Genomic DNA, 80,756 nt, shown 5'->3' with positions numbered 1-80,756 from the left:
CTAAGAAGCGGTGGCATGATGACACAGGAAGGTGGCTCCGTTTGATCCATTGACTAACGATGATCAGACTTGGATAAGTCCATCAGAACGGTATATGCCCCATAAATCATCAAACCGAGCAGTGGAAAGGCGATAATGCGACCGTGCAGCGTAATGAATAAGATGAGAGCAACCAGCCTACGGAACCCCACACTTGCAGAGGCTTGCGGCCCCAGCGGTCGATGGGCCCAATAGCCAAGGCTTTGCCTGGCAGCGAAAACACGGCAAACATGACCAAACCAAACGTGCCGGTGGTCAGCCCAATACCTTTAGCGAGCAGCGAGGGGCCAAACAAGTTCCCCGCATAGCCTACGATGTCAAAAAGAAACCACAGCACCGAAGCGATGATGAATTCACGGGCATGCGTCGCGAAGTAATAGCCAAAACCTTTTTGGTCCCGCAACATGGACTCTTCCCATGCGGTGTGGTTGTGGGTGGATTGATCAACGCTAGCAATGACAGATTCGGCAGCGGCATTGTCGCCCGCGATTCGGACGAGATAGCGGGCTGTTACGGGAACGCGCCGACGCAGGTACTTCACGGACAGAGAGGGCAAAGCCCCGGTGCCTAACGCAATGCGCCAAACAAGAGGGTGCGGAACACCGGCCATATAGATGAGTGAGGCTAAAATGGCGCCTAATCCCCACATGAGTCCAAATCCTGTGGCCACCGTTTTACCGCGGTCTTTGGCATTGGAATGTTCGACCATAATGAGGGGCGAGAGAATGTAATCGGCTCCAGCTCCGATTCCCAGTATAATACGGGCGACGATCAGCCATCCAATATTCGGAACGAAGGCTTGCATTAATCCGCCTACCGTCATCAACAGCATGTCGATGCCGTTGAATGTCTTGCGGCCTTTATTGGCCAGTACGCTAAAAATTAAGGCACCGATGGCGGCCCCTGCCAACGCCGATGTGACTAACAGAGAAGATTCCCAGCCAATCAAGTGCTTGATCCGAATGATGCGAGCACTAAGGGGAGAACAATGCCGATGGAAGAGAGGTCATAACCATCAGTAAAAACCCCCATGCCGGTGGTCAACATGGATCGCCAGTGAAACGCTTTGAAGCGCGACTGGTCAAGGGGCTTAAACGGAGTATCATCCGTATTTTTCATAAGGTGTCATCGAGCTTCGAATGGGATATGGGCTCGCTTTTAACGTTGATGGTGAGGGTGTATATAAGCCGTCGTCTGATGGTTGGCAGTGTTCTCCATTTAAAGCTAACGAGCGATGATGATCGCGGCGCGATGATCGGGTTAACAAGCTATGAAGAGTCGGTTAACAAAGGTAGCCTTCTATGGGGACGCGATGAACAACTCTATCGGCACGGTTCGATGGAAGGATTGACGGCTAAATACTATACATCGTATAGTAAAAGAAACCAGTCAATTGGTTTATGAGAGCAAGGGGAAAGGTGGAGTCGCTTACATGAGTAATGCCGTGATTACGGCCACTGAGCAGAGCTTCGATGCGTTAACAGCCAATGCCACTAAGCCGTTAGTGGTAGATTTTTGGGCGCCATGGTGCCAACCGTGTTTACGCGTAAGTCCTGTGCTTGATGCATTAGCGGAAGAGCGTCCGGATGCGGTACAGGTGGCTAAAGTCAATGTGGATGAGAATCCCGGGCTGGCTCGCCGGTTCAATGTGCAAGGCATTCCCACCATTTTACGATTTGATGGTGGTAAAGAGACCAGACGTGTGGTCGGAGCGTTGCCGAAGGCGACGTTACTGGCGCAACTGGGATTGAATGCGTAAACCTCTGCTTAGAACCACCGAGCCGACTAGGACACAGACGGCTCGGTTTTTCAATTCACTCCCAAATTTCATCACCGGGCCAAGGCTGATTTCCACTCCAATGTGACCAGTGTTCTTGCATCAAAGCCCAAGCACGCGCGAGCTCATCCGCGGTCCATTTGCCTCCTTGCACAACCTGTTCAGCAGTTTGCTCGTAATTTTCGTGAAGGTTCCACAAAGCGCGCTGCTGGGCGCTCAAAACGTTGTCAAAGAACGTTTGCCAGGTAGGGTGTAGCCAGGTATCAACCGATGAGGGAATCCATAAGGTGCGGCGGGCACGGGTCATGGCAAGATACAACAATTGTACCTCGTAGGCCGCGCGCGGAGCGCTTAACGCATGCTGACGCGTTTGACGCCGCGTTTTGTATGCGAGGCTCAATTGTGGCAGCGGAATAAAGTCGTCCAGGATTTGTACCATGTCCCACTCGCGCCCGCGAGCATTTTCCGCCGTGGTTAGAACGACGGTCGTCGGTTCGATGGTGTCGACAATCTGATTTTGGACTTGCTGCATGATAACGGGCAGGCGCCTGCCGTGTTTCTTAATAAGGGAAGCTAAGGTTATGGCCTCCGAATTTTTGGCTACAGTCATTTTTTGCAGCCATTCATGATAGTTGGTCCAGCGTTCGCCATGCCATGTCCAACTAAATCCACGTTCCCGGGCCCATAGCCGGTAAGCGCTGTTGACGTCTTGCCATAAGCCGCTGGCATCCCAATAGAAATAGAGAAACGTACTGTGATACGCCATGCTGATATCAATCATTTTCTCGAGGAGGCTCATATTATAGCGGGCAATCAGCGTTAAAGGCCGCCTTCCCACTATGCTATCTTGGACTTTGACTTCACAAGCGCCTAGACCTTTGAGCGTGGGGCGATTTGTGCGCCAGTTCATAATACGTGTGGCGCGTTCGGCAGCGCCATCCGCCAAGCGGAAGGAAGCGTCCAGAGTAAAGACGTGGTCCACGGGGAGGTCAAGCAGAAGGTTTGGCTCTGTAGGGTCTTTAGATTCGATACCCGTCGGGTCTGCTGCTAAGATTTCGCGCGCCGTTTGCATGGCCAGCCACTGCTTAAAGATAACCCCCGCATTTTCCGCTTCGTCCACAATAATGAAGGGGATATCATGTACGGGATGCTGACGTACAAAGCGTTTGAGCAACATCTCGGAAAGATACGGCAAGGCTTGAGTTTCACAGGCGTCCCATAGAGCTTGTCCATCGGAGATGAGCGCGGTTAAGCGCTCATGGACGCTTGGGCCATCGAAGGCATGGGCTTTGGTTTGAGCCCACGTACTCCACGGCTCGTCCCCCGGGACGAGACAGTACTCCCGAATCCATTGCTGGACATCGTCGGCATATAAGGTGCCGAATTGGTCAATCTGTGGGGCAATCACTTGACGGAGTTGCGGCAAGCTCCAGGAAGACACCTCGTCGGAGCCAGGAAAACTGTCATGGGCGAGGTCTGCAAAGGTTTTGACTGCAATGGGGGCTGGCAGGTGGTCTTGAACCAACGCTTTGGTTTGGTGGGTGGAGACCAGAAAGAGGACGGGAGCTGCGCGTCCCAAACGCCTGGCGAATTCTTCGAGCACGGTGGTTTTACCGGTCCCAGCTGGAGCAATGAGCGCAATGCGCTGCCAGTTGGTGTGCTCAAGCACGTTAAGAAACGCTTCTTGATCGGCTGTCCATGTCATCATGGTGCCTGGAGCTTCTGCGCTTGTGTACTGGTTGTCGCTTGTCGTTGAGACCACTCCCCTTTTCTAATCCGTGTGCGTCGTGTTCACGCCTTAGCCGTGTCCGGTTACCCAGACGTGTGTATGTGGTGCGGTTTTCTACAAATGGCGCGAGGCATAAGGACGGGTGCAAAGGGTTCGTTTGTGTCGGGCGGAAAACGCTGTAAAAAATGAAAAGCCCACCATTCTATGGTCCCATTATACCTTATTATGCATGGAGCCATGGATAATCTCTATTCAAGACGCGCTGGTGGTAGGTTTGCGTGTGACCGTTTGGTATTATCTTAATAAGTTGAACGCATTACTCGTCATTGATGGATATAGGTGCTTCTAAGACGTCCGATGCCCATAAACCGTAAGGCCTTTCAGCCGTAGAGTGGGGGACCATTAGACCTTCGACCTAGCGACCGATGTCTGGAGATCTCAGGCCTTGTGACCCACTTCACAAAGTTGGCATGATAGTATGCTTGTTTTGTAATCATTATGGTTTTGCCAAAAGAAAGGATGTGGCTGTGATGACGAATCCCATGAAGAATCCTGCCAAAGAGCCTGCGACCCACATTATTTCGCCACAACATCCAGGACTCGACTGGCTGCGGTTATCGATGGTATTTTTCGCGCTGGTGGACGTTGCCGCGCACTTGTTTGCCAGCCCTGGCTCTACCCCTATTGTCTCGTACTGGATTGATATTGAAACGGCAACTTACGGGTTGATTGCAGTGGTGTATCTACTTGGGCTGCGCCGGTACTATCTATTGCCGATTCTCTTTACGGCGTACAACATGACCATGTACTTTGTCTCAGGATTGGTGGCATTGCCGTTTGGCATTAACAAGGCGCCCTTAGTTGGCCATCTTCAATTCGCGCAGTATTCGTTTGGTCGGGGTTTTTCTCTCATCGCGTGGCTATACCTCTTAATAATGGGCATTGTCATGTTAAAGAAGGATCCCGGGTCGAAAATTAATGATTTGCTCGACTAAGAATTCTTGCGCAAGGTGTCCTAGGCCTTAGAGAGGACCGCTCTAAGACCTTTTTTCTTTATAGGGCGTGCTGGACCTAATATGGATTACGAGCCATGCTGTGTCGTCGTGCATTGAGGTTTTCCACTTGCATCATATCAGCGGCATACTGGCGTGGGCGACCGCGGCAAGTCTCAGATATGTAGCGTCATTTGCTGTAGCATTCGGGCCCCTAGACGCGCCGATTACACAGGAGCCGTGCCCGTCCGCGTCTGTAGAAGGCGGTTTTAATGTTGTTGCCCAACAAAAGTCACATGAAGGCCTGCGAGCCGTGTACTAAACTGTGCGCAGCAGGCCTCTATAAGAGATAGGCGAGGCCATAGAAAAGCCCCTTATGAATCAATCATCCGCTGCCGTTTGCTCATCGCATGATAGCCCGTTGTGGTCTATGGAAGTTTCCCGTTGACGTGACATCCCAGACCCATGCGTCTGCCTTACTTCCATCTGCCGCATAGTTCGGCCTTCAACTTATTTCTGGTGATTGGTTTTCTAAGCGCACTAACCTACGAATGGCCAACCACGGTGTTGTGTCGTCTATGGTAGACTGGAAACCGGAACGCAAGGAGGAGCACTTCGACCACGGGTGGCTAGTGACCAGAAAGGGACAGGTGGAAGCCTTGGACCACGTGCGCATGTGGACCATTGACGGATTGCCGATCGAGGAAAAAGCCCAACAGCAAATTGTCACGATGGCCCAGTTGCCAATTTTAGCCGGGCCTATAGCGATTATGCCCGATGTGCATTGGGGAAAGGGAGCCACCGTTGGCAGTGTGGTACCGACGCGAGGCGCTATTATTCCAGCTGCAGTGGGCGTGGACATTGGTTGTGGGATGGCTGCTATCCGGACTAACATTACGGTTGACCAATTGCCGGATACTCTGGCTTCGATGCGTTCTGCCATTGAAGCGGCCATCCCTGTCGGGTTTGCTTCGCATAAAAATGACCGTGTGTTAGACGACGTCTTGTCTCTGGATACCCATCAGACCTTTGAACAGCGTCTTCGGACTTTACGGGAACGGTATCATGGCTTGTTGCTTTCGCAAAAATTTTCCAAGAAAGTCCAATACGAGACACAAGGCGTCTTGTGGAAACAAATTGGCACATTGGGCGGCGGTAATCACTTTATCGAAGTGCAAATGGATCAAGAGGGAACGGTGTGGCTGATGCTGCATTCGGGATCTCGCCACGTCGGTAAAGTATTAGCGGAAGTGGCAATCCAGTTGGCGCGTCAAGAATCCGAAGGACGCGGCGATACGTTACCCGACCCAGACCTTGCCTGGCTGGTTGCTGGATCAGAGTCATTTGCACAGTACATTACGGCGTTGGCATGGGCTCAAGATTACGCCCGGACGAATCGGGATATGATGTTGAGTTTGTTGTGGAACGCGGTGGCGCCTTTTCTTCCGCAGCACGCAGAGGTCGTGCAGAGCATCAATTGTCACCACAATTATGTTGAAGAAATGACGATTGATGGATCGGTAGCTTATGTGACGCGCAAAGGTGCCGTATCGGCGAGACGTGGCGAATGGGGAATTATTCCTGGGAGTATGGGCACTCACAGTTACATTGTGCGCGGCAAGGGCAATCCTGATTCTTACTTTTCGTGCTCGCACGGCGCAGGCCGCCAGATGTCGCGAGGCGAAGCCAAGCGCCGCTTTACGACAGCCGATCTCGAAAGTCAAACAGCAGGGGTAGAGAGTCGTAAAGATGCCGCTATTGTTGATGAAATTCCGGCAGCGTATAAAGATATTGATGCCGTGATGGCCGCCCAACATGATCTCGTAGAGCCTGTTTATCAGCTGAAACAGCTCTTATGTGTTAAAGGCTAAAGACCTAGGGGCAAAAAACAGGAGCCAAATGGAATAGCGGTTTGAAACAGGGAGATCCTAGACCACGGCGAGATCCACGGATGGATGAAGGTTTGAGGGTAGATGTCCTTAAGAACATTCGTACTGACAACAACACACATGCGGTTGGGGTCCCCGTTGTAATGGCCTGAAGGGATGGTCGTGCGCAAGTATAACGGTGCATGTTAGAAACCCCGTGACACAACCAGCCTTTGATCCTCTTCAGGCTAGCACCGTAATTCTTTCTCCTTATTTTTCAGCGTAAAAACCGTTGAAGCTATCGAAAAACATATTGCGAAAGCATGGCGGGCTGGACATTACAAGGTACGAGCTTTGCTAGCAATGACCTCACAGTCCCTTTTGTGTCATATCCTTTGGAAGAACGAGTGGGTGGCTGTGTGTGTTACTGACCATTATGAACTCAAAGTCATAGGTCGCCTATTTGCTTGTTGGCGATAATAATTCGTGTCAGCATAACCTCAAAATGGTCGGACTCTCGACTTCATGAATAATACATAAGGTGCGTTGGGGTGTCAACGTCTTCTCGTATGAGAAAGGGATAAAGGAGGATGCGATGGAGTCGCAGGTTGCTGCGGAAGATACGCTGGAAGGCACAATTGAACGTGTGACGTATCATAGCCCCGAGACGGGATTTTGCGTCTTGCAGGTCAAAATTCCAGAACTGAAGGACTTGGTGCCCGTAACCGGACAAGCATCGGCGGTCACGCCGGGAGAAAGCGTGATGGCGAGAGGTTACTGGGTGGTCGACCGCGAATACGGACGTCAGTTTCGTGCGCGTCTTCTCCACATTATTCCCCCGCAAACCGTTTTAGGGATCCAAAAATATTTAGCCTCAGGCATGGTCAAAGGCATTGGCGCGGTGTATGCACAAAGGCTGGTTGAGGCATTCGGCACGCAAGTGTTTACGGTCATCGAACAAACGCCCGATCGGCTACGAGAGGTTCCGGGAATTGGTCCAAAGCGCGTAGCAAGGATTTGCCAGGCGTGGTCAGATCAAAAAGTTATTCGCCAGATTATGGTGTTCTTGCATGGGCACGGCGTGTCGACGGCTCAGGCGGTGAGAATTTTTAAAACTTATGGAGATGACGCAATAGCCACGGTCCAAGAAAATCCATACCGCCTGGCCCGAGATATCCGAGGAATCGGATTTAAAAGCGCCGACCGCATTGCAGAACACTTAGGTATTGCGAAAACGGCAGCGATTCGGGTGCAAGCGGGAGTCAGTTTTGCCTTGTTGGAAGCTACGCAAGAGGGGCACTGTGGCTTGCCTACCGAGGACTTGATGACGCAAGCCGCGACGCTGCTCGATGTACCTCCGGACTTGGTGGAGGAAGCCATTGCGCATGAAACGTCAAGGGGAACGGTGGTCATTGCCCCCACTCAAGGTCGGCAGGTGGTGTTTTTAGCCTCTTTAGCCTATGCGGAGCGCGCCATTGCCCAGCGTTTGCACACTCTCAGTCACGGGTCTCCGCCGTGGGCTGGCATTGACGCAGAGAAAGCTACCTGGTGGGCAGAGGAACGCTTAGGGATTGCATTGGCAGAGAGTCAAAAAGAAGCGGTGCGTCAAGCCCTATCAACCAAGGTCTTGGTGATTACCGGAGGACCCGGGGTGGGCAAAACCACCTTGGTCAATGCCATTTTAACCATCTTACGCGCGAAAGGCGTTCAACCCCTTTTGTGCGCTCCGACCGGGCGCGCTGCCAAACGTTTGAGCGAAACCACAGGAATTGCGGCGCAGACCATTCACCGGCTCTTGCAGTTTAATCCCCATGAAGGCCGCTTTACCCGCAATGAAGAAACGCCGCTGGAGGGCGATGTCATTGTCGTCGATGAGTGTTCGATGATTGATGTGACCCTGATGCATCATTTATTGAAAGCGATTCCCCAAGACGCTAGCGTGTTGCTGGTGGGAGACGTGGACCAAATTCCCTCGGTAGGGCCTGGCCAAGTCTTTCGTGACATCTTGACCTCTCAGGCTGTGCCTGCGGTCCGGCTTCACGAAGTGTTTCGACAAGCAGCGTCGAGCCGCATTGTCATGAATGCGCACCGCATTAATCAGGGGCAAATGCCTTTAGGCCATGCCTCCCCCGAACTGTTGCAAGATTTCTATGTCGTACCCGCACACGAACCGGCTGAGGTAGCAGAGAAAATTGTGCGCTTGGTGGCAGAACGCATTCCCGCGCAATTTCATCTCGACCCTATTAGAGATGTGCAAGTGCTTTGTCCCATGAACCGTGGGGATACGGGTGCACGTCAGCTTAATATGCTTTTGCAACAGCGTCTTAATCCCCCCACCGAGCAAAGTGTGATGCGCTTTGGATGGCGCTACGGGGTAGGCGATAAGGTCATGCAGCTGGTCAACAATTATGAGCGCGAAGTCTTTAACGGGGATATCGGGTGGATTAGTGCCATGCATCTCGAAGATCAGACCATGACAATTCGGATTGATGACCGTGATGTGCTTTATGGGTTTGATGATCTCGATGAAATCGTGCCAGCCTATGCCATCACGATTCACAAGGCCCAAGGCTCGGAATACCCAGCGGTCGTGATTCCTATCACCACCCAGCACTATCTGATGCTGCGTCGCAACTTGCTGTATACGGCCGTGACTCGCGGCAAAAAGCTCGTGGTGATTGTGGGACAACCCAAAGCCATCGCCATGGCTATCCACGCCAAGCCGTCGGACCGGCGGTGGTCAAAACTGCATGATTGGCTCGTCGAGCAAACGAAAGAGATCTGAGAAATAACGAGAGGGCTGACGGTGAGACTGGGCAAACGCTGGCAATTTGGCTGTCCAGCACTTGTTCACTCACGCTCCCCTAAAAAGCGCTTAAAAGGGGCCGTTTACCGCACATGACAGATAACCAAATAGCTATATAAAACTGATATGGAAACATGAATCACACATTCCAGTGAAAGAAGATGAGCTCGGTGGCAGGAAAAATTGCGATTGTTATTGTATCAGGGTGGGATCAAAAGGCGAAAGTGATGTCGGGTCTTCATGTGGCCAAACGGATTCATGAAGCCAAGGACGCCAACGGAATTGATGCCGTGGAAGTCTTCTTGTTTACCGGTGGCGTCAAACTTCTCGAGAATGCGGAAGAAGAGGTCGTGGCTATGCTGGTTGAATTGCGGGAGCAAGGGATTTTGATGGGGGCCTGTTCGAACCAGGCCGAGGCATGGCAGGTCGAGAACACGGCACAAGAATTTGGCGTGCAGTTAGAATTTGCCCGTGATGCGTTTTCGCGTTACGCACGGGAAGGGTTCACGGTCATGACATTTTAGATCCTAGTGCGGCTCTATTAGGATAGTGGGTAATGATATCGAAGCCAGATGATTTGTGGTACTGCCACTAGCAGCTCAACAAACGGAGTTGCCCACCTTTTGGGTGCGTGATACCGTGTCAAGTCACGGGCGCTATGCAGACCGGGCCAAGAAGATTACAGGGATCGATTTGGTGCGCTTTCATGGCCATGCTTGTGATGGGCTCTTTCGGGGCATGTATGCCTTATCAGTGGCCTTTCCTGCTTTGTTTCCTGATGGCGTGATTGACCGCACCGATATGCGGGTGATGTCACGGAACAGTCCTTGCTTGGGCGATGTGGCGGCTTATCTGACGGGCGGCCGAATTCGGTTTGGAACCCAAGATGTCGATAATTCGTTAGGCGTTTGGTTTTTGCTGCAACGCATGAGTACAGGGCAAACGGTGAAGGTGCACGAAGAGCCAGGGTTCTTCCCGACCGAGATTGGGCAAGGAGAAGCACAATTGGCGCATTTGAACGGGGACGATTTAAGTCGCGCTGTCACGGCGTTGCAAGACCGACAGAACCAATGGGTGGAGCACGTCTTGTTGCCATCATCGCCATCAGATCATTATTTTGTGGAGCCCCTTGATTTTACCGGGCCAGACGTTCCGTTTGAGCATATCGGCGTGAGGACGGATATTTTGTACAAAAACGTGCCGGAACACGCAGCCTTAGCACGGGGATATAAGGCACTGAGCCGTAAGGGGCCATGCGCAAGGCTTGTGGTTTGCGAAATGGGCCAACGATTGCTGGGCACCGCTTTTGCTTAAAAATAGCGCGTAAACAGAAGGCAACGCTTCCCGGTAGGATTGGTCAATGCCGGGAAAGTGCTGTCGTGTTCATGAGGGTCAGTGGACTAGGTCCAGGACACGGTGCCTGGACCTGGTCTTTTGGCGCGAGAGGACGGGGTCAGGGAGAACCAGAAGATCACGATGACGGTTTGACCGCCGTCATTTGCTGTGCAAGAGTCACCGCCTTAAAGCCATTGGCATAGATAAAATACCGCGTGCCGTGAAGGTCGTAACTGGCTTCGCTTGGCGCATCGGACCCAATGCTAAAGGTCGCCCGTCCGTGCGTACCGGGCAACTTGGCTCCAACTAACGACTTTGCGATGGACTTGGCGGATCCGGTGATGATGCTAGCAGATACCCCGGTGCCTAGAAAATTCATGGTCCATCCATCTTCATGCCAGGTAATGAGCGTGGGTATTAGTTCTGTGCCGGTATATTGAATCCCGGTGATGCCTGGTGCGAGCGGAATGCTGAGGCCTTGGGTGTGGGGAGGCGCCGGATAAAGCGGCATATCGTCTTGGCGGGCGTGAAAGGGTAGGTACCAGGGCATGGCGGTGATGGTTCCCAAAAGCTCGGCATTCCCTATCTCAATTTTAGGGGAATTAGCAGGTAATGCAGGGCCTGCGCCAATGGTGATTGAATAGCCCTGGTTTTTTTCGGAATACTTCACGTCTAAATCGCCATGATAAGAGCCTTGGAGAAGGTGGGAGGGCAGGTAAACCGGGACATCAGCGGTCTGCGCTAGACGTTTGCCAACCGTGTTGCGAACAGCCGCATAATTGGACAAGGCAGATGGCAACGCGGATAGGGGGATAGGGGTGGCACGGGCGTTGAGTCCGGCGGCTTCTGGAATGACGCGGGCCAGGTTTAGCCATGGGCTCATGCCGGGGAGATCTTTTTCGGGATAGACGGCCACAACACGGAAATTATGAGATGGCCAGTGGTTGACTTCTGTGGGCACCTTGAAGTGCCGGGGTTTTAGAAACAACACGCGCTCGGGGTAGGCGGAACTTGGCCACGGTACCGCAAATAACTGGCCGGCGGGCACTGTGAAGACTGACGAGGGATCTGTGCTGGCACTGATAGTGCGGGGAAGGACAGAAGATGAAGCCGGCTTGAGCCAATAGATGCTCGAGGTCATTTGATTCCATAAGGTGCCGGTTCCCGTGCCTAATTGGATCCCTGGATTTGTGAGGACCGCCACGGCTTGGAACCGCGAAGAAGGCCAATGATGGAGCGTGGTGGGAATATGGAAGGCTTTTGGCAAAAGAAAAATGGTGCCACCCGGATTTACATCATAGGCGTTGCTGGGACCTAGGATATAGAGGATATGCTGCTTGGCCCACGATTCAATTTGGGTCGGGGGCGCGTTCTGCACGGTGATGGTTGTTGTAGGCGAAGGGGTCACTGCCGGCGAGGCAGACGCTGTGCTTTGGGAAGATGGCGTTATCCCTGTGCTGGCCGGTGTTGTAGAAGCGCTAGAATGGGGGGGATGATAGGGCGCTGCGGTGTGCTGCAGTCCACAACCGCTTAACGTGAGTAGGATCGGTAGCGCGGGGAATAGACCCCAGGATGTTTTGTATGGCAAGGTGCTGGCCCCCCTGTACGGTGGTTTATTAATCAACATAACGTAAATGACCGCGAAAAAGTCACGGGCCTCTGGCCGTCCAACAGAAGGGGAAGGAATAGCCTAAACCTTGGTCGGGACATGGCATGGCGCCTGATAGCAGGGAAAGCCCAGTCGCTTTGCGCGTTGAAGACGTGTGGGCCTTGGGGAGGCTCCGTTTACGGATCCTCCCTTATTGATTAGACCGCGGGATATTCGGGCAATTGGTCAAGCTTGGCCAGTAAATCGGCTTTGTTAATCTTACCGGCGCTGGTTAGGGGCATGGTGGTAATATAGAAAATTCGTTCGGGAACCCATATCGGCGCGATACGCCCAGCCAGGGCTTGGTCGTGCAAATACGCGGTGACCATTTCGGGGTCTATGGCCTGCCGCGTTTGTACAACGGCTACGGGCTTGTCGCCCCACTGCGGGCTCATGACGGGTAAGACGGCGACTTGGTCAATGCCTTCGATTTCCGAAATAATGGTTTCCAAGTAGTGAGTTGGGATCCATTGGTTCTCCCATTTCACCGCCTCGGTGAGGCGGTCGATGACGGCAATTGTGCCATCAGGGAAAGGGGTCCCTAAATCTCCGGAAACAAAGTAGCCCTCGCGGTAATGTGAGAGCGTTGCTGCCTGATTATGCCAATACCCAGATGGTAGCCAGGGGCTTTTTACCCACAGTTCTCCCGTGCTTTTCCCGTCATGAGGGACATCGTGGCCAGCTTCATCACAGACGCGGATCTCGACCATCGGGAGGGGCAAAAGTCGGGTGGCGAGCACCGTGGCCTGCTCTACGGAGGACAATGCCGTATGGGGAGGTACGGCTGAGATGGCGGCTGCCAATTGATCGGCGCCGCCATAGACGACGGATAGGGCGACGTGACGTTCGTTCGCACGACGCACGAGGCCGGCTGTGATGGGCATCCCCCCTGTCAGCACTTTCAGCGGTTCCGTCGGAGGGTCTGTCAACACGTTGAGCAAGGCTTGCAGCTGGGTCGGAACCATGTTGCTCCAGGTGACACCGTGACGATAGATGAGAGCGGCTTGCTCTTGGGGGGATATTTTCCCTGCGAGCACCACAGAGGCGCCAACATAAGGAGCAATGAAGGGGATGCCCCACCCATGCATGTGAAAGAACGGAATCAGCGGTAAGATGACCTCATTCATTCCAAGACGTGCAGGGGTATCATGGAGCGCCAAATGATGCACCATTTGCCACGATGATAGTAGGACATCGCGGTGGCGGTAAAGAGTCGCTTTGGGACGTCCCGTCGTTCCGGTAGTAAAACACAGGGAATAGGGGTCATTTTCATGGATAGGGGTCATGAGGGGCTTGTTGTCAGCGTGCCGATGCGCTTCAATGTCTTCGGGCTTTATCAGAGGATGAGGCACCATGTGCCGCAAAGAATGGCCCAAGGACATAAAATCTGGTCCCACAATCAGCCATTCATCATGAGCCAGTCGTACAGTGTATTCTAAGTCGTTTAATGAGAGGCGGAAATTGAGAGGATGAATCACGGCTTTAAGCATGGCCAGGGCATAGTGCAACTCAAGATGACGCAAGGAATTGACGTCTAACACGCCGACAACGTCGCCAGGGCGTATGCCGATTTGGTCTAAGGCCCCTGCCAAGTGTATCACGCGTTCTAAAAGGTCCGGGTAAGGCGTGAATTGATTGTCCGCCCAAACGCCTTGAGCCGGATATTTGTCGCTCGCTTCACGAAGCACTTGAGGGATGGTGAATTGGTCCATGACGCACCTCTTTCCTCATTGACGAGAATGGCCGATACGGGTTGTGTCTTTTGTGGGTCTGCAAAATAGAGACAGAAAGAGGCGAGTAAACACCGTACGCCCGGCTTTCGGCTTCAAGGGCATTCTCCTTTTTGTGTGAAGACTACAAAACATTTCCTGTGCCTGAACGGCAACGACGGTGTTAATGCTGTGCCATGATGTATGACAAGAAGTCGAGGGTGTAGAAGTTCTGATTTGGGATAGTGCAAGGCAAAAGACTATCCAAACATGCTGTTACTCTTATTATAAACGACCCCCAAGAGAACTAAGCAATGACAGAACTTTGGCTCTTTTGCCCAAAAGCGCCGCGCCCGGCAGGGTTTTTTGTTGGTCGTTTTCCCAGATGACGGAAGAAGCTCCCAACATGTGGGAGCTTCTTCCGTCATGAGGATAGCCGTTAGAATGAGGGTTTAAAGTCAGATCCCAACGTAATAATCATATCGACATGGGGCACGTCGTGATAAGGACTGTCGGATAACGTGGTGGTGCCTTGAGGGCCTAACACGCTAGCGATGGATTTCGCAAAGGGGTCGTCTCCCGTGAAATTGACGATCGTATTTTGCGTGTGGTTATGAGAGTTGGCCCAAATGACGTTCGTGACGGTATAACCTTGGTGCTTCAGCCAAGTGGCCAACTGTTCGGCTGGAGCCAAAGACTGGGTGCCACTACGGATTTCAAAACCGATACTCTTCTTCTGCGCGGCGGTCCAAGGTTGTCCCATGATGAGTTGATCAGCCAATAACCGTTCCCATTTGGTATTATCCACCCAGTAATCGAGCTTGACGTGCATATAGGGATCCATCCGCACAGTCGGCGTGCCAGGGATGGTAGCAAATTGAACATGGGACAAAGAAACATGGCGAGCGACCAAGGCCAGGGCTAAGAGTTGATTATCTTGGAGATTGGTATAGACAATGTCTTTGCGCAGTTCGAGCGCAATCTGTGGCAATTTGGGAAGATTGCTCGGTTGCAGCAGTTTGTGCATAACGGCGCGAATGACTTCTTGTTGCTGAAATGACCGCCCGATACTGCCCATCGGCTCGCTACGAAAACGTGCGAACTCTAACACTTGTTGGCCGTCTAAGTGTTGGACTCCGGGATTTAGGTTGATGTCGAGATAATTCCCGGTACCGCCGTAGTGCATGGGATATGGGACATCTAGGGTTAATCCGCCAATTTGATTAATGATGTCAGCAAAATTCCACATCGTCGTTTCCATATAAAAATCCACGGGAATATGGAGCATTTTTTCGACTTCGGCGACGGCTAGCTTGGGTCCTCCGAAATAGTTGGCCTCATTGAGCTTGGTTTCGCCAACATGGGGAATGTTGACCAACGAATCACGGGGCACGGACAAAACATTGACCTGGCCGGTCTTGGTATCGACACTGACAAGCATCATGGCATCGGTGCGGTCACGCACATGCGGATTGGTCACATCTTTTCCATTAATAATGCTAAGTGCATTGCCGAGCATCAAAATCGTCACGCGTTGTTGGCCTAAGGCATAGCCTTTGTTCAAGGCGCTCACGCGTGCTGTATTAAGGGCTCGAGAGGGATCAAACAGCCACCACAAGGCACCGGCTAAGACCGCGATGATAACGAGAAGCAAGGCCATAAGGCGTCGTCTGCGTCCGGGCCGCACGCGCCATTTGGCGCGTTTATTCGAGGCTTTAGCCGCACGCGTGGGCGTGGGTTGATTCACATGGTGGGACATCGAAACCTCCGCATTCATGCCTTGGGCATGTTCATTAGACTTATGAGTGATTGTATCATAGGGACGATAAGTCCTTCTTAAGAATTTCCTAAGGGTTGCACAACGAGGAGCCATCGATTTGGGAAAAGTCCTGCACCGCGTACCGAATTCGGTTCCATGACAATAGTTGGGAGGGCTGCATTTTATCGATTTGCTTTAATTTTGGCCCTTACCGCGGACATTGTGGATTTGTGCTGGGCAAATATAAGTTCATGAAAAAATAAATCGCGAGAACCATAGAGCATTCAGTAGGAAATTGTTATCCTCTATAAGGATATGAACTATCATAATATCGACTTCTTATGGCCTTTATGGTGGCTGGGTTTATGGGTACTCGTGCTTCTGATAGGTGGTCTTCTCACTCGCGGTGACGAGGACCTTGGGCGGCGGTTTGGGATTGTAGCGGCTGTCATGACGAGTACAGCCTATTTCCTGTTTCGGATGACGACGCTGGATGGAGCCACGTTATGGGACGGTGTGGCCTCTGTGCTGCTATGGATAGCGGAACTGCTTGGCCTCTTTCAATTGGTCATTTTTTATCTCCAGTCGTGGCACTTACTAGATCGTGGCTTCCGGATCCGGAGCCCAAGGCCTTACTCTGGCCTACGGTAGATATTTTGGTGCCGACCTACAACGAGGACCTCTCGATCTTGCGCCGCACACTGACGGGCTGTATCCTTCAAGATTACCCGCCTGACCGCCTGCACATCTATGTCTGTGATGACGGAGCGCGTCCTGCTGTTGAGCACTTAGCTGAGGTTATGGGGGTGCGCTATTTATCACGCAAGACCCGCACCGATGCCAAGGCCGGCAATTTAAACGCGGCGTTGGCGCAGACGACTAGCGAGTTCGTCGTGATTTTCGATGCGGATATGGTCCCAAAGCCCAAGGCGGTCAAAACTTTGGTAAAACCCGTGTTACAAAATACCCCATGTGCGTTTTCGCAAGCACCCCAAGCCTTCTTTAATCATGATCCGTTTCAGCATAATTTAGGATTATATGAGGCGCTACCTAATGAGCAGGACTTTTTCATGCGCTCCTTGCAGGCTGCACGGGCCCAGGTCAATGCGTTGCTTTTTGTAGGCAGTAATGCCGCCTTTAGGCGCCAAGCCCTCGAAGCGATCGGCGGCTTTCCAACCGGGACGATTACCGAAGATGCGGCGACGAGTGTGTTACTCGAGAGTCAGGGATGGCGAGGATGTTTTGTTCCCCAAGTTGTGGCACAAGGCTTAGCTGCTGAGTCGTATCAAGAATTCCTGCATCAACGCGCCCGGTGGTGCCGCGGGAATATTCAAGTGTTCAAACAGTGGAATCCGTTAACGTTGCCAGGACTCAGCCTGATGCAGCGGATGATTTATCTCTCAGGCACTTTGTATTGGTATTTTGGGATGCAAAAAATGATTTATCTCTTAGCGCCTCTCCTTTATTTAGATTTCGATGTCCGCAGTTTGGTGGCGCCCACTTTGTGGATTGTCGGTCTGTGGCTTCCGGCGTTTTTGAGTCAATGGATGACCTTTCGGCGCATTACACGGGGGTCTCGCACACTATGGTGGAGCCACGTTTATGAGGTCGTGCAGGCTCCGGTGATGGCGGCGGCCGCATTTTGTGAAACGGTCGGGTGCAAAACTCAAACCTTTCGGGTCACCGAGAAAAACCTAACATCGGACCGTCCTCAAGTGGCATGGCAGTCCATGGCCGTTTTTGTGGTCATTTTGGCGATGACCGCCCTGGGCGCTATCCGCCGTTGGCATCAAATGCAAATGGGGGCAGGACCGGTGGGTTTTCTGGTGCTGGCCGCTTTTTGGGCCCTGTACAATGCGGCTGCGATTCTCACAGGCGTGGCCGTCAGTGTCGATTGGCCGCGTTGGCGCCGAACTGAGCGATTTCGCGTGAACTACACGACCTACGGCGTATACCGTCATCGGGTGGTGCCGGTGCGGGTCGTGGATTTGAGTGAAGGAGGATGTGCGGTGACCGTGTCTGGGGATAGTTCGTGGAGCGTGAACGACTCATTTCAAATCTTTTTAAATGGTGTGGATGTGACCGGGCACATTGTGCAGCGGGCCGATAATCAAGGAGACTCGGTACTCTTGCATGTGCGCTGGGAGGCCCTGGACGATCTGGCGTATCAGGCGGTCTTTCGGCTGACTTACGCGCAAACTACGGGTTTTTCCCTCCAGTCAGATCCCAAAATTACGTCGGTGTTCCACGGATTGCGTCACCGCTGGCATGGGACAACAAGACGTCCACGTTATCAGCAACAATCAGGCCAGTCGCCGTCAATGTTTGGATAAAGACGGGGCGATGCCTTACGAAATTTCCGCTGATTTTAGGCGTGGTGCTGAGATTTGGTTGGCCTCAATAACGTGTAAGCGCGTTGGTATTCCAAAAGATTGAGATCATGATACACTAAGTCAGCGAACACGTTTGGACGCGGTGTCAACCATTTTGTGGTCTGTTTAAAAACTTTGAGATGGTATCACAACCCATTAACGATTGTTGTGAGCTCCAAGAGCTTACACAAAATAAGGTAGGTAGAAAATACTATGGACCGAATTGATATTAGCAATGAGCGGATAGGACAAATTGCAAAAAGCGAGGTTCTCGCCAAAGGACTCACCTATGCGAAGGAGAGTCGGGTGTTTAATGTCACGGTGCGGCGTGGCCATTTAATGGGGGAAGTGGAAGGACTGGGGCGGGAACCGTACCAGGTGCACGTGACCTTGGCGCCTCATCATGACGCGTGGGTGCCGGAGACGGTAGCGTGTTCCTGTTCGGACCCAGGTGTGTGGTGTGCCCATGTGGTGGCCGTTGTGGTGATTGCTCGGGATTTTCCTGATCAGGTCTTGCAACGCCAACCGTTGACGTCCCTGATTCGGCTGCTGTCTTTAGAGGAAGCGCAAGATGTCTTAATCCGCTTAGCGGCTATTCCATCAGTCCGCGAACAAATAGAGCGCATCCTGCGTTAACTCCATGCCCTAGACGTGGTGTTTTTGTTAGGCCCGGATTCATGAAGCGTCTATCAGGCCAGAGGGGCTAAACGTATCAAGCAAAATGGGTGCCACTTGGTCATTCACCTTCTTATGATAGACGAACTCGAGCAGGAGCCCCGGTCGCTAATAGGACTGAGGCGGTCCCTATTGCTGTGGCACAGTGAGTTGCGCAAGGGGACTTCACAGATGTCTTGAACGAGGGTCCCCGTTGTCTTTAGAATGTTTTTTGCACAACCTCTGTGACGTGTTCGAGGGCGGAGCGTAAGTGCCGATAAAAGCTAGCACGGCTGAATGCAAAGCGTTTCATGGCCGAGATGGGATCAGTGTGGCGCTCGACATAGACCCAGTGCAAGACCTGGGCATCCTGTGCCGTTAAAGGGGCAATAAATGGCGGCTCTAATAAGTCTTTCAGGCCCCGGCGCCAAATGGGTCCAGCGTCTGCGGAAAATACACTGTCATCCGCGAGATGAAAGGAATGGTCATGAAGGTGCTCATAGGCCGCTTTGACCTCAGCACTGGTAATGTCTGTCCGACGTATTAAGGCACTGTGGGACAAGCGTGCTAACACCGGGACAATCCAACGCGCAAACGGCAGTTGTCTGAGGTCTAGCTCATAAAGTATGGCGTCACCACTGTGAAAAGTTGTTGCATGATAACCAAACGTTTGTAGAAATTGCTGCAGTGCTGGGACTTGGGCCATGACCAAATTGCGGTTTCCTGCCATCAACCCAAAGGCATCGCGAATGACGATGCCCATGAGTTCATCACGGGGATAATCGTGTTGCGTGGGGTCTACGCCTGCTGTGAGATGATAGGTAGTATTAGACTGCCCCAGATTCTCTTGGGATAGGTGTAAAGCATCTAGTAATGCGTCCGTAAACGCCGGATGATAGGCGCGCATCAGATCGGCCGTTGCCGGAGTGAGCCAAATGGACATCATATAGGCGACAGGACGCCCGGTATCTTGCCGGCGCAAGATACGCAAGAGCTCTGGGAAACGGGTCATGACCTCGTAGAGAAAGCCCTGGGCGTCTTCTGCGCTTACGGGAAGGCTTTCACGCTGCCATAACCTGCTGACGTTAAGCAACCACTCGGTGTCCTCGCGCCGGAAGGGCGTGGGTTCGAATTGATCCAAGAGGGCCCTTAGATTCGCGTACGGCGTGGTGATACCAAAGACGTCGCGGAACAACCAGAAAAATTGCTGGGACATAAAGGTTCCGCTTGTGGGCGTGCCAACGCGGCAATCGTGGACAAACCGGCGAAAGATTTTGTCGCGGAGCTGAGTAAAGTGCTCGGGGCGCTTCGTCCGCAGATGCTCATACCAATAATGCCGGACCAAGTCATGCAGGGTCAAGCCTTGCGGCGTGCGCCGCACAAAGGCCAGCTGGCTTAAGGATTGGTATTCCGCAAGGCTCACGGGACGGTGCAATATCTCTTGGATAAAATTCCATGGAGCCACCAGTGTTAGGGCTAAGATATCGATGGCGTCGCGCGACGGCGAATGCTCGTCTAGGTCGTTCCATAACGCAGGAAGCCCCGTAGTGTCCGGTATGCTGGGCGTCTCGAGCGACAAGGCCAGCGCCAGAGGTAGTCCTCGCGTCTGTTCGTATAAGGTTTCGGCCGGTATTTCCTGTGTTGGCGTTCGTGACACGTTCGCTTGCCATTGACGGATCTCGGCTAACGTAAAGGGTTTGAGCGGCAGATCAATAGCACGTCGTTGCCAGCCTGGGTCTAGACGCCACCGGGAAAGAATGCTTTGGCGGGAGGCCAAGACGACAAGCAGATTGTGCGACGGCCAAGAGGGCAGGAGCACTTCTCGCAACCACGCATCGAGTCCGTAAATTTCGTCATAGTTGTCGATGGCGAGCACAGCGTGTTGTGCGGTCAGTTGTGAAGCCAGGGTGGTACTGTGAAAAACGGAAGGTAAGGCCGATAAAAAGGATTGGGCCGTATTGTCCACGGTCCGCGCGTCGAGCCACGCGGTCAATGCGCCCGCGTCACGAGCGATTTGAAAAAACCGCAGCAACAACGTTGATTTGCCGATGCCGCCAATCCCGTGGAGTCCAATGACGAACGTCGGCGCGAGTTTTTGTGCTAACCAATCTCTTAACGCTTGGCATTCTTCTTCCCGCCCAATAAACAGGCGTTCGGATGGCCACAGAACCACCTCATCCCCCAGATTCATACCGCGGTAGGAACCCAAGAGACCGCTATGGCAAGAGAATCTCCTAGCATTCCCCATCCCCCTTCATAGAGGCACCGTGATAATGTCTCACGAGGCCTCTGAGATCTCTCAATATAGAATCGCCCACGCGACGCATCCCAGATGAATTGGCGTATCCGTACGGCCCATGCAAGCGCCGCTAGATCCATGGCGGTGCCTACGGGTTTATGGGATTGATCATCATTTGAATTTCACTTCGTAAGGGTATGATAGCAATTTGTATAGAGTATAGCATGGATATTGTTTTCGGGGCGGCTCACTGTGGCGCGGTAAATGCCACAGGCCCCCGACGTATGTTATGCGGAGGCCTGCAGCGATCTTCGAGGATAGAGCTAGCCCATAAGTTTTGTTGCGGTCAATAAGGCATATTCGGGTAACGGTCGCCCTTGGGCGAGAAACTTTTGCTCCATCAGCGTGGTCACCAACGCACTATGGGAGAAGAGCTGGGGAAAATTTCCCCGTACGGTTCCCGTTTGTTCATCAGCATGCTCGCCGTACAAGCCTAAGGGCGTGGCTTGTGCCAAGTGCCGCTCAATCACGTGCTGGGCCTCCTCGTGCCGTCCTTGCCGCAATAGCACGCGGGCATACCAAAACCCAACCAACAAAAATGGAAAGCGCGCCTTGCCTAAGTCATCGGCACGGTATCGGTAGACGAGCCCATTGTCAACGAGTGTGCTCTCAATGATTTTTAATGTATTGATAAAGTACGGGTTATGCACGGACACGAAGCCATAAAGGGGCAAGGTGAGAAGCGCCGCGTCGGGAATGCCGCCTGTGGAACGCGGTAAGAACGAGCCGGCTTGCTGTGCCTCTTTCCAAAGAGCGGTGGCGATTTTTTCGGCACTGTCCTGCCACCGCTTGGCGTCGATGTCATCGTGCATAGCCTGGCGTGCCATTGCTGCTGCGGTGGTGAGCCCTAGCCAGTTCATCATGCGCGAATGGGTATGCTGGCCGCGGATCGTGCGGTATTCCCATAAGGAGGCATCGTCTTGGTGCCACGTTCTTTGAGCCCATTCCGCGAGAGCCGTAATCGCCCACCAGTAGGACTGGACAAATAGGTCATCGTGGGTCTCTTGCCAAATGCGGTAGACAAGCCATAAGACACTGCCGACTAAATCCAACTGTCGTTGAGAAATCGCTCCATTGCCCGCCCGCGCCGGGCGTGTCTGTTCATAGCCTCTGAGCCATAAAAGATCGTGCTCGCGTTCCGGAACGGTGCCGTCTACCCGCAAAAACGGCGTGGGGTAGACCCGGCCGGTGATGAGCACACTGTTGAGCAAAAATTCGGCAATACGCTTGGCCTCTACGACGTTTCCGGTTAACAGCAAGGATTCGCCGCTATAGGCGCTGTCGCGAACCCATACGTAGCGGTAGTCCCACTGTCGGGACTCGCCGGGAGCTTCCGGTAAAGAGGTCGTGGCTGCCGCTACCGGGGCGCCGGTGGGACGAAACGTCAAGCCTTTAATGATTAGCAAGCTGCGTCTAATAGGCTCTTCGGTATCTTGCGCCGCCGTGGGCAGCGCCCAAAAGGCAGAAGATTTGGCCCAAATGCGGTCTGCATCGGTTGGAACTGGGGCCGAGAGCCAACGCCAGTCGGGTTTGGCTTCCATCAATACCCGGAAGACCACCGTAAGGCGTCCGGGGCCACATCGCCATTGGTCCATGCGGCTCATCAGCTCGGCCGGACCTTGGATAATGAGGGCGGCTTGGCCAGGCCCTACAGGATTAATGAAGCGCATGCCGTGGGGCAGTGGCACAAAAGAGGGCCTGACGACGCCATAATCAAAGCTGGGTCGGCACGTCAAGACCAGCGGAACGGTACTATTCGCGGTCAGCCACAGCGCATTGCGTCCCACTTCTAGACCCGTAGTTATGGTGGCGAAGCCACCGGGACACTCGAAATGCGTTTCCAGAAACAGCCCTTCGGGACGGTAGCGCTGCGTGACGGTGGTATACCCTTCGGGCTCCAGACTCAGATAGCCCCCAGCGTGATGATCGAGCAGGCGGCTAAAGATGGTGGGTCCATCAAATCTTGGAACCGGCCACCAGTCTACGGCCCCCGTGGGACCGGCGAGGGCCGTAGTAAGACCATTGGCCAACAGGGCGTAAAAGGGTTTCATGGTAAGACGAAAACCTGCCTTTCTGTGTGGGCATGACGATGGATTCGATGAGGGGGTAATGGGCGCGGCGTCTAACCCTTCACACTGCCCGCGGTGAGCCCCGATTCAATCCGCTTTTGCAAGAACAAAACAATCAAGGCAATGGGCAGAGATGCAATCACGACGCCTGCATAAATTTGCCCATAATGCACGTAATAGGCGTTGCGGAAATTGACGAGGGCTAGCGGAACGGTATCCATATTAGGCGTCTGAATGAACGAGAGCGCAAAGAGAAAGTCATTCCACGAGAGAAGAAAGCCTAAAATGGCAGCCGTAAAGATGCCAGGCATGGCAATCGGTGCAAATACGCGGGTGATGGTTTGGGTGATAGTAGCGCCGTCCACCATGGCCGCTTCTTCAATGTCTGCCGGGATTTGGCTGAAAAATGCCGTCAAAATCCACGTGGTGATGGGCAACGACAAAATGAGATAGGGGATAATCAAGCTCTGATAGGTGTTGAGCCAATGCAGATGGCGGAACACCAGGAATAAGGGACCGACCATCGCAATTTGGGGAAAGAACGAGACGAGCAGAATAAAACCAAGAATGGGGACTTTTCCTTTAATCGGCATGCGTGAGAGCCCATAAGCGGCCATCGATCCCAGCACGACCGATAACAACGTTGCCATGCCTGCGACGAACATGCTGTTTAAGAGCGGCCTGAGAAAGTTTTCGACCGCAAATATGGCTTCATAGTGCACAAAGGTCCACTGTGTGGGCCATATGCTCGATGTTTGTCGGTTCAGCGCAAATGAGGATTCGAGCGAAGACTTGAAGACCCAATAGAAGGGAAAGAGCGAGTAGAGGATAATAATCGCCACCAATGCATTGAATCCTGTCCGGCCTAGGCGTGATTTCATGCCATAAACCCTCCTCTTTGGCGCAACAGGCGCACATATATGGCGGCCAATATTAACGCGAGAACCGTAATCGCGACCGCCACCGCTGCCCCAAAGCCGAAGTTCAAGGACACCATATATTTGTACCAATCGTAATAAGCTACGACTTCGGTGCTTTGGCCGGGTCCGCCTCCTGTCATCACAAAAATCGTGTCGAAGACGAGCATAGCGCTTAAGGTGCGGAAAATGAGAGCGACCATAATGGCTGGGCGCAGCAAGGGAAGCGTGATCGCCCAGAACGCTTGCCAGCTGTTGGCGCCATCGATGCGTGCACTCTCATAGATCTCTTGCGGAATGGTTTGCAAGCCGGCCAGCAGCAATAGCGCAATGAAAGGTGTGTTCTTCCACATATCGCTCAGAATAATGGGGACCCAAGCTAATGTTGGCGAGTTGAACCACACGAGTTGAGAACCGGGCAGGTGCAAAGCTTTGAGGGCGAAGTCGACAAAGCCTGAGCGGATATCAAAGAACATTTTCCAAAGCAGGGCAGATACCGCGGTTGGGATGGCCCAGGGGATAAGAATCGATGCGCGGACCAAGCCACGCGCCTTAAACTGCCGGTGGACAATGAGAGCCAAAATGAGGCCCGCGACAAATTCCAGCGTCACCGAAACTACCATAAAAATCCCCGTCCGACCTAAGTCCCCCCAGAAATTAGGGTCAGTGACCATCTGTTTATAGTTGGCTAACCCGGTAAAGTGGCCCGTGCCCGGCTCCGTCAGCACATCAAACCGGGTCGACAACACCAAATTGTATACAAGAGGATAGATGGCAATGGCGGCTAAGGCCGCCACTGCCGGTAAGACCAAAAGATACCCAACCCGCGAACGGGCAGCCATATAGGAACGGCGCCGCTTTGGCTGGGGAGAGCCTGTGCCTAGTGCCGGGGCTAGTTGCGTCTTAGCTGCCATGGCCGCTCACAATCGCTTCCACAGCCTTTTGGGCTTGATTGAGCGCCTGGGTGGGAGTTTCTTGGCCGGAATAGGTGGCCGATAGGGCTTCTTGAATCTGGGCCGAGATTTGGGGATACAAAGGGGTGACGGGACGTGGGGTCGCGTCGGCATAGACCACCTCTTCTTGTTTGAACCACGGGGCTTTGGCCAATAAGCTCGGGGTGTAAGCATCGGTCCGGGCAGGAGGATCGCCTGAAATGAGCGCACGCGCTGTCATCGTTTTAGCGGAGGTGAGATATTTCACCAGTTCCCAGGCCTGTTTGGGATACTTGGTATTTTTGTTGATGACGAGGTCATCGCCGCCTAATGAGGCTGTAGGTTGCCCTCCATCTACAGGCGTGGGGACAAAAGCCACTTCGTTTTTCACAGCAGATCCTGATGCTTCCGCTAAGGGATAGAGATAGGGCCAGTTGGTGGCAAAGACGGCATCACCCGAGAGAAAAGCTTGCTGAACATTTCCCTCTTCCCACCCGGTCACTGCGGTGGGCGACAATCCTGTCTTTATGGCGTTGTCAAGCCACGTCAAGGCCTTGATATTTTGGGGCGAATTCAAGACCGGCTTGCCTTGAGCGTTAAGAAATGACCCGCCGAAACCTCCTGAAATGTCTTGAAAGACGGTGACGGCTCCTTCATATTTATTCCCCTCAAAGGCCAGCCCAATCAATTTGGGATTTTTCTTCATAGCGGCCCGGGCATCAGCGGTGAGCTGAGCAAAAGTTTTAGGGGGAGTTTTGACGAGATCGGTGCGGTAATACAAGCCTTCCACATTAATAAACCAAGGCATGGCATAGAGTTTGCCGTGATACTCTCCTGACTTGACCATTCCTTGATAAAATTTGCTGGTATTGGGATGAAATTGGTTTAGAGGCATAATCCATTTGGCGGCCGCAAACGTGGCGGGCCAAATAACATCGGCGGTGATAACGTCGGGCGTACCCGATCCTGACGTTAAATCGGTAATAAGGGTTTGATAGGCGTCGTTCGAGGAGGCCGACAAGGTTTCAATTTGCACATGAATATGGGGATGAAGTTTTTCAAACGCGTTGACAGCGGCTTGTGTAGCTTGGGCTTCGGTTCCGAGCCCTTGGGTGGCAAAGACGATGGTGACGTTATGGGGACCGCTGGCGCCTGTGGTACTAGATCCGCAACCGGCGAGGGTGAGTAGCAAGGCTGTGCTGCTCATGACGGCCACAGTGCGGCGGCGAACCTGTCTTGGCATGTTCACGGGGCATCCTCCTATCCTTTGGTAGGCAGCGCGTTGTCAGAAGCAACGGCGGCGCCTGGTCATTCTATGACCCGAAAGGCAGTATGATGGCGAAAGAATCCTGCCAATGCGATTGTTTTCTGCGTGATTATGTATGCAATACAGAAAACTTCTAGTATTATGGCACGATATTCCATATAATTCAATCGTTTAAGTGAAACGATTAAGTGCTGAGGTGAAAATATTTGGATCACAGAAATCGCCCCGCCCGCATTAGCGATGTGGCGAAATTAGCTGGGGTGTCAACCGCAACCGTTTCCTATGTTTTGAATAACCGGGGCAGTATTTCGCCAGAAACCGCCGAGCGTGTCCGCCGTGCTGCGGAAGCGTTGCATTACCGGGCCAATGCGCAGGGACGATTTTTAGTGCGGGGCCAATCCGAGACGATTGGCGTGGTGGTTCCGCCGTCGGTGGCCAGCACGGGGACCCTGCCGACGTTCGTGATGTCGGGCCTCATCCGCGCGTGTCAACGCGCGGGGTATCACTTAATCGTATTGGCTCCCGAACCCTCGCAGCACGATCTTGTGTCGTATTTGGAGGGGGTTGCACGATCCCGCCGGGTGGATGGGATGGTGTTAATCTATGACGCCGATATGGAGGCAGCGGTGCGGTTTTTGGAAGACGAGCAGGTGCCTTGTGTCGTCTATGGCGGAGAACCGCCCTACGTTTGGTACAACGTAGACAATCGCCAGGGGGCTTGGTTGGCGACAGAGCATTTGTTAGATCTCGGGCACCGGCGGATTGTGCACTTAGCAGGACCAGGAAGCTGTCAAACGGCTCAGCAAAGACGCCGGGGCTATACCGAAGCGATGCTGGCGCGCGGATTGGCTCCTTGGATTACCGAAGGACCGATGACTCAAAGCAGCGGATATGAAAGGACGTATGAGCTGTTGACATCGCCCAGTCGGCCCTCCGCAATTTTTGCCGTCAATACGGCCGTCTCTTTAGGGGCGTGGCAATGTGCGGGGGACATTGGCATTCATGTGCCTCGCCAATTGTCGATTGTGGGTTTTGGGCGCGAAGCAGGGGCTTTTGACGCGGGCTTTTTGACCACGGTGGAGCATGACGGGATGCAAGCGGGGGAGCGCTTGGCCGAGATGCTGATTCGCCGGATTCATGGGGAAGAGGTGCTCTGCGAACGCGTACGGCCCATTCTCAAGGTCAGAGAATCGACGGGCGTGCCGGCTCTTTATCAGACGCCGCGGACTAATCCCGGGGAGCCGGTTTTAAAGGCCGGGGCGGCCTTTGCGGTGCTGTCTACGGCCGGGCGCATTGAAGCATCCTCCTTGCGCCAAGGGGTCTATCTCTATGATACCCGCATGGTTTCAACCTACCAGTGGCGCATCAATGGAGAAGTGCCCGCGCCTTTGGCTATGACCGTGACAACGGATGTACTCCGCGCCCGGTATGTATTTCAACACGCGGGCATGACGCGGGTAATCGAACGAACATGGCAGCTTTACCCGGAGGGCATGGAAGACCGCTGGGCATGGCAGCATTATGGCACGCCCGAGCCGTGGCGGCTCTCCTTGGCTTTTGCGGCAGATTTTACCGATATCTTCGAACTGCGCGGATCTGATCCACGGCATGTGGGGCATAAAACGGTGGACCAAGATGCTTATCAAGCGCAGTACCGCTATGAAGGACGCGACGGCATCACCCGGCAGGTGACTATGGCATCAACACGCGCCGCCCAGAACAATGCTGCAGGCCAGTGGGAATGGATGATTGATGGGCAAGAGGTTTCTGGAGAGATTGTGCTGAAAACCACGTGGCACAATCCCGTTCCGGAAATTGACACGGGCCGAAAGCAGGGTGCGGACCCTTTTCCTCAGTTTTCTTTTGAGCGCGAACTCTGGCAACACGTTATGAGCCGGGCTGGCAGTGATATGCAGATGCTGGCGACCGATTATGGCCAGGGCCTGGTGCCCATGGCGGGCATTCCCTGGTTTGGCACATTCTTTGGCCGTGATGCGGTGATTGCGTCCTATCAAATGTTGGCGTGGAATCCCTCTTACGCGTATCACACTCTTCATACGCTCGCGGCATGGCAAGGACGCCAAGATGACCCCGAACGGGAAGAAGAGCTTGGGAAAATGGTGCATGAAGTGCGGTTCGGGGAGATGGCCCGGACTCATGACGTGCCGTTTGCGCGTTATTACGGCTCTGTGGACGTCACTCCGCTTTTTTTGATTCTCCTTGTAGAAACCTGGCGGCGTACGGGTGACGATGCGCTGATGAATACGATGAAGCCTGCGGCCCAAGCGGCGCTGGATTATTTGCTGCGGGCTCAAGACCGCAACCGTTTAGGACTTCTAAGTTTTACCCCGCGCTCCGCACAAGGTCTTGCGGTGCAGTCATGGAAAGACTCCGCGGATTCGATGGTTTTTGCGGATGGTGAGCACGCGTCCCCGCCACTCGCAGTGGCGGAGGTCCAAGGCTATGTATACCGCGCCTTTCGGGCCATGGCCGATTATTACCACGTCCAGGGACAAGATGACTGGGCACGCGACTTAGAGAAAAGAGCGAAAAAACTGCAAAGGCAATTTGATGCGCTCTTTTGGCTGCCAGATCAGCTGTTTTATGGGTTGGCGGTGGACGGGAATGGGCGGTTGCTGGATGCGGTGACCTCTGATCCCGGACAATGCCTATGGGCCGGCATAGTACCACGCACCAAGAGGCGTGCGGTGGCACAGCGCTTACTCGCTCCCGACCTATTCTCGGGATGGGGAATTCGGACCTTGGCGGCCGGGCAGAGTGCCTATGATCCCTACAGCTATCACCGCGGAAGCGTCTGGCCGCATGACACAAGTCTTATTGCTGCGGGACTGCTAAAGGCCGGAGCAGCTAAGGAATCTGAAACCCTGGCTCTGGCGCTCATGCAAGCCACTGAGCATTTTCCCTGGTACCGACTACCCGAACTGTTTGCCGGGGAACAGGGTGTGGCCCCTGTACCTTACCCTGAGGCGTGTGCACCGCAAGCATGGGCGTCCGCCGCGCCTTTTCATCTTATGCAAACACTCTTAGGCCTTGAGATTGATGCCTTGCAGCATAAAATTCATGCATGGGCCAATCCTCCACAAGCCTTAGGGCCCTTTACGATCGAAGAAATTCCTCTGTCGCTGGGTGTGACATTTACGTTGATTTCAGATGGGACACGGCTGAAAGCGCAAGACGTACCAAAGCCATGGGTCTTTCATGCTCGCACGCGCCCTGGGGCTTAATGGGGTTCTTAACTGGCCAGTTTGGGCATAGGGTGTAAAGTTGCGTATTTTACCACAATCGACAAGGGGAATGAAATATTTGCGTGCCTCAATAAAAAAGTTATTGATTGGTTGATTGATATATTGACGTATGGCATCGAGATCGTTACGCTAAGTATTAGCTGGAAAAGATACCGTAATTTGGTGTCGAATCCACTGATTTACAAATAAGTTGTTGACGCCTAACTGAAAAGAGTTGGGGATAGAGGCCACTTCCTTGCCACATAGCTGACAGAAATCTGGAAGAGCCTGTCACCCCGACGATATAAGACGAGCCTCGCGTCTAAAAAGGCAACGCATTCGGGTCAGAGCCTGAGAGTTGCAGGAGGTGAGAGGTGGTACGTTGTGGCAAATTTCTATGGACGTTCCCGAGCCTACGTATCATTCCAAGTCCGCCTTACTCCTGAGCTAAAAGAACGGCTCTTGCGCCACTCGTATGAGACCGGGCAAAGCCAGGTGGCCATCGTTAATGCGGCTTTGGAGTATTATCTCGACAACGTAGGCGGTAGTTTGCCGGGAATGAGCAAAGAACCGTCGGGAAAGCCGGAAGCTTAGAGACACTCCGGAGATCTCATTAAGGATTTTTCATACCCGATCTATGCATGAGTGATTTTGAGGAGGGTTTTGAACTTTGGCAAAGAATATTTCGAGAAAAGCCGGTAGCTTAACGCTGGGATCAGCCATGTTGTTAATGTCTATGATTCCTGCTGCCAGCGCCTTTGCAGCAACTGCTCCGGCTGTTGTTAGTGTAACTCTGAGCTCTGAACAAGGCACCGTAGCTGTTGGAAACACCGTCAGCTTCACGGCCACTGCGGTTCAGAGTGGAACGGGTACACCTCTATACCAGTTCTGGTATGAGGGCGTCAATGGAAACTGGCATTCAACCAGCTGGTCAACCAGCAATTCCTTCTCCTTGCCCCCACTAAAACAAGGAAGTTACGAAGTGGTTGTGTATGCTAAAGACAAGGGCCAAGCGATTCCGGCCAACTCTGAAGGCACCAACAGCAATCAATTCGTCAACGTAGATTCGAGTGCAACCTTGACGGCTCCGACATTGACCAATGTGGCGCCCGGCACAACCCTTACGTTTACCGCCAGCTCGAAGAATTTGACGGATCCGGTATACCAGTTGTGGATTCAAAGCCCGGATGGCAACTGGTTTGCTAGCGGAGACTACCAAAGCTCTCCGACCTTCCAAGTTACCGCCGCGCTAGCTGGTGATTACCACGCGGTGTTGTATGCCAAGGACTTAAATGCTCCCCAGACCGCGGCCTTTTCCGAGTACTCCAAGGCTACGTTTGATGCTTTTGGTCAGGCAGCAGCGGTTAAACTCTCAGCAACGTCCTCCAGCTTGGTAGCTGACGGTGCGGCTAGCGATACCATTACTGCTATGGTTGTCGACAACAACGGCAACACAGTGGGGAATTTCAATGGAACCGTTACCTTGACAGCGCCGTCGGGAATGACCTTCGCGAATGGGTTAGACACGACGACGTTAACCATCACGAATGGAACAGCAGCCGTTACGGTGACAGCATCCACTTCATTGATTGGTTCCGAAAGCATCACAACAAGTGGATTAGTGGCGAATTCCGGTGAATCGACTGCAAGTGTTGTGAGCTACGGTTCTGTTACGGTGACAACCGTGTCCCCGGTTGCTACGGAGTTGTTGGTTAGCGCAGCAACCTCCACCGTACCTAACAACACTTCGACATCAGACACCGTTACGATTACCCTTGGCGACCAAGCGGGCAACCCCTTGCCAACTGGTGTCACATCTACATTTTATGCGGTAACAGCTGATGTTGTAGGGGCCGGGACTCTCTCGGGAGGGGCATCCTCAACGACTGAATTTGTTGGCGACGGGGCTCCAGCTTCGTTTACTGTATACAGTGAACCAGATGTGGCGGGTAGCATTGGCATAATGGCGTCCGCCCAGAATCTCGCGACGGGTACGACCACCATTGAAGCTGTTGGCGTAGGCCAAGCCGCTCAATTGGGTGTTTCTTCCACCACAGGAACGCTAAGCACCGCGACGACTTACACTGTAAGCTCATTAAGCTCTTTTACGCTGGCTTCAGGCACGACGGAAACGACGTACACGGTAACGCTCGAGGATGCGGCTGGTCAGGCCGTAACCGCACCGTCAACAGAAACCTTCTATCTCACTGACAATGCGACGACCGGAATGGCATATGTCGTAACCAGCAGTGGGTCTTCTGGTTCTGCAACGCTTATTCCTCAAACAGGAGATACCGTTGCGGTTACGGTAGGTACCGGTGATACAACGGCGACATTTACTGTTGTCAATACGACAACCCAGGCCTCTCCGGCAACGTTGACTCTTACCGCAGCGAGTGGAGATGTGGCAAATACGGCGACAGATGCGCCATTGTCGACCACGGCGTCAACGAGCTACATGTTTGTAACAGGCCCTGCATATCAGTTGGGCGTTACTGGTACGGAGAGCATTGCGGAAGGCAAGAGCGCGACCTACACGGCTCAAGTCGAGGACAGCGTAGGCAACCCTGTGGCTGATGCTAACGCGGTTGTTACCTTTACCATAACCGGTAGTGGAACGTTTGCCAACGGAGCTACGACTTTGACGGAATTGACCAATGCCAGTGGCGCTGCGTCTGTCACCGTTGATGCGGCTACGAGTGTTGGAACCACCACTTCTACCTACACCGTGTCAGCGACCATTTCTCAGACTGTGGCTGACCCTACTGGAACCGTGACAGCTACTGTTACCTCTCCTGCGGCCACTGTAGCGGAACTGGGGCTTTCAGTTGTAGCTCCTACGGGGAGCAGTTACTCGGGCACGACACTGACGTTACCGGGATTGTCCGCCGCTACTGCGACCATTACTGAAGAAAATGCAATTCAAACACAAATCTCTGGAACAGACAGTTTGCAAGTGTCCACGTCCAACGGCGATGTTGTGTTAGATTATGGCGGTACAATCGAAACGGGTACCACCTTATCAATTAGTGGATCGACCATCTCAGCAGCCAGTGGTGTTGCGACGTTTGAAGTAGTGGGTGGCACAGCCGGCACAGCAACAGTGACCGTAACAGACACGAGCGACCCGAGTGTGGCGCCAGTCAGCTTTACGGTTGACGTCCAGCCATTGGCAAGCTCGACTATGTCGGCAGCGACTGAGACGGGTACTGGAAACGCGAGTGGTGACACTGCAGCAGTAACGGTAAACGGTAACCCTGTAACCGCAGACTACGCTGCGAGTGTTACAGACTTTGCAACCTATAATCAAGCTACGGGTGAATTTACTGTGCTCACCCCAGTTATTGAGCCTAGTGTGACAATTTCCAATTCGTCAGGCGTTGTCACTACAGCAACTGTAGCTGTGTGGGAAGTTGCTGGTAGCGCATATTACGTGGCTCTTGACGAAACTCCAGGTACAGGTGCCGCAGCGAGCACCGATTACGTGGGTGTCACGATTACGAGCCCCTATAGCGGTAGCAACGTCGAAATGGCTGTAAACAGCGGTGCGTATGACGGTAACAGCGGTACAACGGATTCCGCATATGTGGCGATTGCTACCGAAAATAGTAGTGGGACATGGACAGTCGCTCCATCCCAGTCCTTTGTTGTCAACACAAAGGTATCGCTAACGGCTAACGGGCCGACCGTGGTGTACCCAGTTCTGATGCAACAACCATAAGCAGTACCATATTGTCAGGCTTACAATAAAGATATAGATTTAATCACGGGGCTTCCCACCTAGGAAGCCCCGTCGATTTAATCCCGCTCTTCTAGGAGGAAATGTAATGTCCGTAGCAACATCCGATAGCCCATGGCGTGTTCTAGCAGAAACCGCGTTACGTGCTAAACATTGGCAAGATGCCATTGACGTCATAAGGCCCCAACTGGAGAAAGTACCTACTGACGCACAGGCATGGGTATTCCTTGGTGAGGCACTTGAACACATAGATGACTATGGGAGTGCATGGGCCTGTTACGATCGTGGGTGGATACTGGACCCACCGGCGGCGTGGGCACCTCGTGTTTTTGAACGGCTGAGAGGACATGAGGATGACCCGATTACTCCCTGGGTAAGCCAGTTGTTAGAGGTGCCACATGTTCGCGTTATGGGTGCAATTTTGGTTAAAAATGAGGCCAGCCAAATTCAACGATGTATTGATGCGCTGAAACCTGCGGTCGATGAAGTTGTGGTCGTAGATACAGGTTCGACCGACGATACGGTGGCGATTGCTCGAGGGGCGGGTGCGACCGTCATCGAAGTCGAATGGCAAAATGATTTTGGTGCAGCTCGCAGAGCCGCTGATCAAGTTCTTGGAGATACAGGTTGGGTATTATGGGTTGATGCGGATGAATTTCTCAATGTAGAAGATGTCCATGTCCCACGTATTGTCGCGGGGCTATACGATAAATGGGATCCGCCCATGCTACTGCGCTTTGTCCAGGTCAATCATTTGGGAGAGCGAATTGAGCCCAATTACGATACGACACGAATGTATCCCCTGGGTCGTGGACTTAGTTGGTTGGGACGGATTCACGAACAAATTGGTTTTCTAAATGGGCCCCAACCTATGCAACGGGGTGTTGCGCGGATTCGGGTGGATCATTGGGGTTACGAACGAGATGTTATGGTGGAACGCGATAAGTACGCGCGAAACATTCGGTTGTTGCGGGAGTGGACAAAAGACGAACCGAACAACGCTGCAGCGTGGGGATTTCTGGGACGTGATTTATTTATTTCCGGAAAGGTCGAAGAGGCCGTTGATGCATTATACCGCGCAGAAGCCAATGCAATGAATGACAAAACGTACGGTCGTATCGTTGAGGTGCGCGCGGTACTATGTGAAGCCCTCGTGCGACTCAAGCGCCTCGATGAGGCACGGGTCGTTGCTGAAAGAGCGGTTGCCTCTGACCCCCAACATCCCTCTGGGTGGTATTGGCAGGCACAGGTTGCTCTCTTGCAGGCCGACGAGAGGATAAATAGAGCCGTTGAGAGCGCAAGGCAAGCGCAGGCAGTAGCGCCGACGTATCGGGGACTTGTCTCCTTTAGTCCAGAAATACCTATGTTCCTTGCGCCCGTAGTTGAGGCCGATGCGCTAAAAATGCAAGGTCGGTTGCACGAAGCATGGCAAAAGTATTCCGGAGCAGCACGAGTTAAACCAGATCATGCTGGTGTACAACAGCAGTTAAATCGCCTGCGAATAGAGGCAGAGCGGATCCTCCAAGAGCCATTTAAGTTACCTCCTCAAGGCATTAAACCGGTAAAATAAGTGAGATAGCCGCGACTTCTACGTGTCGCGGCTTCCTATTGAATTCAATTCTTTCTATGCTCCGGACTAAAAAGTCGAAAATTTCCAAAATCCTAAGTTATGAACTTTGACCGCAATCATAGGTGGCTAAGAGGCGACATCGCTCGCTGAAGCAATGGTCTCAAGTTTCCTTCTGTTACCCTGAGCCGAGTACGTCAGTAATAGCCCCATACTTGCGCAAACATTGCATGTATCCCTACCAATCGTTACAGCCATAACTACTAAATTAAAGGTCCGAATCGAGACAGATAATGCCGATAAGTCTGCATATATGGTCACTGCCCATTGGGGTATTTCTTTATAAACAATGTTAGGGCTAAAGAACTTTGATCGCCCTCGAGTCACTCCGTCCCGAGTTCATTGCCGGATACTGGTTTGGCGCTACCACTATCGTTGATCGTATTGCTAGCATTGGGCTGCCGCCAAACCATGATCTGATCACTTACCGCCCTTACCCCTTATGCGAGAATGGTCGCCTAAGACACCACGACCACTAAACTGACACTGGTTACTCACTGAGATGTTTTGTGAGACCTGATGTGATACTGAAGCCTTTTTCCTTCTATGCTACCGTGGAAAAGGCCTTGATTCATCATGTCAATGAAACCGGTGGCTTATTGAAAACAGTTTGAGGAGTCAACCCATGAGACTTACGCGATTTCAGATGAGGGGTGGCCATGAATGAGGATGCGGAAATCAATGCGAGTAGCTGGAATCGTAGTTTCAGCTACAGTGCTCACGGTGATGGGGATTCAACACGGGAAGAATGTCTATGCCGCAACCACTAATTGGGTCAATGTAACCAATAACGGGGCATTTAACGGGCCTCTAGGGATGGCGGTTGACAGCCATGGAGATCTCTTTGTTGTCAACAGCGGCAGCCAAAGCGTAGAAGAGCTTCCCAGCGGCAGCACCACATGGAAAACGATTTCAGGACCGTTTGATTCTCCTGCTGACGTCACAGTTGATGGAAATGGAGACCTCTTTGTAACGAACGAGGGGAACAATACGGTCGCAGAATTACCCCAAGGAACCACCACATGGAAAACGATATCGGGACCGTTTGATAACCCATGGGGTATTGCTGTCGATAGTCACGGCGACATTTTCGTAGCAAATAATGGGAACAATACGGTCGTGGAACTCCCCAGCGGAAGCAACGAGTGGCACACTATTTCCGGACCTTTCAATATGCCCCAAGGGATTGCGGTTGACGCGCAGGGCGATCTGTTTGTGGTGAATAACAGTGACACCGGATCAGATGGTATCGTTGAATTGGTCAACGGCAGCAGTACGTGGAAAGACATTGCTCCGACGTCGGCGCCTATTTATCCCAATGATGTGGCCGTGAATGGGTCCGGTGACATTTTTGTGACCTACTTTAATCACAACACGACGGCGGTCGAGGAATTGCCGTATGGGAGCAATACATGGACGGACCTCGCTGACGGGCAGCTTGTCAATTATCCCGAAGGCATTGCCGTCAGTAGTACGGGGGCTATTTATGTATCGAATTTCGGGAATAACACGATCTCAGAATATCCGCCCGCTGTGCCACACTGGACGCCGCCGGTATTGACCCCAGAACCGGTTACAGTAGGCCATGTCAGTGGTCAGGTCATTGGCGATCTTGGCTTCAACCCCGCTGTAGCCGTCGAGAACGGCTCTTATGCCGGATATGTTGAGGAACGAGCGGCCATTGAAGCAGGGGCCACATTTGCGGGTGAAGGAACAAATTCGGCGTATCTCTCCTCCATCTTAGATGGTTCGGGCGTGGCTCTTTATGATTCCCCTGTGACTGCAAAAGAGCAAGGTCAATTTGCTGCACTCTATCAAAAGTTGGGCATAATTCCAACATGGACCAATAATACGGTGAATATCGGCCAAGGCGTGAGCTCCTTAATCAAAGCGCATGCCCCAAGTCTAGCAATCGCCAATTATCTGGTTCAGATGGGGGGATACTCTTGGCCCGTGGCTGAGAGTCTAGCTCAACTCGGATTTTCTAATCAAGTCCAGTAAACGCATAAGAGCCCGCAGACCTACAGGTCGTGCGGGCTTTGTGAACTTTGGCTGCGCCATTTCCTTAGAAAGACTCCGCAGGCGATTGGTCCAAGAACTGCTTGCGCTTCAAACAAAGATTGTCGCCTTACAACCACATTCCTCTGTCGGGATTCTTAGTCCCTCATAAATTAACTCGGCATTAAGGGTTATGCCATCCCTTTAGGTATAAGGGCTAGATATGCTGTACACCCCAGCCACCCGTACGGCTTTAAAGAATGCTATGCTAGCGTAGTTGTTGGAGAATGACATCAGCCCCATTATGTGGATGGATAGGGACTTTGTGAATGGGGATTCCTTTACTCCCCAAGAAATTTAACCGCGTTTGGCTTTGGTGACGTTACCTTGTTGCGATGAAATTTTTCCATTATGACTTAACTAGGGGCATGCGTTCTTCCTTGAATGTTGCGTGGTGGGTGTTCCCTAGGCACTCTAAATCACCTAGCATACTGCCCTTTTTCGCCTCAGAGCGCAGGGTGGATAGACCAATACACCATGCCCCTATTCATCGCGATAAAAGAAAAACGTGTCCGACTCGAATTGATCCTTATTTAATCGTCCGGGTTGTCCATATTGTCTCCATATCGTTTCCGCCTCTTCATAAGAACCACGAATGCGAACATATTTTCTTCCACGCCGGGTGGTTCCTTCGCGGATGCTCACGGTGTTTTCAGGTTGTTGACGTGCAGGTTCCCTTCTGTTTGAATTGGGTGACGATATAGGTGGCAGTTCTTTCGAGAACTCCTTTAAAGGGGACATAGGAGGCGCAACAATGGCGCCTACGATACGGTCTATGGTGACATCGTCTAATAAGGTGCTTGATTGTTTAGAGAGATAGGAGGCAGTTTGCCGCGGCGTCAAAACTTTCATGGAACATTCATCGACAGCAAGCCACGTGGCGTGAGAGAACACGACTATGGGCTCAATGGGTGGAATCGGTTTGGGTAAATGGTGAAGGGTATACCACTGTTGAAAACGCCGCTGATGTGTCTTGTTTTGTATAACGGGACTGGACGCTTTAATCCACTTTCCGCCCTCCTTACGAAAACTCTGGTCCTTCTTCAGTAAAATAGCTCCATCCCAAGCTTTTGTCTCCAACAAAAATACCCCGGCCGGTCCGATGACGATGTGATCAATTTGCGCATACTCATCCATTTGATATTCGAGAACAACATCGTTAATGATGGCCCAAGTGTTAGGCAGGCGAGCTCGTAGCCAGAGTCCCACCGAAAATTCACCATGCGCTCCATGGTGCGCATCGCGATGTTGTTTGCTTCGTACCATTTTGGTGACTAAGGGTTTGAGTGCCCAATGAAGAAAATGTGGTGTTTGCGCCGTCATGCGGTTCTTGACATCTTGTTCGTGCCTATCCATTTTCTCTTGGATTCGTTTTAAGAATTCTCTTTTTAAGTCAGGAGACTGTGTATAGATTTTGGCCATGGTGTCCACTCCTCGGACAGAGTTGATCTCGAAACGCTATCATATTACCAAAATCAGGATGAAAATAGCGAAGGGTTTATCCCGATTCATCCATTTCCTCATCAGAGGGATACCTCGCGGGGTTGGCAAGAGGGGATTCCCTAATTCGAGACGTCATAATCTAGGAACCCCATGCGGGTGTTGCTTATGGCAGACGAGGGGGAGCTCTCGAAGTTTAAGCGCGGGAGGTGCTGTCCCACGGCGAAAGCCCAATGGGCGATGTCAAAGCGTGCTTGGGGATGAGTGGACTGATACGTCCATGTCGTGGCCTTTCATCAGATAGATTGCGCTTTGCCGGAATCATTTTAAAGGGTCAAAATTCCACCAAGGGATACGCTTTGTTGATTCACAAGGGGGGTCATTACAAGGTAATTCAAGCCGCTGCCGACCCGAAAAGGCCTCGTCGTAGTCCGGTTCTAATGCTCCAAGCGTGTGAAGAAGCGGGTCAGGGTGAAAGAATGACCCCCGGGAAGAAGACTGTTCCCGGGGGTGAGGGACTACGCCAATCGTTCTACAGCGTGGTGTTGTTGGTCCTTTTTGCGGTGCAAAATGCGGTACATAATGGGCACGACAACCAACGTCAAAAGGGTTGAGGTCAAAAGTCCTCCAATCACGACGACGGCCAATGAAGCGGAGATAATGCTGCTGTCGTTAGCGCCAAGAGCAAGGGGCAATAAGGCTCCAATGGTGGCCAGCGCGGTCATTAAAATGGGTCTGAGCCGCGTCGAACCCGCTTGAACAATGGCGTCGTTTAAGGCCATGCCGTTGCGCCGGTGTTGTTGAATAAGATCGACCAAAACAATGGCATTGGTGACGACAATGCCAATGAGCATGAGAAAGCCGATGAGGGCGGGAATTCCCAAGGACTGGTGAGTGATAAATAGTCCCAGAAGGGCGCCAATGACGGCTAAGGGCAAGGAGAACAAAATCGCCAATGGCGCACGCCCCTCACCAAAAGCCAGCACCATTATGAGGTAGACCAGCACAATGGCCGTGACAATCGCTTCACCTAACTGGGAGAACGCTTGGGACTGCATTTGCGATACACCACCCATGACAATGCTCACATCGGACGGCAGATGCGCCGCTTGAATGGCTTGACGAATATCGCGAGTTACTTTCCCCACATTGGATGAGGTAATGACTCCTGAGACGGTTGCGGTAGGAATGTTGTTCGTCTCCGTAATGGTGGTTTGCACGTTCTGCATCGTGACAGCCGCCACTTTATCTAACGGGATGGTGGTCCCCGTTAGGGTCTCAATAGGTAGCTGCTGCAGACCGGCAAGCGAGGTGGCACTAGAAGATTTGAGTTGCAAATAGACGGGCGTGGGCGCAGATGAGGCGGAGTTCGCCGGAATATTGCCGACGTCTTGATTGTTGAGATAGGGCTCGAGCTGGCCGATAATATCCGTCGCATTTAATCCGTAGTGGCTCGCATTTTGGGCATTCACCGCGATTTCGACTTCCGGTTGGCTTGTGCTTAACTGATTCGTGACTTGCGTGACGCCTTGTTCTTGCATCAAATGAGCTACAGTTCGGCTGGCTTGGGCGAGGTGGACGGGATTGTTAGACTGAACCAACACTTGGGCTTGGTTGGTCGACGACCCACCTTGAAATGAACTGCCTGGGGTAACGGAAAACGTGGCCTGCGCGATATGCAAGGCATTTAAGCGGTTGGCTAAAGTGGTCGCAAGCGCTTGGGGATTGGCGGAGGAGGACAAACTAACATAGAAGCTAGCGGTATTGGTCTTAACCACGGGGTTAAAAGCACTCCCGCCTCCGCCGACCGTCGTCTGATACTGTGTGACGCCCGGGAGTTGGCGAATCACGTGTTCCACAGCGAGACTGTCTTGATTGGTCGCAGCTAAGGTCGTGCCGGCCGGCAGCTGCATTGTGGCATCCAAAGAGGGAGCTGCGGTGATGGGCAAGAACGATGTGCCGATGCTCGGCACTAATGCTAGACTGCCTAACAGCAACACCCCGGCTGTCCCTAACACCAGCCCTTGATGAGAGAGACTCCACTGTAATATTCGGCGATACGTGGCGGCCGGACGCCATTCGGAGCGGGTCTCAATATGCCCTTTGCGCAAGAAAAGATGAATCAAGATGGGGTTGACCATTAGCGCCACAAACCACGAGGCAATGAGCGAAAAGACCACCGTATAGGCGAACGGCCGAAAGAATTCCCCAACGATGCCACTGACCAATGCAATCGGGAAAAACACACCAATCGTGGTGAGCGTTGAAGCGGTAATAGCTGAGGCCACTTCTTTCGCACCGTGAACAATCGTGTCGGTCCCGCGTTTGCCAGTGGTTTGGATCCGGCGATATACACTTTCAAGCATCACAATACTATCATCCACCACACGTCCAACCGCTACCGCCATACCTCCAAGGGTCATCATGTTCAAGGTAATGCCCATGGCATTGAGAACAATCATGCTAATGAGGATGGACAAGGGAATGGCCACTACCGCGACCAAGGTCGAGCGTCCGTTGCCGAGAAAGAAGGCAATGACAATGACCGCAAGCACAGCTCCTAAAAGCGCTTCGCGTGCCATCCCATCGACTGATTGGGTCACACTAGTAGCTTGATTCTCAAGCACCTGGAAGTGCACGCCATGAGGCAATTGATTGTTCAAGGCCGCAATTTGTTTCATCACGCCGTTGGCAACCGTCACGGTGTTGGCATTAGCGGTTTCAATGACATTGAGCGTGACGCTTGGTCGTCCGTTAAGGCGGCTAATCGTATCGGCTGGGGATAGAGCTTCTGTGACCGTCGCGACTTGACCTAATGTGACGGGGGAGGCTTTGAGGCCAGCAACCGATGGGTGGCCTCCTGGAAATGCTTGGGACGAGGACGGGCTTGCTGTAGAGGACGTCAGTGGCAAAGTCTTTAATGTGTCAGCGCTATTGGCCATACTTTGGGCGACGACGGCGACACCTTTGCCAGCCACCGTGGTTTGCCCCAAGGGGAAGGATTTGAGGGCATCTTGAATGGCTGAGCTGACTTCTGACGCATTGATATGATGATCCGCCATGGCGGCCGGATTTAAGGATATTTGGATATCGCGGCTGGCTGCCCCATTGACGGTGACGGAGGAGACTCCTGGTACACTGGTGAGACTCGGCTGAATTAGGTGATTGGCCAAGTGACCTAGTTCAGCCAATGAGGCCCCGGACAAGGCGAGACGCACGATGGGGAGAGCACCAAAACTGACCGTGCTGATGGCCGGCGTTGTAGCTCCGGACGGAAGGGTCAGACCTTGTAGCGCCTCGGTGACCTCGTTGACCGTCTCTTGGGTCGATGCGCCGACATTAAATTCGGCCGTGACCACGGAATAGCCCTCGCTGGATGTGGAATTGACGGTATTAATATGGGCCAAGCCCACTAAGGCGTTAGCGACTGGCGTCGTGACCTGTGTGGCAACCGTTTGGGGCGGAGCCGATGGGTATTGCGTGACGATGTTGACAATGGGAGCGGAAATACTGGGAAAACTCTCCATGGGCATTTGCAGCAAGGACCAAATGCCACCGGCCAGGCCAATGAAAACGAGTATGACAATAAAGGTCACGTTGCGCAGTGCTGCACGAGTTAGGCGGTAAATAATAGAGCCCTCCTTCAATCTATCTCCTTTTAGGGAGTGTCTCAATGGAATGTGTCGACGTGGCGCCGTATGTGATGGGCATCTCCGTGGAACGAGATAAAAATCTCTTAGCATCACTAATCTTTTTTATGTTAAACGCAAGAGCTATGCCTCGCAAGAGACTTTAGGAAAAATTCAGGATGGGCAACCATAAGTGGGGAACGTCCGTGTTGTTGATATCCGAAATGGGTGTGTGTTGAGAAGGTCATGGAGCAGGCTAATCGATAAAAAGACCAGTGGGGTTAGAAGCCCCAAAATCTGCGGGCTTTATGCTTTCCTGCTAATTAACGGCTGGGCTCTAATTTTAATGCGGAACAGGGTAGAATGGGGCGATGCCCGATGACTTCGTTGCTCATCAGGTGTGTGAGCCATCATCCGTCCATCAGACTTCAAAAAAGCACGCCATAAGGAGCTATAGCAGGGCGCTTGCTGCTCGAGCAGCGTCCTCTCGACGTAAATATTTAGGTGCGGAAGACGCGATAAAACCCTTGCTCATGAAGAGCAAGGGTTGGGAAAAGGACATCGCGCATTCAGAGGGTTCGCCATTGGGCGGATTTTGGGGATTGGTTCTTGTAGTCCCGGTCTGTCATAGGGCGAGGAGGTCGGCATCCTCCGACGGCATTAACTTTCGGGGAAGTTCAGAGCCGCCTGTTGCTGCGCAACAGGCCAGGAATACCCGCCAATTTGCACCAGATAGTTCTCGACGGCCAATGTCGGCGCGTGCGCTTTTCGCAGGGCGGTAACTCCTTGGGCAATCGAAACCGTATTATTGGTCCATGTGGGGATGATTCCCAGTTTTTGATAGAGGGCCGCAAACTGCCCTTGTTGCACGGCAGAAACCTGGTGTTGTTGCCCCACGCCCGATCCATCCAAAATCGCCGAGAGATAACTCGAATCCGTGCCTTCGCCCGTGAATGAGGCCCCCGCCATTAACGCCGCGCGTTCTTCCACGTAGCCCATGTAGCTCCCGTTTTGAATGGCGCCTACCGGGTTGAACCCTAGATTGCCGATGGCTTGGCTACTCACGGGGCCTATCGTCACCGGTTCTGGCGTCAAGACGGGAGGAACCCAGTGCGCGGGCGGCGGCAGAATCATCGACACGGTGTTCGAGCCGGAATCCACAATATAGACTGTCCCGTTCGCTGAGTCCGCCGCGATCCCTGCCGGACTCGCGCCGGCACCGATCGTCTGGATTACCGTGTTGGTGGTGCCGTTAATCACCGAGACCGTATCGCTTCCATTGTTGGTCACATAGAGGTTGCCATTGAGAGGATTGACCGCAATCGCGCGGGGATGGGTGCCAACTGCAATCGTGGCGACGACGCTATTCGTCGCGCTATTAATGACGGAGACCGTGTTCGATTCCCAGTTGGCGATGTACACATCGCCGTTGGCGGGATCGACCGTCGCATAATTAGGCCTCGAGCCCACGGGGATACTTTGGACGACTTGATTGGTGCGGGTATTAATGACGTCCACCGCACTCGTCGACCAACAGGGCACATAGATGTCCCCGTTGGCGGGATCGAAGACGGGCGTAAAGGGCTGTCCCCCGACCGTGATGGTCTGAGACACCGTGTTGGTGGCGCCATCAATGACGGAGACTGTGCCCGGGGACCACTGGGAGACATAGATGTTGCCGGTATTCACGTCGACGGCTATCCCGCTGGGCGTATTCCCGACCGCAATGGTATCGGCCACTTGATTCGCCTCATTAATCACAGAGACCGTCCCCGAGTTGTTATTGGCCACATAAACGTTGCCATTGGTCGGATTGGTGCCGAGGTATGTGGGATCGGTGCCGACCGGGAGGGTGCTGACGACTTGATTCGTCGCGGCGTTAATCACCGACACAGTGTTGGAGTCTTGGTTGGTCACGTACACATCGCCATTGGCAGTATTCACCGCCACATCATACGGATCCGATCCGACGGCAATGCTCGGCAGTGTGGCGGCCTCGACCGACATGGCGGGACCCGCGATGAGACCACCGGCGAGTGTAGCGGTCAGTACAAACGTGCGGATCAGCAACCGCCGGGGCGGTGCTTTGGGGGATTTTGAATGGGTCAAAAACATCCCGAGATTAGCCTCCTTTTTTCTTTCACGGAGTAGAAGGTCGGCATCGTGGAGCATAGAATTTGAGGTCGCGATGCGGAAGGCTTCTTCGTGTTATTAAGAGGTCGATGCTGTGCTTGGAAATAATTCCCTCGCAACACCTAGTATAAAGGAGCTACCAATGACCGAACAATCCCAGCGTGCATTCTGATACTCTTTTTACAAATATGGAATCAAAAAACAGCCAGTATTCCATAAAGTGGGATTTGTGTTCAAATAGAGTGTTCTTCATGTTCCTTGAAAGGAAGGTGCGTGCGTCCCATGTACATTGCCAGTGAGGTGGTGGCAAGTCGCTGCGTATGACGTTGCGGAGCGGCTATACGTATGAATGGCCAATCTTATACTGGCTATTGGGATTCTTGTTGGTATACGAGTGATTGTGGACTCGGTTGAGTCGGAAGAGTCTCACTTGAGCGGGTGAATTAAACGGGGCCCGTGGGCCCCTCAATTTTGCACGGCGTGCACTCCAAGAACCCAGAGTACACAATACAAAACCATCGATGCAATGGTTACCATTAGCACGAGCTCTCGTTTATGCGCCTGATGTTGCCACAAGGTTAAACCCAAATACCAGGGAGGTAATTCGGCAATAAATCGCGGAATGCCTTCAAACATGTTATAGCTGTTGGCCAAAATGACGGTCAGACCCATGTACCAAGCAGCCGGCCACCAAATACGTTCCCGTAGCATCCACAAGGCCAAGAGCCCTGTTATGACGCTCAGGAAAATGGCCCAGATGGGTAGCGACCATCCGCCGGAGGCGGTGAGGGCGTTGACAGGATGTCTCATCCAGTGCAGTGTTTCGTAAAAGGGAAAGGCTGATTCACGCCCCCAGGCCGCCTGGATTTTCAGAAAGGCTACGGGAGTGCCAGCCACATGAGCATCAATGAGACCCACTACGACAAATCCAACGCCGAATCCAATGCCGCTGACAAACCAGGCCCGGAGTGGCTGACCTCATTGCCGGAATGGCGTCATATCCGTTTAATGCAGTCGTCCATTAATCATGGACCCCATCCGTGTGGATTCTTGTTACGTTATGTATCGGGGCGGCGCTTTGGTGTCTACATGCGTATAGCCCGCCGCCCCGATGTGGTGAATTCCACTGATGGATGTCAGCGAAAATTCTTGGAGACCCCCATGTTCACATGTTACGGGTGAACCGTAATGGAGGATACCGGGCTTTCCACTTCCAAGGCTTGCCGCTCGGCTGCTGTGGCGTTATCTGGCGCCGTCAGGGGTTTCGAATAGACGACGACGTGCCAAATCCCTGGGCTTGTGGCTGGAATGGTAAAGGTGTTGCTGGCAGTGTACACGCCACTGCTCTGCCAGGCTTGTCCGGGTGCTTGAAACCAGAATTGGTAAAGGGGATCGATGATGCCTGAACTTGCGGTAGCTGTCAAGGTGATGTTGTCGCCTACCGCGACTTGGTTAGGCATTTCCATGCCTACCCAGTTATTCGAAGACGTGGGCGTTGTCGTCTGAGTCGCGGAAGCATTCCCGACGTCGACGACTGCGGTATCGGATTTGGCTTCATAGATGGCTTCCTGATCAGCGGATTCGCCCGTGGGGGCGCTTTGGGACCGAGCATAGACCAGAACTGACAGGAACCCTGCGCGTGGTGGGGTAATGGTTTCGGTATTCTGGTTGCTGAAGGCTCCACTGGAATGCCATTGTCCGCCCTGCATGGCCCACCAAAATTGATAGACCGGGTGATGAAATCCGGTGGGGTTGGCTATGACCGTAAAGGCTTGCTGTGGGGTGCCTTGCGCAGGGGCGGTTAAGGTCACGGACTGGCCTGCGGCATTTTCGTAGCCGGCATTGTTGCCAATCGCCCGCACAACCCACGTCACCGAGATGGGGTGCGTCTGTCGGGTGAGGATAGCAGCATATTGGTCCGTTTGCGGCTGATGGTGCAAAATCGTTGTGCTGACCGACGATCCCGATGTCACGGTATTAATCGTTTGCCCTGTCGTGAGGTTAACAATCGATAGGGATTCACCAGTGGTCAGCGGCGACGGGGTTGCTGCCATTAAGGTGACACTTTGGCCAGTGCGGACTTGTGGGGTGGTCGCATATAAAGCCACCGGCACAGTCGTGGCGGCAACGGGTGTGGTAGCATCGGCCAAGGGGGCCTGAATGGCCGTGGACAATGCTAGCACGCCCAAAATGGCGGCGCTTGCACGCCATGGGGTTTGCATAAGGTCTTGATCCCTCGCTTTAATTTCAGATTTGCTCTTCCTAAATTCACCAAATATCTTACGACTTCCTGCATCCACTAGCAGGATAGCGAGAATATTGGCGGCATATGTGGTTGTTCTGCCAAGACGGCATCGAGTATACTCGGTAATGAAGCCATTTTCGACAAAAAAGGATGCCTCGCTCGGATGAAGAATATTATTATTTCCAGTCGCGAACTGACTGGCTACAACGTGTCGGGAGGCATTGGGGTCTATACAGATGCAGTGGCTCGACATCTCGTGCGTCATGGACACAAAGTCCAAGTCATCACGGCCGCAAAATTTCTGCCAGACAGTCCGGAAATTGCTCTACCGCCCGAACGTCCCTACCAGATTATTCCGATTCGGCCGGTAGAGGGATTTCGTACCGCCGCCCATGGACATGCCTATGCGGTTTATAGGCAGCTTAAAGCGATGGTAGACAAAGAGCCGATCGATATTGTCGAGTTTCCTGATTACCATGGTGAGGGTTATTACACCATTAAGGCCAAACGCTTGCTGGGTGAATTTGCCGAGACCACGTTGTTAGTGCATGGCCATATGACGTTGGAATTCTGCGATATACTCAATGAAGAAAATTTGTCTCTGCAGCGTCAAGCTATTTATAATATCGAACAATATTGCTTGCGCTATGCGGATGTTGTGACAGTTCCCTGTGAAGACTTGGGGCAGCAATATCAACAATTTGTCCCAAGGGACTATGAGCTGAAGCGCCATCCCGTCCCCGTATTTGACACGCCCCGACTCGAACCCATTTCTTCTTCGACCCCAAGGGTGTTGTACGTGGGGCGCTTGGAGCACCGAAAAGGCGTCGATTTGCTTATTCAAAGCGCACTGGCGGTGTTGGAGTCGGGCCGCCAAATGACTGTGCGTCTAATTGGCGGAGATACCACATGGCATGATCAATCTTACCGGGCTTATTTGATGGGAATGATCCCGCAAAAGTGGCAGGACCATTTCGAATTTGTTGGTCCGGTGTCCCGCGCACACCTTGTCACGGAGTACCAAACCGCCGACGTCGTCGTCTTTCCCAGCCGATTTGAAAATTGGCCCAATGTCTGTCTCGAAGCGATGTCTTTGGCCAAACCCATTATTGCCAGCCAATATGGGGGAATGCGGGAGATGTTGGCTCAAGGGGCCGGTCTGGTAATAGATCCGCTCGATATGAACGCCTTTAGTGAGGCCTTAATGTCACTTCTCGATGACCCCGCCCAGCGTCTAGCATTAGGTCAAAGAGCCCGCGACGCGTATGCTAGGTGGGCTGATGCACGCACGGTGGGTAACGTGGAAGACTTTATCCGCACCATGGGTCCCAAGGATGATGGTTCATCGTCTAACCAACCAGGTCCGCTGGTTAGCATCGTGGTGCCGTGCTACAATGCAGCCGCGACGATTACAGAGACGGTGGACAGTTTATTAGCGCAACAATATCCTCACTTTGAGATTATCTTGGTCGATGACGGGTCAACCGATGAAGAATTTGCCCAGATGTTGGATCAACTAGGTCAAGCTCACGACCAGGTCCGGGTATTTCATAAAGAAAATAGCGGACTGCCTGGGGCGCGCAATTATGGGGCCAAAAAGGCACAGGGACAGCTTTTGGCGTTTTGTGACGCCGATGATTTGTTGGATCCAGCCACCTTGCACCACAGTGTGCAGGCGTTGCAGAAAAATCCTGAGCTCACCGTGGTGTACCCTATCATTGAATATTTTGAAGGCGCTGCCGGCTATTGGGCACCCCAAGACCTTCACGCCCCCACGCTTTTAGCTCAGAATCAAGCCCACGCGGGCATCGTCATTCGCCGGAACCGGTTTTTTGCGCTCGGCGGCTATGATGAGGCGTTTAAATATGGGTGGGAAGACTGGGAGTTTCTCTTGCGATTGGCCAAAGCTGGGGACCGGGGCGAAGTGGTGCCGTATCCCCATTACCATTACCGAGTGCGTGCCGACTCGATGGTGCGGACCACGTCACAAATCCACCGGCGCAAAATCCAGCGCCAAATGTGGACTAAACATCAAGACGTGCTCGGGCCTGCAGCCTACTTCGTGTTGGAGAAAGAGGTGTTGCAATACCGGGACATGGGCGGGGGCAATGGGGCGCAAGAAAGTCACCGCGAATGGATTAGACGCATTACGCTCAATTCCAAGCCTGTGCGTTTGATCGTGTTTTTGTCTCGGGGCGTGCCGGGGTTCATTCGGCGTCCTGTTCGGCGATGGGCTAAGCGTGTGCTTCTTCGTCGCCTTGATCTGCAATAAAGTCGTGAGGCGGATTGAGCGGAGAATCAATGCGGTATTGTGGACCATTGGCATTGAATAAGCCTAGCAAGTCGTCGCTAAAGCGTGCATAAACAGCGGGAAAGTGACGACGGATCCGGTCATATAACACCATCAGCTTTTCGTCATGGCGGTTGGTCTTCGACCGCGACGTGCTGCGCACGCGGTAACGAAAGAGTGGTTCGGGAATGACCACGCCCTGATAGCCTGAGGCAATCAAATGGATTACGGACTCATAGTCTTCGAGTCCCTGATCCATTTCTTCGTGATTGAGACCCGCAGCAAGAAAAGCTGGACGGCGCACAACAATACCGCTGCTGTTAATGAGATTATGATAGAGCACATAAGGGGGCTCAGGATTCCATCCCGCCCAGATGCCGGTGGTATCACCGAAATATTCCACCCACGATCCGACAAAGTCAACATTAGCGTAGGTGGCTAGGATCTCCACGCACCGGGCGAAGTAGTCAGGGGTGACCATGTCATCCGCATCGAGAAAAGCCAGGATATCGCCGCTGGCCTGTTTCGCTCCCCGGTTTCGGGTGGTGACAATGCCGCCATGGGGGGCGTGAATGACCTGCACCGCGGGATACCGATGAGCCAGCTCATAGAGCGCCGCAATACTGCCTGGGTCGGTGCTACCGTCATCCATGATGATCACTTGGTCGGGGATGCGTCGGGACTGAAACACACTGTCAATGGCATCGAAGATGAACGGGCCCGCGTTGTAATAGGGAATGACAACGGATAAAGTTCCCGTTAAGCGAGTGATAGCGTCCGTGGGTACGGTGGCCACGGGATGAACAAAAGGGAAGATATCGGTCGAATCATCTGAATCGCGCGCGGGCTCAAGAACAATAGGATGCGGTGTGGTGGGCGAATATCGGTCTGAATTCTTGGCGCATTGTGCGGCAATGGCATCAGCCATAACCGCCGCAATGGGCATCGTGAGCTGTTCGGGAGGTAAAAGCTCTTGTGTGCGTTCTGATGTCAACGCCAACACGGGAATGTTGTGACGAACAAGTGTCGCCAAGCCCCAAGATAACGTGGGGGCCGTGACCCCGTGAAGGACAAGCGCATTGTGCATCTGATGGACCTGAACCGGGGTCGCGGTGGATAAAAAGCGCACGTGGCCGCGTTCCACGTCCTTCGAAAATCGCTCGGTGAGGTATTCCTGGTACGGCCTTTGCGTCATGGTGTAAAGGCGGTCAGGTCCATAAATTTCCAGGGGTAAGGAAAACCCTTGAGCCCATAAGAGGGACAGCGCTTCAAGCCACAGGGCTATGTGGGTGAGTGGTGCAACAGGCCCCAGCATCACGAGCCGCTCAGGAGGGAAAAACGTCGGAACGTTCTCGCCATTCATGGCGGGAAGCGGCGTAACATGGGCAGGAGAGCCTAAAGCGTTTATCATAGCTAGGGAGTTCGTTTGGATTGACTGCGAGGCCTTTATGACCCATTGCTCCATTTGTTGAGCCCAAAAATAATCCAGACGGTAGCGTGGCCAGGTGTTATCATACGCTGTTAAAATGAGAGGCTCTACCGGGATCGTAACAAACCTTAGGGATTTGGTCAGACGATGCAAGGTCCAATAATGCTGGAGAACGATTGCACCCAGACCCCAATCTGTAATGGTATGAATTTCGTCGGGAATTTCACCGCGCTCTGCCGCGTTGAGCACATAGGTCGCGACGTGCCAAGCTCTGCGTGACGAACTTGCCAAAAAAGTGAGGGGATTATCTACTAAGGGAATGACTTCAATCGGCAACGTTTCCGGCAATACGTCTGCATACAGCGTAAGAACACGCACGACATGGCCTTGGCGAGCTTGATAGTGCGCCCAATCGTAACTAAAGCGCCCGACTTCATCCCACAGGTGTAGGGAGTAACGGGGCGTAATCATCCAAATTTCCATGGCCGTCTACCCCTCTCTGCGCAGTGTAGCCATAAGACGCCAATAACGATGCAGCCATTTCCAAAAAGGTGATTGGTGAATAGACTCGAGATCCTGCTCTAAAGCCGCAATGATGGCGTTTCGGGCGGATAACGTTTGGCGTAATTGCTGAATTTCCTCTTCGTGTTGGGTTGCTTTTGTCTTGAGTGCGGCATAATCGGCGGTTAGGGTTTGGTATTGGTCGGTCAGATGGGCTATTTTAGCCGCCATGCTGCTTTGTTCTTCATGCCAGGCGGAAAGCAAATGCTCCTTTTCATTCAGCAGAGCGCGGTGTTGGGTCTTTAAGGTCGTGCGTTCTTTAAAGAGAATATCCATTTCACGAAGTGCTGCTGCATGCGTCGGAATAGGGCCTAAGATGGCCGCGTATTCAGTCAGGTGCGTTAAGGAACCCCACCCACAAATATACCCAATCGGTATCTCCTTTGCCGACGCGCAGTGTCCAAGGTCTGACGGGTCGGTTAAGACAGTCAACTCCAACATGGGATGCCAGACGACACGGATGAGGATATCACAGGGTACCGCCGTGGACGAGATGGCAAAATGCACCACGGATCTGTGTGCCGGAATAGACGCTAAAGGCTCTGGATGCACGCTAATAATGGCGTCCCAAACCTGTGATAAGTGGGTGGAAACTACGGCTTCAGGATGTTGTTGAAGCATCTCCTCGTCTGCAAGAAGGCCAATATGTCGTTCGGAAAACGCGTTGTGAAGAGTTAGATATAGCCATTCCCCTAAGGAAGGCATGCTGTGGGGAAATATTCCGAAATCATCCTGTCTTTCCATGGTGCTCCAATTATCATATAGCCAGTTGCGGGGGTCAAGGGGCGCTTGCGGTCTTGCGTGCGTTCAGTGGACAGAACCTCTTTCAGATTCCCAGTAATGATGATAGCAAGACAAGAATGTCCGGGTGCCACAAGGCGCCTGTGCCGTTCGTTTCCGCTTTCACCCCAAATGATCTGGTCGATGATTAAGCCATGAGAGGCACAAAAACTTCATTCTTGCCACGCCCATGGCTATCAACACGTGGTTCATCGATAGACCCAGCAAATCTCATGAGGGGTGATAATGCCATGGCAATGCCATGGGGGCAAGTCGTCGGGCCAAGAGTCATCAGACACGACCACTGATCTTGTGGGGGGCATGCGCATGATACGGTCAATTAATAGAACGCGGCTTCGTGCGTCCAGACCAGTCCACGGCTCCTCTAAGATCCATATGTCAGGGGACATTAGAGTGCTCCCGGCGAGCAGCAATCGCTGTTGCTCCCCAAAGGACAGCGTGCCGAGATGCTGTGTAGCCACACTCTCGAGCTCCCATGCAGCTATCGCGTTATGAGCGGCTGTCCAGGGGTTATCGAGTTCCCACAGTGCAGCCCAATAAGTCAGGGTACGATCTACGCGCAGCTTTGCAGGCAATGTATCCAACCGTGGCTTAAATCCAATACGCCGTTTGTAATGTGTTTGGGCATACGGTGTAAGCGTCTGCCACGTCTGACCATTGACTTGTAAGGTGCCATGAACAGGAATGCGAGAAAGAGACCACCACGCGAGCAGTGTGGCTAACCCTTGAGGATGCGATCCGGAAAGCCAAGTGGTGCCTGCTCTGAGGTCGCAAGATATACAGCGCGTGATGCCTTCCCCTTGGGCGTTAATTAGTGTGATTTCCATTAGTTCTTCCCGAAACGCCCATGATGATAATCGCTAAGACTGCCGCGGCCCACTGGGCTTGGCGCATCATTTCGGGACCCGTTGCTGTGGCATACCACAGAGCATCCTCCCAACCATGGGGGATGATGGGTAATCTATAAAGGCCAAAGATCAGCGGCAGTCCCCATATTACCCCGTTAATCGCCAAACCCCATCCAATTCCCCAGCGCAGGGCTATACGTAGCATTAACGCGGACGCCAGGAGATAAGGCCCAATCCATATTGCCATTAGGGCCATCTTGCCGACTCCATGAGAAGGCACAAGCCACATGAGGGTAAAGGCGATTATTAATACTGCACTGGATAATACAGCCCACTGCAACAATATACGGCGACGGACATCCATGGGCGCGGCCATTTCAATGCGCCGCCAAGTCGCAGTACTCCATCTTGTGATCACAACACTAGACGCCATGCCGATCCACGGAGCGATAAGACCTACTAGCACGAGGTGGGCGTGGGACAACGTGTTGGTGCTCACCCAGCTGTTCAAGGAAAAAGCGACGATCACGGTACAACCAATAGCCATGAGGACTTTCCATGGATACAAGGCATAGGACGCCCTTAGAATATTCCAGTATTGCACCCACCATGATGGGCCGGTAAGTTCGCGACGTATTCGCATTAAGGTCTGAGAACTGAGATCAGGCGGATCATCCCGCCCGGTATTTAAGACCTGCCAGAGCCTGGCAAAGACGTCCTGATCATCATCAGCCCATTCGTTATGCCATTGTTTATAGTCTTTTTGTTTATCGGACATGACGATCCACTCCTTCTTCCCATGAGACCAGCGTGCTGTGCATAAAACGATAGGCCCGGGCAAGTCGTGACTTAACAGTGCCTAAAGGGATATGCAACACCTCACTAATATCGGCCAGCGCCAGATCCTGATAGAAATGTAGAATAACAATCTTCCGTAGACTAAGAGGAAGTCGGGCTAATAGCTGCTCAAGCAAAATACGATCATCAATATGCGTATCAACGGTTTCATGGACAAATAATGTGTGCTCAAGCTGTTCGTCTGAGTGTCTTTGAGAGCTACGCCAATAATCTGTGACATTATTTAAAGCGATTTGCCGTATCCACGTGCTAAATCGCCGTGGCTGATGTCCATGCTCGAGCGCCTTCCAGGCTTTTACAAACGTCTCTTGCACGAGGTCTTCCACCATCTCGGCAGGACTTCCTGCCATCCGGATTAGGTGGGCGAGGGGTGCAGCATACCGATCAAAGAGGGGGCCCATGGATTGCCGATGTCCTTGGGTCACTTGTCGGCAGAGTTCTTCATCCGTGAGCGACACGATTCGTCCTCCTACCTTATTTATCCTTTTTCAGGATATCGCACTTGCGCCTGTTCCAGGACGTGATTTATCTGTATTCGGGTCAAGGGTGCCCGCTTCAGTAAATGGCGGAACTGCACAGCACTCCAGTGAAATCCAGCCGGAGAGAGTTTCCCGACTTGCTCAATTAAGGGGCCAAGCCGGTAGTTGCCCGCGAGTACATAGCGTGCTAGCATGGCGGACACTAAATGATGAGTTACAGAGTTATCTTGTATCCCACCACGGCCTTCTGTGAGCCACAGATTGAGCAGGTGACGAGGCAATCCACTGGCCGTTTGAAGTATGGGTTGATTTATGGTGTTATCGCTCAGTGCCGTGCCGATGCCGGGGTAAGCGGGGTAGCTTAAATCACTGTTGACAGAGGGCCATGGGGCCCGCGATAGGGAGACAAAGGGTGGTTCCCATTCCATTGCTCCGTTCCATACCAGTGACCCAAAATACGGGGGACCCAGATTCCGCATCAATCGGTTAAGCGCGGTACTCCTATGCAATACATGGTGGATTAGGGCAGTTTGATCGCTGCTGGCATAGATGACAGGTCCTTTATAAGGGATACGGGTTAAATGACCCAGAACCAGCTCCATGCTTGGTCCGTTTCCTTTCACTGAATCCGATTTGTTTACAAAACCATAGCCACTGACTACGACGAGATCGCGTGGGGCGTGAATGTCCACCTGCCACGCCTGACGCTTGGGGTTGGCGGTTAAGGGGTACCAAGTCGCGGCGGGTAATATGGCTCCTTGGGTAGATGAAAAGGCGGTAATGGTATTAGGATACTCGCCTAATAATAGGAAGCGTCCGGCCCAAACGACGGTCAGCCTAAGGGTCTGACCTTGATGCAGGGGATGATCGATCCAAATCCAACCCCGCTGATGGGCCATGTGCCATATCACGGGATGTTGATTGACGGTTATTCGTGTGATATGCAATTCCGGGTTTAAAAATAGAGGAAGCCGGGGCACCGGACGTTGGCTTGTGACATGGAACACCCCGTGGCCTTTGAGCCACGTGCCGTGTCCTATGTCTAGCGAAAGATGCGATGCCGTAATCGCCACAGGCCCTTTAGGGCCCTGATGTGCCCATGAAATAACCTGATTTTGTGTAATGCCTTGCGTTTGATGCCACAAGCTTTTAGCCAGCGGAAAAGACAGTGCGAGCATCGTGAAAACCCCGAGTCCCGCCAAGGTTTCGCTCCAACGGGTGCGACTTATTCCAGCCCATGCCACGATCCACCAAGCGAGGGTTAAGAGAACGACCCATCCCACAAGGAGCGATAGATCTCTTGCAAACGGACCAAATCCCCATACCGGAGATAAGGTGTCTGTCAGCCAGCTGAATGGGGTCCATTGGTATAGAGCAACCCATCCGCTGAACCATCCTGTAAGAAAGCCGGCCTGCACCGCTACGACTGTAGCGAGGCCTACAATAAGCAAAATGAGCAAGGCAATCACGCTTTTCCAGATACTAAAGAGCCATTGCCCCCAAAGGTACCCAAAAGAGAGCATGAACAGCGTATTGACGAACAAAATGCCTATACCATCGCGTGCGGTATAAAGGAGCCATGCGCTGTTTGACCAAAATCCGGTGGGGACCTGCCACAAGCTACATAAAAATGTAACCAGTGCACTCATGAGGCTTATGGCCAGCACGGTTAACGCTTGGCCTGTGGTTCGGATGCCGGGATAAACAGGCCAGGACCGACTAATCCGAAGGGGGTGATTGCCATGTTCGCTTTCTGAGAGTCTGGTACCCAACACCACATAAAGTAGCGGAGCAACGGGAATCACAGCCAGGTTGAGACATATGGTCAACGGGGCCATGCCGTGTCCTCCTAGAAATACGACATAGGTAAGAGGCCAGATTCCGGCAGCGGCTAGCCATAGCCACCAGGACCTGCTACGCCAGTGATAGCGCCAAAGGACCAACATTTCGGCCCTCATTTGTCTAGATATCATTGATAGGTCCCCCTTCGGCGGTGCCACTCAAAGCCCACGACAGCAAGCGCCGCGCTACCTACCGCTACTATCGCAACGCCCAGCCGATTGGCAATCAGCGGCCTCGACCACGGTTGATTGTGAGCGGCAAACAACACGACTTCGTCGCCGCGGGGATGGGCAAAGGGGAGATGACGGATACCCAAGCCGAGAATTGTGAGGACCACCAAAACACCTAATCCCACCCACAAATCGGTCGTCCATTCCACCGATGCCAACATGGAAAAGGTGATCAGCAAGACGTCTGGCATTACTAACAAGGTATCTCGGGCTACCGACAATGAAAGCCCAATGAGCTTTGCGCTGATCTCTACAAGTAACAGCCAACTCACCGAAAAAAATAAACAGGTTCCCGAGCGCAATAGAAACAGTCTCAGGCTTGTTATCGGATACGTTATGTAAAGAACCCGGCGTGTTCCTAGGATATCTGATTCCATAACCAGCACGGGCAGAGCAGCCAATAGGGGAATGGCGATGCCTAGTAAGTGAGCGAAATACCATCCTGATGTCATCATCCAATCTCCTTGGGAATCTAACGCGCTCGGATAGGGCACTGCCAACGTACCATGCAACGCTAATGGTCCCAAGGACAAAAGGAACACGATCCCAGTGACGATCGTTAAAGCAGCCTTGGGCAGGCGTGCCCATTCACTCTGCAATTGCCGCATGCCTGTTCCTCCGTTCGGGAAAGTGGACTAACGCCAGATAACCGTCTTCGAGGTGAGGAGAAACCAAGGTACCTTCTTCATCCGGAGTTTGGGTTAAATACCGGATTGTAACCGTCTGCGAGGTGGAGGTAATGCGCACGACCACACGCTCCATAGGTTGTGCGGGGCGAGAACGCGCCATCCAATCATCAGCTACTTGATGCCAATCGAATAAGGCGAAGTCTCGTTGATACACCAAACCATCAGCTTTATGGATAATGGCTGGAATGGAACCTTGTGCCAACAATTGTCCATGATCCAAAATCCCTACGGTGTCAGCAAGTCCTTCGATATCCGATACAATATGGGTCGATAAGATAATGGTCGTGGTAGACGCCCATTGTTGCAACAGGTTTTTGAGTTGCACGCGTTCATTAGGGTCTAAGCCGGCAGTGGGCTCATCTAAAATTAGTAGCGATGGGGTATTCAATAGCGCCTGGGCGATCATCACGCGTTGTTTGATTCCGCCTGAGACGTTGGCAATCCGAGTATGAAGCCATGCATCTAATCCCATCCAGGCACTCACCTGCTGAATAGCTTGTTGTGTTTGAGTGACGCCTTTCATCACAGCGGAATAGTCGAGGAATTCTTGGAGCGTGAGATGCTCCAACAAACCGTACTGTTGCGGTACATAGCCCAACATGCGGCGGATTTGGCGGTCATCACCAGGTCGTTGCCACTGATCCACGCATATTTCTCCGCTAGTGGGGCGTACCACGGTGGCCATTAATTTCAGTAAGGTTGACTTTCCTGCCCCGTTGGCGCCTAACAATCCAAAGATGCCCCCACCAAGACAAAGATTGATCTGTTCGAGGATGCGCTTTTGTCGAGCATGGTAAGATAAATGAGTTATTAACAATTCCGGTGGCGCCATAAAAACGATCCCCCCTTTTCCATCTATAAATACAGACGTATTTTAGGGCAGGCTTGGATCACGCCCACATAAACCTAGAGATCAGGAATTCGAAGTGCAGCGGTTGGGGGCACGCGTTGTGGGTAATGATGAAAGAGGTCTTAGGTCTTTTAGCATTTAGAGTACCGTTGCAAGCCGGTTCAATCACCGGGAGGGCGGTCGTTTCATAATAATCCTCAAATAATTCGATTCGGTAACAATTTGGTAACAATCTCCGATGCATAATAAGCTACCACCATAGGCACTTCGTTCTTGAGCACTTTGTGTCTTGGCTTCGGTTTCACATGCCAACGCTTAGAAAGAGAAAAAAAGGACCCTATGCGTCCTTGGCGGGCCTATCGTGTAAAGACGGCAAGATAAAGGAGAATAAAGGACCATGTCTGTTGGAGTCCCGCCCTCACAACCGTTAGGGCTCATCAGGCCGCGCAAACGGAGCTGGTGGTATCTTGTAGGAGGTGCCGCCGTACTGGCCGTCGGCGCAGGCGTGTATGTCAAGGCTTTTCATCACCCGGCTGCCATTATTCCTGCTAGTGATTATGCCACGGTGCGCTATGGCAACGTGGTGCAAACGATTTCTGCAGCCGGAACCATTCAGCCGCTGCAGTCCATTAGTTTGAATTTTACGGGCGCCAGCGGCATTCTCGCGACGGTCAAGGCGTCAGTGGGCGAACATGTCAGTGCAGGCCAAGTGCTCGCCACACTCAACGATGCCACCGACATACCGGCCGTGGAATCAGCACAAGCCGCGGTTGCAGCTGCTCAAGCGACTTTGCAGCAAGATGAGGCGGGGCCTACGCCCCAAGCCGTAGCGGTTGCTCAAGCGGCCGTGCAGAAAGCGCAAGTGGCATTGGCCGGTGCAGAAAAAACATATCAGGATCAAGAGGCCATTGATAACAACCGCGCCTCTCAGCAACAGGCGATTTTAAACGCGGGGACCGCGGTTCAGCAAGCGCAAGGGGTGGTGGCGGCTGATCAAGCTGCGGTCAATGCGGCCCAGATTAAGCTCGAGCAGGCTCAAGCGCAAGCGAGTGCGAATGGGTCCAACTTACCGGCCACCATTACGGCCGCCCAAGCAGCTCTTGCGTCAGCGCAAGCGCAAGCTTCAGCCGCGGCCAATGCGTTGTCCATTGACCAAAGCACCCTCGCGACCGATCAAAGTACATTAAGCCAAGACCAGTCGTTATATGGTACGTTGGCATCGCAATATCCAGCCGATGAGGAGACGTATCAATCTGATCTTCTCGCCTCTGCAAGCACATCCAGTACCGTGACCGCCGCAGATCTGGCGTCTGCCGCGCAATTAGCCAGTGCCGCGCAATCAGCGTATAACACGATTCAAAGCGCGGAAGCCGCAGTGCAGTCTGCTACTAAAGAAGTGCAAAATGACGAAGCCTCGGTACAAAGCACGAATGCCGCGGTAGCCAATGCCCAGGCGCAGTTGACGAGCGACGAACAGGAGCAAACGAGTGATCAAGCGAACAATCCTTTGACAGTGAGTGCGGCCCAAGTGGCTTTGCAACAGGCGCAAACGGCGCTGGCCAATGCTCAAACCTCCTATCAAGCCTCAGAAGCGGCTTTGCAAGCGACCGAGAATGTTGAGAATAACACCACGACACAAAAACAAGTCTTAGATGCCGATCTCAACAACATTGCGGCGGCTAAAAATGGGGTGACGTCGGCTGAGGCATCATTGGCGCAAACGGAAGCCCCTGCAACCCCTGCTCAAATTGCGTCGGCGAAAGCGTCTTTGATGTCAGCGGAAGCCCAGCTGGCATCGGCTAAAGTTGCGGAGAACGACACCATCTTAACTGCTCCCGTCAGTGGCGTCATCGTGGAATCCAACTATTTACCCGGCGATACATTAAGCGCCGCAACGCCGGTGTTCGTGCTCGATGACAGCCTGAAATCTGATCTGCAAGATAATGTGCAAGTGAGTGAAGCAGATATTGCTCAGGTCAAGCCCGGTGAGAAGGTCACGGTGAGTGCGGCATCTTATCCCAACAAGACATTTTCTGGAACGGTTTTGGAAGTAGAGCCGACACCAACGGTTGTTAACAACGTGACCGAATATACGGTGCTCACGTCGGTTAACAACAGTTCGGGCGATTTGTTACCCGGCATGACCACCAGCGTGTCTATTCAAACTGCCAGCGCACACCATGTGCTCACAATTCCTGCTGTGGCGCTGCAAACGGTCGGGACCCAAGAAGGGGTGTATATACATCCGAGTTTCAGCGGGGCAAAGTTTAAAATTCCCAAGAAGTTTGCGGCTGCGCACAAGAAGTTTTCCGGAAAGTTTGCCCAAGCTGCAGCAAAAGTCCGGTCCGGGGTCATCTTTGTGCCGGTGACGGTGGGACTGTTTGGATCAACGAATGTTGAAGTGCTGCATGGGGTTTATGCCGGAGAAAAAATCTTGCTGGTCGATCCCGCGTCGTTAAATTTGACGGTCAGTAAAGGATTCCACTTTGGTGGGCGTCCGGGCGCATTTGGTGGTCACGGAGGCTTTGGTGGACATGGTGGAGGAGCCGGTGCCGGCGGCGGAGGCGCGGCGTCATGAGTGCCCAAGCGATCTCGCCGGCTCGGCCGATTGTAATGATGGAGCATATTCAAAAAACTTATTGGATGGGACAACAGGCGTTTCCCGCCTTGCGGGATGTGTCCTTGTCGGTCGCATCGGGAGAATATGTAGCGATTATAGGACCATCAGGTTCGGGCAAGTCAACGACGATGCATATTATGGGCTGTCTGGATACTCCCAGTGCGGGCGTCTATCAGCTAGATGGTTATGATGTTTCGACGTTATCCGATGACGACTTGGCCTTATTGCGCAATCAAAAAATTGGCTTTGTGTTTCAGAGCTTCAATTTGTTAAGCCGCACCTCGGCGATTGAAAACGTGGAACTACCGATGTTGTACGCGGGCGTGCCGAAGAAAGTGCGTCATGAAAGAGCTCAGGAGGCCTTGGCCCAGGTAGGCTTAGCCAACCGCATGCACCATAAACCCAATGAGCTCTCCGGGGGCCAGCAACAACGCGTCGCGATTGCGCGGGCTTTGGTGACGAATCCCGCCTTGATTCTTGCGGATGAACCCACAGGGGCATTGGACAGTCACTCGACCGATGAAATTTTGGGGTTGTTTCAAGCGCTGCATGATCAAGGTCATGCGATAGTCATGGTGACCCATGAAACAGACGTGGCTCAACATGCCCACCGCATTATTAGCTTTCGTGATGGATTGGTGCAGTCGGATGAGCCGAATCCGCATCCCCTGCGTCACCAGACCCCGTTACCGGATGAAGGGGAGGGACACTAATGCCCGCACTGGAGATCTTACGAATCGCATTGCGCAGCATTCGGGCCAACAAAATGCGGTCGCTGCTGACGATGCTGGGCATTATCATTGGCGTCTCCGCTGTGATCTTATTGACTGCGGTTGGACGAGGAGCTACTGATATGGTGACCAATAAAGTGGAATCGTTGGGCACCAATTTGATTCAAATCATGTCCTCGTCAACGAGTGTAGGGGGGATTAACAAGGGCCAGGGCAGTGCGCCGACTTTAACCATGGCGGATGTGCAAGCAATTGCGCAACAAGATACGGCAGTCAAAGCCGTAGCCCCGTTACTGAGCACCCAGGGGCAAGTGGTTTGGCGCGCCAACAACTACTCGACCTCGATTCAAGGGACAACAGCGAACTATCCTCAAATTGAGAACATGCCCTTAGGCAGTGGGCGTAATTTCACCAATCAAGAAGTCCAAGACAATGCGACCGTTGCCATTATTGGCACGACGGTTGAAAGCGATCTCTTCCCTTCGGGAATGAATCCCATAGGACAAACCATTGACGTCAATGGCATTCCCTTCCGCGTAATCGGCGTGTTGAAGTCCGAAGGGACCAATGGCTTTATTAATCAAGATGACCGGATTGTCATTCCGATTACTACGGATATGAACTTACTCGATGGGACTACTTATCTGACAGGGATTTATGCCGCAGCCAAATCCCCTGCGGACATGGCTATGGCCGAAGCCGAAATTACCTCGACGTTACGGGTAGCCAATCAGATTCTGCCCGGGCAAGCAAACAACTTTACGCTGTTAACGTCTGCGACGTTTCTTAGCACATTGACTTCGATTACCGGAATTCTTACCGATTTATTAGCTGGAGTGGCCGGAATTTCGTTGGTCGTTGGCGGTATTGGTATCATGAATATCATGCTTGTGTCGGTGACAGAGCGCACTCGGGAGATTGGGATTCGCAAAGCCATTGGGGCCTCCAAAGGCGTTATCTTAGCCCAGTTTGTCGTGGAAGCCGTGCTTGTGAGCATCATTGGCGGTCTGATTGGAGTCGCCATTGGGGTCTTGGGCGCGGTCATTGGAGGCTCTGTCTTCCATTTATCAGGATTAGTGGGGATGAATGCTGTGGGGCTCGCCTTTGGATTTGCCGCGTTGGTGGGCATTGTTTTTGGTGTCTATCCCGCACGGAAAGCGGCCAACTTGAACCCTATCGATGCCTTGCGGTTTGAATGATGCCCCTGGCAAGTTGTTTGCCCGCAGATTGAGAGAGGCAAGATGCTGGCGATTGATGGGATAGCGGTTTGTGAAAACCGCTAAGACGCAAGGAATGCAAAGAAATGAGACGCCGTAACCCTTTGGTCTATACGCCGAAGCGTTACGGCGTCAGATTATGGTCCTGATGATTGTGCGCGCGAATTGGCGCGCACGTTACCGATAGCTGTCCTGCCCGGAAGTTTCCGTAGTCAGACGTCTTGAAAGGCGCCGGGAGGGGCAATGGATGGTGTGCCATAGGTGTCTTCGTCGTCAACGACGATGGGCGAAGGGAGTGTGTGACATTATGATCTGGGGTACGTGTTATGGGCACGGGGTGCTAGCGTATGAACCAGCCTCATGGCAGGACCGATTCCCATTTACCAGGTGCCCGTTCCGACCATGACTGGGGTGGACAAAGACTTCTTCCCAGCCCTCCTAAACCCACGTCGTTGGTAAAATTCCGACACTAAGAGGTCAGCCAGCTAGTGTGCTAGCATAGAGATCAATGGCTAAATGTAGATTTGTCCACAAAGAGGGGTTCTGTGAGGTGTGGGAGAATGCGGATGAAGGCGATAGACGCTAGGCATATCGTCACAAATTTAGCCACCCATGATCCTGCCCAGCTTCAAGTGGTTTCGGGAGTGCGCAATGCGGTAGGCATCGTGTTACCTTTGATTGTCGGTACGGCAATAGGTCACGTCCAGACGGCCGTGGTGATGGCAGTGGGCGCCTTAGTCGCGGGGCTGGCAGGACTTTCCGGTCCTATGGTGCAACGCATTCGTACCATGATTTTAGCCGTCTTGTGGATGGGCCTTGCGTCATTTCTTGGCAGTATTGTAGGACATTCGTTGGTGAACATTATTATTCTCACTATGGTAAGTGGCTTCTTAGCGGGATTGATGGTCGCCATTTCGCCCCAAGCGACGCAAGTCGGCACATTAGCCACGATGGGCTTGGTGATTTTTTCTGCTTTTCCTACCACACCGTATTTCGCGATGATTCAAACCATCTTTGTCGTATCGGGAGGGCTTCTCCAGCTCCTGTTCATGATCGTGTTCTTTATAGCCATACCGCCAGCAACAGAAGTCAAGAGTGTATTGGCGGCACTCAGAGCGCTTAGCGCATACATCGAACAGCCGACTCGGCAAAATGATTTGGCGTTATCCTATGCCATGGCTATGGCTGAATCTCAAGTGCGTGATTCGTTGTTGTCTGCGGACTACCGGCAATATCTGTGGAATATTTTACGGAACACGCAAGAGCTGCGATGGATGTTTGCAGATGATATCTTGGAGGAAAAAACACGCAGCATACCGCCCGTTAGTGAAAAGATACAGATAACGAAGCTAAGGGCCGCGTTGGACACGGCTACCGAAGCATTACGCCAGAAATCTCAAGATCGCCTGTTGAACAGACCCGCCATTTGGCCCGCATGGCACGCCGCCAAAATGGTGGGGGCGGAAAGTGTGGAGTCCAGCCGTCCTGCTCTATATATGGACCAAGCCCTACAGGACTTGGTTACATTGGCGAAATCGCCCGTTACCGTTGGATCCCGCCATGTCATAGGGAACCAACCCCATCTACTCAAATCCCATCATCCGATTCTTTTCACGTTACGGGCCAACCTGACAGGGCATTCGGCAGCGTTTCGTCATGCCCTGCGTATGACAGTAATTTTGGGGATTGCGGTATGGCTGTATGGCCTTTTATCGTTGCCGCGCGGATATTGGGTGCCCCTTACGACGTTAGTCATATTAAAGCCCGACTTTTTTTCTACGATTATCCGGGGTATTGCTCGGGTGTTGGGCACGATTGGCGGGGTGGTGATCGCCACGGCCCTTTTCGCGCTCCCCATTCACTCGATATTGCTCACATTAATCGCTTTAGTCCTCTTCGCCATCGGGCTATACACCGTATTTTCTTACAACTATACACTCTTTAGCATGTTTATGACCGCAGAGATTGTCATCATGCTCTCGTTCTTTGACCGGTTGTCACCGGTTAAGACCATTGAGGCACGCACCGTCGACACGCTGATTGGCGCAGCTCTCGCCTTTTTCGCGTATTTCCTATGGCCTCGCTGGCAGCGTACCTCCCTTACCAGTACGATTGCCGATCTGGTGCAAAGCGAGCGTCTGTACTTTCAGTTTTTGATTGCGTTTTGTGAAAGCCCTGCGTTAACGCAGGACCAAACCGCCTTCTATCAACAGCAAATCCAATTGGCTCGCACGAATGCGTTGTCCTCTCTCAATCATGTGTTGAGTCGCCGCGATAAAAGACCGGTAGACGCGGAATCTGCTGCGGGACTACTGACAGCCCTGCGTCGCTTCGACGACGCTTTACAGGTTGTCCGAACCTACTGTGTGCAAAAACCCCTGCGTACAACTGTCACTCGTACCTCCAATGCCATGGATTTGGCGAAATTCAGCCGGTCCATGGCGGAGATGCTGGAAGCCATTGAGCATGCTCTGCGCACAGATCTCAACCCTCTCTCCCCATCGCTACTGGCTCAATTTGTGAATTTGCAACCACGCCCGGGCTGTCTGGCCGATTCTCATGAATGCTTAGTCGTTCAAGCGTTGTATGAGCCGATTGGCACGATGATGCGCATGTTGCCCGAGCACCATAAACCAGACTAAGTCCAAACAGGCAGTGCGTAGCATCCTAAACGGGTGTTAACCTCGAGGTGCAAGGAGTGAGCGTTTTGCCTGAAGACGCAGTGTAGGAGGAAAAGAGGGGTACGCCTTGGATCCTTTAGGGTTCATTGCTGAATTTTGCCTATCACAATGCGGTCGTCGTCTGGCCGGGCCGAATCGATCATCATGACACCCGAGCGCCGCAAAGTCCGCCACAGCGCAAAAAGCTCTTTACAGAAATTCTCTAATATCCTTTATAGGTATGATATTCTAATAAGAATACGAGTTGTAATCCTAGATAGAATTAGACCTGGGGATGGGTGGTGTGAAGTCTTTTACCGAACAGACAAGGCCTTAGTGATGGCCGGCGTTTATGGATAAACGCGACTCCCACAAAACGGTAATGTCACCGACACGTATTTCGCACCTGAGCATCTCCGTCACAGGAATGTGAGGGGCACAGAAGTCCAAAGAGGAGAAGGTTTATGACTGCCGCTTTTGCTCACGGCTTTTTATTAGCGCTAGCGCTCATCCTTCCACTGGGTCCGCAAAATACGTTTGTGATAAGCTAAGGCGCAACCCATCGCCAATACCGACAGACGTTGCCTGTTGTGGTGACGGCTGCACTCTCGGATACAATCCTCATTAGCGGAGCGGTGCTTGGTGTCAGCGTCGTTTTGCTGACAGTTCCCATGTTAAAGGTCATCATCACGATACTAGGAATTCTCTTCCTAATAAAGATGGGGTGGCACTCGTGGCGAGCTCCGGTCCTTTCGCAGACATCTGAGAACGAAACTAGAAGGTATTGGACGCTACCGCGCCGGGTTGGCCATACGCTCCGGGCATCCTTATTAAATCCCCATGCGATTATGGATACGGTCATCGTTATTGGCGGAGGCTCGGTCATGTATAGCAGACCAGATGACAAACTCGCTTATGCCATAGCGGCCATGCTCGTATCGTGGATGTGGTTCGTTGCCCTTTCGCTGGCCGGGCGTCTATTGGTTGAGTTGCCGCATTCGTTTAGACTCCTAAAGGGATTTAACGATCTTGCGCCAGAAGTCCCCCGCCTCTGAGGCGGCGAGATGAATGGCGTGTTTTTTCTTCCTGTGTTATCCTATCAGTAGTAATAGCAAAGAAGGTTATTTGTCATGGAACTTGATGGCAATAATCATTCAGTGTTCTTGATGTACTATCACCTGATTTTGGTGATTAAGTATCGGCGTAAAGTGATTGATGATGCCATTTCGAACCGTTTGCGTGAGATTTTTGAGTACATACAGCCGAATTACCACATCACACTTCAAGAATGGAACCATGATCGTGATCATGTCCATGTTTTGTTCAAGGCACATCCCAATTCCGAACTCTCTCGGTTTATCAACGCATACAAAAGCGCATCGTCAAGGCTCATTAAAAAAGAATTTCCGCTCATACGACAATCGCTTTGGAAAGAGTATTTCTGGTCACGCAGTTTCTGCTTGCTCACGACAGGAGGTGCCCCCATTGAGACCATCAAAAGGTACATCGAAAACCAAGGAGAACGAAACCCTTAGCGTGTTGCGTTTTCGTTTGGAACCGACGAAAGAGCAGGAACAAACGCTCTTTCGCACCTTCTATTTGTGTCGAAAACTTTACAACCAGGCGCTCGAAGAGCGTATAAGGTCCTATCGCGAAAAGGGAATCTCCATTCGCTACACAGACCAACAAAACCACTTACCTGCGTGGAAGCGAGAACATCCTGAGTACAAGGAAGTCCATTCGCAAGTATTGCAAAACGTCTTGCAAAGACTGGATCAGGCGTTTGTGAACTTTTTCGAGAAACGGGCAAGGTTCCCGAAGTTCAAAAACAAATTCATGTTTCGTTCCATCACCTACCCGCAAGCAAGAGACACTTATTTTCATGAAAACACGGTGTATCTTCCGAAAATCGGGGGGGTCAGAATGATGGCCCATCAGCCCTTCGATGCAGCGTCTGTCAAAATGATCAATGTCAAATTCCATGATGGCCAGTGGTATGTAAACCTGACCTATGTGACAGAAGCCGCGGCGTCACTCACAGAGATTCAAAACGCGGTGGGCATGGATCTGGGATTGCTGGCGCTGATTGCCACTTCCGATGGGGAATTCTTCGAAAATCCGAAGTGGCTCCAAAAGAGTGAAAAGCGGCTGAAGCGCAAGCAACGACAGCTTTCCCGCAAAAAGAAAGGCAGTAAGAACCGCGAAAAAGCCAAGCATGAACTTCAGGGCGTCCACGACCATGTGGCGAACCAGCGCAAGGACCATCTGCACAAGGTCAGCCGATCCTTGGTAGACCGGTACGCCCTGATTTGCATGGAGGATTTGCCCGTGAAAGAGATGATGAAAAATCATCGACTGGCAAAATCCATTGCGAATGCCGGGTGGGGGAGGTTGACGGCCTACATCGAATACAAGGCAAAATTCGCGGGGAAAAGGGTTATTAAAGTTCCACCCCATCACACCTCCCAACTGTGTAGTAGCGGTTGCGGAACGATGGTAAAGAAAGACCTGTCGGTGCGTATTCATCACTGCCCGACGTGTGGATTAGCAATTGATCGTGACGTCAACGCCGCGATCAACATTCTGCATCGAGGATTAGAAATCCTACAGCCAGTGAGCTAACGGATATGCGTCATGTAGGCATGGAACAGGCCGAATCCACGCTTGCGGAGATCATGTAAGACCTGCGACAGCAGGCGGTGGTCGATGAAGCAAGAAGCTCTCGCCTCTAAGCGAAGCGAAGGCGGGAGCAGTTCACTCGGCTTTCTGCGGGCATTATGTGGCTCATCGCTGGGAGATATCTGATCCAATTAAGCCGTATGTTATGGAATGGCTAACATATATTCGGTACAAGGATTCTTGAGGATGCGTTGAACCAAGGAAGGTAGCAATAAGGTTGCTCATGGGCCTAATGATGATTAATTTTGGATAAGTCCCTCACGCTGGTCCATAGGGTCGTTTCGTTTCAATCCTTGTTTTGGTATCAATCAAAAGCCATCCTTAATTAATCTATCGACCAGATTTTCAATATATCAGAAAATAGCGTTTTAGCTGGTAATATAATAGACGCTAGAAGGATCGTCTACAAGGCTATAACCGGCGTTAAGAGGTCTCAAGTTTTTGGCGGAAAGGAACCGCTGGCTCAAAAAACTATGACGGACCTATTCGTTTGAGTTCCTTAGAAAGAAGGATGGATCTATGTCGTTGATTGAGATGAACGTTTTCGCCGAAGAACGCATTGCGACGCTTGCGCTGAATAATCCCAGACGGCGCCATGCTTTGTCTCATGCCTTGCTTGCGGAACTAGAACACGCGGTGAAGGAATTGGCTGCTAAGCGATCAGTAAATGTGGTCATCATTCAGTCTAGTGGCCCTGCGTTTAGCTCAGGCCATGACCTGACGGAAGTGCTGGACCAATCGCCAGAAGATGTGCATAGCCTTTTTCTCGCCTGTGGTCAGACGATGCGAGCGGTAAGTCAAGCACCTCAGGTCTATATTGCGCAAGTTCAGGGTATTGCCACAGCGGCAGGGTGCCAATTGGTTGCAGCCTGTGATTTGGCGGTGTCAGCGCGTTCAGCCCGTTACGCGACACCCGGTGTCAAAATCGGACTCTTTTGCAGTACGCCGGCGGTGCATGTGACGCGCAATATAGGCCGAAAGAAGGCGGCGGAACTACTATTTACGGGAGAGTTTATGTCGGCGGCGGATGCGTTGACGTATGGTTTAGTCAACCGCGTCGTCGATGATGAAGAACTGGAGCAAGAAACATGGAAATTGGCGCGAACGATTGCGCAGTATTCGTTAAATACTCTCGAAGTCGGCAAGCGCACACTTCATGCTCAGTGGCAAATGAATGACGATCAAGCTTTGGAGTTCGCGACCGAAGTCATCGCCCGCCAAGCCGCCGATGCTGATGCGAAAGAGGGCATTGCGGCCTTTTTGTCCAAGCGTGAACCGGTATGGAAGGACCGTAGTCCTCAGGATTGACTCTGGTATTGGCCTCCTCACGGGCCCTATGAAGTGCCTAATTTAGAAAAAAGGGAAGTCATATACGCCGAGAAGAAGCGTGCTATGCCCACAAAAGTCGCATGTTCACGTAGCCTGACCTGCTAGTCCAAGGTGACGGTGACAAAGACAATGATAAGGGTCAAGGCGCAGGGGGGAGTTGTTCGCGCTATCAGTCGGTCCCGATACCAGGATGCTGGCAAAGCGTCTCAGTGTCGGGGCTGCCGCATTGGAACGACGTTGAGGCGTAGCATGGGTCAGTTCGTTTTCAAAACGATCCACTGATTATGCGAATAGGCCATGTGTTTGTACCATGAAGGGAGTTCCGAAATTAACCGGGTAGGGCCTGGCCAATTGGGGACATCATCAAAGACAATCACGCCGCCGTCTTTGACGTAACCACTCCAGAGTTCGAAGTCCCGCCGGACAGCATAATAATCATGGTCGGCGTCAATAAATAACAAACCAATGGGTTGATCGAGGGGCCACGCTTTGGCGGCTTCGACCGTTGTCATTCGTACCGGGACAACCCAATCCCGCACGCCTAATTTCTCCATGTTGTCTAGAAATTCTTGGTAGAGTTGGTCGGGATGATACTGGGCAAGAAGGTCTGCGTGTTCTTTTTCGCTCGGGGTGCCTTGCCAGGTATCTACGCAAACAATTTTCCCGGGCGACTGTTGATCCGCTAAAGCTGCGGCCATCCATGCACTGGAGCGGCCTTTCCACGACCCTAGTTCTACCACTACGGGAACCGGGATTTTGTTCTGAACCAAGTGATATAAAGTGACTCCAGCCACAGGAGAGCACCAGCCTTGAATCGGCTCAATCTGATCTTGCCAGGATAAAAGACGTTGTTGGGTCTCAACAGGCAGCTCATTAAAATTCATACTGGGCCCTCTTTCGTGGACCTTGACGCCCACTGTTGTCACGACCCATGCTATCACATCAGCCAGAAGGTCTTGAAACAATAGCACCTATATTTTCGTCCGTTTTGATGGACAGGTCAGATAGCGGTACTTTGAGGGGCTTCCACCCTTCGAAAGCCTCGGTAAATGGCCGGGGGTGGAAGCTAGGCGCAGGATGGATGATCAATATAGGCCCAAGGCCTGTTTCAAACGGTGACGGTCAAATCCGACTGATACGGTATTGTTTATGACGATGACCGGAATCCCGCGCTCGTCACCCCGCAGTTGGCGCATGGTTTGAATCGTCGCGTCATTGTCGAGGGTATGATCGACATAGCCAAATCCGTTATAGGATAGCAGCGCTTTCGTGCCGTTACAGATGCTGCAGGGGGGTACCGTATAGAGATCAATGGCGGGCAATTTCATGCGTTCTCCCAAGGCTACGTGAGTGACCTTGTCACCAAACGGGATGGAGACGCGGTAGCAGACGAAATAAGCATCCGCCTGTGGGTCTAAAAGCCAGTCTTGACGCAAAAGGGCGGTATCACCTAGGGGCGTATCAATGTCCCAAATAGCGACGTTGTCATAAATTTGATGGTCAAGAACTTGGACACTGTCTATGGTTTGGGGGTTTATGTCTTTAGGCAGGCGGACGCGGTAGGAAAAGAGAAAGCGATGATCGTTATACAGTTGACGGAGCTCTTTGACGCTGTCGTCGGATTTGGCGACGACAACCAAGCCGCGATCGCCAGCCATGAGACGGTGAATGACGCCAGGGGCATGACTCGTTTCCATTTCGGCAAGCCAACGATTCGATTGAAGCAGGCTGTTCACTAAAGTGTTGGTAGTGTCTACCGTGTCGGGATGAACTGCAAGTCCTTGCGGCTTATCTGCGACAACAAAGTGCGGGCCTTCATACCAGATGTCAACGGGTGTGGCGCTTACAGCAAGCAGCGGAGTTTTTTCCATAGAGAACCCTTCTTTCAGAGATGGATAGAACAGGTATTATGCCCAAAGGTTTAACGCCGACCGTGGGCTAGTTTCAACGCATCGGGTAGACGACGCAGGCGGGCCATGGCCCAAATACCGACGGCCGGGCCAATGGCTAAAAACATCAGCACGTAATGCCAGCTTATCACAGCCGCTAGGAAGCCGATGAGGTTAATCGAGCCAATGGTAATCAGAAAGCCCACGGCCATTTGCAATGTTAAGGCGCTGCCTTGCAGGTCTTTTGGAGCTAATTCGGTCACAGAGGCAGAAAACTGAGCAGAATCGGCAATCACGCTAAAGCCCCAAATGAGCGCGATAACCAACGTTAACAACGGTCTAGCGTGATAGGTGAAGCCAATAATCAGGGCCATCGAACCGCTCACACTCATCGCCATAATCGTTGCCCACGTGCGTCCGTAACGGTCAGCCGCCCAGCCTCCGGCCAGGGCCCCGGCAAAACCGGCCAGTCCAATGACGGCGAAGCTAGCGCTGCCAGCGAGGGTGATAAGGGTTGGGCCGCGCCAGTAGACGTGCCAACTGGAGAGCAGAAAGGCCGGAAGCCATGCCCACATGGCGTATAGCTCCCACATGTGGCCCCAGTAGCCGAGATTAGCCCACATCACAGGGCCATCATGCAGTACGGCGCCAACTCGGTTCCAACGAAAGACGGGGGGCGAAAATGGCCCCGGATGCTCAGGCACGATCCACAAGACAATCGCCCACGAGATAACGGCAAGCACTGCGCTGCCGGCCAGAACAGCTTGCCAGTGTTGTAATAGTGGCACCCCTACGAGTAAATGGGGCAAGGCGGATCCGACGGTTAATCCCCCAATTAAAATGCCTACTGCCAAGCCACGCTGTGTAGGAAACCAGCTAGCGACCCACTGGACCGCGACGGGATAGACGATGGACAAAAAAGCTCCGGTGAGGGTGCGTAGGACAAAGGCCATCCATCCTCCGTGTGGCAAAGCCAGTAGAGCCGCTGTTGTGAGAGCGGCTCCCATCGCGCCCCAGCCCATCAACATGCGCGGACGAAAGCGGTCTGCGAAGCCTAATGTGGCGCTTAACAGTGCGCCGCCTACAAATCCGAGCTGCACGGTGGACGTAAGCCATATCACGGCTGAGCCTGTCAGCTGCCATTGCCGAGTTAAGGCACTAACGACGGCTGAGGCACTAAACCACACACTCATGGCTAAAAGCTCGGCGATAGTAATCCATGCGAGCGCACGCCAACGCGAGGCGGGAGGCCTTTGTTTGGGTCCTTTGTTGAGCTGACCTGCGTGTCCTGGCAGTGTCATGCCTACCCCCCTCTCTTCTTAACGCGTAGCGCACTCGAAACTCAATACTATAATAAATATAGTATTTGACGGAAAGTGTCAATCTTTTAAGGAATTCTAGGCGGCAGTGCCTACCGTGTGTCGTCCGTTGATCCATCTAAGGGATTGTTCGGCCTGACTATGGCATCGGGAGCCTCACACTCCTCCATCGCATGGGTAATGGATGTTACCGAGACGCGGGATCCCTTCACATGGATTTGAGGTCCTTGGGCAGTTTTTTCCACCGTTATCGATTCGACGTCCGCCGCACAGGCGCAACCGCAGGCCCCCGTCGTACAATTCTCAACCATCATTTGTAGGGGCTCGAAAGGGATATTGGCTGAAAACTGAATGCGTACACCATTCGGTTCTTCTTGGGGGTATCCAACCGCAGACATCTTTGACATCATTATCACTCCTATATCGATTATCATCGATGAATTAAGCCAAAAAAATTTAGGCATGGGGGATCTGCCCCATGGCTCCGCGGTGTTCCGTATCGACACAAGCCGTTAACGACGCGACATGACGCTGAAAAGACTCCCACATCGGCTGATTGACTTGGTAGACTCGGTATGTGCCGCGTCGTTCGACTGTTATCAACCCGGCATCCACCAACACTTGCAAATGATGCGAAATGGTCGACTGGGCTAGACGGTGCCGTTGAGTGAAATCGATGACACAGCATGCGGATTCATCTGGTGCGACATCTGCACAGCAAGAGGAGCCGTCTCCTTTAAGTAGGTCGAGAAATAGCGCATAGCGTTGCGGTTGACCCAAGGCCTTAAAAATCGCGACAAGATCCACGGTTTTTGTCTCCAATTCATCGATGTTAATCGATATATTACTTCGGCCCTGATTTGAGTGTCAAGCGCCCTAGGGAAGCAATGGCATTGCGTCAGCGATACGCTTGTAGGCAGATTAGGCTCTCTTTAAACGCTCAACCATAGTAATTGGTCACCGGATTTATGATTGTACTATCGCGTGTCAATTCGAGGTGTCCACAAAATTAGACGATCATTCAACATTCCTAGCGGGGCGACGTTTCACCGAGACAAACCATCCCGCGGTGATCAGGCTTAGGGGATATAGTAGGGCCCAACCGCTGAACGGTAATAAGGCAACGCAGACTATCGCCGCTAGGCCCGCCATTAACACGAACTTTTTTTTGGAAACGTGGGCAAAGAGTTTGACAGCAGAAATCATGGCTACGGTATAGAGAACAAGGAAGACAGTGCTGGGCAAGAGGATAAGGTGGGGAAGGTTGATATGGACCATAGTGTCAATGGTCAGTACGACCGCAAAGTCCAGCGCCAATGCCCATAAAGCCGCCGTAGGAATGCGTCGTATCCGGTGCACGTGGCTAAGAAAGCGCGGAAACACGCCAGCCCGGGCTTGGCTGAACACCATCCGTGAAAATCCCCCGATATTCCCATGAATGGAGACGATTGTGATGACGAGCGCGGTCCATCCAGCTAGGACAGGGCCACTTTGGCCAAAGCCGGTGGCTAGTAATTGACTAAAAGGAATGGGGAGCTCGGTGCGGCCGTAGGCATGAATCCCTATTGTAACAAACGCTAGGGCGACATAAAGCAGTCCTACCACACTGGGGGCCACGAGAAATGTCCGTTGCAAATCTTTACGGGGATTAAGGAATTCCTCCGCAAGATGCCCAACCATTTCCCACCCGACAAAACACCAGAAAACCGAGACGGTTGCTTGGCCAACGGGTAACCAACCATGGGGCACGAATGGATGAAAAGCCCTGGGATGGATGTGAGGGGCGGCAAAAAGGATCGCTATGACGATCAATGCACCGATAATTGCCAGAACAGCGATTTGCATCCAACTGGCAACCTCTACTCCGGCAGCGTGTAATCCCAAAGAACCGGCTAACATTAGTGCAGCGATGAGAGGGATTGTCCATGTGGGCAGGGCCAATGTCGTGGCCGTATAGTCAGCACCCAAAATGGCAATGATCGGGACTCCTATCGGGATGGTCCCAAGAAAGAGCCACGCCGTCAACCGGCTGGCGGAATTCCCCCATGCCAGTCTGACGTATTCGACGATGCCTCCAGCGTGGGGATGTTGGGCGGCAAGTTGGCCAAGGGTCAATGAGAGCGGAAAGGCCAAAACCGACATGATAATCCATGCGACGATTGCGGCAGGTCCGGCTTGCTGGGCGGTAGTGGCCGGGAGGACGAGAATGCCGGAGCCCAATACCGCGCCAATCGCGAGGGCAGATCCGTGCACCCAGGTCAAACGGCGTGCCAATTCGCGGGGATGCTCCATGGTAATTTCTCCTTAAATATATTAGGGAATTTACGAGGTTCTACTTCTTGATGCTAGCATTTCGCTATCAGGGTGTCATACGATAGACGCGATAGAATGTATCGGCCAAACCGATGAAACGAGGTGCGTTTATGGAGCTCAAGAATGTGCAAACGTTTCGGGTGCTAGCCGAAGAGTTGAGCTTCACACGCACCGCGGAACGGCTAAATTATGCGCAGTCGAGTGTCAGTGCTCAGATCCAAAGCTTGGAGGAAGAACTCGGGGTATTATTAGTGGAGCGAAGCGGGAAACGCATTCGGCTTACCGATGCTGGCACGCAGTTTCTTAGTTACGCCCACCGCTTATTGAATCTGGCCGATGAAGCGCATGAGGTGGTGGGAAATTCCTCTGAGGTGGTTGGAACGTTGACCGTTGGGTCTGTCGAAAGTCTTTGTACATATCGTTTGGCACCGGTGTTGAAGGCGTATCGCGCCCACTTTCCCCAGGTCGAATTAATTTTTCGTACGGGGATTTGTCGCGATTTGCGCCAAGCCGTATGGCATGGAAGTTTGGATTTGGCGGTCACATTGGAATCGCCCTGTCAGGACCCGGGCTTGCACTGCGAAATACTAAGAGATGAGCCAATGCGTGTGGTGGCACCGGTGCATCATCCTTTAGCACGGGCGTTAGAAGTGGGGCCTGGAGATTTGGAGCACGAGACCTTATTAGTGACCGAACCGGGATGTAGTTATCGCGTTATGTTTGAGAGTGCGCTAGAGAGCACGGGCATTCATCATCCCCGTGTGGAGTTCTTCAGTGTGGAAGCGATTAAGCAGTGTGTGCAAGCGGGATTAGGGGTATCGCTCTTGCCTTCGATGGCCGTGCAAGAGGAGTTGGAAGCGCACGAGTTGGTGGAACTCCCTTGGAATGGGCCGGAATTTCCCGTCGTAAGCCAATTAGTATGGCGCCATGACAAATGGCTTTCCCCAGCGGCTCGGGGCTTTATTGAGATGACGCGCCGCTACTTTTCTACCGCGCTGCAAGACGTTGACGGCTTGTAGCGGCAAGTGGTGTTAGCACCAAGAAGTCGGATTATACGCTCTGTGATCTTTTGAACGTGGCCCCTTGTCATAACTGAACGGGTCTTCTCTTGTTGCAAGAATGCCCAAGGGCTGTTTCCACGGTGCGTTGGCGCTTCGCATATGACGGTGTCCTTGAGCCCACCCCATGGAGTTATGGAGCCATGGGGTGGGCTCAAGGCCGTTGATGGCTTTTCATGATGCTTAGCGGTAGCGGTTCATGAAGTGTTCAAGGGCGTCCGCCGGCAAAGGGCGGGAAAAATAATAGCCTTGAATGACGCTACAGCCTAGATCCTGCAAGGCGTTGACCTGTTCTTGGGTTTCAGCGCCTTCCGCTATCACCGCAACCCCTAAATTGTTGGCGAGTTCAATCACGGTTTTGACAATCGCCCGACTTTTTGTTTCGTAGAGGACATCGTGCACAAAGGATTGATCGATTTTCAAGGACGTAATCGGAAACTCTTTAAGATAGCGTAGGGACGAAAATCCCGTGCCAAAATCGTCTAGCGCAATGGACATACCCATGTCCCGAAAGGCTTTAAGGATGCGCAAAGTATAAGCCACATTTTCCATGGCCGCGCTTTCCGTAATTTCAATCTCCACGGCTTGTGGAGGGCATCCAGTGGTTTCAAGGATTTGCATAATCATCGCTTGAAGATCGGGTTGCTGGAACTGTCGAGCAGAGAGGTTGATTGCCACTTTGTGCAAAGGGCGTCCTTTGGCTTGCCACTGAGCGGTTTGACGGCAAGCTTCCGCGAAGACTTGCTGGCCAATGGGGATAATCAGACCGGAATGCTCAGCAAATGGAATAAAGTCATTCGGGGGCACTAAGGAGCCGTTGGGGCGTTGCCACCGCACCAAGGCTTCGACCCCATAAATTTGTCCGGTTTGGCTATTCATTTGCGGTTGGTAGTGGAGAATGAATTGACGCTGTTTCAGCGCCTGGTTGAGGTCGCTTTCCAGCAAGACATAGTCGCTGCTTTGACGGTTCATGGTGGCGTTATAGAGTACGAATCGGTTCCCACCTAAATTTTTGGCGCGGTACATGGCCACATCAGCATGTTTGAGCAAGGTATCCGGGTCGCTGCCGTCGTGAGGATAAAGCGCAATCCCAATACTGCCGGGGCAGCGGAATTCCTGACCCGCAATGTGCCACGGCTTTTGCAACTGTTCTAAGATCCGTGCAGCAATGGCACTTAAATCTTCGGCACGCGTCATCGGGCGCAAAAGGACGGCAAATTCATCGCCACCGGTGCGGGCTACCATGTCCTTTTGGCGGATGATTTTCTTAAGCGTATCGGCCACTTGCTGAAGCAATTGGTCACCCGCAGGGTGGCCTAAGGTATCGTTCACATTTTTAAACCGGTCCAAATCCACGAATAGCAGAGCAAAGGATTGCTGATGGTCTTGAGATTCGGCAATAGCGGATTGAATTTCCGCAATAAATTGGCTGCGGTTGGGCAAAGCGGTAAGCGGGTCGTGGTGGGCCAGGTAGCGCAGTTCCAGCTCAGCTTGTTTATGGTCCGTAATGTCGCGGACCAAGCCCCGAAATCCTGCAGGCTGGTCGTCCGCATTGAGAATAAGAGAGACGGTGGCATTGACATACCGCGGCGTTCCGTCCTTGCGTATAATTTGCCACTCGGTCATTGCCGAGTGCCGGCTACGGTATACGCTGTGAAAAGATTGATATAACAATTGGGCCTGGTCTTCATTCGTATAAGCGCGGTAGTTCAGACCCGCCAGTTCTTGTGCCGTGAAGCCGAGAATCGTGCTCAAGGCGGGATTGAAAAAGCGTAGGTTTCCCGCTAAATCCACCTCAAAATAGCCGTCTTGAATTTCATTTAAGATTGTCCGGTATCGCTCTTCGCTATCGGCGAGCGCGCGAGCAGTTTCGCGGTAGGCGGTAATGTCACGTGCCAGCACCACGATGCCCGCTAAAGTCGAACCGTGTCGATAGGGAATGCGATCGACTTCCACTTCTAAAAGGGCACCCGATGCTAAAGGCCATGTTTCAATCGAAGTTCGGGTGGTTTGTTGGGACCGCAAGACCTCTTGGAAGCCGATTTGCCAGGGGTTACTTTGAAATAAAAGACAGGTGTTGGGCACCTCTGGAGGGGTAGACGCGGGGTAACCCATCCAATGCCAGGCAATGTGGTTGGCGCGCAAGAGGTGCTGACCGGCATCAAATTGCCACACCGCGGTATCGGTTGCCTCCATAATCATTTCCAGTTCAAAAAGGGATTGGTGTAAGGAACCTTGAGAGGGAGGACTGGCGGCAGGCGCGGCCGTGATGACCAAACACCACCGCGAGCCATCGGGATAGTAGTAGGGGGTCCGTTGCACTTGCAACCGTTGCGGAGTTTGCTCGGGCCCCCAAAAAACGACCTGTTCGGATAGCGTCTGATGGGCTTGCCAAGCGTGCTCATCCTCTTGGCGGTTACACACGAAGCTTTCCGCTAAATGGGGATAGCGATGCCGGGCTTCTTCTGGCGACAGTTTTGAGGACTGGGGACTATGGATTGCGAACAGCCGTTGAGCGGCTTGATTCATGCGGTACCAAAAACCTTCTGCATCTTTAATTAATACAGGATCAGGACATGCTTTCAACAGCATGTGCAGGCGGGCGTTTGCCAAATCCGTTTGGAAACGGCCCCGGCTTCTAGACTTTCCACGGCGAACAACCATCGCATTGGACTCCTTTTTATATACGGCGCTCCAAAATGTTTTTTGGGCTGTCTCTTGCGCCCCGCGTCCTTGCTGGGGGAGACACCATGCTTTATCACGTGAACCTGTTGTTGTTATGCGCGGATGAATGGGACTCATTGACCGCGAAATTCGACAGTGATATGGGTTTATTGTACTGAATGAACAAGAAGGGCTCCAAATGATAGGAAGGATTTACGGGAAATGTTCCTTAAAAAGGCAAAAAAAACCTGGTTGTGGAATTTTTTAGGGGAAAATGGCCATTAATGTGGCATTGTGCACGCGACAGTCCTTTATACTCTCGGATAGATAACGTCCCACGCCCGAAAGAGCCATGGACTTAGGGCTCTTATGACGGGTGTTTTGTGCACCTTGGCGAAGTTAACCGCTACCGTGGACGAAGAGGCGAGGGTATTTGTGTGAATGGAGGGTGTGAGGGGCGATGCATTGGGAGAGTGGGGCTACGTCCTGGCCCGCAGATGTCATTCATGGGGTGCTCTTCGCTGGGTTGTTGGTTGCGTTGTGGGAATTGGCCGATCTAGCGGCGGTTAAGACCACGCCACTCCTAGCGCGCATTCTGATGATTGTGGGCGCCCCTTTGTCTTTGCTGACGATTGCGCTATGGGGCGGCATGGACATGCCCTATGGGGTCTATTTTGTGGTCATGATGGCCATGTGGTATCTGCTGGCCGAGAAGACGTGGTCTCTCGTGGCCTCAGGCGTGGTATTCGGCGCGATGCTGTTGAGTGCCGTCGGATATCATGGGTGGTCACCTCATACGGTGATGGACATTGTGGTCATGACCGGCGCTGTGGCAGCTCTGACCGTTATGCCGTGGCGCCATCCTGTGTTAATTTACTTAGCATTGTTGGCGGTGTCTTTAACAAGTGTCATCATGAATCCCAATGGGATGCATGATTTTATTGTCACCGTCACGACCGGTTTGTTGTTGGCCGGATACATTACCGGACGCGCGCGGCGGGAAAAAGTGTGGGCGGATGATAAAGAGCGGGCGGAACATGATGCGTTGACGGGCGCCTTGACGCGTCATGGTTGGCAAAGGTGGCGAGAACGGGCCCAAAGCCAAGCGGATACGGATTGGCTCTTTGTGGCGTTTGATATTGATGACTTTAAATCCATTAATGATACTTGGGGCCACATGGTCGGCGATGAGATTCTCTCCCAATTCGCGGCTCGCTTGTTACGCCAATGTCATCCCGAGGATGCCGTGGTGCGGTTTGGCGGCGATGAATTTGCTTGGGTGTCAAAGCTCACAGACCCGGAATTAGCCAAAAAGGTAACGGCCACATTGCATGCGGAGGTGACGGGCGGCTCTTACGAGACAGCGGCTGGGCTTGTGCAATTAGGAGTGTCCATGGGTTACGTCGTGGGCCCGCTGACCGATCGTTTGTTGGAAGATGCCGATGTGCATCTGCTTTATGCCAAGCGCCACGGCAAGAATTACGTGGTAGGTGCAGATACCCCCATCACGGACGCCGATGCAGAGCCGATTTACCGTAATGAGTTAGGATGGCTAGCCGATGCGGCGCTGAATTTGTGGCAATATTGCCAGGTGGGAACGGTTATGACCAGTGTCGATGGCCGTATCGTGGCGGTCAATCCGGCGTTTGAACGCATGACGGGGCGGAGTGCCGATGAACTCGTAGGACAAAGTCCTGCGATTAACAGTGCAAAAACGACGCCTAAAGCGGTCTATCAACAAATGTGGCAGCAGTTGACGCAAGGAAAGCCATGGCAAGGGCGTCTTAAAAATCAGCGACCGAACGGCACCTTTTGGTGGGCTTGCGAAGAGATTATGCCCATTCATTTGGGAGGACGCTTAGTCGGTTATTGGTCCTTGGTCGAGGAATGTTCCGAAGACCAGCAAAGGGCTCAATCGCCTACGGTAGCGTCTTCGTGGCTCGAACAGTTTAGTTACCGGGTGGCGTTTCAGCCGATTGTGCACCTAGCAGATGAACACATTATTGGGTATGAGGCGTTGATTCGGCCGTCCTTTCAAGGGGAGATGGTGAGCCCTTTGCAGTTTTTTTCGGAATGCGCGCAAAACGCTTTAAGTCTCGAGGCAGATTTGGCCTGTCTTTCCGCTATTGCACGGCGCATTCAAGAAATGGGCTTTTGGCCAGCAGGATCTCAATTATTTATTAACATCCAAGAGGCGACGCTTGAACAATCTGAGCGTGTAGAACTCGTGCTTAAGCAAATCATGACGGTGCTGCCACGAAGCCAAATTGTGTTAGAAGTTTATGAGCATGCGACATCCTCTGATCGCGATTGGGCTAGTGTGGCGAAATCATATGCAGGGATCGCGTTTGCCCAGGACGATTTTGGCGTGGGAGAGGCGGATATTGTGCGCATGCATCAGCGCCGCCCGGCATGGCTCAAGTTTGATCGTGCCTTGGTCTCTCGCTTGCCTGTTGATGCAGCGCTCCAGGATTTGATTGCGATGATGGTCTCGTGGCTGCATCAAAGGGATAGTTATGCAATTGGCGAAGGGGTCGAAACTCGTGAGCAAGCTCTTATACTTCAGCACTGCGGCGTCGATGCGGCGCAAGGATATTTATGGGGCCGGCCTAGCTGGGATGTGCCCCAGACCGTATCCCGCCTCATGACAGCTGGTGAGAGTCCCAAAGATGTAGCCGGATAGCAGACGCTAAGCCGTTGTCCAACGCCGGTATAACCGTGGGAACAGCAGAATTTTTATGATTTTTACCTTGGATAGCACGCGAAAAACCTCGCCATAGGCACGGTTTTTTGGTCGTCATGAACAAGACTTTTGGGACCTATCGTTTTGTAATATAAGGGGCTGCGCAAGATGACTTCGTCCCGGACGGTAAAAGGCCGGTGTATGGTGAAGCTTCTTTCAAATTTTGACGACCAGAATGCACCGGTGATTATCCCGTGGGCATCTGTGGGTATATAAGGAGGTTTAAGCTGCTTGCTGTCAATCTATGATGATCTCTGATAATATGTTATTAGGTGATTGTATTATGGATGAGCAGTTTGTCAGTATCGGCAAGGCGGCCAAGATGCTCGGCATGAGCATCGACGGACTCCGGAAGTGGGAACGCGAAGG

At 52.6% G+C, this 80,756-nt stretch carries 55 protein-coding genes and 1 pseudogene; 26 read left to right on the top strand and 30 right to left on the bottom strand.

Going from position 1 to position 80,756, the window contains the following annotated elements:
* Nucleotides 1–109: 109 nt before the first annotated feature.
* Nucleotides 110–988 carry an MFS transporter gene (locus CO251_RS02755; protein WP_158246143.1) on the bottom strand — a complete coding sequence of 293 codons (879 nt, stop codon included), beginning with the start codon at nt 986–988 and terminating at the stop codon, nt 110–112.
* Between the two features lie 483 nt (nt 989–1,471).
* Here CO251_RS02755 and trxA point away from each other — a divergent pair, with 483 nt between their 5' ends.
* Nucleotides 1,472–1,798 (top strand): thioredoxin, encoded by a 327-nt coding sequence (gene trxA / locus CO251_RS02745; protein WP_103374281.1) that lies wholly within the window; start codon nt 1,472–1,474, stop codon nt 1,796–1,798.
* A gap of 55 nt (nt 1,799–1,853) precedes the next feature.
* Here the strand turns inward: trxA and CO251_RS02740 are convergent, their stop codons facing one another.
* The gene (locus tag CO251_RS02740) at nt 1,854–3,524 is read right to left on the bottom strand and encodes an AAA family ATPase (RefSeq protein WP_103374280.1); all 1,671 of its coding nucleotides are present in this window, start codon (nt 3,522–3,524) and stop codon (nt 1,854–1,856) included.
* A gap of 551 nt (nt 3,525–4,075) precedes the next feature.
* Here CO251_RS02740 and CO251_RS02735 point away from each other — a divergent pair.
* The 5 genes from CO251_RS02735 to CO251_RS02715 all read left to right on the top strand — a co-directional run bounded on the left by CO251_RS02735 (nt 4,076) and on the right by CO251_RS02715 (nt 10,525).
* Nucleotides 4,076–4,540, top strand: coding sequence for a hypothetical protein (locus tag CO251_RS02735; protein WP_242968258.1), 465 nt, complete (start codon nt 4,076–4,078; stop codon nt 4,538–4,540).
* 575 nt (nt 4,541–5,115) lie between these two features.
* Nucleotides 5,116–6,408 (top strand): RtcB family protein, encoded by a 1,293-nt coding sequence (locus tag CO251_RS02730; protein WP_103374285.1) that lies wholly within the window; start codon nt 5,116–5,118, stop codon nt 6,406–6,408.
* A gap of 592 nt (nt 6,409–7,000) precedes the next feature.
* Nucleotides 7,001–9,190 (top strand): ATP-dependent RecD-like DNA helicase, encoded by a 2,190-nt coding sequence (locus tag CO251_RS02725; RefSeq protein WP_103374279.1) that lies wholly within the window; start codon nt 7,001–7,003, stop codon nt 9,188–9,190.
* A 191-nt stretch (nt 9,191–9,381) separates the two neighbouring features.
* Nucleotides 9,382–9,735: a hypothetical protein gene (locus tag CO251_RS02720; RefSeq protein ID WP_242968256.1), complete on the top strand. Its 354-nt coding sequence runs from the start codon at nt 9,382–9,384 to the stop codon at nt 9,733–9,735.
* Nucleotides 9,736–9,790: 55 nt separating this feature from the next.
* The gene (locus CO251_RS02715; protein WP_103374277.1) at nt 9,791–10,525 is read left to right on the top strand and encodes a formylmethanofuran dehydrogenase subunit E family protein; all 735 of its coding nucleotides are present in this window, start codon (nt 9,791–9,793) and stop codon (nt 10,523–10,525) included.
* Between the two features lie 157 nt (nt 10,526–10,682).
* Here CO251_RS02715 and CO251_RS02710 read toward each other — a convergent pair whose 3' ends face one another.
* The 3 genes from CO251_RS02710 to CO251_RS02700 form a co-directional block, all read right to left on the bottom strand.
* On the bottom strand, nt 10,683–12,134 hold the full coding sequence (locus CO251_RS02710) for a hypothetical protein (protein WP_146038961.1): 1,452 nt from the start codon (nt 12,132–12,134) through the stop codon (nt 10,683–10,685).
* Between the two features lie 218 nt (nt 12,135–12,352).
* Nucleotides 12,353–13,906: an AMP-binding protein gene (locus CO251_RS02705; protein ID WP_103374275.1), complete on the bottom strand. Its 1,554-nt coding sequence runs from the start codon at nt 13,904–13,906 to the stop codon at nt 12,353–12,355.
* Nucleotides 13,907–14,342: 436 nt separating this feature from the next.
* Nucleotides 14,343–15,662, bottom strand: a complete 1,320-nt coding sequence (locus tag CO251_RS02700) for an LCP family protein (protein WP_103374274.1) — start codon at nt 15,660–15,662, stop codon at nt 14,343–14,345.
* Between the two features lie 315 nt (nt 15,663–15,977).
* Here CO251_RS02700 and CO251_RS17340 point away from each other — a divergent pair, with 315 nt between their 5' ends.
* The 3 genes from CO251_RS17340 to CO251_RS02690 all read left to right on the top strand — a co-directional run bounded on the left by CO251_RS17340 (nt 15,978) and on the right by CO251_RS02690 (nt 18,670).
* A complete protein-coding gene (locus CO251_RS17340; protein WP_158246142.1) occupies nt 15,978–16,313 on the top strand; it encodes a hypothetical protein in 336 nt (111 codons plus the stop codon).
* Nucleotides 16,196–17,995 (top strand): glycosyltransferase, encoded by a 1,800-nt coding sequence (locus tag CO251_RS02695; RefSeq protein ID WP_255398084.1) that lies wholly within the window; start codon nt 16,196–16,198, stop codon nt 17,993–17,995. Before CO251_RS17340 ends, CO251_RS02695 begins: the two co-directional genes overlap by 118 nt.
* A gap of 252 nt (nt 17,996–18,247) precedes the next feature.
* The gene (locus CO251_RS02690; RefSeq protein WP_103374272.1) at nt 18,248–18,670 is read left to right on the top strand and encodes a hypothetical protein; all 423 of its coding nucleotides are present in this window, start codon (nt 18,248–18,250) and stop codon (nt 18,668–18,670) included.
* A gap of 238 nt (nt 18,671–18,908) precedes the next feature.
* On the opposite strand, the gene CO251_RS02685 is transcribed toward CO251_RS02690, so the two are convergent.
* The 5 genes from CO251_RS02685 to CO251_RS02665 all read right to left on the bottom strand — a co-directional run bounded on the left by CO251_RS02685 (nt 18,909) and on the right by CO251_RS02665 (nt 26,148).
* Nucleotides 18,909–20,861 (bottom strand): hypothetical protein, encoded by a 1,953-nt coding sequence (locus tag CO251_RS02685; RefSeq protein WP_146038960.1) that lies wholly within the window; start codon nt 20,859–20,861, stop codon nt 18,909–18,911.
* Nucleotides 20,862–21,250: 389 nt separating this feature from the next.
* The gene (locus CO251_RS02680) at nt 21,251–23,038 is read right to left on the bottom strand and encodes a glycoside hydrolase family 15 protein (RefSeq protein ID WP_103374270.1); all 1,788 of its coding nucleotides are present in this window, start codon (nt 23,036–23,038) and stop codon (nt 21,251–21,253) included.
* Nucleotides 23,039–23,109: 71 nt separating this feature from the next.
* Nucleotides 23,110–23,937, bottom strand: a complete 828-nt coding sequence (locus CO251_RS02675; RefSeq protein WP_103374269.1) for a carbohydrate ABC transporter permease — start codon at nt 23,935–23,937, stop codon at nt 23,110–23,112.
* Nucleotides 23,934–24,887: a carbohydrate ABC transporter permease gene (locus tag CO251_RS02670; protein WP_103374268.1), complete on the bottom strand. Its 954-nt coding sequence runs from the start codon at nt 24,885–24,887 to the stop codon at nt 23,934–23,936. Before CO251_RS02670 ends, CO251_RS02675 begins: the two co-directional genes overlap by 4 nt.
* On the bottom strand, nt 24,877–26,148 hold the full coding sequence (locus CO251_RS02665) for an ABC transporter substrate-binding protein (RefSeq protein ID WP_242968260.1): 1,272 nt from the start codon (nt 26,146–26,148) through the stop codon (nt 24,877–24,879). The genes CO251_RS02670 and CO251_RS02665 overlap by 11 nt, the downstream gene beginning before the upstream one ends.
* Nucleotides 26,149–26,378: 230 nt before the next feature.
* On the opposite strand from CO251_RS02665, the gene CO251_RS02660 reads away from it, so the two are divergent.
* The 5 genes from CO251_RS02660 (at nt 26,379) to CO251_RS02640 (ending at nt 36,784) form a co-directional block, all read left to right on the top strand.
* Nucleotides 26,379–29,417, top strand: a complete 3,039-nt coding sequence (locus CO251_RS02660) for a substrate-binding domain-containing protein (RefSeq protein ID WP_103374266.1) — start codon at nt 26,379–26,381, stop codon at nt 29,415–29,417.
* Between the two features lie 384 nt (nt 29,418–29,801).
* Nucleotides 29,802–30,011 (top strand): hypothetical protein, encoded by a 210-nt coding sequence (locus CO251_RS02655; RefSeq protein WP_103374265.1) that lies wholly within the window; start codon nt 29,802–29,804, stop codon nt 30,009–30,011.
* A gap of 76 nt (nt 30,012–30,087) precedes the next feature.
* Nucleotides 30,088–33,138: a triple tyrosine motif-containing protein gene (locus tag CO251_RS02650; RefSeq protein ID WP_103374264.1), complete on the top strand. Its 3,051-nt coding sequence runs from the start codon at nt 30,088–30,090 to the stop codon at nt 33,136–33,138.
* A 106-nt stretch (nt 33,139–33,244) separates the two neighbouring features.
* Nucleotides 33,245–34,726 carry a glycosyltransferase gene (locus CO251_RS02645; protein WP_103374263.1) on the top strand — a complete coding sequence of 494 codons (1,482 nt, stop codon included), beginning with the start codon at nt 33,245–33,247 and terminating at the stop codon, nt 34,724–34,726.
* A gap of 738 nt (nt 34,727–35,464) precedes the next feature.
* Nucleotides 35,465–36,784, top strand: coding sequence for a hypothetical protein (locus tag CO251_RS02640; RefSeq protein ID WP_158246140.1), 1,320 nt, complete (start codon nt 35,465–35,467; stop codon nt 36,782–36,784).
* A gap of 540 nt (nt 36,785–37,324) precedes the next feature.
* Here the strand turns inward: CO251_RS02640 and CO251_RS02635 are convergent.
* From CO251_RS02635 to CO251_RS02620, 4 genes are all read right to left on the bottom strand, one after another.
* A complete protein-coding gene (locus tag CO251_RS02635; protein ID WP_103374261.1) occupies nt 37,325–38,263 on the bottom strand; it encodes a nuclease-related domain-containing protein in 939 nt (312 codons plus the stop codon).
* Between the two features lie 536 nt (nt 38,264–38,799).
* Nucleotides 38,800–41,928: an efflux RND transporter permease subunit gene (locus CO251_RS02630; protein WP_158246139.1), complete on the bottom strand. Its 3,129-nt coding sequence runs from the start codon at nt 41,926–41,928 to the stop codon at nt 38,800–38,802.
* Between the two features lie 642 nt (nt 41,929–42,570).
* Nucleotides 42,571–44,025 carry a YncE family protein gene (locus CO251_RS02625; protein ID WP_158246138.1) on the bottom strand — a complete coding sequence of 485 codons (1,455 nt, stop codon included), beginning with the start codon at nt 44,023–44,025 and terminating at the stop codon, nt 42,571–42,573.
* Between the two features lie 483 nt (nt 44,026–44,508).
* Complete coding sequence (locus tag CO251_RS02620; protein WP_103374258.1) at nt 44,509–44,961, bottom strand: hypothetical protein; 453 nt, start codon at nt 44,959–44,961, stop codon at nt 44,509–44,511.
* On the opposite strand from CO251_RS02620, the gene CO251_RS02615 reads away from it, so the two are divergent.
* The gene (locus CO251_RS02615; RefSeq protein ID WP_103374257.1) at nt 44,941–45,225 is read left to right on the top strand and encodes a hypothetical protein; all 285 of its coding nucleotides are present in this window, start codon (nt 44,941–44,943) and stop codon (nt 45,223–45,225) included. The two genes, CO251_RS02620 and CO251_RS02615, sit on opposite strands and share 21 nt — an antisense overlap.
* On the opposite strand, the gene CO251_RS02610 is transcribed toward CO251_RS02615, so the two are convergent.
* Nucleotides 45,216–46,265: a hypothetical protein gene (locus tag CO251_RS02610; RefSeq protein ID WP_103374256.1), complete on the bottom strand. Its 1,050-nt coding sequence runs from the start codon at nt 46,263–46,265 to the stop codon at nt 45,216–45,218. The two genes, CO251_RS02615 and CO251_RS02610, sit on opposite strands and share 10 nt — an antisense overlap.
* 186 nt (nt 46,266–46,451) lie before the next feature.
* Here CO251_RS02610 and CO251_RS02605 point away from each other — a divergent pair, with 186 nt between their 5' ends.
* Nucleotides 46,452–48,560, top strand: a complete 2,109-nt coding sequence (locus tag CO251_RS02605; RefSeq protein WP_103374255.1) for a glycosyltransferase — start codon at nt 46,452–46,454, stop codon at nt 48,558–48,560.
* Here CO251_RS02605 and CO251_RS02600 read toward each other — a convergent pair.
* The 8 genes from CO251_RS02600 to CO251_RS02565 all read right to left on the bottom strand — a co-directional run bounded on the left by CO251_RS02600 (nt 48,523) and on the right by CO251_RS02565 (nt 57,147).
* Nucleotides 48,523–50,490 carry a glycosyltransferase gene (locus CO251_RS02600; RefSeq protein ID WP_103374254.1) on the bottom strand — a complete coding sequence of 656 codons (1,968 nt, stop codon included), beginning with the start codon at nt 50,488–50,490 and terminating at the stop codon, nt 48,523–48,525. The two genes, CO251_RS02605 and CO251_RS02600, sit on opposite strands and share 38 nt — an antisense overlap.
* Nucleotides 50,491–50,496: 6 nt before the next feature.
* Nucleotides 50,497–51,189, bottom strand: coding sequence for a hypothetical protein (locus CO251_RS02595; protein WP_146038959.1), 693 nt, complete (start codon nt 51,187–51,189; stop codon nt 50,497–50,499).
* Between the two features lie 368 nt (nt 51,190–51,557).
* Nucleotides 51,558–52,196 carry an ATP-binding cassette domain-containing protein gene (locus tag CO251_RS02590; protein ID WP_103374252.1) on the bottom strand — a complete coding sequence of 213 codons (639 nt, stop codon included), beginning with the start codon at nt 52,194–52,196 and terminating at the stop codon, nt 51,558–51,560.
* The gene (locus tag CO251_RS02585; RefSeq protein WP_103374251.1) at nt 52,177–52,995 is read right to left on the bottom strand and encodes a hypothetical protein; all 819 of its coding nucleotides are present in this window, start codon (nt 52,993–52,995) and stop codon (nt 52,177–52,179) included. Before CO251_RS02585 ends, CO251_RS02590 begins: the two co-directional genes overlap by 20 nt.
* Complete coding sequence (locus tag CO251_RS02580; protein ID WP_103374250.1) at nt 52,985–53,533, bottom strand: RNA polymerase sigma factor; 549 nt, start codon at nt 53,531–53,533, stop codon at nt 52,985–52,987. Before CO251_RS02580 ends, CO251_RS02585 begins: the two co-directional genes overlap by 11 nt.
* Before the next feature lie 20 nt (nt 53,534–53,553).
* Nucleotides 53,554–55,527, bottom strand: a complete 1,974-nt coding sequence (locus tag CO251_RS02575; RefSeq protein WP_146038958.1) for a hypothetical protein — start codon at nt 55,525–55,527, stop codon at nt 53,554–53,556.
* Complete coding sequence (locus tag CO251_RS02570) at nt 55,524–56,234, bottom strand: hypothetical protein (RefSeq protein ID WP_103374248.1); 711 nt, start codon at nt 56,232–56,234, stop codon at nt 55,524–55,526. The genes CO251_RS02575 and CO251_RS02570 overlap by 4 nt, the downstream gene beginning before the upstream one ends.
* Nucleotides 56,215–57,147, bottom strand: coding sequence for an ABC transporter ATP-binding protein (locus tag CO251_RS02565; protein WP_103374247.1), 933 nt, complete (start codon nt 57,145–57,147; stop codon nt 56,215–56,217). Before CO251_RS02565 ends, CO251_RS02570 begins: the two co-directional genes overlap by 20 nt.
* Before the next feature lie 415 nt (nt 57,148–57,562).
* On the opposite strand from CO251_RS02565, the gene CO251_RS02560 reads away from it, so the two are divergent.
* The 8 genes and pseudogenes from CO251_RS02560 to CO251_RS02525 all read left to right on the top strand — a co-directional run bounded on the left by CO251_RS02560 (nt 57,563) and on the right by CO251_RS02525 (nt 68,380).
* Nucleotides 57,563–59,743, top strand: coding sequence for an efflux RND transporter periplasmic adaptor subunit (locus CO251_RS02560; protein ID WP_103374246.1), 2,181 nt, complete (start codon nt 57,563–57,565; stop codon nt 59,741–59,743).
* Entirely contained in the window at nt 59,740–60,498 is a 759-nt protein-coding gene (locus CO251_RS02555; protein ID WP_103374245.1) for an ABC transporter ATP-binding protein, read from the top strand. Before CO251_RS02560 ends, CO251_RS02555 begins: the two co-directional genes overlap by 4 nt.
* Nucleotides 60,498–61,715 (top strand): ABC transporter permease, encoded by a 1,218-nt coding sequence (locus CO251_RS02550; protein ID WP_103374244.1) that lies wholly within the window; start codon nt 60,498–60,500, stop codon nt 61,713–61,715. Before CO251_RS02555 ends, CO251_RS02550 begins: the two co-directional genes overlap by 1 nt.
* Nucleotides 61,716–62,299: 584 nt before the next feature.
* Nucleotides 62,300–64,375 carry an FUSC family protein gene (locus CO251_RS02545; RefSeq protein WP_158246137.1) on the top strand — a complete coding sequence of 692 codons (2,076 nt, stop codon included), beginning with the start codon at nt 62,300–62,302 and terminating at the stop codon, nt 64,373–64,375.
* A gap of 590 nt (nt 64,376–64,965) precedes the next feature.
* Nucleotides 64,966–65,448: pseudogene (locus tag CO251_RS02540) on the top strand (LysE/ArgO family amino acid transporter); the annotation flags it as partial.
* A 75-nt stretch (nt 65,449–65,523) separates the two neighbouring features.
* Nucleotides 65,524–65,928 (top strand): IS200/IS605 family transposase, encoded by a 405-nt coding sequence (gene tnpA, locus CO251_RS02535; RefSeq protein WP_103374242.1) that lies wholly within the window; start codon nt 65,524–65,526, stop codon nt 65,926–65,928.
* Nucleotides 65,879–67,015: a transposase gene (locus tag CO251_RS02530; protein ID WP_242968248.1), complete on the top strand. Its 1,137-nt coding sequence runs from the start codon at nt 65,879–65,881 to the stop codon at nt 67,013–67,015. The genes tnpA and CO251_RS02530 overlap by 50 nt, the downstream gene beginning before the upstream one ends.
* A gap of 576 nt (nt 67,016–67,591) precedes the next feature.
* Nucleotides 67,592–68,380 (top strand): enoyl-CoA hydratase-related protein, encoded by a 789-nt coding sequence (locus CO251_RS02525; protein ID WP_103374240.1) that lies wholly within the window; start codon nt 67,592–67,594, stop codon nt 68,378–68,380.
* Between the two features lie 275 nt (nt 68,381–68,655).
* On the opposite strand, the gene CO251_RS02520 is transcribed toward CO251_RS02525, so the two are convergent.
* From CO251_RS02520 to CO251_RS02490, 6 genes are all read right to left on the bottom strand, one after another.
* Complete coding sequence (locus tag CO251_RS02520) at nt 68,656–69,285, bottom strand: class I SAM-dependent methyltransferase (RefSeq protein WP_103374239.1); 630 nt, start codon at nt 69,283–69,285, stop codon at nt 68,656–68,658.
* 201 nt (nt 69,286–69,486) lie between these two features.
* On the bottom strand, nt 69,487–70,272 hold the full coding sequence (locus CO251_RS02510) for a pseudouridine synthase (RefSeq protein WP_146038957.1): 786 nt from the start codon (nt 70,270–70,272) through the stop codon (nt 69,487–69,489).
* Nucleotides 70,273–70,322: 50 nt separating this feature from the next.
* Nucleotides 70,323–71,591, bottom strand: coding sequence for an MFS transporter (locus CO251_RS02505; RefSeq protein WP_103374238.1), 1,269 nt, complete (start codon nt 71,589–71,591; stop codon nt 70,323–70,325).
* 110 nt (nt 71,592–71,701) lie between these two features.
* Nucleotides 71,702–72,019: a hypothetical protein gene (locus CO251_RS02500; protein WP_146038956.1), complete on the bottom strand. Its 318-nt coding sequence runs from the start codon at nt 72,017–72,019 to the stop codon at nt 71,702–71,704.
* A 46-nt stretch (nt 72,020–72,065) separates the two neighbouring features.
* Nucleotides 72,066–72,416 (bottom strand): helix-turn-helix transcriptional regulator, encoded by a 351-nt coding sequence (locus CO251_RS02495; protein WP_158246136.1) that lies wholly within the window; start codon nt 72,414–72,416, stop codon nt 72,066–72,068.
* Nucleotides 72,417–72,626: 210 nt separating this feature from the next.
* Nucleotides 72,627–73,901, bottom strand: a complete 1,275-nt coding sequence (locus CO251_RS02490; RefSeq protein ID WP_103374235.1) for an APC family permease — start codon at nt 73,899–73,901, stop codon at nt 72,627–72,629.
* Between the two features lie 131 nt (nt 73,902–74,032).
* Here CO251_RS02490 and CO251_RS02485 point away from each other — a divergent pair, with 131 nt between their 5' ends.
* Complete coding sequence (locus CO251_RS02485) at nt 74,033–74,941, top strand: LysR family transcriptional regulator (RefSeq protein ID WP_158246135.1); 909 nt, start codon at nt 74,033–74,035, stop codon at nt 74,939–74,941.
* Between the two features lie 222 nt (nt 74,942–75,163).
* On the opposite strand, the gene CO251_RS02480 is transcribed toward CO251_RS02485, so the two are convergent.
* Entirely contained in the window at nt 75,164–77,644 is a 2,481-nt protein-coding gene (locus tag CO251_RS02480; protein WP_158246134.1) for an EAL domain-containing protein, read from the bottom strand.
* A 460-nt stretch (nt 77,645–78,104) separates the two neighbouring features.
* Here CO251_RS02480 and CO251_RS02475 point away from each other — a divergent pair, with 460 nt between their 5' ends.
* Nucleotides 78,105–80,327, top strand: coding sequence for a bifunctional diguanylate cyclase/phosphodiesterase (locus tag CO251_RS02475; protein WP_103374232.1), 2,223 nt, complete (start codon nt 78,105–78,107; stop codon nt 80,325–80,327).
* Nucleotides 80,328–80,756 lie beyond the last annotated feature (429 nt).

The organism is Sulfobacillus sp. hq2 (assembly GCF_002903155.1).
Classification (GTDB): domain Bacteria; phylum Bacillota; class Sulfobacillia; order Sulfobacillales; family Sulfobacillaceae; genus Sulfobacillus; species Sulfobacillus thermotolerans.
The sequence above is the reverse complement of the archived record's forward strand: the minus strand, read 5'-3'. Positions and strand labels throughout refer to the sequence as shown.

Coding starts and splice junctions, on each gene's coding strand:
- trxA (WP_103374281.1), top strand. CDS start 1,472: ATGAGTAATGCCGTGATTACGGCCACTGAGCAGAGCTTCGATGCGTTA.
- CO251_RS02740 (WP_103374280.1), bottom strand. CDS start 3,524: ATGATGACATGGACAGCCGATCAAGAAGCGTTTCTTAACGTGCTTGAG.
- CO251_RS02735 (WP_242968258.1), top strand. CDS start 4,076: ATGACGAATCCCATGAAGAATCCTGCCAAAGAGCCTGCGACCCACATT.
- CO251_RS02730 (WP_103374285.1), top strand. CDS start 5,116: ATGGTAGACTGGAAACCGGAACGCAAGGAGGAGCACTTCGACCACGGG.
- CO251_RS02725 (WP_103374279.1), top strand. CDS start 7,001: ATGGAGTCGCAGGTTGCTGCGGAAGATACGCTGGAAGGCACAATTGAA.
- CO251_RS02705 (WP_103374275.1), bottom strand. CDS start 13,906: ATGGACCAATTCACCATCCCTCAAGTGCTTCGTGAAGCGAGCGACAAA.
- CO251_RS02700 (WP_103374274.1), bottom strand. CDS start 15,662: ATGTCCCACCATGTGAATCAACCCACGCCCACGCGTGCGGCTAAAGCC.
- CO251_RS17340 (WP_158246142.1), top strand. CDS start 15,978: ATGAACTATCATAATATCGACTTCTTATGGCCTTTATGGTGGCTGGGT.
- CO251_RS02695 (WP_255398084.1), top strand. CDS start 16,196: ATGGATAGCGGAACTGCTTGGCCTCTTTCAATTGGTCATTTTTTATCT.
- CO251_RS02690 (WP_103374272.1), top strand. CDS start 18,248: ATGGACCGAATTGATATTAGCAATGAGCGGATAGGACAAATTGCAAAA.
- CO251_RS02680 (WP_103374270.1), bottom strand. CDS start 23,038: ATGAAACCCTTTTACGCCCTGTTGGCCAATGGTCTTACTACGGCCCTC.
- CO251_RS02675 (WP_103374269.1), bottom strand. CDS start 23,937: ATGAAATCACGCCTAGGCCGGACAGGATTCAATGCATTGGTGGCGATT.
- CO251_RS02670 (WP_103374268.1), bottom strand. CDS start 24,887: ATGGCAGCTAAGACGCAACTAGCCCCGGCACTAGGCACAGGCTCTCCC.
- CO251_RS02665 (WP_242968260.1), bottom strand. CDS start 26,148: ATGCCAAGACAGGTTCGCCGCCGCACTGTGGCCGTCATGAGCAGCACA.
- CO251_RS02645 (WP_103374263.1), top strand. CDS start 33,245: ATGTCCGTAGCAACATCCGATAGCCCATGGCGTGTTCTAGCAGAAACC.
- CO251_RS02640 (WP_158246140.1), top strand. CDS start 35,465: ATGCGAGTAGCTGGAATCGTAGTTTCAGCTACAGTGCTCACGGTGATG.
- CO251_RS02635 (WP_103374261.1), bottom strand. CDS start 38,263: ATGGCCAAAATCTATACACAGTCTCCTGACTTAAAAAGAGAATTCTTA.
- CO251_RS02625 (WP_158246138.1), bottom strand. CDS start 44,025: ATGTTTTTGACCCATTCAAAATCCCCCAAAGCACCGCCCCGGCGGTTG.
- CO251_RS02615 (WP_103374257.1), top strand. CDS start 44,941: ATGAGCATCAATGAGACCCACTACGACAAATCCAACGCCGAATCCAAT.
- CO251_RS02610 (WP_103374256.1), bottom strand. CDS start 46,265: ATGCAAACCCCATGGCGTGCAAGCGCCGCCATTTTGGGCGTGCTAGCA.
- CO251_RS02605 (WP_103374255.1), top strand. CDS start 46,452: ATGAAGAATATTATTATTTCCAGTCGCGAACTGACTGGCTACAACGTG.
- CO251_RS02600 (WP_103374254.1), bottom strand. CDS start 50,490: ATGGAAATTTGGATGATTACGCCCCGTTACTCCCTACACCTGTGGGAT.
- CO251_RS02595 (WP_146038959.1), bottom strand. CDS start 51,189: ATGCTTCAACAACATCCTGAAGCCGTAGTTTCCACCCACTTATCACAG.
- CO251_RS02590 (WP_103374252.1), bottom strand. CDS start 52,196: ATGGAAATCACACTAATTAACGCCCAAGGGGAAGGCATCACGCGCTGT.
- CO251_RS02585 (WP_103374251.1), bottom strand. CDS start 52,995: ATGTCCGATAAACAAAAAGACTATAAACAATGGCATAACGAATGGGCT.
- CO251_RS02575 (WP_146038958.1), bottom strand. CDS start 55,527: ATGATATCTAGACAAATGAGGGCCGAAATGTTGGTCCTTTGGCGCTAT.
- CO251_RS02570 (WP_103374248.1), bottom strand. CDS start 56,234: ATGCGGCAATTGCAGAGTGAATGGGCACGCCTGCCCAAGGCTGCTTTA.
- CO251_RS02565 (WP_103374247.1), bottom strand. CDS start 57,147: ATGGCGCCACCGGAATTGTTAATAACTCATTTATCTTACCATGCTCGA.
- CO251_RS02560 (WP_103374246.1), top strand. CDS start 57,563: ATGTCTGTTGGAGTCCCGCCCTCACAACCGTTAGGGCTCATCAGGCCG.
- CO251_RS02555 (WP_103374245.1), top strand. CDS start 59,740: ATGAGTGCCCAAGCGATCTCGCCGGCTCGGCCGATTGTAATGATGGAG.
- CO251_RS02550 (WP_103374244.1), top strand. CDS start 60,498: ATGCCCGCACTGGAGATCTTACGAATCGCATTGCGCAGCATTCGGGCC.
- CO251_RS02545 (WP_158246137.1), top strand. CDS start 62,300: ATGAAGGCGATAGACGCTAGGCATATCGTCACAAATTTAGCCACCCAT.
- tnpA (WP_103374242.1), top strand. CDS start 65,524: ATGGAACTTGATGGCAATAATCATTCAGTGTTCTTGATGTACTATCAC.
- CO251_RS02525 (WP_103374240.1), top strand. CDS start 67,592: ATGTCGTTGATTGAGATGAACGTTTTCGCCGAAGAACGCATTGCGACG.
- CO251_RS02520 (WP_103374239.1), bottom strand. CDS start 69,285: ATGAATTTTAATGAGCTGCCTGTTGAGACCCAACAACGTCTTTTATCC.
- CO251_RS02510 (WP_146038957.1), bottom strand. CDS start 70,272: ATGGAAAAAACTCCGCTGCTTGCTGTAAGCGCCACACCCGTTGACATC.
- CO251_RS02505 (WP_103374238.1), bottom strand. CDS start 71,591: ATGACACTGCCAGGACACGCAGGTCAGCTCAACAAAGGACCCAAACAA.
- CO251_RS02500 (WP_146038956.1), bottom strand. CDS start 72,019: ATGATGTCAAAGATGTCTGCGGTTGGATACCCCCAAGAAGAACCGAAT.
- CO251_RS02490 (WP_103374235.1), bottom strand. CDS start 73,901: ATGGAGCATCCCCGCGAATTGGCACGCCGTTTGACCTGGGTGCACGGA.
- CO251_RS02485 (WP_158246135.1), top strand. CDS start 74,033: ATGGAGCTCAAGAATGTGCAAACGTTTCGGGTGCTAGCCGAAGAGTTG.
- CO251_RS02480 (WP_158246134.1), bottom strand. CDS start 77,644: ATGGTTGTTCGCCGTGGAAAGTCTAGAAGCCGGGGCCGTTTCCAAACG.
- CO251_RS02475 (WP_103374232.1), top strand. CDS start 78,105: ATGCATTGGGAGAGTGGGGCTACGTCCTGGCCCGCAGATGTCATTCAT.